The sequence below is a fragment of the Mycobacterium sp. UM_WGJ genome (assembly GCF_000455125.1).
Taxonomy (GTDB): domain Bacteria; phylum Actinomycetota; class Actinomycetes; order Mycobacteriales; family Mycobacteriaceae; genus Mycobacterium.
The window spans coordinates 1-81,759 of sequence record NZ_AUWR01000052.1 but is presented as its reverse complement, the minus strand read 5'-3'; the positions used below and the strand labels follow the sequence as shown (position 1 = coordinate 81,759).

Annotated in this window: 82 protein-coding genes, 4 tRNA genes, 1 other RNA gene and 1 pseudogene; 42 read left to right on the top strand and 46 right to left on the bottom strand. The window is 68.1% G+C overall.

From position 1 onward, the window contains the following. A pseudogene (locus N416_RS23580) lies at positions 1 to 829 on the top strand (hypothetical protein); the annotation flags it as partial. A 19-nt stretch (positions 830 to 848) separates the two neighbouring features. Here N416_RS23580 and egtE read toward each other — a convergent pair. From egtE to N416_RS0115665, 9 genes are all read right to left on the bottom strand, one after another. Continuing rightward, positions 849 to 1,931 carry an ergothioneine biosynthesis PLP-dependent enzyme EgtE gene (egtE, locus tag N416_RS0115705; RefSeq protein ID WP_024443055.1) on the bottom strand — a complete coding sequence of 361 codons (1,083 nt, stop codon included), beginning with the start codon at positions 1,929 to 1,931 and terminating at the stop codon, positions 849 to 851. Next, positions 1,928 to 2,896: an L-histidine N(alpha)-methyltransferase gene (gene egtD / locus N416_RS0115700; RefSeq protein WP_024443054.1), complete on the bottom strand. Its 969-nt coding sequence runs from the start codon at positions 2,894 to 2,896 to the stop codon at positions 1,928 to 1,930. The genes egtE and egtD overlap by 4 nt, the downstream gene beginning before the upstream one ends. After that, entirely contained in the window at positions 2,893 to 3,594 is a 702-nt protein-coding gene (gene egtC, locus N416_RS0115695) for an ergothioneine biosynthesis protein EgtC (protein WP_024443053.1), read from the bottom strand. The genes egtD and egtC overlap by 4 nt, the downstream gene beginning before the upstream one ends. Next, positions 3,594 to 4,883, bottom strand: coding sequence for an ergothioneine biosynthesis protein EgtB (gene egtB / locus N416_RS0115690; RefSeq protein ID WP_024443052.1), 1,290 nt, complete (start codon positions 4,881 to 4,883; stop codon positions 3,594 to 3,596). The genes egtC and egtB overlap by 1 nt, the downstream gene beginning before the upstream one ends. Then, positions 4,880 to 6,166: an ergothioneine biosynthesis glutamate--cysteine ligase EgtA gene (egtA, locus tag N416_RS0115685; protein WP_024443051.1), complete on the bottom strand. Its 1,287-nt coding sequence runs from the start codon at positions 6,164 to 6,166 to the stop codon at positions 4,880 to 4,882. The genes egtB and egtA overlap by 4 nt, the downstream gene beginning before the upstream one ends. Positions 6,167 to 6,230: 64 nt before the next feature. Then, complete coding sequence (locus N416_RS0115680; protein WP_024443050.1) at positions 6,231 to 6,893, bottom strand: sensor domain-containing protein; 663 nt, start codon at positions 6,891 to 6,893, stop codon at positions 6,231 to 6,233. After that, positions 6,886 to 8,334 (bottom strand): catalase, encoded by a 1,449-nt coding sequence (locus tag N416_RS0115675; RefSeq protein ID WP_024443049.1) that lies wholly within the window; start codon positions 8,332 to 8,334, stop codon positions 6,886 to 6,888. Before N416_RS0115675 ends, N416_RS0115680 begins: the two co-directional genes overlap by 8 nt. Before the next feature lie 134 nt (positions 8,335 to 8,468). Further along, a complete protein-coding gene (locus N416_RS23315) occupies positions 8,469 to 8,852 on the bottom strand; it encodes a hypothetical protein (protein WP_024443048.1) in 384 nt (127 codons plus the stop codon). Between the two features lie 81 nt (positions 8,853 to 8,933). Next, a complete protein-coding gene (locus tag N416_RS0115665) occupies positions 8,934 to 9,269 on the bottom strand; it encodes a hypothetical protein (protein ID WP_036458204.1) in 336 nt (111 codons plus the stop codon). A gap of 250 nt (positions 9,270 to 9,519) precedes the next feature. On the opposite strand from N416_RS0115665, the gene N416_RS0115660 reads away from it, so the two are divergent. Next, positions 9,520 to 10,266: a hypothetical protein gene (locus N416_RS0115660; RefSeq protein WP_024443046.1), complete on the top strand. Its 747-nt coding sequence runs from the start codon at positions 9,520 to 9,522 to the stop codon at positions 10,264 to 10,266. Here the strand turns inward: N416_RS0115660 and N416_RS0115655 are convergent. The 3 genes from N416_RS0115655 to N416_RS0115645 form a co-directional block, all read right to left on the bottom strand. After that, a complete protein-coding gene (locus N416_RS0115655; protein WP_024443045.1) occupies positions 10,259 to 11,365 on the bottom strand; it encodes a DUF4185 domain-containing protein in 1,107 nt (368 codons plus the stop codon). The two genes, N416_RS0115660 and N416_RS0115655, sit on opposite strands and share 8 nt — an antisense overlap. Positions 11,366 to 11,454: 89 nt before the next feature. Beyond that, positions 11,455 to 12,501, bottom strand: coding sequence for an aspartate-semialdehyde dehydrogenase (locus N416_RS0115650; RefSeq protein ID WP_024443044.1), 1,047 nt, complete (start codon positions 12,499 to 12,501; stop codon positions 11,455 to 11,457). Beyond that, complete coding sequence (locus N416_RS0115645) at positions 12,502 to 13,767, bottom strand: aspartate kinase (protein ID WP_024443043.1); 1,266 nt, start codon at positions 13,765 to 13,767, stop codon at positions 12,502 to 12,504. A 281-nt stretch (positions 13,768 to 14,048) separates the two neighbouring features. Here N416_RS0115645 and leuA point away from each other — a divergent pair, with 281 nt between their 5' ends. After that, the gene (gene leuA / locus N416_RS0115640; protein ID WP_024443042.1) at positions 14,049 to 15,923 is read left to right on the top strand and encodes a 2-isopropylmalate synthase; all 1,875 of its coding nucleotides are present in this window, start codon (positions 14,049 to 14,051) and stop codon (positions 15,921 to 15,923) included. Positions 15,924 to 15,961: 38 nt separating this feature from the next. Next, on the top strand, positions 15,962 to 17,782 hold the full coding sequence (locus N416_RS0115635; RefSeq protein WP_024443041.1) for a sigma-54-dependent Fis family transcriptional regulator: 1,821 nt from the start codon (positions 15,962 to 15,964) through the stop codon (positions 17,780 to 17,782). On the opposite strand, the gene N416_RS0115630 is transcribed toward N416_RS0115635, so the two are convergent. Continuing rightward, a complete protein-coding gene (locus N416_RS0115630) occupies positions 17,764 to 18,870 on the bottom strand; it encodes an alpha/beta hydrolase fold domain-containing protein (protein ID WP_024443040.1) in 1,107 nt (368 codons plus the stop codon). The genes N416_RS0115635 and N416_RS0115630 overlap by 19 nt on opposite strands. A 107-nt stretch (positions 18,871 to 18,977) precedes the next feature. Next, positions 18,978 to 19,976, bottom strand: a complete 999-nt coding sequence (locus N416_RS0115625; protein WP_024443039.1) for a DEDDh family exonuclease — start codon at positions 19,974 to 19,976, stop codon at positions 18,978 to 18,980. 189 nt (positions 19,977 to 20,165) lie between these two features. Between N416_RS0115625 and N416_RS0115620 the strand changes: the two genes are divergently transcribed. The 7 genes from N416_RS0115620 (at position 20,166) to N416_RS0115590 (ending at position 26,240) form a co-directional block, all read left to right on the top strand. After that, on the top strand, positions 20,166 to 21,392 hold the full coding sequence (locus N416_RS0115620) for a Mur ligase family protein (protein WP_024443038.1): 1,227 nt from the start codon (positions 20,166 to 20,168) through the stop codon (positions 21,390 to 21,392). Further along, entirely contained in the window at positions 21,385 to 22,098 is a 714-nt protein-coding gene (locus tag N416_RS0115615; protein ID WP_024443037.1) for a type 1 glutamine amidotransferase, read from the top strand. The genes N416_RS0115620 and N416_RS0115615 overlap by 8 nt, the downstream gene beginning before the upstream one ends. A 13-nt stretch (positions 22,099 to 22,111) precedes the next feature. Continuing rightward, positions 22,112 to 23,380, top strand: coding sequence for a CdaR family transcriptional regulator (locus N416_RS0115610; protein ID WP_036458203.1), 1,269 nt, complete (start codon positions 22,112 to 22,114; stop codon positions 23,378 to 23,380). 106 nt (positions 23,381 to 23,486) lie between these two features. Next, the gene (locus N416_RS0115605; protein WP_024443035.1) at positions 23,487 to 24,710 is read left to right on the top strand and encodes an alkane 1-monooxygenase; all 1,224 of its coding nucleotides are present in this window, start codon (positions 23,487 to 23,489) and stop codon (positions 24,708 to 24,710) included. Next, positions 24,710 to 24,883 (top strand): rubredoxin, encoded by a 174-nt coding sequence (locus N416_RS0115600; RefSeq protein WP_024443034.1) that lies wholly within the window; start codon positions 24,710 to 24,712, stop codon positions 24,881 to 24,883. The genes N416_RS0115605 and N416_RS0115600 overlap by 1 nt, the downstream gene beginning before the upstream one ends. After that, positions 24,880 to 25,062, top strand: a complete 183-nt coding sequence (locus N416_RS0115595) for a rubredoxin (RefSeq protein WP_024443033.1) — start codon at positions 24,880 to 24,882, stop codon at positions 25,060 to 25,062. The genes N416_RS0115600 and N416_RS0115595 overlap by 4 nt, the downstream gene beginning before the upstream one ends. Then, positions 25,059 to 26,240, top strand: coding sequence for an NAD(P)/FAD-dependent oxidoreductase (locus N416_RS0115590; protein ID WP_024443032.1), 1,182 nt, complete (start codon positions 25,059 to 25,061; stop codon positions 26,238 to 26,240). The genes N416_RS0115595 and N416_RS0115590 overlap by 4 nt, the downstream gene beginning before the upstream one ends. On the opposite strand, the gene N416_RS0115585 is transcribed toward N416_RS0115590, so the two are convergent. From N416_RS0115585 to N416_RS0115575, 3 genes are all read right to left on the bottom strand, one after another. Further along, positions 26,237 to 27,094: a hypothetical protein gene (locus N416_RS0115585; RefSeq protein ID WP_024443031.1), complete on the bottom strand. Its 858-nt coding sequence runs from the start codon at positions 27,092 to 27,094 to the stop codon at positions 26,237 to 26,239. The genes N416_RS0115590 and N416_RS0115585 overlap by 4 nt on opposite strands. Before the next feature lie 160 nt (positions 27,095 to 27,254). After that, positions 27,255 to 27,866, bottom strand: coding sequence for a recombination mediator RecR (gene recR, locus N416_RS0115580; RefSeq protein WP_024443030.1), 612 nt, complete (start codon positions 27,864 to 27,866; stop codon positions 27,255 to 27,257). Then, the gene (locus N416_RS0115575) at positions 27,867 to 28,202 is read right to left on the bottom strand and encodes a YbaB/EbfC family nucleoid-associated protein (RefSeq protein WP_024443029.1); all 336 of its coding nucleotides are present in this window, start codon (positions 28,200 to 28,202) and stop codon (positions 27,867 to 27,869) included. A gap of 118 nt (positions 28,203 to 28,320) precedes the next feature. On the opposite strand from N416_RS0115575, the gene N416_RS0115570 reads away from it, so the two are divergent. The 3 genes from N416_RS0115570 (at position 28,321) to N416_RS0115560 (ending at position 31,873) form a co-directional block, all read left to right on the top strand. After that, complete coding sequence (locus tag N416_RS0115570) at positions 28,321 to 29,085, top strand: Rv3717 family N-acetylmuramoyl-L-alanine amidase (RefSeq protein WP_024443028.1); 765 nt, start codon at positions 28,321 to 28,323, stop codon at positions 29,083 to 29,085. Between the two features lie 107 nt (positions 29,086 to 29,192). Then, positions 29,193 to 30,572, top strand: a complete 1,380-nt coding sequence (locus N416_RS0115565; protein WP_024443027.1) for an FAD-binding oxidoreductase — start codon at positions 29,193 to 29,195, stop codon at positions 30,570 to 30,572. Further along, on the top strand, positions 30,569 to 31,873 hold the full coding sequence (locus tag N416_RS0115560) for a class I SAM-dependent methyltransferase (RefSeq protein WP_024443026.1): 1,305 nt from the start codon (positions 30,569 to 30,571) through the stop codon (positions 31,871 to 31,873). Before N416_RS0115565 ends, N416_RS0115560 begins: the two co-directional genes overlap by 4 nt. A gap of 6 nt (positions 31,874 to 31,879) precedes the next feature. Here N416_RS0115560 and N416_RS0115555 read toward each other — a convergent pair whose 3' ends face one another. After that, positions 31,880 to 33,121 (bottom strand): FAD-dependent oxidoreductase, encoded by a 1,242-nt coding sequence (locus N416_RS0115555; protein WP_024443025.1) that lies wholly within the window; start codon positions 33,119 to 33,121, stop codon positions 31,880 to 31,882. A 74-nt stretch (positions 33,122 to 33,195) separates the two neighbouring features. Between N416_RS0115555 and N416_RS0115550 the strand changes: the two genes are divergently transcribed. Then, the gene (locus N416_RS0115550; protein ID WP_024443024.1) at positions 33,196 to 34,518 is read left to right on the top strand and encodes a class I SAM-dependent methyltransferase; all 1,323 of its coding nucleotides are present in this window, start codon (positions 33,196 to 33,198) and stop codon (positions 34,516 to 34,518) included. A gap of 14 nt (positions 34,519 to 34,532) precedes the next feature. On the opposite strand, the gene N416_RS0115545 is transcribed toward N416_RS0115550, so the two are convergent. The 4 genes from N416_RS0115545 to ffs all read right to left on the bottom strand — a co-directional run bounded on the left by N416_RS0115545 (position 34,533) and on the right by ffs (position 38,667). Then, the gene (locus N416_RS0115545) at positions 34,533 to 36,479 is read right to left on the bottom strand and encodes a DNA polymerase III subunits gamma/tau (protein WP_024443023.1); all 1,947 of its coding nucleotides are present in this window, start codon (positions 36,477 to 36,479) and stop codon (positions 34,533 to 34,535) included. A gap of 54 nt (positions 36,480 to 36,533) precedes the next feature. After that, positions 36,534 to 37,145: a CHAP domain-containing protein gene (locus tag N416_RS0115540; RefSeq protein WP_024443022.1), complete on the bottom strand. Its 612-nt coding sequence runs from the start codon at positions 37,143 to 37,145 to the stop codon at positions 36,534 to 36,536. A gap of 98 nt (positions 37,146 to 37,243) precedes the next feature. Then, the gene (locus N416_RS0115535; protein WP_046300888.1) at positions 37,244 to 38,572 is read right to left on the bottom strand and encodes an aminotransferase class I/II-fold pyridoxal phosphate-dependent enzyme; all 1,329 of its coding nucleotides are present in this window, start codon (positions 38,570 to 38,572) and stop codon (positions 37,244 to 37,246) included. Further along, an RNA gene (gene ffs / locus N416_RS22760) (signal recognition particle sRNA small type) lies at positions 38,573 to 38,667 on the bottom strand. A 112-nt stretch (positions 38,668 to 38,779) separates the two neighbouring features. On the opposite strand from ffs, the gene N416_RS0115530 reads away from it, so the two are divergent. The 3 genes from N416_RS0115530 to N416_RS23310 all read left to right on the top strand — a co-directional run bounded on the left by N416_RS0115530 (position 38,780) and on the right by N416_RS23310 (position 40,974). Beyond that, a tRNA-Ser gene (locus N416_RS0115530) sits at positions 38,780 to 38,865 on the top strand. A gap of 36 nt (positions 38,866 to 38,901) precedes the next feature. Continuing rightward, entirely contained in the window at positions 38,902 to 39,615 is a 714-nt protein-coding gene (locus N416_RS0115525) for a membrane protein (protein ID WP_024443020.1), read from the top strand. Between the two features lie 30 nt (positions 39,616 to 39,645). After that, complete coding sequence (locus tag N416_RS23310; protein ID WP_024443019.1) at positions 39,646 to 40,974, top strand: DUF4226 domain-containing protein; 1,329 nt, start codon at positions 39,646 to 39,648, stop codon at positions 40,972 to 40,974. A gap of 30 nt (positions 40,975 to 41,004) precedes the next feature. Here N416_RS23310 and N416_RS0115515 read toward each other — a convergent pair whose 3' ends face one another. The 4 genes from N416_RS0115515 to N416_RS0115500 form a co-directional block, all read right to left on the bottom strand. Further along, positions 41,005 to 41,568 carry a hypothetical protein gene (locus tag N416_RS0115515; RefSeq protein WP_024443018.1) on the bottom strand — a complete coding sequence of 188 codons (564 nt, stop codon included), beginning with the start codon at positions 41,566 to 41,568 and terminating at the stop codon, positions 41,005 to 41,007. A 10-nt stretch (positions 41,569 to 41,578) separates the two neighbouring features. Next, the gene (locus N416_RS0115510) at positions 41,579 to 42,052 is read right to left on the bottom strand and encodes a DUF5078 domain-containing protein (protein ID WP_024443017.1); all 474 of its coding nucleotides are present in this window, start codon (positions 42,050 to 42,052) and stop codon (positions 41,579 to 41,581) included. A 217-nt stretch (positions 42,053 to 42,269) separates the two neighbouring features. Further along, a complete protein-coding gene (locus tag N416_RS0115505; RefSeq protein ID WP_024443016.1) occupies positions 42,270 to 45,179 on the bottom strand; it encodes an RND family transporter in 2,910 nt (969 codons plus the stop codon). Then, positions 45,176 to 45,652 carry an MmpS family protein gene (locus N416_RS0115500; RefSeq protein WP_051190286.1) on the bottom strand — a complete coding sequence of 159 codons (477 nt, stop codon included), beginning with the start codon at positions 45,650 to 45,652 and terminating at the stop codon, positions 45,176 to 45,178. The genes N416_RS0115505 and N416_RS0115500 overlap by 4 nt, the downstream gene beginning before the upstream one ends. A 56-nt stretch (positions 45,653 to 45,708) precedes the next feature. Between N416_RS0115500 and N416_RS0115495 the strand changes: the two genes are divergently transcribed. Further along, positions 45,709 to 46,392 (top strand): TetR family transcriptional regulator, encoded by a 684-nt coding sequence (locus N416_RS0115495; protein ID WP_125079505.1) that lies wholly within the window; start codon positions 45,709 to 45,711, stop codon positions 46,390 to 46,392. On the opposite strand, the gene N416_RS21745 is transcribed toward N416_RS0115495, so the two are convergent. From N416_RS21745 to N416_RS0115480, 3 genes are read right to left on the bottom strand one after another with little or no spacing between them, the layout of a single operon-like run. Beyond that, positions 46,384 to 47,403: a DNA polymerase domain-containing protein gene (locus N416_RS21745; protein ID WP_036458201.1), complete on the bottom strand. Its 1,020-nt coding sequence runs from the start codon at positions 47,401 to 47,403 to the stop codon at positions 46,384 to 46,386. The genes N416_RS0115495 and N416_RS21745 overlap by 9 nt on opposite strands. A 1-nt stretch (position 47,404) precedes the next feature. Next, positions 47,405 to 48,448 carry an ATP-dependent DNA ligase gene (locus N416_RS0115485; protein WP_024443013.1) on the bottom strand — a complete coding sequence of 348 codons (1,044 nt, stop codon included), beginning with the start codon at positions 48,446 to 48,448 and terminating at the stop codon, positions 47,405 to 47,407. Positions 48,449 to 48,463: 15 nt separating this feature from the next. Next, complete coding sequence (locus N416_RS0115480) at positions 48,464 to 49,381, bottom strand: haloalkane dehalogenase (protein ID WP_024443012.1); 918 nt, start codon at positions 49,379 to 49,381, stop codon at positions 48,464 to 48,466. A gap of 79 nt (positions 49,382 to 49,460) precedes the next feature. Between N416_RS0115480 and N416_RS0115475 the strand changes: the two genes are divergently transcribed. Genes N416_RS0115475 through N416_RS0115470 form a run of 3 tightly spaced genes read left to right on the top strand, consistent with a single transcriptional unit; the run spans position 49,461 to position 51,915 of the window. Beyond that, positions 49,461 to 49,877, top strand: coding sequence for a DUF302 domain-containing protein (locus tag N416_RS0115475; RefSeq protein ID WP_024443011.1), 417 nt, complete (start codon positions 49,461 to 49,463; stop codon positions 49,875 to 49,877). Positions 49,878 to 49,889: 12 nt separating this feature from the next. Next, positions 49,890 to 50,024, top strand: a complete 135-nt coding sequence (locus N416_RS24165; RefSeq protein WP_255341890.1) for a hypothetical protein — start codon at positions 49,890 to 49,892, stop codon at positions 50,022 to 50,024. A gap of 34 nt (positions 50,025 to 50,058) precedes the next feature. Beyond that, positions 50,059 to 51,915, top strand: coding sequence for a fatty acyl-AMP ligase (locus N416_RS0115470; protein WP_024443010.1), 1,857 nt, complete (start codon positions 50,059 to 50,061; stop codon positions 51,913 to 51,915). On the opposite strand, the gene N416_RS21740 is transcribed toward N416_RS0115470, so the two are convergent. Both N416_RS21740 and N416_RS0115460 read right to left on the bottom strand, forming a co-directional pair. Then, entirely contained in the window at positions 51,912 to 52,385 is a 474-nt protein-coding gene (locus tag N416_RS21740) for an NUDIX domain-containing protein (RefSeq protein WP_036458199.1), read from the bottom strand. The two genes, N416_RS0115470 and N416_RS21740, sit on opposite strands and share 4 nt — an antisense overlap. Positions 52,386 to 52,387: 2 nt before the next feature. After that, positions 52,388 to 53,746: a wax ester/triacylglycerol synthase family O-acyltransferase gene (locus tag N416_RS0115460; RefSeq protein ID WP_024443009.1), complete on the bottom strand. Its 1,359-nt coding sequence runs from the start codon at positions 53,744 to 53,746 to the stop codon at positions 52,388 to 52,390. Positions 53,747 to 53,796: 50 nt separating this feature from the next. Between N416_RS0115460 and N416_RS0115455 the strand changes: the two genes are divergently transcribed. The 4 genes from N416_RS0115455 to N416_RS0115440 all read left to right on the top strand — a co-directional run bounded on the left by N416_RS0115455 (position 53,797) and on the right by N416_RS0115440 (position 57,678). Further along, positions 53,797 to 54,537: an Rv3717 family N-acetylmuramoyl-L-alanine amidase gene (locus N416_RS0115455; RefSeq protein WP_024443008.1), complete on the top strand. Its 741-nt coding sequence runs from the start codon at positions 53,797 to 53,799 to the stop codon at positions 54,535 to 54,537. A gap of 2 nt (positions 54,538 to 54,539) precedes the next feature. Further along, positions 54,540 to 56,012: a neutral zinc metallopeptidase gene (locus N416_RS0115450; protein ID WP_024443007.1), complete on the top strand. Its 1,473-nt coding sequence runs from the start codon at positions 54,540 to 54,542 to the stop codon at positions 56,010 to 56,012. A 337-nt stretch (positions 56,013 to 56,349) separates the two neighbouring features. Then, positions 56,350 to 56,673, top strand: a complete 324-nt coding sequence (locus N416_RS23960) for a DUF4333 domain-containing protein (protein ID WP_024443006.1) — start codon at positions 56,350 to 56,352, stop codon at positions 56,671 to 56,673. A 162-nt stretch (positions 56,674 to 56,835) separates the two neighbouring features. After that, positions 56,836 to 57,678 carry a formate/nitrite transporter family protein gene (locus N416_RS0115440; RefSeq protein ID WP_024443005.1) on the top strand — a complete coding sequence of 281 codons (843 nt, stop codon included), beginning with the start codon at positions 56,836 to 56,838 and terminating at the stop codon, positions 57,676 to 57,678. 28 nt (positions 57,679 to 57,706) lie between these two features. On the opposite strand, the gene N416_RS0115435 is transcribed toward N416_RS0115440, so the two are convergent. The 4 genes from N416_RS0115435 to N416_RS0115420 all read right to left on the bottom strand — a co-directional run bounded on the left by N416_RS0115435 (position 57,707) and on the right by N416_RS0115420 (position 59,714). Continuing rightward, positions 57,707 to 58,459: an ANTAR domain-containing protein gene (locus N416_RS0115435; RefSeq protein ID WP_081654599.1), complete on the bottom strand. Its 753-nt coding sequence runs from the start codon at positions 58,457 to 58,459 to the stop codon at positions 57,707 to 57,709. 149 nt (positions 58,460 to 58,608) lie between these two features. Continuing rightward, positions 58,609 to 58,699 (bottom strand) — tRNA-Ser (locus N416_RS0115430). Positions 58,700 to 58,728: 29 nt separating this feature from the next. After that, positions 58,729 to 59,196 carry a nucleoside deaminase gene (locus N416_RS0115425; RefSeq protein ID WP_024443003.1) on the bottom strand — a complete coding sequence of 156 codons (468 nt, stop codon included), beginning with the start codon at positions 59,194 to 59,196 and terminating at the stop codon, positions 58,729 to 58,731. Beyond that, complete coding sequence (locus N416_RS0115420) at positions 59,193 to 59,714, bottom strand: tRNA adenosine deaminase-associated protein (RefSeq protein ID WP_024443002.1); 522 nt, start codon at positions 59,712 to 59,714, stop codon at positions 59,193 to 59,195. The genes N416_RS0115425 and N416_RS0115420 overlap by 4 nt, the downstream gene beginning before the upstream one ends. Positions 59,715 to 59,798: 84 nt before the next feature. Here N416_RS0115420 and N416_RS0115415 point away from each other — a divergent pair, with 84 nt between their 5' ends. Then, positions 59,799 to 60,740, top strand: coding sequence for a prephenate dehydrogenase (locus tag N416_RS0115415; protein ID WP_024443001.1), 942 nt, complete (start codon positions 59,799 to 59,801; stop codon positions 60,738 to 60,740). On the opposite strand, the gene N416_RS0115410 is transcribed toward N416_RS0115415, so the two are convergent. Further along, positions 60,706 to 61,302, bottom strand: a complete 597-nt coding sequence (locus tag N416_RS0115410; RefSeq protein ID WP_024443000.1) for a putative glycolipid-binding domain-containing protein — start codon at positions 61,300 to 61,302, stop codon at positions 60,706 to 60,708. The two genes, N416_RS0115415 and N416_RS0115410, sit on opposite strands and share 35 nt — an antisense overlap. Before the next feature lie 104 nt (positions 61,303 to 61,406). Between N416_RS0115410 and N416_RS0115405 the strand changes: the two genes are divergently transcribed. After that, on the top strand, positions 61,407 to 61,742 hold the full coding sequence (locus N416_RS0115405; RefSeq protein WP_024442999.1) for a lipopolysaccharide assembly LapA domain-containing protein: 336 nt from the start codon (positions 61,407 to 61,409) through the stop codon (positions 61,740 to 61,742). A gap of 1 nt (position 61,743) precedes the next feature. Here the strand turns inward: N416_RS0115405 and N416_RS0115400 are convergent, their stop codons facing one another. The 5 genes from N416_RS0115400 to N416_RS0115380 form a co-directional block, all read right to left on the bottom strand. Beyond that, positions 61,744 to 62,355 carry a histidine phosphatase family protein gene (locus N416_RS0115400; RefSeq protein ID WP_024442998.1) on the bottom strand — a complete coding sequence of 204 codons (612 nt, stop codon included), beginning with the start codon at positions 62,353 to 62,355 and terminating at the stop codon, positions 61,744 to 61,746. A 34-nt stretch (positions 62,356 to 62,389) separates the two neighbouring features. Then, complete coding sequence (locus tag N416_RS0115395) at positions 62,390 to 64,258, bottom strand: alkyl/aryl-sulfatase (RefSeq protein ID WP_024442997.1); 1,869 nt, start codon at positions 64,256 to 64,258, stop codon at positions 62,390 to 62,392. A gap of 194 nt (positions 64,259 to 64,452) precedes the next feature. Further along, positions 64,453 to 64,599 carry a hypothetical protein gene (locus tag N416_RS23570; protein ID WP_192830992.1) on the bottom strand — a complete coding sequence of 49 codons (147 nt, stop codon included), beginning with the start codon at positions 64,597 to 64,599 and terminating at the stop codon, positions 64,453 to 64,455. 114 nt (positions 64,600 to 64,713) lie between these two features. Next, positions 64,714 to 66,237 carry a cell wall metabolism sensor histidine kinase WalK gene (locus N416_RS0115385; protein ID WP_024442996.1) on the bottom strand — a complete coding sequence of 508 codons (1,524 nt, stop codon included), beginning with the start codon at positions 66,235 to 66,237 and terminating at the stop codon, positions 64,714 to 64,716. After that, the gene (locus tag N416_RS0115380; RefSeq protein WP_024442995.1) at positions 66,215 to 66,919 is read right to left on the bottom strand and encodes a response regulator transcription factor; all 705 of its coding nucleotides are present in this window, start codon (positions 66,917 to 66,919) and stop codon (positions 66,215 to 66,217) included. The genes N416_RS0115385 and N416_RS0115380 overlap by 23 nt, the downstream gene beginning before the upstream one ends. 75 nt (positions 66,920 to 66,994) lie before the next feature. Between N416_RS0115380 and N416_RS0115375 the strand changes: the two genes are divergently transcribed. The 7 genes from N416_RS0115375 to N416_RS0115345 all read left to right on the top strand — a co-directional run bounded on the left by N416_RS0115375 (position 66,995) and on the right by N416_RS0115345 (position 72,331). Beyond that, on the top strand, positions 66,995 to 67,339 hold the full coding sequence (locus N416_RS0115375) for a nuclear transport factor 2 family protein (protein WP_024442994.1): 345 nt from the start codon (positions 66,995 to 66,997) through the stop codon (positions 67,337 to 67,339). 93 nt (positions 67,340 to 67,432) lie between these two features. Then, positions 67,433 to 68,431: a phosphotransferase family protein gene (locus tag N416_RS0115370; RefSeq protein ID WP_024442993.1), complete on the top strand. Its 999-nt coding sequence runs from the start codon at positions 67,433 to 67,435 to the stop codon at positions 68,429 to 68,431. After that, positions 68,428 to 69,672: an amidohydrolase gene (locus N416_RS0115365; protein WP_024442992.1), complete on the top strand. Its 1,245-nt coding sequence runs from the start codon at positions 68,428 to 68,430 to the stop codon at positions 69,670 to 69,672. Before N416_RS0115370 ends, N416_RS0115365 begins: the two co-directional genes overlap by 4 nt. Before the next feature lie 70 nt (positions 69,673 to 69,742). Further along, the gene (locus tag N416_RS0115360) at positions 69,743 to 70,051 is read left to right on the top strand and encodes a hypothetical protein (protein WP_024442991.1); all 309 of its coding nucleotides are present in this window, start codon (positions 69,743 to 69,745) and stop codon (positions 70,049 to 70,051) included. A 28-nt stretch (positions 70,052 to 70,079) separates the two neighbouring features. Continuing rightward, positions 70,080 to 70,835: a hypothetical protein gene (locus N416_RS0115355; protein WP_024442990.1), complete on the top strand. Its 756-nt coding sequence runs from the start codon at positions 70,080 to 70,082 to the stop codon at positions 70,833 to 70,835. Positions 70,836 to 70,844: 9 nt separating this feature from the next. After that, a complete protein-coding gene (locus tag N416_RS0115350; protein ID WP_024442989.1) occupies positions 70,845 to 71,585 on the top strand; it encodes a hypothetical protein in 741 nt (246 codons plus the stop codon). After that, positions 71,582 to 72,331: a hypothetical protein gene (locus N416_RS0115345; protein WP_024442988.1), complete on the top strand. Its 750-nt coding sequence runs from the start codon at positions 71,582 to 71,584 to the stop codon at positions 72,329 to 72,331. The genes N416_RS0115350 and N416_RS0115345 overlap by 4 nt, the downstream gene beginning before the upstream one ends. Before the next feature lie 88 nt (positions 72,332 to 72,419). On the opposite strand, the gene N416_RS0115340 is transcribed toward N416_RS0115345, so the two are convergent. Further along, positions 72,420 to 72,492: transfer RNA gene (locus N416_RS0115340), tRNA-Arg, on the bottom strand. Between the two features lie 37 nt (positions 72,493 to 72,529). Continuing rightward, a tRNA-Ser gene (locus tag N416_RS0115335) sits at positions 72,530 to 72,618 on the bottom strand. A gap of 86 nt (positions 72,619 to 72,704) precedes the next feature. On the opposite strand from N416_RS0115335, the gene hisC reads away from it, so the two are divergent. The 3 genes from hisC to N416_RS0115320 are packed head-to-tail and all read left to right on the top strand — an operon-like array spanning position 72,705 to position 74,661. Then, entirely contained in the window at positions 72,705 to 73,751 is a 1,047-nt protein-coding gene (hisC, locus tag N416_RS0115330) for a histidinol-phosphate transaminase (protein WP_024442987.1), read from the top strand. A gap of 12 nt (positions 73,752 to 73,763) precedes the next feature. Next, positions 73,764 to 74,177: an SRPBCC family protein gene (locus N416_RS0115325; RefSeq protein WP_024442986.1), complete on the top strand. Its 414-nt coding sequence runs from the start codon at positions 73,764 to 73,766 to the stop codon at positions 74,175 to 74,177. 13 nt (positions 74,178 to 74,190) lie between these two features. After that, positions 74,191 to 74,661: a DUF4334 domain-containing protein gene (locus N416_RS0115320; RefSeq protein ID WP_024442985.1), complete on the top strand. Its 471-nt coding sequence runs from the start codon at positions 74,191 to 74,193 to the stop codon at positions 74,659 to 74,661. Here N416_RS0115320 and N416_RS0115315 read toward each other — a convergent pair. Further along, complete coding sequence (locus N416_RS0115315; protein ID WP_024442984.1) at positions 74,643 to 75,848, bottom strand: TerC family protein; 1,206 nt, start codon at positions 75,846 to 75,848, stop codon at positions 74,643 to 74,645. The two genes, N416_RS0115320 and N416_RS0115315, sit on opposite strands and share 19 nt — an antisense overlap. A 56-nt stretch (positions 75,849 to 75,904) precedes the next feature. Further along, positions 75,905 to 76,480, bottom strand: coding sequence for a TIGR03086 family metal-binding protein (locus N416_RS0115310; RefSeq protein ID WP_024442983.1), 576 nt, complete (start codon positions 76,478 to 76,480; stop codon positions 75,905 to 75,907). A 23-nt stretch (positions 76,481 to 76,503) separates the two neighbouring features. On the opposite strand from N416_RS0115310, the gene N416_RS0115305 reads away from it, so the two are divergent. The 4 genes from N416_RS0115305 to lipE are packed head-to-tail and all read left to right on the top strand — an operon-like array spanning position 76,504 to position 79,778. Further along, the gene (locus tag N416_RS0115305) at positions 76,504 to 77,328 is read left to right on the top strand and encodes a crotonase/enoyl-CoA hydratase family protein (protein WP_024442982.1); all 825 of its coding nucleotides are present in this window, start codon (positions 76,504 to 76,506) and stop codon (positions 77,326 to 77,328) included. After that, the gene (locus tag N416_RS0115300) at positions 77,328 to 77,651 is read left to right on the top strand and encodes a multidrug efflux SMR transporter (protein WP_024442981.1); all 324 of its coding nucleotides are present in this window, start codon (positions 77,328 to 77,330) and stop codon (positions 77,649 to 77,651) included. The genes N416_RS0115305 and N416_RS0115300 overlap by 1 nt, the downstream gene beginning before the upstream one ends. Continuing rightward, entirely contained in the window at positions 77,648 to 78,529 is an 882-nt protein-coding gene (locus N416_RS0115295) for an acyl-CoA thioesterase II (protein ID WP_231384324.1), read from the top strand. Before N416_RS0115300 ends, N416_RS0115295 begins: the two co-directional genes overlap by 4 nt. 10 nt (positions 78,530 to 78,539) lie before the next feature. Beyond that, positions 78,540 to 79,778, top strand: a complete 1,239-nt coding sequence (gene lipE / locus N416_RS0115290; RefSeq protein ID WP_024442979.1) for a lipase LipE — start codon at positions 78,540 to 78,542, stop codon at positions 79,776 to 79,778. Between the two features lie 184 nt (positions 79,779 to 79,962). Here the strand turns inward: lipE and gjpA are convergent, their stop codons facing one another. Then, on the bottom strand, positions 79,963 to 80,781 hold the full coding sequence (gjpA, locus tag N416_RS21735; RefSeq protein ID WP_152664867.1) for an outer membrane porin GjpA: 819 nt from the start codon (positions 80,779 to 80,781) through the stop codon (positions 79,963 to 79,965). Between the last annotated feature and the right edge of the window lie 978 nt (positions 80,782 to 81,759).

Here is an 81,759-nt window from a genome sequence, read left to right as displayed (position 1 = left end):
CCCGGTCGTGAAGCCCAATCCTCCGGTCGAACTCCCCGATCCCCCGGTGGTGAAGCCCAATCCTCCGGTGATCAAACCGATTCCGCCGGTGATCAAGCCGAACCCGCCGGTCGTCAAACCCGAGATTCCGGTGATCAAGCCTGATCCCCCGGTCGTCAAACCCGAGATTCCGGTGATCAAGCCGAACCCACCGGTGGTGACACTGCCGGATCCGCCGGTTCAGGTCCCGGACCTGCCCGTCGTCAACCCCAACCCCGGCATTCAGCTGCCTGAACTGCCGATCAAGGTTCCCGACGCACCGGCCGTCAGCCCCAACCCGGGAATCCAACTACCGAATCTGCCGATCCAGCTGCCGAATTCAGGCCCCCCGGCCGGGCTTCCGGTCCCCCAGGCCCCGGCGCTACCGTCGCTGCCCGCACCACAGGCGCCCGCACTGCCGTCGTTCCCCGCACCGCAAGCTCCCTCGCTACCGTCGTTCCCCGCACCGCAAGCTCCCGCACTGCCGTCGTTCCCCGCACCGCAAGCTCCCTCGCTACCGTCGTTCCCCGCACCGCAAGCTCCCTCGCTGCCATCGCTACCGGCACCCAAGGCACCCTCGCTGCCCTCACTGCCCGCACCGAGCGCACCGTCCATGCCCAACCTGGGTGGGGGCATGTTCGGCGGCGGCGGAAAGCCCGGTGGCATCTTCGGCGGCGGAGGCAACCCCGGCGGAATCTTCGGCGGCGGAAAGCCCGGCGGTGGGATCTTCGGCGGCGGAGGCGGTGGACTCTTCGGCGGCGGAGGCAAGGGCCTATTCGGCGGCGGCGGCAAAGGCCTGTTCGGCCACTAGCGTTCGCCGCGAACGGCCTTCATCGGCTGTGCCGCGCACCGGCCAACGCTGCTGCGAGTACCTCCAAGTCTGCGTCGGTGGTGTCGAGGTGCGGTGAGATCCGCAGCACGGGCGAGGTCAGCTCCAGCGGTGCGCGTTCAACTCCGGCTGCGGTGGTCACGATCTTGTGCTCGGCGATGAGCCACGCACGCACCGCCACCGGATCGATGCCGGCCGGCGGCACCAAAGTGGTGATGGCGCTCGGCTCATCGATCGGTTCGACCACCCGCCAGCCGGGTAGCTGTGCCAGCACCCGTCGGCTCCGGGCGCCTACCCCGGCCAGCTCAGCGCGAACCGCTGCCGGCCCGGCCGCCAGATGTTCGCCCAACGCAACGGAGAAGCCCACCTGCGCAGCCACATTGACGTCACCTGCCTCCGGTCCGGGCGCCGACAGTGCGGCCAACGCCGGCCGTACCGCCAGCGCCCCGACCCCGCGCGGCCCGGCAATCCACTTGCGTGACGACGAATAGACCGCATCGGCGCCGACGGCGCAGTCGATCTGCCCCAGGGCCTGCGCCGCGTCCACCACCAGCGGAACGCCGACCGACCGGCAGATGTCCGCCGCCTGCGCCAGGGGCTGCACCAGCCCGCGGTGACTGCCGACCGGGGTCAGGTGCACCAGGCTCGGCGGGTCGGCGGCTAGTGCAGCCGCCGCCTCGTCGAGTATCAGGCGGCCGGCGGGGTCCACCGGCAGCGTCCGCCAGCTGAACCCGTGCGCCGCCATCACCGCCAGATTCGGGCCGTATTCACCGGGCAGGCAAGCCAGGGTGCGCTGGGTGTCCGGCCACCGGGACAGAAGTAGGTCCAAAGCATTTCGCGAGCCCGTGGTGAACACCACGTCGGCATCGGCCATGCCGGTCAATGCGCCGAAAGCCGCCCGCCCGGCATCCAGTACCGGTACGGCTGCCTCGGCGGCGACATAGCCACCGACCTCGGCTTCGTGGCGGGCATGCTGTGCTGCGGCGTCCAGTGCTGCATAGCTCTGCCGTGAGCAGGCCGCACTGTCCAGGTGCAGCCCGGCGACCGGTGGGCGCGCGGCGCGCCAGTTATCGGCGCGGCTCATTTGATGGCGAGCGACAGGCCGAAATCGCCTGCCGCGTCGGTCCACCACCGTCGGCGCCGCAGTCCCGCCGCGGCCAGTTCCTCGGCCACCTGCTCCGGTCGGAATTTGCAGGACACCTCGGTCAGCATCTCCTCACCGGCCGCGAAATCGACAGCCAGATCCAGCGCACCGATCAGGACATGCTGGGCGCGGCGCGCCCGCAGCCACATCTCGATGCGCTGTTCCGCCGAATTCCAGCGCGCCACATGGGCAAACTCGTCCAGGTCGAAGTCGGCGTCGAGTTCACGGTTCACCACCGCGAGCACATTGCGGTTGAACGCCGCGGTCACCCCGGCCGCATCGTCGTAGGCACGCACCAGCCTGTCGGTGTCTTTGACCAGATCGGTGCCCAGCAGCAGACCATCGCCGTCGTGCATGACTGCGGCGAGGCCGGCCAGGAAGTCGGCACGCGGGCCCGCCGTCAGGTTGCCGATGGTCGATCCCAGAAATACGAACAGGCGCCTGCCGCCGTCGGGGATCTGGGCCAGATGGTGCTCGAAATCGCCGCAGACGCCATCCACGCGCACGCCGGGATAGTCACGGGCGATCGCTTCCCCCGCCGTCTCCAGTACCCCGGCGTCTACGTCGAACGGGATGAATCGGCGCAACGCACCGGCGTCCTGCAGCGCGTCCAGCAGCAACCGGGTCTTCTCTGAGGTGCCGCTGCCCAGCTCTACCAGGGTGTCCGCGCCCGACAGCGCCGCCACCTCGGCCGAACGTGCTCGCAGAATCTCCGCCTCGGCGCGGGTCGGGTAGTACTCGGGCAGCCGGGTGATCCGGTCGAACAGCTCACTGCCGATATCGTCGTAGAACCACTTGGGCGGTAAAAACTTCGGATGCTGCGTGAGCCCGTGGCGGACATCCGCCCGCAGTGCGGTGCGAGCCGCGTCGGCGGCCAGGTGATTGGCGACAGTGACCCCCGTCATCGGGCCACGCCCAGAGCGGTGACACGGACCTCTCCGTCGTGCGCATCGACCAGGTGACAATCTGGGATATCCACCCAGCGCGGGTCGTCGTCGTAGGGCTCGCTGGCCAGCACCACACCATCGGCACCGTGCAACATCGACAAGGTATCTCCCCACGTCGTCGCCAACATTCGGGAACCGTTGGCGGCCAAAATGTTCAGTCGTGCGTGCGGGTCGGCCGCACCGATCTCGGTGATCACCTCACCCAACGACTCCACCCCCCGGTCGAAGATCACCGCAGCCAGTACGGCACTGTCACAGACCGATTCGGCACCCCTTGTAGTGGCCAGGACCTCACGGTTCACCACGCCGTTGTGTGACAGCAGCCAACCGCCATCGGTGAACGGCGCGGTGGCGCTGGCCTCGATGGGCATCCCGACGGTCGCCGAACGCACCGCGGCCACCACGCAGTGGCTGGCCAGCACCGGGGCGATCGAGGCGAACGACCCGTCGCTCCACAGCGGCGCCGCGCTGCGCCACCGGCGCGGCGGCCCGCCCTGGGAGGCATCGAAAAAGCCTGCGCCCCAACCGTCGGCGTTGAGCAGCCCGTGCTGCTGCCGGCGCGGAGCATAGGACTGCACGAGCAGACCCTGCGGCGGTTCCAGCATCAGCTCGGCCAATGACCGCGGTTTGCCCAGCCAGCCCAGGTGTCGACACATCAGGCGTCCCAGGCCAGTCGGACACCGGCGAAGATCTGCCGCCGATAGGGGTGGTCCCAGTTACGAAAGCTCGGCCGCAGGATCTCGCGGGCCACCGCCCACGAGCCGCCACGCAGCACCCGGTAGTCGCCGCCGAAGAACGGTTCCGAATAGCGTTGGTAGATCATCGGAGAAAAGCCCGGCCACGGCTGCAGTGCCGAACTGGTCCACTCCCAGACGTCGCCGAGGAGTTGTTGCGCGCCATAGGCCGACGCCCCGCCCGGATAGGATCCGACCGGCGCAGGTCGCAGCGCCGCGCCGCCCAGGTTGGCCAGCTCGGCCGACGGTTCGGTGTCACCCCAGGGGTAGCGGCGTCGCGCGCCGACGGCTGGATCCCACGCGCAGGCCTTCTCCCATTCGACCTCGGTGGGCAGCCGGGCCCCGGCCCAGGCCGCGTATGCCTGCGCCTCGAAATAACTGACGTGCTGCACCGGCTCGTCGTCGGGAAGATCCTCGGCGTGGCCGAACCGGACCCGGGATCGGTGATCGGGGCCCCAGAACTCCGGCGCCGTCAACCCGGCCTGCACGCAGTGGCGCCAACCGCGTTCGCTCCACCACTGCGGTTGCCGATAGCCGCCGTCGTCGATGAACACCCGCCATTCCCGGTTGGTCACCGGCACCCGGCCGATCCGGAACGCCGCCACATCGACACGGTGGGCGGGGCGTTCGTTGTCGAGCGAGAACGGCTCGCCGGCGGCATCGACGCCGAGCACGAATTCACCGCCGGGTACCAGCACGGAGGTTCCGGCCAGGTCGGACCGACCGGCGGGCAGGCCGTCGCCCGCGCCGAGCAGCGGTGCACCGGCACGGAGGTTCAGCGCCTGCAGCATGGTCTCGTCGTGCTGATGTTCATGACTGAGGACCAAGCCGAATACGAACCCGTCCGGCGACTGCCCCACGTCACCGGGCAGCGAATCCAGCTTGTCGAAAACCTTGGAACGCACGGTGGCGCAATACTTCCGGGCCTGTTCAGGCGCCAACAGCGGTAGATCGACCCGGCTGGCCCGCGGATGGATGAAGGCATCGTAGAGGCCCTCGACATCGGCCGGCAGCATGCCGGACCGCGCCGGGTCCCCGTCACGCAACAGCCACAGCTCCTCCTGCTGACCGATATGAGCCAGGTCCCACACCAGCGGGCTCATCAGCGGGTCGTACTGGCGGTGCAGCTCGGCGTCGTCGAAATCGACGAGCGTCAGCGTGCGCTGCCGCGCCCGGGTCAGATCGCGGGCCAATATTTCGGATGTGGTCATAACTGTCCGCGCGCCAATCGGGTCACCATCGCCGTGGCGTCGGACCGGGTCACTTCGTCGGTGACGTCGTCGGCCGGGCAGCGGCCTCGTTCGACCATGCCGACCAGGCGATCCATCCCGTCACGCAGGGACGCGGGGACCCGGTCAGCGACCAGTCCCACGCAGCGTCGGGCGGCGGCGTGCAACCGTGGGTCGGCCAGGCCGATCCGGGCGGCGACGTCCCAGGCGGTGGCGACGGGGGCGACGGCGTCGGCGGCGCTGTCCGCGGCCACCGGGTCATCGAGGAGGGTGGCCAGGGTGAATACCAGTGCCGGCCAGAGGCTGTCGTCAACACTGTCGAGGTAGCGGATCTCCAGCCATCCGCGCGGACGCACCGGCGGAAACAACGTGGTCAGGTGGTAGTCGAGGTCTTTGGTGCCGGCGCGGCGACCGCCGAGCCGCACCCTTCCGTCAGCCCAGTCGGCGAACGGCACGTAGCGGCAGACCGGAATCGCTTCGGGTGTATGCACGAGCATGACGGGCGCTTTGAGCGCGTACCGCGCCCAATCGGTGGCGGGGTCGGTGCCGTCAAGGCCGAGGACGGGACCGCAGCGCGCCGAGTCCAGCCGGCTCCACACCCGCTGCCGGGTGGAGCGCCAGCCGGAGAACTCCCCGGACAGCAGCGGGGAGTTCGCGGCGATCGCGACCATCGTCGGGCCCAGCGCGTGGGCCAGCCGGACCCGGTCGGCCCAACCCGAGCGGGTACCGGCATCCAGGTTGAGCTGGACCGAGGCCGTGGACGTCATCATCGCCGCACCGGCCGAACCGGTGTGGCTGGCGGCGAAGAACTGTTCCATCGCCGCGTAGCGCTCACCGGGGTTGACCCGCTCGGTGGGCCGCAGCGGGTCTGCCCCCAGCTGCACCAGTCCCAGGCCGGCGTCCGCGAAAGCCGCCCGCAGCAGCGCCTGGTCGGCCGCCATCGCGTCGATCGCGGAGAGCGCATCGGTCAGCGGCGGGCCGGAGAGCTCCACAGCGCCGCCGGGCTCGACCGTGACGACGCTGCCGCCCGGCAAGGCCGGCAGCGACCGCAGCACGTCACCGATCTCGGCCCAGCCGGGCCGGCGGTGCGGGTCGGTGGGGTCGAAGCAGTGCGCCTCGATCTCCAAACCCACCCGGCCGTGCGGGGCGTCGGTGAGGCACCGCTGCGTGATGTAGTCGGCGGCGTCGGAGGCACCGGCCAGTTCGGGGCCGCCCAGGCAGGCTTCATCTCCGCGGGACAGCTGCGTCGCCGCGGCGAACCCCATATCAACCCCTCCGCCCGTCGATCCTCCCGACGCTACCGGAGAGGGGCGACAAGAGGACGGGTGATCACTGCCCCAAGGAGTTCTGCATCGCCCCTGCCAGCACGTTCACCGCTGGGCCGGCGTTACCGGACTGGCAGACCTTGGCCTGCAACAAGACGTTGGCCCGCAGCCGGGTCTGGTTGAAGCAGCGCCGGTCGGTGCCGGCCTCCTGCTTGGTCCAGGCCGCATCCGTAGCCGTGGCAGGCCCACCGCTGAACTCCCAGACCTGGGTGGCTCCGTTGTCCAGATGCATCGCGGTGGTGCGGCCCGGACAGCCGCCGGTCCGGTCGACGACACGGTGAAACGCCGCGGCCGCAGCATCGTTGGTGGCGAACACGCCCACCGCCTGCTTGGCGAAGTGTCTCTGGTCGTTGGCCGAGGTCTGGCTGACGGCGCTGTTGAACGACGCCAGGTCGGGATCGTTGTAGACCTCGGGCAGTCCGATGTCGGCCCAGTTGTTGCATGCCGGGTCGTCGACCCAGAAGGCCTGGAAAGGCTGGCCGGAGACGGCCTCGAAGCCCATCGGGGCGCCCACGATGTTGCCGACCGATCCCTTCGGCAGCACCGCGTAGGAGACCACGCCGGGTTCCGACGGCCCGGCGGCGGCGAGCGGAGCGACCGCTGCACCTGCTGCGGCCAGCCCCAGCCCCGCCGCCAGGGTTGCCGCGGCCCGTCGGGCGTCAGGCAAGGTTGGCCCGCACCCCGGCCTCCACCGCGCTGCCCAGATCGGGGTCGACGTTGCGCCAGTACTCGAACACCCGGGACAGCACCGGCTCGGTGACACCGGCTGAAACATGCCCAATAATGTTGGCGGCCAATCGCTTCCGCGCATCGTCGTCGAGGACGTCGCGGACCAGGGTCCGAGCCTGACTGAAGTCGTCGTCGTCGGGCCGCAGCGTGTAGGCAGCGCGCACCATGTCTCCGTCGGCGTGCCAGCGCACTTCGGCGGCACGGGCGGGGTCAGCCTTGGGTCCGCCCATCGAGTTCGGTGCGTACACCGGGTCCGTCGCATTGACGAACCGCATGGCACCGTCCTTGGAGTAGCTGTGCACCTCGGATTTCGGTGCGTTGACCGGCAATTGGCTGTAGTTCGTCCCGATCCGGGCCCGGTGGGCGTCGGCGTAGGAGAAACCCCGGGCCAGCAACATCTTGTCCGGGCTCAGGCCGGTGCCGGGCACCATGTTGTTGGGCTGGAACGCCGCCTGCTCGATCTCACTGTGGTAGTCGCTGACGTTGCGATCCAGGGTCAGCTTGCCGACGTCGATCAGCGGATAGTCGGCGTGCGGCCACACCTTCGTCAGATCAAACGGGTTGTAGCGGTAGGTCTTTGCCTCCTCGAATGGCATGATCTGCATCTTCAGCGTCCAACTCGGATACTCCCCGCGCTCGATCGCCTCATACAGGTCCCGCTGGTGGAAGTCGGCATCGACGCCGGCCAACCGGTCGGCCTCCTCCTGGGTGAGGAAATCCACGCCCTGGTCGCTGATGAAGTGGTACTTGACCCAGAAGATCTCTCCGGCGGCGTTGATCCAGCTGTAGGTGTGGCTGGAGTAGCCGTTCATGTGGCGCCAGTCCTTCGGAATACCCCGGTCCCCCATCAGCCAGGTGACCTGGTGAGCCGACTCCGGGGTGAGGCTCCAGAAGTCCCACTGCATGTTGTGGTCGCGCAGGTTGCTGGCCGCGCGACGCTTCTGGGAGCGAATGAAGTGCTGGAACTTCAGCGGGTCACGCATGAAGAAGACCGGGGTGTTGTTGCCGACCAGGTCGAAGTTGCCCTCCGAGGTGTAGAACTTCGTCGCGAAACCGCGGGGGTCCCGCCAGGTGTCTGGGCTGCCCCGCTCGCCGGCGACGGTGGAGAACCTTGTCAGCGTCTCGGTCTTGGCGCCCGGCGCGAACACCGCGGCCCTGGTGTATGCGGTGACGTCTGCGGTGACCTCGAAGTGACCGAACGCCCCACCACCTTTGGCGTGCGGCTGACGTTCGGGGGTGCGCTCCCGGTTGAACATCGCCATCTGTTCGATCAGGTAGTGGTCCTGCAACAGGATGGGGCCATCGGGGCCGATCGTCAGCGATTCGCCGTCGCTGGGCGCCGGGATTCCGGAGTCGGTGGTGGTGTGGTGCTCGGTCATCTGTCTGTCTCCTCCTGTGCTCAAGCGCTTGTGAATCAACGTGTTTGACTCAGATCGCCAACGAGTGTGCGGTCACCTGCGGCCGACATGGCACATCGCGCAGGACGCCGCGCACGCGGCAGCTTTGGAAAGGATCAGCGGTGCGGTGGCGGCGCCGACGGCGGAGGTGGTGGCGGCGGCGCTGGTGGCCCGCCGGGCCCGCCCGGGCCATTGCCCGGGCCGGCCGACCGGGGACCTGGCCAGTGTGGTTCCGCACCGGGACCCGCTGGCCCGAAACCGGGCCCGCCCGGCCCGAAATCGGGACCCATCGGCGGGCCGTGATGCATCATGCACGGGCCATGGCGGTGGTGCCCGTGCCAACCGCCGCCGCTGAGGTAAACACCGGTGCCGAAGATGACGGCGGCGACGAAGACGGTTCCGGCGACGATCACCACCCAGGCCGCGGCTTGGTAGAGCCGGTTCGGCGGTGGCGGCGGCGCCGGCGGAGGAGCTTGGGCGGGGACTGGCGACTCGCTCATACCGATCAATCATGCCCCAGAACGACGCCGGCCGCCGCCCTTCGGGAGGGGCGGCGGCCGGTTGCTCGTGGCCGGGACGGGTTACCGGCCGGGTGGGGACGGCGGGGCCTGGGTGCTCACCGATGGCGGCAGCTCACCGGGTCCTCGCTGGTCCGGGCCGGGTCCCATCGGTCCCGGGCCGCGGTGGTGGCCCTTGTGAAACATCGCGTGTTGGCCGTGGTGGCCGTGATGTCCATGGCAGTGGTGCCCGCCCGGACCGCCGCGGCTGACCCAGACTCCGGCCAAGAAGATCGACGAGACGATGAAGACGATGCCAGCGACGATCGCGACCCAGGCCGCGAGCCGGTAGAGCCAGTAGGGCTTGGGCTCACCCGGCGGTGCCGGCGGAGGGGTTGTGGTGACGGGTGTTTCGCTCATGTAAGGCATCTTGCCGGGGGCAACACCCGGCACCGCTAGGTCTTGGCTATGCATCCGCTATGAGCGCATGCGCCGGCCGGGCGGTCCACCGGCCCCCGAACAGCCGGACGCCACCCTATAAATAGGGTCAGAAAGTCCAGGGAAAACCCTGTATCCCCGCCCCGCCCCGCGCTCCTAGCATCGCTCTCAGAACCAGCCAACAAGGCGGTTACCAGGAGGGGAAGGCACGACAATGGGAAATCTGAAACGTATGGGAAGCCTGAGCGTATTGGCTGCCGGGTTGGGTATCGGGGCCGCCCTGGCGACGACGCCGGGCGTCGCTTTGGCCGGGACAACCTCGGCGGACGGCGGCGCCGGTGCGCTGGGCGTCGCCGCCGCCTTCGCCGCAGCGGACGTTGGTGACGCGGCCGCCACGATCGGCACCGCGGCGGCGGTATCGCTGCCCACCCTGCCCGACGGCTTCGGTAGCATCGCCATCTCGATCAGCGGATTCGATCTGCTCACGCTGGGGACCGCGTCCGCGTCGTCAAGCTTCGGCAACTTCGCGATCGCCTACGGCGACTACTCGGACGCCAACGCCATGAGCGGCTTGTTCAACTACGCGTCCGCCCAGGGCGACCACAGCCTCGCCGTGGTCGGGGACACCGGATCGTTCAACTACGCCTCCGCGATCGGCGATCACGCCAGCGCTTCAGCGGCGTGGGGCAACGGCAACGTGGCCACCGCGACCGGCGATTACGCCGTCGCCAGTGCGGGCGCCTCGGTGGTGCCAGGCGTCTACGACAGCCACTACAACACCGCCACCGCCGAAGGCTTGCACGCCATCGCCTACGCCGGCTGGGACGGCAGCAGCAACAACGAAGCGAGCGCCGTCGGCGACTACGTCCAGGACTACGCCCCGGACGGCAACCCGTTCAACCCGGCCGACGCCGACGCCAACCTCCTCGGTGACGGCGGCACGGACTTCTGGTCCGGGCTGTGGAGCCTGTTCAGCTGACCGACCAGGGCTTGAACGGGTTCACCGCGAACTGGATCACCCGGTAGGGCGCGCGGTCACGCGGCTGGGTGTTCCACTGGCTGACGAATATCCGTAGCTCATCGAGGGTCGATCCGGGTGAGATGTAGCCGCCGTAGGGCTGGGCCAGCCGGTTGTCGAACGGGGCCGGCAAGGTCTCCACGGGCACCGGCGGATCCGGCCACTCGGCGTGCTGCACCACCGTGGTCACCGGGGCGGTGCCCAACCCGGTCGGTTCGTAGGCCACGCGCACCTCCATGTTGCCGGTGGTGCCGTTGAAGTAGGACAGCACCGGCCTGCCGTCGATCTGGCGCAGGCTCAGCTCGCCGATCTGGTCGTTCCACAATGGCGTGGGCTTGTGCCCCCAGCCTTTGTCGGCCGACCAGCCCTGCCAGGCCGAGCGGTCGGTGAACTCGGCCGGTGCGACCCGGTACAGCGTCACCGATGCGCTGCGGTCAAAGTTGTTGGCCACCAGGTACACCCAGCCGGTGGGTGAGTCCGGAGCCGGAACCGGGTCGTAGTAACCACTGATCTGGGACTGGCCGTAATCCTGATAGGAGGCGGGCCGCGCCGATCCCGGCACCGTCTGCCAACCCGGTTGCGCCGGATCGGCTTTCACCAGCCGTGAGCTCTGCGGAACCAGCATCTTGGCGGTGGTCACCATCAGATAGTTGGTCCGGTTGATCGAGACGATTCCGGCCGGCAGCTGCGTACTGCCCGCCGGCCCCGGATCGGCCAGCAACGGCCTGTCCACCCCGAGCACCCCGGTGTAGCGCACCCCGTCGGAGTCGTCGACCGAATCGGGGTCCAGCCGCAGTGCGATCGGCGAATACCAGCCGCCATACCCGACACCCTGGCCGGCGAAGCTGTCCCCGCAGATCTGCAGCACCGCGCTGGGGAACTCCATGAACTCACACAGGTCGGTGGCGCCGATACCGTAATCGCCGGTGGGCGTTCCGGTTCCGGCGCTGGGGCCGATCCGCACCACTTGACCTTCGGCCAGCGGCCACAGCACCGGACGCGGGATGGGCGCGGGCGGCTCGGCGTGCGCCACAGCAGGCAGAGCCACCAGCATTGTCATCAGCGCCGACCCCGCCGAGCGCGCACTCCGTCCGAGAGTTCTTCGGAAATCTCGCGCTGAGCGCACGTTCGACGCCCGGGGCTGTCGGGTCAGGACCCGGAAGACCCAGCCAGCAGCTCGGCGATCTGAATCGTGTTGAGCGCCGCGCCTTTACGCAGGTTGTCCCCGGAGACGAACAGCGCCAGTCCGCGCCCGTCGGGAGCGCCCGGGTCAACCCGGATCCGGCCCACCAGCGAGTCGTCGGCGCCGGCGGCAGCCAGCGGGGTCGGCACGTCGGTCACCGTCACACCCGGGGCCTCAGCCAGGATCTCGGCGGCCCGCTGCGGAGACAGCGGGCGAGCGAACTCCGCGTTGATCGACAGCGAGTGCCCGGTGAACACCGGCACGCGAACACACGTGCCGCTCACCAAAAGGTCTGGCACGCCGAGGATCTTGCGACTCTCATAGCGCAGCTTCTGGTCTTCGTCGGTCTCGCCCGAGCCGTCGTCGACCAGCGAGCCCGCCAGCGCGACCACGTTGAACGCGATGGGTGCGACGTACTTGTTCGGCGCCGGGAAATCGACCGCGCCGCCGTCGTTCACCAATTGCTCGGCGCCGTCGATGACCGCACGGACCTGCGTCGCCAGCTCCTGCACGCCGGCCAGCCCGCTGCCCGAAACCGCCTGGTAGGTCGAGACGATCAGCCGGGTCAGGCCGGCCTCGTCGTGCAGCGGCTTGAGCACCGGCATCGCCGCCATCGTGGTGCAGTTCGGGTTGGCGATGATCCCCTTGGCCAACTGCTTCCCGCGCACATCGCGGTCGAAGTTCACCTCCGAGACCACCAGCGGGACATCGGGATCCTTGCGCCACGCCGACGAGTTGTCGATCACCGTGACCCCGGCGGCGGCGAACCGCGGCGCCTGCACCCGCGACATCGTCGCCCCGGCGGAGAACACCGCGATGTCCAGCCCGGACGGGTCCGCGGTCTCGGCGTCCTCGACCTCGATCTCGGCGCCGCGGAATCCCAGCTTGCGTCCGGCCGAACGGGCCGAGGCGAAGAACCGCACCTGCTCGGCCGGGAAGTTGCGCTCCTCCAGCAAGGTGCGCATCACCTGGCCGACCTGGCCGGTCGCACCGACCACACCGATGGAAACCATTTAGCGCCCCGTCCCGCCGTAGACCGTGGCCGCCTCGTCCGTGCCGAGGCCGAACGCCTCGTGCAGCGAAACAACGGCCTTGTCCAGATCATCTTCGGCGCACAGCACCGAGATCCGAATCTCGGAGGTGGAGATCAGATCGATGTTGACCCCGTTGTCGGCCAGCGTCTCGCAGAAGGTGGCCGTCACCCCCGGGTGGCTGCGCATCCCGGCACCGATCAGCGACACCTTGCCCACCTTGGCGTCGTAGAGCACCTCGGTGAAGCCGATCTCGCTCTTGAGCGACTCCAGCTTGGCCACCGCGGCCGGCCCGTTGTCGCGCGGGCAGGTGAAGGTGATGTCGGTCTTGCCGTCCTCGATCTTCGAGACGTTCTGCAACACCATGTCGATGTTGATGTCGGCGTCGGCGACGGCACGGAAGATCTTGGCCGCATAGCCGGGCAGGTCGGGGATACCGACCACAGTCACCTTGGCTTCGCTGCGGTCGTGCGCGACTCCGGTCAGGATGGCGTCTTCCATGGGGATGTCCTTGATCGATCCGGAAACGATGGTGCCGGGCTTGTCCGAGTAGGAGGACCGGACGTGGATGGGCAGGTGGTAGCGGCGGGCATACTCCACGCAGCGCAGCATGAGCACCTTGGCGCCGCATGCGGCCAGTTCGAGCATCTCCTCGAAGGTGACGGTGTCCAGGCGCTTGGCGTTGGGCACGATGCGCGGGTCGGCGCTGAAGATGCCGTCGACGTCGGTGTAGATCTCGCAGACGTCGGCCTTGAGCGCCGCGGCCAGCGCGACCGCGGTGGTGTCCGAGCCACCGCGGCCCAACGTGGTGACGTCCTTGGTGTCCTGGCTGACGCCCTGGAAACCGGCAACCAGCACCACCTGGTCCTCGCCGAGCGCGGCCTGCAGCCGGCCCGGGGTGACGTCGATGATCTTGGCCTTGCCGTGCGCACCGGTGGTGATGACTCCGGCCTGCGACCCGGTGAACGAGCGGGCGTTGCAGCCCAGCTCCTCGACGGCCATCGCGACCAGGGCGTTGGAGATCCGCTCTCCGGCGGTCAGCAACATGTCCAGTTCGCGAGCCGGCGGCGCAGAACACACCTGCTGCGCGAGGTCCAGCAAGTCATCGGTGGTGTCGCCCATCGCCGAGCAGACCACCACGACCTCGTTACCAGCTCTTTTGGTGTCGACGATGCGCTCGGCGACCCGGCGGACCCGGTCGGCGTCGGCCACCGACGATCCGCCGTATTTCTGCACGACGAGCGCCACGGTCGTCCTTTCCGCCGATCTGACTGATCGGGCCTCTACAAGAACCTCAACAAGGATAGGGGAAGGACTTCACCGGTTCACTCGGCCTCCGGGGCGACAACGTGCCAGGACATCGCACTGCGGCCACGGGATCGGCGTGTAAACTTCTCCACGTGCAACGCGCGCTCCTGCTCGGACGCCGCGACGGGGTCTGACCAGGACCGGCTCCCCGTCGCGGGTTTCGCCGATGCGCCGGTTCTTGAGTCCACTGGACAAGTCCCTGACAAGCCGGAGCGAAAATCGTGACCACCTATTCCCAGCCTTCTAGCACTGACGCCTTCACGTCCACCCGTGCCATCACCACACCCGCCGGGCCACGAGGCGCCGGCCAGCCCGCCTGGAACCCCCAGCGCGGCTCGGCAATGCCGGTCAACCGGTACCGCAGCTTCGCCGACGAGGTCGAGAACATCGTCCTGCCCGACCGCACCTGGCCGGACCGCGTCATCGAACGCGCCCCGCTGTGGTGTGCGGTGGACCTGCGCGACGGCAACCAGGCGCTGATCGACCCGATGAGCCCGGCGCGAAAGCGGCGGATGTTCGACCTGCTGGTGGCGATGGGCTACAAGGAGATCGAGGTCGGCTTCCCGTCGGCCAGCCAGACCGACTTCGACTTCGTCCGCGAGATCATCACCGAGGGCGCGGTGCCCGACGACGTCACGCTGCAGGTGCTGACCCAATGCCGTGACGAGCTGATCGAGCGCACCTTTGAGGCCTGCGCGGGCGCCAAGAATGTGATCGTGCACTTCTACAACTCGACGTCGGTGCTGCAGCGACGGGTGGTTTTCCGGGCCGACCAGGCGGCGGTGCAGGCCATCGCGGTGGCCGGGGCGCGCAAGTGTCTGGAGGAGCAGGCCAAGTACCCGGACACCCGGTGGCGCTACGAGTACTCGCCGGAGTCCTACACCGGAACCGAACTGGAGTACGCCAAGGCGGTCTGTGACGCCGTCGGCGACGTGATCCAGCCGACGCCGGATAACCCGATCATCTTCAACCTGCCGGCCACCGTGGAGATGGCCACCCCGAACGTCTACGCCGACTCGATCGAGTGGATGAGCCGCAACCTGAAGCGCCGCGACTCGGTGATCCTGAGCCTGCACCCGCACAACGACCGCGGCACTGCCGTGGCCGCCGCGGAACTGGGCTATGCGGCCGGGGCCGACCGGATCGAGGGCTGCCTGTTCGGCAACGGCGAACGCACCGGCAACGTCTGCCTGGTGACGCTGGGCCTGAACCTGTTCTCGCGCGGCGTGGATCCCCAGATCGACTTCTCCAACATCGACGAGATCCGGCGCACCGTCGAGTACTGCAACCAGCTCAACGTCCCCGAACGTCACCCTTACGGCGGTGACCTGGTCTACACCGCGTTCTCCGGCAGCCACCAGGACGCCATCAACAAGGGCCTGGACCAGATGAAGATCGACGCCGACGCCGCCGACTCCGACGTCGACGACATGCTCTGGCAGGTGCCCTACCTGCCGATCGACCCCCGCGACGTGGGCCGCACCTACGAAGCGGTGATCCGGGTCAACTCGCAGTCCGGCAAGGGCGGCGTGGCGTATGTGATGAAGACCGACCACGGCCTGGTGCTGCCGCGCCGACTGCAGATCGAGTTCTCCAAGGTCATCCAGCAACTCACCGACGGCGAAGGCGGCGAGGTCACGCCGAAGGAGATGTGGGACGCCTTCGCCGAGGAATACCTCAACCCGATCCGGCCGCTGGAGCGGATGCACCAGAAGCTGCTGGCGGCCGAGACCGACGACGGCACCGACCGTATCGAGGCCACCGTCCTGGTCGACGGGGTGGAAACGGAGATCACCGGGGCCGGCAACGGCCCGCTGGCCGCGTTCGTCGACGCGCTGAGCCAGATCGGTGTACAGGTCCACGTGCTCGACTACTCCGAGCATGCGATGAGTGCCGGTGAGGAGGCCCAGGCCGCGGCATACGTGGAGGCGCGCGTGACGATCGCGAGCGCGACGGAGTCGGGCGAAGCGGGTCGGCACGCCGAAGGCACAGCCGGTGACCACACCGTGTGGGGCGTCGGGATCGCGTCGTCGATCACCACCGCGTCGCTGCGCGCGGTGGTCTCCGCGGTGAACCGGGCGGCCCGGCTAGGCTGACGCGACCAACGGGGGGCAGGCATGACGCGAGTGACGCGATGTCCGGGGATGACAACCCGCTGCTGAGGGCTGCCGCCGACCGGATGGCATTCCTGGAGTTCGGCAGGCCAAGCGTCGCGGGAGTCTCCGACCTGGTTGTCGCTTCGTGGGAGCGCAGCCGGGATGCTGGCGTGGATGTCATTCGCCCGATCAGCACGTTCACCGATGCGGTCGACACCGATTCGCTGTTGGCGCGCACCGCGCGCCCCGTGCTGGAGCAGTTGGGCGACGACACCTCCGCCGCGCACCTGCCGCTGGCCATCGGCCTGACCGACCGCAAAGTGCGCGTCGTCCAACGGATCGACTCCTCCTCGACGGCCACCCGGCTGTTCGACCGGGTCCAGTACGCGCCCGGATTCGACTTCTCGGAGGCGGCCGTGGGCACCAACGGGGCCGGCACCGTCTTCGAGTCAGGCCAGGCCGCCAGCATCGTCGGCCCGGAGCACTACAGCGAGAGCCTGGAGAACTTCGCCGCCTGCGGCGCTCCGATCCTCGACCCGGTCACCGGCCGCGTCGAAGGCGTCGTGGCAATCGCCACCCTGACCCAGGCGTGGAACCCCGTCATGCACGTTCTGGTCAAGAACGCCGCAAAGGAGATCAGCCGCAACCTGCTGCTCGACCGCAGCCAGACACAACAGGCCGTCTTCGACGCCTACCTCCGCGTCACCGCCCGGTCGAACCGCGCGGCCGTGTTCGCCTTCGGCACCGCGCTGCTGATCGCCAGCCCCGCCGCCCAGCAGATGTTCGACGCCGCGGAACAGCAGGTGCTCCGCGACCACGCGACGTTCCTGCTGGCCGGCAGAGAACGCGCCAGCGACACCGTCGTCCTGCCGGGCAGCCAACGCGTCGTGCGGATTCGCGGGACCCGTGTCTTCGCCGGCGCGCAGGTCGCCGGGACGCTGATGATCGCCGAACCGGTGAGGTCTGGTCGTGCCGGGGCCGCCGGGCAGTCCCCCGTGCCCGCCGTGCTGCCGGTTGAGGTGCCCACGCTCTTCGGGTCGCCGCAGTCCCTGGCCAGCGGCCGCTCGCCGGCTTGGGTGCGGGCCTGCGGCGAACTGCGCGACGCACTGGAGAACCTGATGCCTGTCCTGCTGGTCGGTGAGGCCGGGGTGGGCAAATTCACCCTGGCGACGCAGCTTTTCCAGTCGGTCCATCCCGGTGGTCGCATCGTGACGGTAGACGCCGGACGGCACGCCAACGACGGCAAGGACGGTCCGCTACCCAACGATTCGGGCCAGCCCACGTTGTACATCGCCCGCAACGTCGACCAGGCCGACGCGGAGGACATCGGCGCGCTGGACAGGTATTTCGCGGTGGTCGAATCGGTCGATGCACCCAGCTGGAGGGTCGCCACCGTGTCCCACGACCCGGACGGGTCGGCGCCGGCGCTCGGTGCGCTCCTGGGGCATTTCGACGCAGCGATCACGGTGCCACCGCTGCGCTACCGTACCGACGACCTGCCGGGCATCGCCGCCGCGCTGCTGCGCGGGATCGCAGGCGAGCGCAGGGTGCGGCTCGGCCCGGCAGCGCACCGGCTCATCGGCCGCTATTCGTGGCCGGGAAACATCGCTGAACTGCGCGATGCCCTCGAACATGCGCTGCGCAAACGTCAGGTCGGCGAGCTCACCGACACCGATCTGCCCGGCTACTGCCAGAGCGTGTCCCGCCGCGCCCTGACTCAGCTCGAAGTCATCGAGCGCGACGCGATCGTCACCGCCCTGCGACAGGCCAACGGCAGCCGGGTGGCCGCCGCAGCGCAGCTGGGAATGTCGCGGTCAAGCCTGTACCGGAAGCTGAAGACCTACGGGATCACCACGTAGTCGTCGATTCCCTCCGGAACCGCCGCCCAATCGGTCACCGCACGGATGTAGGCACCGATCTGCCGCAGCGAACGGTTGGCCTCCGGCACTATCGGCGCGATCTGGAACACGTGCATCTGACCGGGCCACACCCGCAGCTGGACCGGAACACCGACGCCGGCCAGCCTGTTCGCCACCAGCGTGGCGTCGTGCAGCATGGCCTCGGACCCGGACACGTGGATCAGGGTGGGGCACAGCCCGGACTCGATGTGGTCGAGCGGTTCGAAGATCTCCTCGCGCGTGCCGTCGGCGCCCCGGCGCCTGGCGGCGTGGGTGATCAGGTCGACGAGCGCATCGAAGGCCTTGGCGGGGAACATCGCATCGGTGGCACTGTTGGGGTGCTCGCGCCTGGACGCCTTGGCGATCTGGGTCAACGGCGACATGCAGACGACGGCGGCGGGCTGTTCTGCCTCATCGAGCAGCCGTACCGCCAGCGCCAGCGCCAGGTAGCCTCCCGCGGAGTCACCGGCCACCACTATCTGGTCCGGTGCGTATCCCTGACTGCGCAGCCACTGGTAACCGTCGTAGCAGTCGTCGATCGCCGCGCCGACGGAGTGCTTGGGGATCATCCGGTAACTGACCACCAGCGCCGGGCTGTCGGCATACTTCGACAGCGTGGTGACCATCCGATCGTGGGTGTTGACTCCGCACGTCAAGAACGCGCCGCCGTGCAGGTAGAGCACAACGCGGCCGGTGCCGTCGGCGGGCCGCACACCGGCGGCGCGGACCAGCCGCGCCGTGCAGCGTGCCAACCGAACCGTGCGGCGAACGCTGCCCGGGGCGGAGGGGACGACCCGGGCAGCGTGGTCCAACAGGCCCCATGGCCAGGGCGCCTTCGGCAGTTGAGCGCCGATCGCCAGGATGGGCCGAATACTGAGACGCGCGGCCAAACCGGCCAGCTGGCCGGCGAGGCTGGGCCCGTTCTCCACCACCTCGTCCAGCATCGCGGGATCCCGGTGGTGGGCGGGGTTCGACGCGCTCCGACGGGCCCAGCCCGCCAGCGGGGTCACGTCGGCGGGGAGCCGGTCTGTACGCACAGCGGTGGTCATCGCTGTCCTGCCGGGCGCCGCGAATGTTTCGTCACGGTTAACAGCATGGGGGAAGCTGTTCACCTGCCGATGTCCCAAAATGAGACATTTCGCGTCGCGGCGACGCGTTAAAACAGCGAGATCTGCTCGCCGGCCGCCCCGGAATCGACGAACTCCTCGATGTCGGTACCGGAGACGACCCCGCCCGCCCGGCCCACGCACGCCATGAAGTCCTGGTCCGAGACCATCGGTACGCCCAGCTCGCGCGCCAGGTAACCCTTGCCCTGTTCGGGGCGGCCCTCGTTGCAGATCACCAGTGAGGTGTGGGCGTCGACGACGTCGCTGTAGGCCAGCCCCGCGTGCAGGATGCGTTCGACGAGCTCCTCGTGGGTGCGGGTGCACTCCGCCGACAACGCCACCCGCATGCCCTGCACCAGCGGGCGTCCCCGCACGTAGCGACCCGGGTTGAGGTAGGCACAGGGCATCCGCGACGCCAGCGCCTTCAGCGGTCGCAGTTCCTCGTGGGTGATGCGGCCGTTGGGCCACCGGCGCCGAGTCACCGGCCGCACCGGCAACCACACGTCACGCTCCCGGGCGCGCTGGAGCGCAGGCTCCAGCACCCCGGCCAGCACCCGCGCGTCATCGAGTGCGTCGTGCGCGCGGGTCTGGACGACGCCCCAATGCGCGGCCAGCGTCTGCAACCGCAGGTTGGGCAGGCCCAGGTCCAACCGCCGCGCGAGCTCCAGGGTGCACATCACCGAATCGACGGGCAGTACCGCACCGGCCATCTCCGCTTCGGCCGCCAGGAACGTGTAGTCGAACGCCACGTTGTGGGCCACCAGGGTCCGCCCCGGCAGCAGTGCGACCACCTCGTGGACCACGTCGGCGAACTGCGGCTGCCCGGCCAGCATCTCCGCGGTCAGCCCGTGCACATGGGTGGGCCCGGGGTCGGTGCCCGGGTTGAGCAGGTGCGACACCGACTGCTCCACCCGGCCGTCGGCGTCGAGCGCCAACGCGGCGACACTGAGCACCCGCGCTTGCCCGGGCCGAAACCCCGATGTCTCGACATCGACCACGACCCAGCCGTCGCCGGGTTCGCGAGCCGGTCGGCCCCACCGAGCACTCATGTGACGAGGATGGCATGCGGGTCGGACGATGGCCGGGCGGCAAGGGCCCGTGTCGGGGCAATTTAAACTTCCCAGGGCGATCGCAAGCACGGCGCCCGCGCCGCGCGCAGCGGGTCGCCCTAAACTTCCCAGGGCGATCGCAAGCACGGCGCCCGCGCCGCGCGCAGCGGGTCGCCCTAAACTTCCCGAGTGATCACCGCCCGAGGACGCCTGGCCCTGGCCGCCGGCGCGAGCGCCCGGTGGGCGTCGCGCGTGACCGGCCGCGGTGCGGGCGCGATGATCGGCGGTCTGATCGCGATGACCCTGGACCGATCGATCCTGCGTCAGCTCGGCACGGGGCGACGCACCGCGATCGTCACCGGCACCAACGGCAAGTCGACCACCACCCGCATGCTCGCCGCCGCACTGAGCGACCTGGGCGCGGTGGCCACCAACTCCGAGGGCGCCAACATGGACGCCGGGCTGGTTGCGGCGCTGGCCGCCGACCGCACCGCGCAACTGGCGGCGCTCGAGGTCGACGAGATGCACGTCCCGCACGTCGCAGATGCGGTATCGCCGGCCGTGGTGGTGCTGCTCAACCTGTCCCGGGACCAGTTGGACCGGGTCGGCGAGATCAACGCCGTGGAGCGCGCGCTGCGCAGCGGCCTGGCCCGTCATCCGGAGACGGTGGTGGTCGCCAATTGCGATGACGTGCTGATGACTTCGGCCGCCTACGACTGCCCCAACGTGGTCTGGGTCGCCGCGCGTGCCGGCTGGTCGGGCGACTCGGTCAGCTGCCCGCGCAGCGGCGAGGTGATCGACCGCCAGGAGGATCACTGGCGCTCCAGCGGTAGCGAGTTCAGCCGTCCCGCCCCGCAGTGGTGGTTCGACGACGACGCGCTCTACGGACCGGACGGGCTGGTGCTGCCGATGCGACTGGCCCTGCCCGGCACCGTCAACCGCGGCAACGCCGCCCAGGCCGTCGCCGCCGCCGTCGCCCTGGGCGCCGATCCGGCCAAAGCGGTGGCCGCGGTCTCCGCGGTCGACGAAGTGGCCGGCCGCTACCGCAGTGTGCGGGTCGGCGAGCACACGTTGCGGATGCTGCTGGCCAAGAACCCGGCCGGCTGGCAGGAGGCGCTGTCGATGGTGGACAAACATGCCGCGGGGGTGGTGATCGCTGTCAACGGTCAGGTGCCCGACGGCGAAGACCTGTCCTGGCTGTGGGATGTGCGCTTCGAGCACTTCGACACTGTGCCGGTGGTGGCGGCCGGCGAGCGCGGCACCGACCTGGCCGTGCGGCTGGGCTACGCCGGGGTACAGCACACCCTGGTGCACGACACCCTCGCGGCGATCGCGTCCTGCCCGCCCGGGCCGGTCGAGGTGGTGGCCAACTACACCGCGTTCCTGGCGCTGCAGCGGAGGTTGGGTGATGGCTGACACCGTTCGGATCGGGCTGGTGCTGCCCGACGTGATGGGGACCTACGGTGACGGCGGCAACGCGGTGGTGCTGCGTCAACGGTTGCTGATGCGCGGGATTCCCGCCGAGATCGTCGAGGTCACCTTGGCCGAACCGGTGCCGGAGTCTTTGGACCTCTACACCCTGGGCGGCGCCGAGGACTACGCACAGCGACTGGCCACCCGGCACCTGATCACCCACCCGGGCTTGCAGCGCGCGGCGGCGCGCGGAGCGCCCGTGCTGGCGATCTGCGCGGCCATTCAGGTGCTGGGGCACTGGTATGAGACCTCGGCCGGTGAGCGGGTCGACGGCGTCGGGTTGCTCGATGTGACCACCTCTCCGCAGGAGTCGCGCACCATCGGCGAGGTGGTGGCCACGCCGCTGCTGGCGGGGTTGTCGGCGCCACTGACCGGCTTCGAGAACCACCGCGGCGGCACCGTGCTGGGGCCGGACGCCGCGCCGCTGAGTGCGGTCACCAAGGGTGCCGGCAACAAGGCGGGCGACGGCTACGACGGCGCGGTGCAGGGCAGCGTCGTCGCCACCTATCTGCACGGGCCGTGCCTGGCCCGCAACCCGGAACTGGCCGATCTGCTGCTGTCGAAGGTGGTCGGCGACCTGGCGCCCCTGGAGCTGCCGGAAGTGGACGCGTTGCGCCGCGAACGGCTGGCTGCGCCCCGGCGGGTCTGACTACGGTCTGACCATGACCGATCAGAGCGCCGTCGCCCAGGCCGCGATCGCAATCTCCCAGCGCCTCGACGAGCGCCTGGCCGGCACCATCGGGGTCATCGAGGATCTGGTCGCCAAGGAGTCGCCGGACCTCACCAGCGATTCGTCGCTGCTGCAGCTGCTGCATGAGACCGTGTCGGCCAACGTCGACACGTACTTCTCGGCGATCCGGCACAACATTCCGGTGGCTGACATCGCGGCACCGCCGGTCGCCCTGGAACACGCCCGCCGGCTGGCGCAGCGCGGGGTGCCGGTCAACGCGTTGGTGCGCGGCTACCGGCTGGGCCACTCGGTGGCGCTGCAGCTGGTGCTGGAGGAGATCCGTTCTGCCGCGCTGGAACCCGACCTGAGCCTGAGCGTGCTCGGCACCATGTCGACGATCATGTTCGGCTATATCGACGAGATGTCGCAGCAGGTGTCGGCCGTCTATCAGGCAGAACGGGAACGCTGGCTGGAGAGCCGAAACGCGGTGCGCGCGTTGCGGGTCCGCGACATCCTCGCCGACGAGAGCCTGGACGTCGACGCGATGACGACCGCGATCCGCTACCCGCTGCGGCGCACCCACGCCGGGATCGTGGTGTGGTACCCCGACTCGGCCGGCGACCGGCTGGCGGCGGCGGAGGCCTTCGTCAAGAACCTGGCCGAGACGCTGCCGGTGCACGGGTCTCCGTTGTTCGTCCCGGCTGACAGCGCATGCGGGTGGGCGTGGCTTCCGCTGTCCTCGGACGCCGCAGACGACGTGGTGGAACAGATCCGCGCCTGCGCGCTTGCCGCGGAAGGCGAGCCGTGGGTGGCGATCGGCGATCCGCTGCCCGGAGTCGAGGGGTTCCGCCGGTCGCACCAGCAGGCGCTGGCGGCGAACGCCCTGGCGGTCGCCTCCGGCGAAAGCGCGAATCGGGTCAGTGCGGCCCGCGACCCCGGGCTTGGGGCAGCGGCCCTGCTCGGTGGCGACAACCTGACTGCCGCGCGGGCCTGGGTCGCCGAAGTGCTCGGCCCGCTGGCCTGCGCCACCGAGAGCGACGGCCGGCTGCGCGACACCCTGCGGGTGTTCTTGCGAACCGGATCCAGCTTCAAGGCGGCCGGGGAGCAACTCCATTTTCATGTCAACACCGTGAAGTACCGAGTGCAGCGGGCGGTCGAGCGCCGCGGCCGCCCGATCGCCGGCGATCGCTTAGACGTCGAGATCGCCCTGCTGCTGTGTCAGTGGTACGGCACCGCGGTGTTGTCTCCCGGAGACGAATAGTCGGCCGAATTCCGGCCGCGCGGGACGAGCGGCGAGGCTGCGGCGCTCCCTAATGTCAGGCACATCCGAAAACACGTGGTGTGACCGAGGCGAGGGGTTGAACGCGATGAGCACCGAGATGGCCAGCGAACCGAAGCTCTGGCAGGACAAGAAGCGTCACCTGTGGCTGTTGGGCCTGGTGGTGCCCACCATGCTGTTTTTGATGTTGCCGCTGGTGTGGGCCCTGAACCAGGCCGGCCTGCACACCGCGGCGCAGCTGCCGTTGTACATCGGGCCGATCCTGCTCTACGTGCTGCTACCGGCGCTGGACCTCTGGATCGGCGCCGACGGTCAGAACCCGCCGGATGAGGCGATGGCGGCGCTGGAGAACGACAAGTACTACCGCTACGCCACCTACGCCTACATCCCCTTCCAGTACGCCAGCGCGATCTTCGGCGCCTACCTGTTCACCGCCTCGGACCTGGGCTGGCTCGGGTTCGACGGGTCACTGGGCTGGCTGGGCAAGATCGGGGTCGCGCTCACCACCGCGACCGTGGCGGGGGTCGGGATCAACACCGCCCACGAGCTGGGCCACAAGCGCGAGTCGCTGGAGCGGTGGCTGGCCAAGATCACCCTGGCCCAGGTCTGCTACGGCCACTTCTACGTCGAGCACAATCGGGGCCACCACGTCCGGGTGGCCACCCCCGAGGACCCCGCGTCGGCCCGATTCGGTGAAACATTCTGGGAGTTCTTGCCGCGCAGCACTTTCGGCGGCATCCGCTCGGCGTGGGAGCTGGAAGCCCAGCGGGTCCGCCGGACCGGCAAGAGCCCGTGGAACCCGCGGACCTGGGCGGACAACGACGTGGTCAACGCGCTGGCGATGTCGGTGCTGTTCTGGGGCGTGATGATCGCGGTGTTCGGCGTGGCGCTGCTGCCCTACGTGCTGATCAACGCGATCTACGGGTCGTCACTGCTGGAGTCGGTGAACTACCTCGAGCACTACGGGCTGGTCCGCCAGAAGCAGGCCAGCGGCCGCTACGAGCGCTGCACACCGCAGCACAGCTGGAACTCCGACCACATGGTGACCAACCTGTTCCTCTACCACCTGCAGCGGCACAGCGACCACCACGCCAACCCCACCCGGCGCTACCAGACGCTGCGCAGCTTCGACGACTCGCCGAACCTGCCGGCCGGATACGGAGCGCTGATCGGGGTGACCTACTTCCCGCCGGTGTGGCGCAAGCTGATGGATCACCGGGTGCTCGAGCACTACGCCGGTGACATCACCCGGGCCAACATCCACCCCCGGGTGCGCGGCAAGGTACTGGCTCGCTACGGGGCGGTGGCCTGATGGCGGTTTATGAATGCCCGGGCTGCGGCTACCGCTACGACGAGGTCAACGGGGAACCCCGCGAGGGATTCCCGGCCGGCACGCCGTGGCAGCAGATTCCCGACGACTGGACCTGCCCGGACTGCGCGGTACGCGAAAAGCTGGATTTCGAAGTGATCGGAGTGAACTCATGAGCGACTACAAACTGTTCCGGTGCCTGCAGTGCGGCTTCGAATACGACGAGGCGCTGGGCTGGCCGGAAGACGGCATCGAGCCCGGCACCCGCTGGGCCGACATCCCCGAGGACTGGAGCTGCCCGGACTGCGGCGCGGCCAAGGCGGACTTCGAGATGGTGGAAGTGGTCCGGCCGTGAGCGGAGTGGTCATCGTCGGGGCGGGCCTGGCGGCGGTACGCACCGCCGAACAGCTTCGGCGCAACGGCTTTGGCGACCCGATCACGATCGTCGGCGCCGAAGCTCACCCGCCCTACGACCGGCCGCCGCTGTCCAAGCAGATGCTGCGCGGCGAGGTGGAGGACCCACAAGGCATAGCGTTGAAACCGGCGAGTTTCTACGACGACAACGGCATCACCTTGCGCCTCGGTGTCCCGGCTCTCGGTATCGACGCCGCGGCGCACACCGTGGAGCTGGCCGATGGACAGCTGATCGGCTACCAGCAGTTGGTGATCGCCACCGGCCTGGTGCCCAACCGCATTGCGGCGTTCGGCGACCTGGACGGCCTCTGCGTGCTGCGCTCGCTCGACGACTGTGTGGCGCTGCAGCGCCGGGCCGCGAGCGCACGCCGCGCCGTGGTGATCGGCGCCGGCTTCATCGGATGCGAGGTGGCCGCCAGCCTGCGCGGCCTGGGTGTGCAGGTGACGCTGGTGGAGCCGCAGCCCGCACCGCTGGCCGGCGTGCTCGGCGAGCAGGTCGGGGCGTTGATCGCCCGGCTGCACCGCGATGAGGGCGTCGACGTGCGCACCGGCGTGACAGTGGACGCCGTCTCCGGCGGCAACGGCGTCGAGTCGGTGACGCTTTCCGACGGCTCGGTGGTGGCGGCCGATCTGGTGGTGGTGGGCATCGGGTCACGCCCGGCCAGCGACTGGCTGGCCGGCAGTGATATCGCGGTGGCCGACGGTGTCGTCTGCGACGCGGTCGGGCGCACCAGCGCCCCCGATGTGTGGGCGATCGGCGACGTGGCGTCCTGGCGGGATGCGACCGGGAGCCAGATCCGCGTCGAGCACTGGAGCAACGTCGCCGAGCAGGCGAGGACCCTGGTGGCGGCGATGCTGAACCTGGAAGCAGTGGTGAGCCCGGGCGTACCCTACTTCTGGAGCGACCAGTACGACGTCAAAATTCAGTGCCTGGGACGGCCGCGCGCCGGCGACACCGTGCACGTGGTCGACGATGACGGTCGCCGCTTCCTGGCCTACTACGAGCGGGCCGGGGTACTGGTCGCGGTGGTGGGCGCCGGTATCCCGGAGAAGGTGCGGACGGCCCGAGCCGGGATCGCCGCCGGGGTGGCGATCACCGACGTGCTGCAGCCGGCCTAGGGGTGTGAGGGGCGCCACCCGCGGGCGTGGAGCGCCTCGGTGACGCGTTGGACGGTCTCTTGGGGGTTGTCCTCGTTGATCACCTGGATGTTGATCCAGCCCGCGCGTTCCAGTCTGCGCTGACGCTGGTGGTCTCTGACGTACTGCGCACGATCTTTCTGATGGTGTTCCCCGTCGTATTCGGCGGACACTTTGTAGCGCTCCCACCCCAGATCAAGCCATGCAAACGGCCAGTAGCGGCGGTCGCACACCGGGATCTGGGTGGTCGGGGTGGGCAGACCTGCGTCGATCAGCAGTAGCCGCAGCCAGGTCTCCTTGGGTGAGGCGGCGCCGGCGTCGACGAGCGGCAACACGGAGCGCAGCCGGCGTGAACCCCGTGCACCGCGGTGGTGCTTGGCGATCAGCAGCACGTCCTCGGTACCGAACGGAGTGGCCCGGGCCAGGGCGTCGAGCCGGGCCAGCGCTTTGCCGCGGGGCAGGTGGCGGCCAAGATCGTAGGCGGTGCGGGCAGGTGTGGTGACCGGTATGCCGGCGACTTGGGTGATCTCGTCGTCGGTCAGGGTTTCATCGCGGGCGATCAGGCCGCGCGGTGGGCGGGTATTGGACCAGATCAACTCGATGGGAATGTCGAGGTCAACCCAATCGGCGTGATGCAACGCAGAGGCCGCGACTCCCGCGATCACGCCTTTGCGCCCCGACCGCAGCCACGCCGCCTCGATCCGGTCACGGACCGTGAGCTCATGCCCGCCAGGCACGTAGACGTCCCGGAAGACGGCCCGGTGCCAGCGCCGAAGCTCGTGTTCGGTCACAACGCCCTGCGCCAGCGCTTCGCTGCCCAGAAATGCCGCCGTCATGGCGACATGCTGGTCCCACGCACCGACATTTGGCCTCGAACCTCCGCGAGGCTGTAGTTGGCGCGAGAAAGTGCGAGTAGCGGCCGCGCTAACTACAGGCTCGCGGGAGGCACCCCCGGGGTTCGCGGGAGGCACCCCCGGGGCTCGCGGGAGAGACGGGTCAGGCCATGGCGCGGCGGCCGGTGAAGGCCCGGCCCAAAGTCAGCTCATCAGCGAATTCCAGGTCGCCGCCCATCGGCAAACCGGACGCCAACCGCGTCACGCTGAGCCCGGGAATGTCACGCAGCACCCGCACCAAATAGGTGGCGGTGGCCTCGCCCTCGGTGTTGGGGTCGGTGGCGATGATCACCTCGCTGACGTCAACCCCGTCGACCCGCTCCCCGACCCGATTCAGCAGCTCACGCACCCGCAGTTGCTCCGGCCCGATCCCCGACAAGGGATCCAGCGCGCCGCCGAGTACGTGGTAGCGGCCGCGGAACTCCCGGGTGCGCTCGATGGCCGCGACGTCCTTGGGCTCCTCGACGACGCAGATCTGGGCGAAGTCGCGGCGGGGGTCCCCGCAGATCCGGCAGCGCTCCGCGTCGGAGACATTGCCGCACACCTCACAGAACCGCACCCCGTCGCGCACCTTGGTGAGCACCGCGGTGAGCCGGTCGATCTCCGGCGGCTCCACTGACAGCAGGTGAAACGCGATCCGCTGGGCACTCTTGGGGCCGATGCCCGGCAGCTTGCCCAGCTCGTCGATCAGGTCCTGAACCGGACCCTCAAACACCTAGGCTCCCGGCATGCCGAGCGCGCCGCCCATGCCGCCGGCCAGCGGCGAGAGCCGCTGCTGGGCCAGCGTGTGCGCCTTCTTCGAGGCGTCCGCGAGCGCTCCCACGAGCAGGTCCTGCAGGGTCTCGATGTCCTCGGGGTCGACGACCTTCGGGTCGATGTGCACCGCGAGCACCTCGCCGCTGCCGTTGGAGGTGACCTTGACCAGGCCGTTTCCGGCCTCCCCGTGCACCTCGGTGACGGCCAGCTCCTGCTGCGCCTGCAGCAGTCGCTGCTGCATCTGCTGAGCCTGGGCCAGCAACGCCGACATGTCGGGCGGGCCTCCTGGTTGCATGACACTCCCCTTGCGTTGTCGTGTGCGTGGTCTCGACTGGGTTGCGGCTTGGTTTCAGCTGCGAGACCCGGTGCGTGTGAGAATTCCAGCGTAGTCGGCCCCGGCCTACGTTGGCGGCGTGCGCGTACCAGTTCTTGTCCGTGTCGGTATCGCGATCACCGCCGGCCTGGTGGTGGCCGCCGCGGTGCCGAGCGCCCCGCCGTCCTCAGCCGCCCCCGGCAACATCGCCGGCATGATCGTGTTCCTCGACCCCGGGCACAGCGGCGCGGGCGACCCCGCTGCCCTGTCACGTCAGGTGCCCAATGGCCGGGGCGGCACCAAGAACTGCCAGACCAGCGGCACCGCGACCAACTCCGGGTATCCCGAGCACAGCTTCGCCTGGGACACCACACTGCGGATCCGCCAGGCCCTCAACTCAGCCGGGGTCCGCACCGCGATGTCGCGAGGCGACGACAACGGGCCGGCGCCGTGCATCGACGCACGTGCCGCGGCGGCCAATGCGCTGCACCCCAATGCCATCGTGTCCATCCACGCCGATGGCGGACAGCCGGCCGGCCGCGGATTTCACGTCAACTACTCCGCACCTCCGCTGAACCCGGCGCAGGAGGGTCCCGCGGTGCGGTTCGCCCAGATCATGCGCAGTCAGTTGCAGGCCGCCGGCATTCCTCCGGCCAACTACATCGGCACTGACGGCTTGAAGGGTCGCGCCGACCTCGCCGGGCTCAACCTGGCCGAATACCCGTCGATCCTCGTCGAGCTGGGCAACATGAAAAACGCCACCGATGCGGCCCTGATGGAGAGTCCTGCGGGCCGCCAGCGTTACGCCGATGCCGTGGCGCGCGGCATCGCCAGTTTTTTGAGCAGTCAAGCGCAGCTGCCCTGACCGGCGGTTCAGCGAGGGCCGACGCAGGTTCAGCGAGGGCCGACGCGAAAGACCCGAAGCCGGCCGTGGCGTGCGGAACCGCCGATCCGCCGTTAGCGTAGGAAGTGATGTCCGTTCGGCCGGCCGATACACCGACATCCCACACGCGGGGGGTGCGACGGCTGCTGGACAGCTACCGCAACATCCCGGCCGACGAATCGGTCCGGCTGGCCAAGCCCACTTCCAACCTGTTTCGGGCCCGCGCGAAGCGCCAAGCCCCCGGTCTGGACACTTCCGGCCTGGTGAGCGTCATCGCCGTCGACCCGGAGAACCGCACCGCCGACGTCGACGGCATGTGCACCTATGAAGATCTGGTCGCCGCCACCCTGCCCTACGGCCTGGCGCCGTTAGTGGTCCCGCAGCTCAAGACGATCACCGTCGGCGGTGCGGTCAGCGGCCTGGGCATCGAGTCGGCGTCGTTCCGCAACGGGCTTCCCCACGAGTCGGTGCTGGAGATGGACGTGCTCACCGGCGACGGCGAGCTGCTGACGATATCGCGCGACCAGCATGAGGATCTGTTCCACGCGTTTCCGAATTCCTATGGCACGTTGGGGTATTCGACGCGGCTGCGGATCGAGCTGGAGGCCGTCAAGCCGTTCGTCGCGTTGCGGCACATCCGCTTCGATTCCCTCGATGAGCTGGTCGCGACGATGGACCGCATCATCGATACCGGCGGGCTCGAAGGCGTTCCGGTGGACTACCTCGACGGTGTGGTGTTCGACCCCCGGGAGAGCTACCTGTGTGTCGGTATCGCAACGGATTCTCCCGGCGCCGTCAGCGACTACACCGGCCAGCAGATCTACTACCGCTCGATCCGGCACGCGCACGGGATCAAAGACGACCGGCTGACCATCCACGACTACCTCTGGCGCTGGGACACCGACTGGTTCTGGTGCTCGCGCGCGTTCGGCGCTCAGCGTCCCCTGGTGCGCCGGTGGTGGCCGCGGCGCTACCGCCGTAGCAGTGTCTACTCGAAGCTGATCGCCTACGACCAGCGCTTCGGCATCGCCGACCGGATCGAGAAGCGGCATCACCGCCCGCCTCGTGAGCGAGTGGTGCAGGACATCGAGGTCCCGCTGGAGCGCTGCCGGCAGTTCCTGGACTGGTTCTTCGCTCACGTCCCGATCGAGCCGGTGTGGTTGTGCCCGCTCCGGCTGCGCGGCGACGAGGAGTGGCCGCTGTACCCGATCCGGTCCAATCGCACCTACGTCAACGTCGGGTTCTGGTCGTCGGTCCCGGCCGGCGCCACCGAGGGAGCCACCAATCGACTGATCGAGGCCAAGGTGAGCGAGCTCGACGGCCACAAGTCGCTGTACTCCGACTCCTACTACACCGCCGCGGAGTTTGACGAACTCTACGGCGGTGAAACCTATCGGAGGATCAAGAAGACCTACGACCCCGACTCGCGGCTACTGGACCTTTACGCCAAGGCGGTGCGACGACGATGACGATCGACAGCGAGCAGATACGCACTTCGACCGGCAGGCTGAGCCTGGCCCAGGTGCTGGAGACCCTGGCCACCGACGGGCACCTGCCGCTGCGGTTCACCGCCTACGACGGAAGCAGCACCGGCCCCGACGACGCCCCCTTGGGCCTGGACCTGCTGACCCCGCGGGGCACCACCTATCTGGCCACCGCTCCCGGCGACCTGGGGATGGCCCGGGCCTACATCTCCGGTGATCTGGGGCTGCACGGTGTGCATCCCGGGGATCCCTATCGGCTGCTCAAGGCCTTGGCTGACGAGCTGCACTTCAAACGGCCCTCGCCCAGAGTGCTGGCCAACATCGTGCGCTCGATCGGGATCGAACATCTGGTGCCGATCGCCCCGCCGCCCCAGGAGGCACTCCCCCGCTGGCGACGTATCGCGGAAGGATTGCGGCACAGCAAGTCTCGGGACGCCGAGGCGATTCATCACCACTACGACGTATCCAACGACTTCTACGCCTGGGTGCTGGGACCATCGATGACCTACACCTGCGCGGTCTATCCGACTCCGGATGCCACGCTGGAGCAGGCCCAGGAGAACAAGTACCGGCTGGTCTTCGACAAGCTGCGGTTGAGCCCCGGCGACGTGCTGCTCGACGTGGGCTGCGGCTGGGGCGGCATGGTGCGCTACGCGGCACGGCACGGGGTGCGCGCCATCGGTGCGACGCTGTCGGCCGAACAGGCCCAGTGGGCGCAGCGCGCGATCGCCGACGCCGGCCTGTCCGATCGGGCCGAGGTGCGCCACTGCGACTACCGCGACGTCGGCGAATCCGGATTTGACGCGGTCTCCTCGATCGGTATGACCGAACACATCGGGGTGGCCAACTACCCCGCCTACTTCGGGTTCCTCAAGTCCAAGCTGCGTCCCGGCGGTCTGCTACTCAACCACTGCATCACCCGGGCGGACAACAAATCCAGTGCGACCGCAGGCGATTTCATCGACCGCTATGTGTTCCCCGACGGAGAGCTGGCCGGGTCCGGCCGCATCATCAGCGAGATCCAAGACGTCGGCCTAGAGGTGCTGCACACCGAGAACCTGCGCAACCACTACGAGCTGACCCTGCGCGACTGGGGCGCCAACCTGGTGGCGCACTGGGACGACGCGGTGGCCGAGGTCGGGCTGGCCACCGCCAAGGTGTGGGGCCTGTACATGGCCGGTTCCCGGCTGGGCTTCGAGCACAACGGCATTCAGCTTCATCACGCGCTGGCGGTCAACGGCGGCGACGGCGCCGGCCTGCCGCTGCGGCCGTGGTGGCGGCCCTAGCCGACCCTAGCGGCTCTGACGGTTCTGGCGGCGCGCGAAGGCCGGTGCCCGCTCCGGGCGCACGCCCACCCCGACCAGGTATGCCGGAATCGCCGAGAGCCAGGGCAACACCGCGAACAGCGTGCCCACGCTCGCCGGCGGGCTGAGGTTCTTTCCGCGCAAGATCGGGTTCAGCGCCCGGTGCGCCACCCGCTGCACCGACTGGGTGACGACGGTGGGCAGCTCCCGGCGGCGCTGCACGGCAGCCAGGTCCCCGGCGGTCAGCTGGCCGTGCCGTAGCGGCTCGGCCAGGATGGTGGCGGCGGCCACCGCGTCCTGCACCGCCAGATTGATGCCGACCCCACCCACCGGCGACATGGCGTGTGCGGCGTCGCCGATGCACAACAAGCCGTCAATGCTCCAATGCCGCAACCGATTCAGCCGCACATCAAGGTGTTTGACGTCGTCCAGGCTCTGCAGCGCCTCCACCGAGTCCGCCGCCTCGGGGATGAGCTCCACCACGTCGCGGCGGAATGCCTCGATACCGCGCGCCCGCTTGTCCGCGTCGGTGCCCTTGCGGCCCAGGTAGGCGACCTGAAAGTAGCTGTCCCGCGGAATCATGATCGCGGCCCGCCCGGGCCCGAGGCGGGGCAACAAGGTGGGCTGGGCGGCGCGGTCGTTCGGCAGCCGGAACCACCACACATCGAAGTTCACCGGAAACTCGCGTGAGTGCAGGCCCGCCTCATGCCGCGCCACCGACCAGCGCCCGTCGCAGGCGACCGTGAGATCGGCACGCAGCTCGCCGGTGCCCTCGGTATCGCGGTAGCGCACTCCGGCCACCCGGCCTTCCTCGTGCAGCAGTCCGGTCACCTCGCTCTGCATTCGCAGGGTGAACGTCGGCTCGGTCTGTGCGGACTCGGCGAGCAGGTTGAGCAGGTCCCACTGCGGCACCATCGCGATGTAGGGATGCGGCTGGCGGCGCAGCCGACCGAAGTCGACCACCGTGACGCCGCGCCCGGCCATGTCGAGGCTGACCTGGTGGATCTCACTGTGCGCCAGCGTCGCGAAGCGCTCCCAGAGCCCGAGCTCGTCGAGGAGGCGCAGGGTGGTGGGGTGCACGGTGTCGCCACGAAAATCGCGCAGGAAGTCGGCGTGCTTCTCCAGCAGCGTTACCTGCACACCGGCCCGGGCCAGCAACAACCCGAGAACCATGCCTGCCGGTCCGCCACCGACGATCGCGCAGGTGGTTGCCTCGGTTCTCTCTCCCATCGCGGTGCAACGCTACGCGAGTTTGAGGTGACGCCCGAGCGGTTACTCGCATCTGGACAAGGGGGGCTTAGATCATGGCGGTCAAAACACTCAACCAAAGCACGAACACCACCACCGCGAACGGCAAGCTGGGGCTGGCCGAGATTCTGGTGCTACTGGCCGCTGGGGGGCAGCCACCACCACTGAAGATCTCTGCCTACGACGGCAGCAGCGTCGGGCCCAGCGACGCGGAACTGGGCGTGAAACTGCTGAATCCGCGGGCGACCAACTACCTGGCCACCTCACTGGGCCAACTCGGCATAGCCCGGGCCTACATCTCGGGTGACCTGGAACTGTGCGGCGTCCACCCGGGGAATCCCTACGACGTGCTCAACGCCATGGCGGATCTCGAATTCAAACGCCCGTCGGCGCGCGATATGGCCAATATCGTCCGCTCCATCGGGCTGAGGAATCTCAAGCCGGTCGCTCCGCCGCCGGAGGAGGCGCCACCCAAATGGCGTCGCAACGCCAGCGGGCTGCGGCACAGCAAGTCTCGGGACGCCGACGCGATTCATCACCACTACGACGTGTCGAACACCTTCTACGAGTGGGTGCTGGGCCCGTCGATGACCTACACCTGCGCGATCTACCCGTCCGCCGACGCGACGCTGGAGGAAGCCCAGGAGAACAAGTACCGGCTGATCTTCGAGAAGCTGCGGCTGAAGCCCGGCGATCGCCTGCTCGACGTCGGCTGCGGCTGGGGCGGCATGGTGCGCTACGCCGCGCGCCGCGGGGTCCACGCACTCGGCGTCACCCTCGCTGCAGAGCAGGTCGCCTGGGCGCAGCGGGCGATCGCCGAGGAAGGACTCTCCGAGTTCGCTGAGGTCCGGCACTGCGACTACCGGGACGTGCGCGAGACCGAATTCGACGGCGTCTCGTCGATCGGCATGACCGAGCACATCGGGGTGAAGAACTACCCGGCCTACTTCCGCTTCCTCAAATCGAAGCTGCGCACCGGTGGCCTGCTGCTCAACCACTGCATCACGACTGCGGACAATTCCGTCTACAAGGGCGACCCGTTCACCGACCGGTATGTCTTCCCCGACGGCGAGATCACCGGCGTGGGAAGCATCACCGCCGAGATCCAGCAGACCGGTCTCGAGGTCCTGCATGAGGAGGACTTCCGGCTCCACTACGCCAAGACGCTGCGCGGCTGGTGCCAGAACCTGGTGGACCACTGGGACGAGGCTGTCGCCGAAGTGGGCTTGGGCCGCGCCAAGGTGTGGGGCCTGTACATGGCGGCTGCGGTGATCGGCTTCGAGCGCAACCAGTGTCAGTTACACCACGTGCTGGCCGGCAACGTCGACCAGCAGGGCGGGGATGGGGGTCTGCCGCTACGGCCCTGGTGGACTCCCTAGCGGACCGAGTACCTTCAGTCGCCGCTGATCCGGCGGGCGCCCAACTCGTTCTGCAACAACTCCAGGGCCGCTTCTTCGGGGTCGCGGCGGGGCGGGGCCTCCGAACCGGCATCGACGGCCGCCTCGGCCAGCATGGCCTCCTCGTCGGCGCGCCGCGCCGATTCCACGTCGACCTGAGCGGGCGCCGCCGAGTGGCCGGCGTCCGGAGGTGGTCCGCCGGCCTCGCAGCGCACCCGCCAGTTCACCCCGAGGGCGTCCTTGAGGGCCTCGGTGATGACGTCGGTGTTGCGCGGTTCGGAGAGTCGCCTGGCCAGCGAGGCCGTTCCGTGGGTCAGCACCAAGGTGTTGCCGTCCACGGTGCGCACCGTCGCGTCGGCCAGCATCGCCTCGGTCGAGCGGCTGCGTCGGCGCACCTTTTCGCGGACCGTGGTCCACATCGCGCGCACGGCGGCGGCGTCGGGCTCGCCCGGGGTGGCTGCCGCAGCGGGTGCGGGCGCCGGCGGCGCCGCAGCGGGCTCCGGTTCGGCCGGCGGCGCGGGGGCCGGAGCAGGTGGCGCAACAGGTTCGGGTTCGGGCACTGCCGCCGCGGGTGGCGGCACCGGCTCGGGGGTGGGAGCGGCGACGGGCACCGGCGCAGGCTCGGGTGCGGGCGCGGATGCGGGGTCGGTGGTCCGGGCAGAACGGCGGGTGAACTGCTTGCCCGATGACGCGGCCGGCGCAGCGGCCGGAGACGGCGGGCTCGCGGAGGAGACGGCTCCGGTACGCGCGGGTGCCGCCGGTATCGACATGTCCAGTCGGCCCTCGATGCGCTCAATCCGTTGCAGCAGTGCGGCTTCGGTGTCGGCGGCCGAGGGCAGCAGCAGCCGGGCGCACACCACCTCCAGCAACAACCGGGGAGCGGTCGCGCCGCGCATCTCCCCGAGCCCGGCGTGCACCACCTCGGCGTAGCGGGCCAGGGTGGCCGAACCGATCCGGGCGGCCTGCTCCTGCATGCGTTCCAGGATGTCTTCCGGTGCGTCGACCACGCCTTTGGCGACCGCGTCGGGGACCGCCTGCAGCACGATCAGGTCGCGGAACCGCTCCAGCAGGTCGATGGCGAACCGGCGCGGGTCGTGGCCGGCGTCAACGACCGCCTCCACCGCTCCGAACAGCGATGCGGCATCCCCGGCGGCCAAGGCGTCGACCGCCTCGTCGATCAGGGCGACGTCGGTGGCGCCTAACAGGCCCAGTGCCCGCTGGTAGCGCACGTGGCTGGTGTCGGGGCTGCCGGGCATGGGCTCCGAGCCGGCCAGCAGCTGGTCGAGCACGGAGAGGGTGTCGCGGGGCGAGCCGCCGCCGGCACGGATCACCAGTGGATATACCGCGTCATCGACGGCGACGCGCTCCTGCTCGCAGATTCTTCCGATCAGCTCGCGCATGGTGCGCGGCGCCAGCAGCCGGAACGGATAGTGATGGGTGCGGCTGCGGATAGTGGGCAGCACCTTCTCCGGTTCGGTGGTGGCGAACACGAAGATCAGGTGGTCGGGCGGCTCCTCGACGATCTTGAGCAGCGCGTTGAAACCCGCGGTGGTCACCATGTGCGCTTCGTCGATGATGAAGATTCGGTAGCGCGACTGGGCGGGAGCGTAGAAGGCGCGATCGCGCAGATCGCGGGTGTCGTCGACCCCGCCGTGGCTGGCCGCGTCGAGTTCGACGACATCGATGCTGCCCGGGCCGTTGGGGGCCAGCGCCACGCACGAGTCGCAGGTTCCGCACGGCGTCGGGGTCGGCCCCTGCGCACAGTTCAGCGACCGGGCCAGGATGCGCGCCGACGAGGTCTTACCGCACCCACGAGGTCCCGAAAACAGGTAGGCGTGGTTGATCCGGCCCGCCGACAACGCCGTGCACAGGGGTTCGGTGACGTGCTCCTGCCCCACCACTTCGGCGAAGGATGCCGGCCGGTATTTGCGGTAGAGCGCCACGCCAGCAGGGTACTTGCTCAGCCCGACGCGAGTGCAGGCCCGGCAGGCGAAGCACTACGGTTTCGGGCGCAGATACCCCAGCGTGTTCCACATGGGCCCGACGTCACGCCAGTTCAGCGTCACGAACAACCGGCCGCCGGAGTTCTGTTCGGCGACCTCATAGCGCAGCAGGCTGCCGCTGCCCCGCACCGCCGTGACCACCCCGGCATGCCCGTGTTCACTGACAAACCCGCCGGGGCCGTAGACCACGACGTCCCCGACCCGCGGTGCGTTCAGACCACCGTCGAACGGCACCTGGTCGAAGTATTGGCCCAGACCGTTGGTGGGGAAATGCTCGTAGAGATCGAAGGCATTGCCGCTGGGGTCTCTGTTGCGCCATGAACCGAGCGTCTGGATGTATTGCTGCACCAGCGGATAACACTGGCCGTCGCCATACATCACCGGATTTCCCAGTGCGCCCTCGGCGGCATCGTGGCGAAAGGCATCGAGTTGTTCGGCGGCCCTCGGCGGCAACAGTTCCGCTTCGGCGGCAATGGGATCGGCGGCCGGCACCGACGGCGGTTCGACCGGCCGTTCCGGTCCGGCCTGCGCCGCCGGAACCTGGCCCAGACCCAGCAGCCCTAGCGCCACCACCGCGCAGCCGAAGGCACCGACCTTGATCGACATTTCTCGCGCCTCCACCGGCAAATCAACGGGTTTGCTGAATCAACTGTCAAAAAACTCTATTCGGCGACGGCCGCACCGACGCCGAATTCCGCAATGTGTCAGCCCAGCAGGTGTTCGGCGGCGGCCAGCAGGGCGCAGGTGGCCAGACCGTCGACGGCGTTGCGCAGGTCCTCGGTGGACGGGAACGACGGGGCGATCCGAATGTTCTTGTCCTCGGGGTCCTTGCGGTAGGGAAACGAGGCACCGGCTTCGGTGACCGCGATGCCGGCGTCCTTGGCCAGCGCGACGGTGCGCCGGGCGGTGCCCGGCAGTACGTCCAGGCTGATGAAGTAGCCGCCTTTGGGGTCGGTCCACGACGCGATCTTGGCGTCACCGAGCCGGTTCTGAAGAATCTCGGCGGCCAACTCGAACTTGGGCGCCAGGATCTCCTGATGGCGTCGCATGTGCAGCCGCACACCGTCGGCGTCACCGAAGAACCGCAGGTGCCGCAGCTGGTTGACCTTGTCCGGGCCGATCGAGCGTTTCCCGGCGTACTGCAGGTACCAGGCGATGTTGCCCAGCGAGCCACCGAAGAAGCTGACGCCGGCGCCCGCGAAAGTGATCTTCGAGGTGGAGGCGAACACGTACGGCCGGTTCGGGTTGCCCGCGGCGGCGGCCAGCCCCAGCACATCGATCTGGTGGGGGAAGTCGGTGGTCAGGGTGTGCACCGCGTAGGCGTTGTCCCAGAACAGCCGGAAGTCGGGTGCGGCCGTCTTCATCTGCACCAGCCGGCGCACGGTCTCCCAGGAGTAGGTGATGCCGGTCGGGTTGCCGAACACCGGCACGGTCCACATGCCCTTGATCGCCGGGTCGGCGGCGACGAGTTCTTCGATCAGGTCGACGTCCGGGCCGTCCTCGCGCATGGGGACCGGGATCATCTCGATGCCCATGGTCTCGGTGATCGCGAAGTGCCGGTCATAGCCAGGGACCGGGCACAAGAACTTGACGGCCGGCTCCTGCCCCCACGGCCGCGGCGAGTCCACCCCGCCGTGCAGCATCGAGAAGACGATGACGTCGTGCATGAACTCGAGGCTGGCGTTGTTGCCGGCGATCAGGTTGGGCACCGCGATGCCCAGCAGCTCCCCGAAGATGGAGCGCAGCTCGGGCAGACCATGCAGGCCGCCGTAGTTGCGGGTGTCGGTGCCGTCGTCGCCGCGGTAGTCATCGGGGCCCGGCAGGGCCAGCAGGCCATTGGCCAGGTCGAGCTGCTCGGGTGACGGCTTACCGCGGGTGAGGTCCAGCGACAGCTTCTTGGCCTGCAGCTCGGCGTAGTCCTGCTGGTAGCGCTCATATTGCGCGGTCAGGTCGGCAGGGGCGAGGGTATGCAGCGACACGACGTACCTTTCAAGTCCCTTATCAAGCGCAATCAGCCGGCGAAGGCCCGACATATAAGGGGACCCCGCGCACCCGCCAGAGCCCATTGACCCTTGCTGCCTTCCGGCCCTGGGGGAGTTCACAGGATGGACGCCGCGCGGGGTCCACGGGCAAGTCTAGCGGTGGTCGCGAGCGCGGCGAAGCCGGGCGGGACGAGCGGCTAAGCCTGGCAGGACGAGCGGCGCGCGGGGCACGCAACGGACTCAGCTACCATTGCCGACGGAGGATTCGCCTAGTGGCCTATGGCGCTCGCCTGGAACGCGGGTTGGGTTAATAGCCCTCAGGGGTTCAAATCCCCTATCCTCCGCACCTGAATCACTAGCTGACGAGCATGGGAGGTGGCGTGAGTCGTACCGTCGCCACGGTTTGGCACGCGTCGCTCTCGACTCTCGCCGCCATTCTGTATTTCCTCTTCGTCCTGCCGCGGTGGTGGGAGCTGACCGGCTTCAGCCCGCATGTGTTGGGCACCGTGATGCGAGTTCTGCTCGGACTGCTGGTCGGGGGGATGGCCCTGCCGGTTGCGGCGGTGTTGAAGCAGTCGCGCAAGCCCGAGTACGGCACCCCGCAGCTTGCGCTGTCACTGCGGACCGGCTCGATCGTGGCGCATCTGGTGGCCGCAGCGTTGATCGTCGGCACCGCGGTCAGTGAGATCTGGCTGTCGCTGGACAGCTTCGGCGTGTGGCTGTTCGGGATCTACGGGGCCGCAGCCGCGATCGCCCTGTTGGGGATCGGTGCGTTCTATCTGGCATTCGTCGCCGAAATGCCTCCGCCGCCGCCCAAACCGCTCAAACCCAAGGTCGAAAAGCAGCCCAAGCAGGGTCGGCGCCGGGGCAAGAAGTCCGGCGACGCGAAGACCGAGGACGCTGACGCCGACGAGACCAAGGTCGATGACGAGGCCGCGAATGAGCCCGAGGACGCTGACGCCGACGAGGCCGATGGCGAGCCCGACGCCACCGAGATCCTCGAGTCGACGGGCGTCGACGCCGACGAGCCGGCCCCAACCGACGAGGGCAAGCTGCGCCCGTCCGGCAAGCGCCGGGCGAAAAAGGACCAGTAAGCCCGATCCCGCCCGGCTACCCTGTTCGCTATGGCCGAGAACCTCGGTGGCTTCGCGGATGCGGCGCGCGCGCGTGAAGTGGAGCTCGCGAACCGGCTGGCGGCATCGGTAGCGGCCGACAAACAGTTCCAGACCATCCTGCAGCAGGCCGTGCGCAACACCGTGAGTTCGCGGCAACGGCTCGACGCCATCGAGTCCGAGATCCGCGAGTCGGCCGCCACCTGGCCAGGCCTGGACACCCCCGCCGGGTCCCGCCAGTTCCAGCGATTCCTGACCGCCAAGACCCGCGAGATCCACCGGGTGGTCTCCGACGCCGCCACCGACAGCCGGCATCGGACGCAGCTGGTGCAGACCTTGACCAATGACTACCGGCTGGGCAGCGGCGCGGACGGTCAGGACCCGCATATCCGCCTGGTGGACAACACGATTCCGGCCGACGGCCAGCACGACCCCACGATCGCGGGCGTGGGCAGCCCACCGATGCCGGAGAAGCAGGACGGTTCGCCCTATGACCTGGGCGCGACGATCCCGGGCACCGGCATCGTCATCACCGGGGACCCGGAGAGCGGCCACCCCCGCCTGCAGCTCCCCGGACAGCCCGACATCGATAACCCGTTTCCCGTCGATGACGGTTTCCGGGCACTGCCGACCGGCACCGCGGTCGGCCCCGACGGTCAGCAATACGCGTTCTACAGTGTCCGGCCGTACGGGCCCGGGACCTCACCGGACAACTACATCGCCCCGGAATCTCGGGTGCAGAACCTGGCCGATCCGGCAACGGATCTGGGACCGCTGCTGGGCACCCCGCTCGGCTCAGACACCAAGGTGGGCATCTCGCAGGCCAGCGGTGTCTACGACCAGGCCTCCGGGACCATGATGATCGTCGGAAACATGGGGCAAGACGGTCAGCGCGCCCTGTGGCAGTCGGCTCCGGTCGCTGCCGGCGACCCGCCCCATGCCTGGATGAACAGCCTGCATGAGGTCGGTGCCTTCAACAATCTCGGGCCCGCCAACCGGGAGAACCAGATCGTGCCGCTGCCCCAAGGCGGGTATCTGTTGGCCAGCGCGAGCGATGGCGGCCAGGTCGTGGGCGTCACCGCGGGCAGCCCCCAGGGCCTGCTGCAGGCTCCCCCGCAAGACCTCACCGGCCCCGGTTTCATCCCGAGCCCCGGCAATCAGCCGGCCGTCCCGTACGGGCCGAGCATCGTCAATGTCGAGACGCTTCCCAACGGACAAGAGCAGGTCACGATGCGGGTCAGCACGTGGCCGACGCCTGAGGGCTGGCCGGTCGGGCCAGATGCCCCGCCGCCGCCATATCACCCGCGGACCTACACCACCACGTTCACCATCGACCGGTAGCGCAGGCGGGCCCGGGCAGTCCGAGAACCCCTAGAACGCCGTGCTGCCCGAGGGGCTCAGCACGAACCCGTGATGCCCCAGCGAGGTGTCCAGGCAGGCGACGAGCTGGTCGGTGCCCACCGCACAGGTGACGTTGCCGTACGACAGCTTCTGCCCGACGCCCAGGAAAGCTCCGTTGGAGAACTGGCGGCCGCAACCGGTCGATTCGCGGTTCAGCCGCAGACCCGCCGCGCCCTGAGAGCGCACCGTCCCGATCACACACCCGCCCGGCACCGGGGCGCCCGAGCCCAGCGGCGCGTTGGCCAGGCCCGGCATGTCGCCGTCGCACATGATGGCCTGCGACGATCCCGCGGGCGGGTCGATGGCGTCGAATTGGCAGGCGACGTTGTAGGGCGTGGAGAAGTTCACCCAGCGTCCCGGCCCCTTGGGGCCCGTGGAGATGTAGCTGTCCACCGGGACCGCGGTGAATTCGTCAAAATCGGGGAACCCCGCAGGCTGCGCCCCCGCAGGTCCTCCCGGGGCCGCGAGCAGCAGGCCACCCGCCGCGCCGGCGACGAGCAGAACCCGCATGACTCGACGGATGGAACCGTTCATCGGTCTCCTGTTACGGCTTGGGGGACCAGTCCCACACCGACATGTCGTCGCGCGGGTACTGACTGCAAGCCTCGGTCGACTTGGCGACGACACCCTTGTTGTTGAAGAAGATCTTGGCGTGGTTGGGCCACGACACCGTCAGCGGGTCGGCGAAGTTGGTCGCCAACTCCTCGGAGTAGGCCCGGCGCTGCTCGGGGTTCAGCGAGAAGAACCAGTGCATCTTGTCGATGGTGGCCTGCTGCACCTGGACCGGCTTGTTGTGCATGTCGATCATGTAGCGCTCGTAGTAGATCGGCGACAGGTCGCGGCTGGCGGCCAGCATCTGCTCGGCACTGCAGTCGGTGCGGATCACCCGACGCGGGATCGGGAAGTCGTCGGTCGCGTCGGCGGAGGCGGTGGCGGGCAGCAGCACCGCGGTCACGGCTGCGCCCACGGCGGCAGCGGTCACGACGATGCCCCTCAGTAGCGAGCGGTGCGTACGCATGGAGTCCACTGTAGCCATTCCCCGGACCCTTTCACTCTGTCAGTTCTGGGACGCTAAACCCGCCGGTGAGACCGCTGAGTCGGGTGAAGCAGGTGAGGCGAATGCGCCATTAAAAGGGTCGCTCAGCCATCCGAACTCGGTAAGCAATGCTACATAACTTTAGCCATGCTACCTAATTGTTTTCCGGCTCCCTGCGCATGCGATCGCTCACATCGGGCTACCGGTTGTGGGCCAGCTCCTCGGTGTCCTCCGAGCCCTCGCCGCGAGCCAGGGCGGCGGCCTCTCGATGCCGGGCGGCTTTCCCACCGACGTGCGGCAGCACGTTGATCGGCCACCAGAACCAGCGTCCCAGCAGCGCCGCGATCGACGGCGTCATGAACGCCCGCACGATCAGCGTGTCGAACATCAGCCCCAGACCGATGGTGGTGCCGATCTGCCCGATGATGCGCAGGTCACTGACGGCCATCGACGCCATGGTGAAGGCGAACACCAGTCCAGCCGAGGTCACCACCTTCCCGGTGCCGCCCATCGCCCGGATGATGCCGGTATGCAGCCCGGCGTGCATCTCCTCTTTCAACCGGGCGACCAGCATCAGGTTGTAGTCCGACCCCACCGCCAGCAGGACGATCACGCTCATCACCAGCACCAGCCAGTGCAGCTGAATACCGATGATGTACTGCCAGAACAGCACCGACAGCCCGAACGACGCACCCAGCGACAACGCCACGGTGCCGACGATCACCAACGCGGCGATCAGGGCGCGAGTGATCAGCAGCATGATGATGAAAATCAGGCACAGCGAGGCGATTCCGGCGATCAGCAGGTCATAGTTGGAACCGTCGTGCATGTCCTTGAACAGCGACGCGGTCCCGCCGAGATAGATCTTGGCGTCTTCGAGCGGCGTGCCCTTGAGCCCTTCCTCGGCCGCGGTCCGGATCTTGTCGATGTGCGAGATGCCTTCGGCGGTAGCCGGATTGCCCCGATGCGAGATCATCATCCGGACGGCCTTGCCGTCCGGGGAGATGAACATCTTCATGGCCCGCTTGAAGTCCGGGTTCTCGAACACCTCCGGCGGCAGGTAGAACGAATCGTCGTTCTTGGACTCGTCGAACGCCTTGCCCATCGCAGTGGCGTTGTCGCTCATCTCGTCCATCTGCGCGAAGATCCCGGACATGGTGCTGTGCATCGTCAGCATCATGATCCGCATGGTCTCCATGGTGTCGATCATCGGCGGGAAGGTGCTCAGCATCTGCGGCATCAGGGCATCCATGTCACCCATGTGCGCGATCATCTTGTCCATGCTCTCGCTCATCGGGTCAACGCTGTCGACCATGTCGAACGCCGAGCGCAGCGAGAAGCAGATCGGGATGTCGTAGCAGTGCGGTTCCCAGTAGAAGTAATTGCGGATCGGCCGCCAGAAGTCCTCGAAATCGGCGATGTGGTCCCGAATCTCGTAGATCTGGGCCTGTAGGTCATCCATGTCGATGACCATCTCGTGGGTGATGCCGGCCAATTGGCTCATGTGGCCGTACATCTGGCGCATGGTGGCGATGGTCTGCTCCATGGCCTCGGCCTGGGTCAGCATGTCGTCCATGCGCTTCTTCTGGAACTGCATGGTCTGCAGTTGGCCGGCGTTCTGCATGCTGATCTGGAACGGGATCGAGGTGTGTTCCAGTGTGGTGCCCTGCGGACGGGTGATGGCCTGTACCCGGGAGATCCCGACGACCTTGAAGATGGACTTGGCCAGCTTGTCGATGATCAGGAAGTCCGACGGGTTGCGCAGGTCGTGGTCGGCCTCGATCAACAGCACCTCGGGCATCATCCGGGACTGCGAGAAGTGCCGGTCCGCGGCGTTGAAGCCCTCATTGGCGGGGATGTCGGAGGGAATGTATTTCCGGTCGTCGTAGGCCGGCTGATATCCCGGCAGCGCCAGCAGGCCGACCGCCGCGACCGCCAGGGAGGCGACCAGAACCGGGCCGGGCCAGCGGACGATCACCGTCGCCACCCGCCGCCAGCCGCGGGTGCTGGTCGCGCGCTTGGGGTCGAACAGGCCGAACCGGCTGCCGACCGTGATGATCGCCGGGCCCAGCGTCAACGCCGCGAACACCGAGACCAGCATGCCCACCGCGCACGGAATGCCCAGCGTGACGAAGTAGGGCATCCGGGTGAAGTGCAGACAGAACACCGCTCCGGCGATGGTCAGACCGGATCCCAGGATGACGTGCGCGACGCCTTCAAAAGCCGTGTAGTACGCCGATTCCCGGTCCTCGCCGGCTTGGCGCGCCTCGTGATAGCGGCCGATCAGAAAGATCGCGTAGTCGGTGCCGGCGGCGATCGCCAGCGAGACCAGTAGGTTGACGGCGAACGTGGTCAACCCCACCCAGTGGTGGTGGCCCATGAATGCCACCACGCCGCTGGCGGCGTTCAGCTCCATATAGACCATGCCCAGCAGCAGCGCCACCGTGATGACCGACCGGTAGACGAGCAACAGCATGGTCAGGATCACCAGGATGGTGACCACCATCATCTTGAACATCGACTTGTCGCCGGCATGGTTCATGTCGGCGGCCAGGGCCGCGGTGCCGGTGACATAAACGGTCAGCCCCGGCGGCGTCTGGACCGAGTCCACGATTTCGCGGACTGCGGCGATGGAGTCGTTCGCCGCCGCCTGGCCGATATTGCCGACCAGGTTCAACTGCACGTAAGTCGCTCGGCCGTCAGCGCTTTGGGCGCCGACGGCGGTCATCGGGTCACCCCAGAAGTCCTGCACGTGCTGGACGTGGGCGGTGTCGGCCTTGAGCTTCTCGACCACTTCGGCGTAGTACTCGTGCTCGGCGTCGCCCAGTTCGTGGTCGGCCTCCAGCACGATCATCGCGGTGCTGTCGGAGTCCGACTCCTGAAAGACCTTGCCCATCTCGGTCATGGCCTGCATGGAGGGGGCGTCTTTAGGGCTCGCCGACACGGCGTTCTGCTTGCCGACCTCTTCCAGCGGCGGGACGGTGGCAACGAGCACCGCGATCAGCGCCAGCCACCCCAAGATGATCGGTATGGCGAACCGGCGGATGGTCCGCGCGATGAACGGTCGCTCCGGCCGCTCGCCGGTGCGAGGTGTACCGAGCTGGCTCATGCCGCCTTCAGCAGGCAGAAGGTGTAGGCGTTGACCTCGTTGGAGATCCGTTCCGCCTTCACCTCTCCGTCCACGGTGATACGGCAGCCGATGCTGTTGCTATTGCCCTGCGCCATGATGCTTCCCACCACAGACGGAAGCGTGGTGACGATTTCGAGCTGCCACGGCAGCGCGACGTCCTGGACCCGCTGCGGCTCGGAGTTGACGTCGAAATAGCTGATGTCGGCGACCGTTCCGGGCGGGCCGAAGATCTCATAGGTCAACCGCTTGGGGTTGAACGGTTTGGTCTCGTCGTTCTGGCCGTCTGAATAGGAGGGGCGCTTCTCCGAGCCGAACAGGCCGTGGATGCGCGTCACGGTGAACGCGGCGACACAGACCACAGCCACTATGACCAGGGGTATCCACACCCGGCTCAGTACCTTGAAAATCGAAGTCCCCTCACACCAGCAAACTTTGGATACCCTAACCCACATCAACGTGCGTAAACGCACGCTACAGCACTCCCACGGAGGCCCGCAACGCACATTGTGTGCGTTATCCTCTCGCTGTGCGTCAGGTCGCCTTCCAACGCGCCCGCAGCGACGCGAACAAGCGTCAGCGGGCTGAAGCGTTGATGGAGGCCGCCCGCTCGGTGGCCACAGAGACCGGCGTGGCATCGGTGACCCTGACCGCGGTGGCCCGCAGGGCCGGGGTGCACCACTCGGCGGTACGGCGTTACTTCAGCTCGCACAAAGAGGTGCTGCTGCGACTGGCCGCCGAGAGCTGGGAGGGCTGGTCAAACACCGTTTGCACCGCGCTGCAACGGTCCGAGACGATGTCGCCGGACCGGGTGGCCGCCACCCTGGCCGGCGGGTTGGCCGCAGACCCGTTGTTCTGCGACATGCTGGCCAATCTGCACTTACACCTAGACCATGAGGTAGACGCCGAGCGGGTGATCGAGATCCGCCGAAAGATCACCGCGGCGGGGCTGACCATGGCCGACGCCCTGCTGCAGGCGCTCCCCCGGCTGGGCAAGCAAGGTGCCTTCGACCTGTTGCTGGCGTCCTATTCACTGGCAGCGCCGCTGTGGCAGGTGGCGCACCCACCGACCAAACTGGCCGACGCCTATGCCGCGGAGCGGCAGGTGCCACCGGAGTGGAATCTGGACTTCACCACCGCATTGACCCGGCTGCTCACCGCCACCTGCATCGGACTGTTGGAGCCGTCAGTCTGATTTCGCCCGGCTGGGCTGCACCCGCTTGGGTTCGCCCGGCATCTTCGGGTAGTTCGGCGGGTAGGGCAGGTCCCCCAACCCGCGGGCCTCGTCGGTTGCCACCATGTCCAGCAGCGGCTCCAGGGACTGTTCGAGGTCGTCGATGGCGCTCCACGGGTCCCCGCGCCGTGCGATCAGGTCCGGCACCGTGCTGATCGTGAAGTCGTCGGGATCGGCGCCGTCGGCCAGCTCATCCCAGGTCAACGGCGTGGACACGGTGGCGATCGGCGTGGCCCGCACCGAATAGGCCGACGCCATGGTGCGGTCCCGGGCATTCTGGTTGAAGTCGACGAAGATCCGCGCGCCGCGTTCTTCCTTCCACCACGAGGCAGTGACCGCCTCCGGTGCGCGCCGCTCGATCTCGCGGGCCAGGGCAATGCCGGCCCGGCGGACCTCGATGAAATCCCAGTCGGTCTTGATCCGCAGGTAGACGTGCAGGCCGCGGCCGCCGGAGGTCTTGACGTAGCCGATGAGCCCGAGCTCGTCGAGCAGCGGGCGCACCACCTCCAGCGCGACCGCACGGGCCTGCGCGAAACCGGTGCCCGGCTGCGGGTCCAGGTCGATGCGCAGCTCGTCGGGGTGGTCGGTGTCGGGACAGCGCACCGGCCAGGGATGGAATGTCACGGTGCTCATCTGCACGGCCCACAGGATGTCGGCGGGCCGGGTGACCTTGAGCACGTCTGCGGTACGCCCGGAGGGAAACGTCACCCGGCAGGACTCCACGTTGTCCGGGTGCGAACGCGGCAGCCGCTTCTGGTAGACCTCGTCCCCGTCGATGCCGTCCGGGAACCGCTGCAGATGGCTGGGCCGGTCGGCCAGGGCGTGCAGCAGCGGCCCGGTCGCCACCGCCAGGTAGTAGTCGGCCAGCGCCCGCTTGGTGCCGCCCGCACCCAGCCGGGGGAAGTACACCTTGTCACCGCTGGTGAAGCGGACGGCGGTGCCACCGACCAGCAACTCCTCGGGACCGGCCATCTCAGGTCTCCAGCACGTCGGCGAGGTCGTAGTTCAGCGGCACCTCGAGCTGATCGAAGGTGCAGCTGGCCGGGTCCCGGTCGGGGCGCCACCGCAGCAGTTTCACGGTGTGCCGAAAGCGGTCCCCTTCCATCTGGTCATAGGCGACCTCGGCGACGCGCTCGGGCCGGATCGGGACCCACTGTTTGTCGGCGGCGGAGTTCCACCGGCTCGGTTCGCCGTCGCGGACCTCACCGAGACGCAACGGCTCCAGCTCGGTCTGGAGCTTGCGCCGATCGGCATCGGTGAACGCCGACGAGCCGCCCACCATCGCCAGCTCGCCGTCGGTGCGATACAGGCCCAGCAACAGCGAACCGATGCCGACCCCGCTCTTGTGGATGCGATACCCCATCACCACGCAGTCAGCGTCCCGGTGGTGTTTGACCTTGACCATCTCGCGCTTGCCGGGCAGGTACGGCCCGTCATTCCGCTTCGCGACCACCCCGTCCAACCCGGCGCCTTCGAACGTGGTGAGCCAGCGGGTGGCCTGTTCGGGGTCGGCGGTGGCCCGGGTGATGTGACAGCCGGCGCCGCCGGTGATGAGCTCGGCCAGCGCCGCGCGCCGCTCCCGAAAGGGTTCGTCGAGCAGCGCGGCCGAACCGGTGGCCAACGCGTCGAAGGCGATGAACTGCGCGGGGGTCTGTTCGGCCAGCAACCGCACCCGGCTCTCGGCGGGGTGAATCCGCTGGCTCAGCGAGTCCCAGTCCAGCCGGGTCCGCCCGCCGATCTGGCGCGGCACCACGACTTCGCCGTCGAGCACGCAGCGCGGGGCGGTCTCGGCGCGCAGCGCCTCCAGCAGTTCGGGGAAGTAGCGGCTCAGCGGTTTGCCGTTGCGGGACTGCAGCAGCACCTCATCGCCGTCGCGGAACACAATGGCGCGGAAGCCGTCCCATTTGGGTTCGTAGGACCAGCGCCCCGGCTCCTCGCCGTCACCGGGAACCTTGGCGGCCGCCTTGGCGAGCATCGGGGCCACCGGCGGCGCCACGGGCAAGTCCATGGTGTCCATCATGGCGGTGGCTGCTCAGCGCCGCAGGAACTCCACGACGTGGCGGGCGAGTTCTTCGCCGGCGTCCTCCTGCAGGAAGTGCCCGGCATCGTGGATCACCGGGTGGGCCCGGCCGTGCGCACCGGCCATCTCGCGCTCGAAGATCGGCGCCATGGCCCCGGTGATCGGGTCGCCGTCACTGAACGCGACCAGCATCGGGGTCTGCGAGGCGCACAGCGCGGCCCAGGCCGCCCGGTTGGCCGGGGCGGCGGGATCCTCGGGCGTGGTCGGGATCAGCGACGGCATGGTCCGCGGGCCGACGCAGTAACTGTCGTCGGGGAACGGGGCGTCATAGCCGGCCCGAACGGCGTCGCTCATCGGCCGGCGGCATCCGGCCTGCACGAACCATCCGACGTTGATGGTCGGCGCGGTCTGGATCGCCTCCCGAAAGCGCCACCAGACATCCGGCATCGGAATGTCCCCGGTGGGCAGGCCGGTGTTGGCCACGACGACGCCACTGAACCGGTCCGGGTTCTCGGCGAGCAGCCGCAGCCCGATCAGCCCACCCCAGTCCTGGCACACCAGCGTGACGTTGCGCAGGTCGAGGACGTCGAACGCCAGCGCACGCATCCACTCGACATGGCGCGCATAGGTGTGGTCCTGCGCGCGGGTGGGCTTGTCGGACCGGCCGAACCCGACCAGGTCCGGACAGATGACCCGATACCCCGCCTCGGCCAGGATCGGGATCATCTTGCGGTAGAGATACGACCACGACGGTTCGCCGTGCAGCATCAGGATCGGCTCCCCCTCTTCGGGACCGTCTTGCACCCAGGCCACCCGCAGCGTGCCGCCGGGCTCGTCCTGGTCCAGGTCATCGAGGTCGCAGAACTGCGGCTGGTAGGGGAAATCCGGAAGTCCGGCGAATCTGTCGTCGGGCGTGCGCAGGGTCTGCATGAGGCGACGATACCGTGTCGGTATATACCCCCGGGGGTGTCTGATAGACTGGTTTTCTACGCGACCAAGGAGGCCTGGAATGTCCGTGGCAATGAGCACCGCAGTGACCGGCACCGATTTCGACACCGTCACCGAGAAGACACGAGAGATCCTGAAGGACAACGGTTTCGGCGTACTGACCGAAATCGACATGCAAGCAACACTGAAGGCCAAGCTCGGCGAGGAGATGGAGCGCTACCTGATCCTGGGTGCCTGCAACCCACCCCTGGCCCACCGGGCCGTGACCGCCGAGAAGCGCATCGGGGTGCTGCTGCCCTGCAACGTCGTGGTTCGCGAAGACACCGAACACCCGGGCACGGTGCTGGTGGAGGCGATGAATCCGCAACTGATGGCCCAAGTGATCGACAATCCGGCATTGGCGGCGATCGCCGACGAGGTGAGCGAGAAGATCCGCACCGTCATCGATACGCTGGCGGGTGCGTTACGCACCAGCTGAGAGGAGCCGCCGATGTGCTACCCCGTGCCCTGTCGAGTCTGTGGCAAGACCACCTGGGACGGCTGCGGCGAGCACATCGCAGAGGTACGCGCCCAGGTGCCGCCTGAGCAGTGGTGCGAGGGCCATCCGGAGACGACGCTCTCCTAGCCGAGTCCCCGCATGCACGCATTATGGTGTGGGCATGCCTGAGCAATTCCTGCCAAACGCAGACACCCTGGTGGACTTACTGCGGATACAGGCTGACCGGTATGGGGACAAGGTCGCGTTCAACTTCGCCCCCGACGGCGACAAGATCATGGCGAGCCTGACCTACCGGGAACTCGACGCCAAGGCTCGAGCAGTCGGCGCCGAGCTGCAGCGCCTTGGCGCTGCCGGGCAACGCACGCTGGTGATCTGCCGACCGGGGCTGGACAGCATCATCAGCATTTTCGGCTGCTTTTACGCCGGGGCGATCGCCGTGCCGGTCGACACTCCCCTGGCCCGCCTGAGGCTGGTCGCGCCCGACGCTCAGGCCACCTTTGCGGTAGCGACCTCGGCCACCCAGACTCAACTTCAGGCGGCGGCCACCGATGTGCCCGGTATGTCGACGCTTCAGTGGTGCGCCATCGACCAAGCCGCCAGCCCCGAAGCATGGCAGGCGCCCGACATCGACCCGAGTACCACGGCGATGATCCAGTACACCTCGGGCTCGACCAAATCGCCCAAGGGCGTTGTCGTGACGCACGGCAACCTCATGCACAACTTGGAGTCCATCCGGCGCGCCTACCACGGCAACGAGGACCAGACCAGCGTCTACTTCCTGCCGCAGCAGCACGACATGGGACTGATCGGTGGGGTCCTGGAGATGATCTACGTCGGCTGCACCACCGTGTTGATGTCGCCGATCGTCTTTTTCCAGCGGCCGATGGCGTGGCTGGAGGCCATGTCGCGGTTTGGCGCCCACACGACCGCAGCACCCAACAGCGCCTACCGGTTGTGTGTCAAACACAGCACCCCGGACCAGCGCGCGGCCCTGGATCTGTCGAACTGGACCACCGCCGCGAGCAGTTCGGAGCCGATCCACGCTGCGACCATTCAGGAGTTCGCCGACGCGTTCGCGCCGGCGGGATTCCGCATCGAGGCGTTTCTGGCGTGCTACGGCCTGGCCGAGGCCACCCTGCTGGTCTCGGCGGACCCCACTCCCGGCGTCGTCGGCGTCCGCTACGTCGACAGCAAGGCGCTGAGTGAGAACCGCACCGTCGACGTCGAGGCCACCACCGACGCCGTCGCAGTGGTCAGCTGCGGCCCGCCGGTGTACGGCCAGCGGGTCCTGATCGTCGATCCGGAGACCCGCCAGCAGCTCGGACCCGACGAGGTCGGCGAGATCTGGGTTTCGGGACCCAGCGTGGCGCAAGGGTACTGGGCACGGCCGATAGAGAACGCGCACAGCTTCGCCGGGTTCCTGTCGGACACCGGTGAAGGCCCCTTCCTGCGCACCGGCGACATGGGATTTCTCTGCCAGGGCGAGGTCTTCGTCACCGGGCGGTGGAAGGACCTCGTCACCATCGGCGACAGCAACTATTTCCCGAACAACATCGAGCCGACGGTGCAAGACAGCCATCCGGCGTTGCTGGCCGACCGCGGCGCGGTGTTCGCCGTGCAACCGAAACCGCATGACGACGCCCGCCTGGTGATCGTGCAGGAACTGGACTATCGGCAGCAGGTCGACGAGAGCGAGTATCCCGCGATCATGGAGTCCATCCGCGCGGCGGTCAGCGAACAGCACGGCTTGGACACCCAGGACCTATTGCTGGTGCCGGCGATGCGGGTGCCCACCACCTCCAGCGGCAAGATTCAACGGGGCGAATGCCGGCGGCAGTTCCTCGCCGGCGAACTGCACCCGCTGGCGCGGTGGCATGCTCCGGCGACGCCGGCTGTCCGGTCCCCGCAGGGAGCCGGAGCAAACGGAACCAGCACGTTGGCCCGGATGATCGTGTCCAGCTTGGCGCAGCGGCGTCAGCAGCAACAGGGAACACCTCCAACCCAGACCGGCGGTTAGGGCTCGAGCCGCAGGTAATCCACCAACCGGTCCAGGACGGGCCGCTGCCCGGCCAGCAGCTTGATTCGCGCCTGGGCCACCGAGTACCAGCCCACCCGGTCTACTTCGGGAAACTCCCGCCGTTGTCCCGACCGCGGCGGCCACTCCAATTCGAATGTGTTGCTGCGAGCCTCGGTCACGTCGAGGTCGCCACGCACGGCGAACACCGTGACCACCTTCCCGCCCGCCTGGCGCACCTCACCCAGGTCTGCTCGCTCGCCGTCCGGCGGCGCAAGGCCGAGCTCCTCGGCGAATTCACGTCGCGCGGTATCCCACGGGTCCTCGCCTTCGGGTTGTTCGCCCTTGGGAATCGACCAGGCGCCGTCATCCTTGCGCGCCCAGAACGGTCCGCCGGGATGGGCGATCAGCACCTCCACGGCGCCGTCGGCGCCCGCCCGGTACAACAGCAACCCGGCGCTGCGCTTGGCCATGGTCACACCCCCACGGCGTGTTCCAGGTCCTCCAGCGCGGTGTTGAGGTGTCTCAGCAGCCGTTGCAGGTGCGGAACGGAACGCCGGCAGCCGACCAGCCCGAAGTCGAGGTTGCCGGCGTTGCTGACCACCGTCATGTTGAGCGCCTGCCCGTCCAGCGCGATCGACATCGGATAGTTGCCGTCGAGGCGGGCGCCGCGCCAGTACAGCGGCTCGGCGGGGCCGGGCACGTTGGAGATGACGATGTTGAACGGTGGCTTGGCCGCCGAGACGAAGCCGGGGATGGCCGCCAGGGCCAGCGGCGCCATATTGGCCGCCGACAACGCCAGCGCCTGGGTGCGCGGCAATTCGCTGAACACCTTCTTGTTCCCGCGCATCGACTCGCTGATGGTTGCCAGCCGTTGCGCCGGGTCCTCGAGGTCGGTGGCGAGGTTGCACAAGATGGCGCCGACCATGTTGCCGCCGGAGTCGGCTTCGGCTTCGGTGCGCAGGCTCACCGGGACCATCGCCACCAGGGGGTGGTCCGGCAGCGCGTTCTGCTCGTCGAGGTAGGCGCGCAACGCCCCGGCACACATCGCCAGCACCACGTCGTTAAGGGTGACGCCGGCCGCTCGTTTCACCGCGATCACCCGCTCGACCGGCCAGGACTGCGCCGCGCACCGACGGGCACCGCCGATATTGACGTTGAGCATGGTGCGCGGCGCGGCGAACGGCATAGTCAGTTGTTGCTCCAGCAGCGCTGCGCGCGCGAGTCGCACCGTCGACGGCCCAAAGGCGGCAACGTCTTTGACCATCTGAGTCAGTTCGCTCAAGCGGGACCCGGACTCGGGGCGCGGCCGCGACGAGACCCGGACCGACCACGGCGTGCGCAATTCCGATTCCCGCGGATCGGTCGACAGCGTGCGGCGCATCAGCCGCAGCAACGAGACACCGTCGATCAGCGAGTGGTGGACCTTGACGTAGACGGCGAACCGGCCGTCGTTGAGGCCCTCGACCACGTGGGCCTCCCACAGTGGGCGGTGCCGGTCAAGCAGGCTGCCGTGCAGCCGTGAGGTCAGCTCGAGCAGATCACGCACCCGGCCCGGTACCGGCAGCGCCGAGCGCCGCACGTGGTACTCGAGGTCGACGTCGTCGTCGAAGGCCCAGCCCACGCCGGAGATCGCGCCGAGCTGCGACGCCGGGTGCTTGCGGAAGGCGGGCTGCAGATCACGGGCGCTCAGCAGGCCCCGGTAGATCTCGCCGACGAATTCCGGTCCGGAGCCCTCCGGCGGCTCGAACAACATCAACCCGCCGACGTGCATGGGGTGCTCACGCGTCTCAGCCAGCAGGAAGACCGAATCGAGCGGTGACATCAGCTGCATCGATCCATTAGACCCCGGAGGGGCCCATGGCCGCTTGCTAGTCTTGCCTCGTGCGTCGCCGGGCCCCTGTCTGTGTCGCCTCGGCCGCGTGCTTACTCGCGGCCGGCATTGTCGCGCCCGCAGCTCCGGCCGATCCCGCGAATCCCGCCGTTGCCGGCAAGACGGTGTTCTTGGACCCCGGACACAGCGGCGCCAACGACGCCTCGATCGCCCGGCAGGTTCCCAACGGGCGCGGCGGCACCAAACCGTGCCAGACCAGCGGAACCGCCACCGATGACGGCTATCCCGAGCACAGCCTGGCCTGGGACGTGACCGGCCGGATCCGGGCGGAACTCGAGCGGCTGGGCGTGCATACCGAACTCTCGCGTGCCGACGACGCCTCCGTGGGGCCGTGCATCGATGCCCGCGCCGCCGCGGCCAACGCGGCGCACCCGGACGCGATCGTGTCCATCCACGCCGACGGTGGGCCGGCCTCGGGCCGCGGGTTTCATGTCAACTACTCCAGCCCGGCGCTCAACGACGCCCAGTCCGGGCCGGCCGTGGCGCTGGCCGGCGACATCCGGGATTCCCTGACGGCCGCGGGCATTCCCCAGTCCAGCTATCTCGGCACGGACGGCCTGTATGGGAGAGCGGATCTGGCCGGGCTGAATCTGGCCGAGTATCCGGCGGTGCTGGTGGAGCTGGGCAACATGCGCAATGCCCAGGACGCGGCGCTGCTGGAGAGTGCCGACGGGCGAGCGCGGTACGCCTCGGCGGTCACCAGCGGGATCGTGGCCTACCTCAGCAGGTGACGATGTCTCAACGCGGATTCGGCCGTACCGCCAGAACGCTTTTCGGGGTGGCCGCCCTGATCCTGGCGCTGACGGGCTGCTCCCACGACAGCGTCCCGACGGTGATCGCCGGGCACGCGGTTTCGATGCTGTATGACCCCGGACGGGTCGGCGGTCTGCCCACCGCGGAGGGGCCCAGCGGCCCGCGCGGCGACGTTCCCCCGGTCACCGCCCGGGTGCAGAACAGCGACGGCGGCGACATCGACCGCCTGTCACTGTTGGCCGTCGATGACATCGAGGACTTCTGGACGCAGCATTACGCCGAGGCGCTGCGCGGACGCTTCCAGCCGGTCTCGACGCTGATGTCGTATGACTCCACCGACCCGGACGGCCCGTCGGTGTGCGGTGGCGAGGTCTACCACCTGCCGAACGCGATGTATTGCCGCCGGATGGACACCATGGCCTGGGACCGCGCCAAATTCCTGCCCACGGCCCGAAAGTACTTCGGCGACATGGCGATCAACGGAACCCTGGCGCACGAATACGGGCACGCCCTGCAGAACATGGCCGGCATCGTCCACCCGCTGACACGCACCCTGGTCCGCGAACAGCAGGCCGACTGTTTTGCCGGGGTGTATCTGCAGTGGGTGGCCGCGGGCAGTTCGTCGCGGGTACAGCTGAGCACCGGCGACGGCCTCAATCATGTGCTGGCCGGCCTGATCGTGATCCGCGACCCGGTATCGACGCCGGACAATCCGGTCTCGATCTCCGATGAACACGGCACCGCTCTGGATCGGGTCGGTGCTTTTCAGACCGGCTTCGACGGCGGCGCGGCGATGTGCGCCGACATCGACATGGGCGAGATCCGCAAGCGCCGTGGCAATCTGCCCCATTCCCTGTTCGATTCCGAGAACCCGCAAAGCGACCTCGCCATCGACGCGTCGGTGTTGTCGACCCTGATGGAGCAGCTGGGCCAGATCTTCGGCCTGTCCCGCCCGCCGGAGCTGTCCACGTCGGGCAAGTGCCCCAGCGGCCACCAGCCCGACCCGGTGGCCTACTGCCCCGAGTCCAACCTGATCGTCGTCGATCTGGCCGGACTGCAGGAGATGAGTGCCCCGACCGATCAGTCGACGCTGGGCATGCCGCAGGGCGACAACACCGGGTTGTCGGCGGTCACGTCGCGGTATGCCCTTGCGGTGCAACGCGAACGCGAGGTCGGTTTGGAGTCGGCATCGGCGGCGTTGCGCACCGCGTGCCTGACCGGGGTGGCGCAGCGCCGGATGGCCGAGCCCATGACGCTGTCTTCCGGGTCGTCGGTCCGCGGCTTGACGCTGGCCGGCGGCGACCTCGACGAGGCGGTGACGGGCCTGTTGATGAACGGCATCGTCGCCAGCGACGCCAACGACGACACCGTGCCGGCGGGGTTCACCCGGATTCTGGCGTTCCGGTCCGGGCTGCACGGCGACGTCGACGGATGCTTCGGGCGGTTCCCGTGATGGGCCCGGCGTCATGAACCGTCCCGACGACCCGCGCGAACGGCCGGAGCGGCGGACCACACCGATTCCGCGGCCACCCCAGCAGCCGCGGGGACCCCGTGGCCCGCAGGGGCCGCCACCGCAACGTCCCCGGCCACCCGAGCGACCGTGGTATCTCGAGGAGGTCCGCCGACCCCCTGCACCACCGCCACGCCGGGTGCCACCGCCCCCGCAGGCGCACCGGCCACCGCCGTCGGGCCCGCGGCCACCGGCACCGCAGGACCGTCGCCGGCCGCGGGCGGACTCGGAGGCCGGCGCCCCGAAACCGGCGCGCCCCCAACCGCCGTCGAACCGCGCCGTGCTGATCGCCGCGGGCCTGACCGGGCTGCTCGCCCTGGGTGTGCTTGCGACGTTGGTGCTGCGCGGCGCCGTCGGCGGCTCGGCCCCCGTCGAGCTCGATGTGGTTGCGGCCCAAGACGGTGTTCGCCAGGTGCTCACCGACCCGATCAACGGCTACGGCCGCGACAAGGTGAGCGATGTCCGCTGCAACAACGGGGTCAACCCGACCGTGCGCAAGGGCACCAGTTTCAGCTGTGTGGTCACTGTCGACGGCGCTCAGCGCCGGGTGCTGGCGGAGTTCACCGACGACGCGGGGACATACGCCGTCGACCGCCCGCGGTGATGTTTTAGCAGCAAAAACACCATCTAGATCCCGCGATTCCATTGTTGGGCAACGTCTGTGGGCTGACTAGGAGTTGACTGACGAGCTTGCTCCAAGCGGGCCGCACCGACATAGGGTCACAGCGCCGATCCAACTACTGCGCTGCGGTACCTGAGGAGTTCGATGACCTACGTCAAGCCGCCCGAGTTGATCAATGTGATGATCGATGCCGGCCAGTCCAAGATTTTCATGTCCACCCGCGACACCCTGATCCGCGCATTCATGGCCGGTGCGACGCTGGCGCTGGGCGCGGCGTTCGCGGTGACCATGACAGTGCAGACCGGTCACGCGATCATCGGGGCAATGCTGTTTCCGGCCGGATTCTGCATTCTCTACCTGCTGGGATACGACTTGCTGACCGGGGTGTTCGTGTTGGCGCCACTGGCCTGGCTCGACAAGCGTCCGGGTGTCACCATCGGCGGGGTGCTGCGGAACTGGGGACTGGTTTTCCTGGGCAACTTCGCCGGTGCCTTCACCGTCGCGGTGCTGATGGCGATCGTGTTCACCTACGGGTTCTCCAGCCCGCCCAACGAAGTCGGCCAGGCGATCGGGCACATCGGCGAGGCCCGCACGCTCGGCTATGCCGCACACGGCTTTCCGGGCATGCTGACCTTGTTCGTGCGCGGCATGTTGTGCAACTGGATGGTGTCCACCGGCGTGGTCGGGGCCATGCTGGCTACCGACGTCACCGGAAAGGTGATCGCCATGTGGTTGCCCGTATCCCTATTCTTTGCAATGGGATTCGAGCACTCAGTCGTCAACATGTACCTGTTTCCGTCCGGCCTGATGCTCGGCGGGCACTTCACCATCCTGGACTACATCGAATGGAACGAGATTCCCACGGTGCTGGGCAATCTGGTGGGTGGCTTGGCCTTCACCGGGTTGGCGATGTACGCGACGCACTCGCGGACCGCGCCCAAGCGCAGCGCTTCGGCGGTACAGAAGGAAGTGACCGCGGGAGTCTGACGGCGCACACCCGGACCGGCCGCGGTGATCAGCGCTGATCCGAGCGATCGTTCCTGATGAGCTTGCGGGCGACCTGAGCCACCGGCGTGTTGGTGTCCTGCGAAATCTTCACCAGCAGGTTGAAGGCGGTCGTGGCGTCGATGTCGTACCGCTCCATCAACGCGCCTTTGGCCTGGCCGATCGTGTCGCGGCTCTCGATGGCGCGCTGTAGTTGCTCGGCCTCACGGACCAAGGCTTGTCGTTGTTCGTGGTGGTGCGCGTTCTCGGTGGCGCTGACCGCGCTCAAGACCCGCAGCAGCTCTGCCGGCGACCAGCACGCACCGTTTTCAAGGGCGCGCTGCATCGTGGCAACCGCCTGCTGGACCTGCGTGACCGGCTCGACGTGGTGCACCGCCCCTAACAGCTCGCCGTGGTCGAGCAGCGGCTCATTCCAGGGCTTCCACACCTTCGGCACGAACTTATCGGGAGTGCGCAGATCGTCGCGAACGTCGTAACGCTGCAGCCACATCCGGTGCGGATGACCCGTGCGCATCGCGGTCTCCAGCGACGCCTCGAGATTCGATCTGCCATTGGCTTGCGGGTCACCGGGGTTCTCCGGAAAGGCGTCGAACAGGAAGTCGCCCAGCAGCTCGGTGCGTCGGCGCAGCGATATCCGCTCGTATTCCGCGCTCACCGCCCGGATCCGCAGGTCGCGATCCAGCAGCAGGAAAGCCCCGGTTGACAGACCCTGGTCCAGCCCCCGCGCTATCTCATCGAAGCGGTCCTTACCTGGCAATTTCATTGCAGCAGCCACTGTTCCCTAATTGCCAGCCCCCTACCCCGCAGATGGTATCGGTGGCGAAGCATCAGCCCGGCCACGAGGTGGCACCACAAACAGAAAACCCCGGCCGAAGCCGGGGCAATCCGTAACTGATGAGGCGACTCATCATGTGGCGGTGGCGGAGGGATTTGAACCCTCGGTGGGGGGTTACCCCACACACGCTTTCGAGGCGTGCTCCTTAGGCCGCTCGGACACGCCACCGCGGGACAGCGTACCCAACGAGGGGGCCATCAGCCCAATCGCTGCCGGGCGAAGAACGCTTCCAGTGGTGCAGCACACTCGGCGGCGAGCACTCCGCCACGGACCTGCGGGCGATGATTGAGCCGGCGATCCCGCACCACGTCCCACAGTGAACCGACCGCTCCGGTCTTGGGCTCGAAGGCCCCGAACACCAGCCGTTCCACCCGCGCGGCCACCAGCGCCCCCGCGCACATGGTGCAGGGCTCCAGGGTGACGGCCAGCGTCGCGCCGGTCAGCCGCCATCCGTCACCGAGGACGGCGGCGGCAGCGCGGATGGCCAGCAGCTCGGCGTGCGCGGTCGGATCGCCCAGAGCTTCGCGCGCATTGGCCGCCTGCGCCAGCACAGTGCCGTCGGGACCGACCAGCACCGCACCGACCGGCACGTCGCGGGGACCGGCCTGGCCGGCGGCCGCCAGGGCCGCGCGGATCAGGTCCTCGTCGGTGAGCGGGCCGCTCACCGACTGCGTCGCGGCATCGCCGCGGTGAGCTGCTCGTCGAATCCCATCTCGTTGGCGATGCGGTGCAACTGCTCGTCGACGGCCAGATCGGACTCGTCGAGAATGACGCCGAGCACCGCAGCGGGCAGGCCGATGTCGGACAGCACGCCCAGATCGCCCTCTTCGAAAGGATCGGCGTCCTCCAAGTCGTCGGCGTCGATGTCGGCGTCGATCTCCTCGAGCACCTCGTCGGCTAGGTCATAGTCCAGGGCCGCGGTGGCATCCGAAAGCAACAGCCGAGTGCCGGCCGGGCCCGGACGAATGATCACGAAGAACTCGTGGTCGACATTGATCAGGCCGAATACAGCTCCGGCGCTGCGCAGTTCACGTAGCTCGGTCTCTGCTGTGGAAAGACTGGTAAGGGCCGCAGCACGCATCGACGTGCAACGCCATTTGCCGTCTTCACGCACAACAGCCACTCCGAAGCCGTCCAGCGTCTCGGCCGGCCGGCCCGGTGCAGACGAGCTCTGTGCTCCCATGGGCGCCTACGGTAGTCGCCGCTTACGCCCTTGACCAGCGTGTGCCAACCTGGACAGGTGGCAGTAAGCACAGTGAAAACTCCGGTGTGCGTTTTGGGACTCGGCCTGATCGGCGGTTCGGTGCTGCGCGCGGCCGCGGCGGCAGGCCGGACGACGTTCGGCTACAACAGGTCGGCCGACGGGGTGAACGCCGCCGTCGCCGACGGATTCGACGCCACCACCGAGCTGGAAACCGTCCTGAAGCGCGCCTCGGCGACCGGTGCGCTGATCGTGATCGCCGTCCCGGTGCCGGCGCTGCCGATGCTGCTCGGCCCCATCAGCCGGCTGGCACCCGAATGCCCCCTGACCGACGTCACCAGCGTCAAGAGCCCGGTGCTCGACGAGATCACCGCCGCGGGACTGCAGGCTCGCTTCGTCGGCGGTCATCCCATGGCCGGGACCGCCCACTCCGGTTGGCCGGCCGGGCATGCCGATCTGTTCCAGGGCGCACCCTGGGTGATCAGCGTGGACGACCACGTGGACCCGGGGGTGTTCGCTGAGGTACTGGACCTGATTCTGGACTGCGGATCGCTGGCGGTACCGGCCCGCTCAGAGGAACACGACGCGGCCGCGGCCGCGATCTCTCATCTGCCGCATCTGATGGCTGAGGCGCTGGCGGTGACCGCGGCCGACGTACCGCTGGCGTTCGCACTGGCCGCCGGGTCCTTCCGCGACGGCACCCGGGTGGCCGGAACAGCACCGGATCTGGTCCGGGCGATGTGTGAGGCCAACTGGCAGCGGCTGCTGCCGGCGCTGGATCGCGTGATCGCGCTGTTGGCCGACGCGCGCGATTCGCTGTCGGCCTCCGATTCGGTGGCCGAACTGGTCAACCATGGGCACGCCGCCCGCACGCGCTACGACAATTTCCCCCGCAGCGAGATCGTCACGGTCGTCGTCGGCGCAAAGGATTGGCGCCGGGAACTGGCCGCTGCCGGCCGGGCCGGCGGCGTGATCAGATCCGCGTTGCCAACCCGGGATAGTCGATGACGAAACCGTCGGCATCCACGGTGACGGTGGTGCCTCCGGGGTCGGTGCCCGGCGTGATCACCTTGATACCCGGACGCGTCTCGGCACTGCTGTAGCTGGCGGTCGCCGCCACCACCGACATGTCGGGCAGGTTCAGGTACAGGGTGGGCAAGGTGATCGCCGCCGCCCGCTCGTGCAGCCGGGCCCGCCGGATCGGCAAGGTGTTGAAGAACGGGCTGAACAGCATGTCGATGTCCAGGGAACCGTCATAGCCTGCGCGGGACTGTCCCCGGGCGTCAGTGACCAGCCACATGTTCTCTTCGTCGCGGGCGATCACCAGCTGGCGTTCCCGTTCGGCGAGCGAGACGGTCAGCCCCAACCGTTTGGTGGCGCCGGACTCATCGGTGTGCAGGTCGTAATAGACGCCGAACGCCGGGTGGTCGGCGGTGGCCCCGGCCACGATTCGGCCATTGGCCCTGATCCGGTTGCCGGATAGCTGCACACGTACCGATTCCATCCGGGGGGCGTCGGGCGCCCGCCAGGTCAGAATCGCCGGCCACTGGCCGGACGGGGCTGCACTCACCGATCCACCGTAAGCGACCGGCCACCGATCCGCAGTCACGACCCCCGGTGCGCAAACTCACCGGAACTCATTGATTTCTGGATCCCACGCGGCAAGATAGCCACATGAGCAGCGACCCGAGCGTGCCCATCGACCCCCATCAGGGCGAAACCAGCAGCCCTCCGCCGCCGCCCGCGGCGACGATGCCGTTGACCCGCGCCGGCGCGCTGTGGACCGCACTGATCGCCGGTTTTCTGGTCCTGATCGTGTTGCTGGTGTTCATCACCCAGAACACCGGTCCGGTCGACCTGGCGTTTTTGACCTGGACGTGGAGCCTGCCCGCGGGAGTGGCCATCCTGCTGGCGGCGATCTGCGGCGGGCTGGTGACCGCCCTGGTCGGTACCGCGCGGATCTATCAGTTGCGGCGCGCCGCCAAGAAGTCCCTGGCGGCTCAGCGGTAGATCAGAACCGGGCCTGATTGCGCGGGAGCAGGTCCCAGACATGCTCGGTGCCGTTGGTGGCTGCCACCGCGGCCTGCCCTGAGCGCGAGTACAGCAGTCGGGTGATCGATACGTAGTCGATGGGAAACGACAGCAACCGCTGCGTGCCCAGAACCTGGTGCAAGATCACGTTGATCACGCCGCCGTGACTGAACACCGCGACCGTGTCGTCGGGCGCGGAGCCGGCCACCACGTCGGCCACCGCGTCAGCGACTCGGGCGCAGAACGCGGCCTCGTCGACGTCGGCGGGCAGGTGCCCCTGCGCCATCCGGGCCCAGTCCTGGGGCCGCTCGGTACGCAGCTGTTCGATGGGCAGGTAGCCGGCCAGGTCGCGGTCGTACTCGGCGAACCGCTCATCGATGTCGACGCTGTGCCCGAGCCGCGCGGCCAGCGGCTCAGCGGTCTGGATCGCACGACGCTGCGGGCTGCTGACCAGCCGGGTGATCGGGAACCGGGTCAGCGCGTCCGGCAGGCGCTGCGCCTGAGCGAAGCCGGTCTCGGACAGCTCGGGGTCCGAGCCCTGGCCGTACTCGCTGCGCAGCGGGAGGGCATGGCGGATCAGCAGCAACTGCACGTCTGCCACCCTAAGGTGCCAGTTCGGCCCGGCCTCACGGGGTGACGATGTTGAAGTTCGGGTCGGGGTTGTCCAGTGCACCGAGCAGGTGCGCCCAGGCGCTCGAGTCGCCGGAGACCTCCAGTCCGCCGTTGCCCAGCAGCGCCGCCAGCAGTGCCAGCTTGGTGGGCGCCGTGACGGTGACGTCCGCGCTGTCCGGGTCGGCCGGCGTCTTGCGGTGCACCAGCACCCCGTTGCGCAGGGTGAGGCGATAGTTGACCCCGGTGTCGGCGAACGAGACATCCAGGGCCAGCGCCAGCTCCCAGGCCCGCGGCCCGTTGATCCGGATCGCCAGACTGTCGAAGAGTTGCTCGGCGCTGAGCTGAGACAGCAGCGCCATCGAGGCGACCCGGGTGGGGGTGCCGAAGTTGCCGGTGCGCAACTCGGTGGCGCCGGAGAGGAAGAAGTTGCGCCAGGTGGCGTTCTCCGCGCCGTAGGCCAGCTGTTCCAGTGTGTCGGCGTAGAGCCTGCGCGCGCCGGCGTGGTCGGCGTCGGTGAACATCGCATGGTCGAGCAGGGTTGCCGCCCAACGGAAATCACCGTCGTTGAAGGCCGCTTCGGCCAGCTCGACGACGCGGTCCACGCCGCCCAGCGCCGCGGTGTAGCGGGGTCCCAGCGCTTCGGGCGGGTGCGGCCACAACCGGGCCGGGTTGCCGTCGAACCAGCCCAGATACCGCTGGTAGACGGCCTTGACGTTGTGGCTCACCGAGCCGTAGTAGCCGCGGGCGTGCCAGGCGTTCTCCAGGGCGGGCGGCAGCTGGAACTGTTCGGCGATCTCGACTCCGGTGAAGCCGCGGTTGAGCAGCCGCAGTGTCTGGTCATGCAGGTAGGCGTACAGATCGCGCTGCAGGCCGAGGAATTCCGCGATCTGCTCGGTGCCCCACGTCGGCCAGTGGTGCGAGGCGAAGACGACATCGGCCCGCCCGGCGAAGGTGTCGATGGCCTCGGTGAGGTATCCGGCCCAGGCACGCGGGTCGCGGACCAGCGCCCCGCGCAGCGTCAGCAGGTTGTGCTGGTTGTGGGTGGCGTTCTCGGCCATGCACAGCGCCCGGAATTGCGGGAAGTAGAAGTGCATCTCTGCCGGCGCCTCGGTGCCCGGCGCCATCTGGAATTCGATCTGCACACCGTCGATCACATGAGTCTCGCCGGTGCGGGAGATGTCGATGGTCGGGACGATGACGGACACCTCCCCGGTCGAGGTGTTCTGGCCCAGGCCGCAGCCGACCTGCCCCTGCGGACCGCGCGCCAGCACAGTGCCGTACATGTAGGCGGCACGCCGTGTCATCGCGGTACCGGCGTAGACGTTCTCGGACACCGCATGTTCGACGAAATCCTCGGGGGCGAGAACGGCCACCCGGCCGGCATCGACGTCGGCCTGCGAGGTCACGCCCAGCACACCGCCGAAATGGTCGACGTGGCTGTGGGTATAAATAACGGCGCTGACCGCACGATTCCCACGGTGTTCGCGGTAAAACGCCAGCGCTGCGGCGGCAACCTCGGTGGAGATCAGCGGGTCGATGACGATGACGCCGGTCTCGCCCTCGACGAAGGTGATGTTGGACAGGTCGAAGCCACGGATCTGATAGATGCCCTCGACCACTTCGTAGAGGCCTTGCTTGGCCGCCAATTGGGACTGGCGCCACAACGACGGATGCACCGACGTCGGCGGCTCTCCGGCGAGGAAGTTGTAGCTGTCGTTGTCCCAGACCACCCGGCCGTCGGCGGCGGTGATGACGCACGGCGTCAGTGCGGCGATGAAGCCCCGGTCTGCATCGGCGAAATCTGTTGTGTCACTGAAAGGCAGCGCTTTGCGGTGCTCGGCGTGGGCAGCTTCGATCGTTGCACTCACCGGCTGGTTTTCCATGGCGCCCAGCTTGCCACCCGACGCTGTGCCGCGAGGCGGGTTCGCGCGTTAGTGGCGCCGGCGCAGCGAGGTCAGTGCGTTACGCAGCCGCGTCGGCCACGACGGGCGGGCGACGCGGTCGCGGGTCTCCCGGGCCTCGTGGGCTGGTGTCGGACGGAGCGGCGGGATTCGTCGCCTTCTTCAGCACGCATGGGTCACTTCTCCGGTGAGTCGGGCGGGTCTTCGGGAACCAGCCGCTCGGGCACCTCGGCGGGCGCCAGTCGTTCCGGTGGGTCCGCGGGCACCAGTCGCTCCGGCGGCTCTGCCGGCCGGCCCGGTTCGGGTGGCAGTTCTGGATTCATGCGGTTCGCCTACCCGCCGCGCGGCGGGTGCAAACCCGGGGGCGAGCGTGCACGGTTGTACGTCAAAACCGGCGTGTTGCCGTACAAACACGCTCCCTCGCGGAAAAAACGGGCCTAGCGGGGCAGCCGCACGGTGAACGCGGTACGGCCGGGCTCGCTGGTGACCTCGATGGTCCCGCGGTGCGCCCGGACCACCGCCGCGGCGATCGCCAGCCCGAGCCCGGTGCTGCCGCCCTTGCGCGAGCGGGAGGTGTCCCCGCGGGCAAACCGCTGGAAGATCTCCGGCAGGAACTCCGCGGGGATGCCCGGGCCGTCATCGGTGACGCTGAGCACGGCCTCACCCCCGTCGACACCCAACCGAAGGGTCACCACGGTTCCCGGGCCGGTGTGGACGCGGGCGTTGGTCAGCAGGTTGGCCACCACCTGGTGCAACCGGGCCGCGTCACCGGGCACCGTCACCGGCTCGTCGGGCAGCTCGAGTCGCCACTGGTGGTCCGGGCCCCCGACGTGGGCGTCGCTGACCGTGTCGACCGCCATTCGGGACAGGTCCACCTGTTCGTGCTCCAGCGGACGGCCGGAGTCCAGGCGCGCCAGCAGCAGCAGGTCTTCGACCAGCTGCGTCATCCGCTCGGTCTCGGACTGCACCCGGCTCAACGCGTGAGCCAGGGCTTGCGAGTCCGCACCGTCGGATACCGGAATGCGTTGCGCCAATTCGGTGTAACCGCGAATCGCAGTCAGCGGCGTGCGCAGCTCATGACTCGCGTCGGCGACGAACTGACGCACCCGGGTCTCGCTGTCCTGGCGGGTCGACAGCGCGGCGGCGATGTGGTCGAGCATCCGGTTGACCGCGGCGCCCAGTTGTCCGACCTCGGTGCGGGGGTTCGCGTCGGATTCGGCGACCCGCACCGGCAGCGTCGCCTCACCGCGATCCAACGGCAGGCCGGCGACTTCGCCGGCGGTCTGTGCGACGCGGCGCAGCGGGGTCAGTGCCCGCCGGATCACCACACTGCCGGCGGTGGCCACCGCGGCCACCGCGAACAGGGTGACCAGCCCGAAGATCAGCAGCACCCGGACCATGGTGTCGTCCACCCCGGCCAGCGGCAGCCCGGTGACGATCACGTCGTCACCGCGGCGAGCGGCGGTGGCGACCACCCGGTAGCGGCCCACGCCATCGAGACGCCGCGTCACCGGCGGCTCTCCGGCCGACACATCGGTCAATCGTGTTGTGGCGGAAGCACTCAGCTCCTCGCGCTGACCCGAGATGCTCAGATACCCAGCCTCGACGTCCTGGCCGGCGCCGGGAGCGGTCCGGCCTGCCATCACGGCACCGACCATGCCGGCCGGCTGGCCCGGCGCGTCCAGGAAGTCCGGGCCGGGCCCCGGCCGTGGCCGGTGGTGTCGGTGCGCGAGCGGCGGCAGGGGCTGACCGTGTAGCCGCGCCGAGCGGCGCGCGGCGTCGGAGAGCTGATGGTCGAGTTGAGCTACCAGATACTGGTAGAGGGCCAGCTCCGTCACCGCGCCGATACCGAGGCAGGCCACGGTGAGCAGCACGATCTGACCGGCCAGCAGCCGCGCCCTCAGCGACCAGGTACGCCAGAGGCCGGGTCGCCGCGAGTTACCCAGCCGGCTTGAGCACATAGCCCGCACCGCGCAGCGTATGGATCATCGGTGGTCGGCCGTTGTCGATCTTCTTACGCAGGTAGGAGATGTAGAGCTCGACGATGTTGGCCCGGCCGCCGAAGTCGTAGTCCCACACCCGGTCCAGGATCTGTGCCTTGGACAGCACCCGCTTGGCGTTGTGCATCAGGTAACGCAGCAGCTCGAACTCGGTGGATGTCAACGTGATCGGATCACCACCCCGGGTCACCTCATGGGAATCCTCATCGAGCACCAGGTCACCGACCACGATCTGGGCGCCGGCCTCGGCGGTGCTCACCCCGGCGCGGCGCAACAGCGCCCGCAGCCGCAACACCACCTCCTCGATGCTGAACGGCTTGGTGACGTAGTCGTCGCCGCCGGCGGTCAACCCCGCGAGGCGGTCCTCCAGCCCGTCCTTGGCGGTCAAGAACAGCACCGGCAACCGCGGGTTGATCTCCCGCAGCTTGTGCAGGACGTCGAGTCCGCTCATGTCGGGAAGCATCACGTCGAGCACCACGACGTCGGGACGTTCCGCTTTGGCCGCGGCGATCGCCGCAGCGCCGTCACCGGCGGTCGCGGTGGTCCACCCTTCGTAGCGCAGCGCCATCGACACCATCTCGGCCAGCACCGTCTCGTCGTCGACCACCAGCACCGTGATGGGCGTGCCGTCGGCGCGCGTCATCAGGACACGTTCGACCGACCCTCGTGGTGCAGACATCATGTTCCAGTATGTCCGTCGCGCCGATATCTTCATCGCATGGCACGCTCACCGCAGGAAATCTTCGACCACCATCTCCAGGCTCTGCTCGCCGGCGACGTCGACGAGCTACTCATCGACTACACCGACGAATCGGAGCTGATCACGTCGGCCGGCGTCGCGCAGGGCAGCGGCGCAATCCGGGCCGCGTTCAGCCAACTGTCCGGCGCACTGGCCGACGCGAACTTCGAGATCAAGTCGCAGACCTACAGCGGCAATGTGCTGCTGCTGGAATGGACGCTGGACGCAGTGGGTTTCGGCGTCGACGGGGTGGACACCTTCCTGTTCGACGACGACTCGATCCGGGTGCAGACGATTTCGCAGCAGATGCGCCCCAAGAGCTGACACCGCCGGCGGCGGGGCCCGCCAAACCCCTGAATCGAGGTGGGCTGACGGGTTAGGTTTCCCCCCGTGAACCTCGAAGCGGTCGCGGCATGGATGTCCGCCCAGGGCCTGGGCGAGGGCCCGCTGGACAGCGTCACGGAGCTGTCCGGCGGCACCCAGAACGTCATGCTGCAGTTCACCCGATCCGGCCGCAGCTATGTGTTGCGACGCGGCCCGCGCCATCTGCGACCGCGTAGCAACGCGGTGATGCTGCGGGAGACCCGACTGCTGGCCGCGCTGGCCGGCAGCGACGTTCCGCATCCGGGACTGATCGCGGTCTGCGATGACCCGGCGGTGCTGGGCGACGCGGTGTTCTATCTGATGGAACCGGTCGACGGGTTCAACGCGAGCGGCGAACTGCCCGCGCTGCACGCCGGCGACCCGACGGTCCGGTACGGGATGGGACTGTCGATGGCCGACGCGCTCGCCAAGCTCGGGGCGGTCGACCACGTCGCGGTGGGCCTGGCGGACTACGGCAAACCCGACGGCTTCCTGGAACGCCAAGTGCCGCGGTGGCTTTCCGAACTGGACTCCTACCGGCAGTTCGAGAACTACCCGGGGCCCGACCTGCCCGGACTCGAGGACGTCGCTGACTGGCTGCAGCGCACTGTGCCGACGTCCTGGCAGCCGGGGATTCTGCACGGCGACTATCACGCGGCCAACGTGATGTTCTCCCCCACCGGGCCGGAGGTGGCGGCGATCGTGGATTGGGAGATGTCGACCATCGGGGACCCACTGTTGGACCTGGGCTGGCTGCTGGCCACCTGGCGCCAAGATGACGGGTCCAGCGTGTTCAGCCACACGCTGACCGGCATGGACGGACTGGCCTCCCCCGATGACCTGGTGCAGCGCTACGCGGCGGGCAGCTCCCGCGATCTGACGCATATCGGGTGGTACACGGTGATGGCCGCCTTCAAGTTGGCCATCGTGATCGAGGGCACCCTGGCCCGGGCGTCGGCAGGCATGGCGCAGAAGGAAGTGGGCGATCAGTTGCACGAGGCCGCGGTCTGGCTCTTCGACCGGGCCCAGATTTGGATGGCGAGCGCGAAATGACCGACCGTAACGCGGAGATCGACCGGATCATTGCCGCCGACACCCGGCGTCTGGTCGACATCTTCAAAGACCTGCACCGCAATCCTGAGTTGGGCTTCGCAGAAGTGCGCACCGCGCGGACGGTCGCGCAGGCCCTGGGCAACCTCGGCTTCACGGTGACCACCGGGATCGGCCGCACCGGCGTGGTGGCGGTGCTGGCCAACGGCCCCGGCCCGGTGGTGATGTACCGGGCCGACATGGACGCGCTGGCGGTGCCCGAGGCCACCGGCCTGGACTACGCCAGCAGCAACCCGGCACTGGGACACATGTGCGGCCACGACGCGCACGTGACCTGGATGCTGGGGTTGGCCAAGGTACTCGCCGAGACCACCGAGTCCTGGTCGGGCACCGCGGTGCTGATCGGACAGCCCGCCGAGGAACTGATCAGCGGTGCCCGAGCCATGATCGACGCGGGTCTCTATGACGTGGCTCCCCGACCGGACGCCTTCCTGGCGATGCACACCGCGCCGGTACCGGTCGGCATGGTCGCCGCGGTCGGCGGAGAACGGATGGCTGGTACCGATCAGCTCGACATCGTGTTCCACGGCGTCGGCGGCCATGGGTCGATGCCCCAGCTGGCCCGCGACCCGGTGCTCATGGCGGCGCAGGCGGTCGTGCAGTTCCAGAGCATTGTCAGCCGGGCCCTGGCCCCCAGCGAGACGGCGGTGCTGACGGTCGGCTCGGTCCAGGCCGGCAGTGCCTACAACGTCATCCCGGACCGGGCACTGCTCAAGGTCAACCTGCGGTGGTTCAACCCCGACGTGCGCGAAACGATGCTGACCCGCATCCGGGCGATCTGCACGGGCATCGCCCGCAGCTACGGCATGCCCGAGGACCGGTTGCCGGAGATCACCATGGCCGGTGGCGCCACCCCGCTGGTCAACGACACCGCACTGACCGACCGGGTGGCGATCGCGCTGGGCGACCTGCTCGGCCCGGACAATGTGGTGCGCGAGCTGCCGGCGCTGACCGGCTCGGAGGACTGTCACCTGCTCAAAGGGCCGCACACCGACGTGCCGCTGGCATATCTGCTGGTCGGGGTGGCCGATGCACAGGTATACGCCAAGTCCGCGGAAAAGGGGCAATTGTTCCCCTACACACCGCACTCGCCGGACTATGTGGTCGACCTTTCCGCCATCCCGGTCGGAACCAGGATTGCAGCCCGTGCAATGCTTGAATTGCTTACTCCCAGTCGGTTCTAGTAGTAATTGGACTCCGCCGAGTTTCAGAAATACTTGTGCGGTCCACGAAGACGAGCTAAGGTTTATTGCTGTGGACGATCGTCACAAAGACCCAACCGTCGTGTTGCCTTACCTCGTGGGCAGGCCGCTAGGAGCGACCGAGGTCTACGAGGCATTCGGCTATCGCAAATCCGCCTATTACAAGGCGGCCCATGAGGGCCGACTGATCAGCGCGGACAACCTGATCCGAGTTGCCCGGTACTTCGGCCTCAACCCCGTCGACCTGCAGGTACGGTTCGGATTGATCGAGCACGACGCTGTCGCCGAATACCTGGAGTCCTCGCCGCGGCCGCTGCGGCTGGGTGATCTGAAGGCGGATCTGGACAAACCCCCCGTCTAGGAGTGCCCCGAGCAAGTACCGTCGACGTATGACGTCGGCGTTAATTGCTGTCACCGTGCTGGTGGCGCTGTACGCCCTGTGGGTGCGCCGTGATACCTGGTGGTCACGGTGGGAGATCGGCATCACCGTGTCGATCGCACTGGAAACCGTCGCTCTCGTGATGATGTCGCCCTGGGCAGCCCACACCGTGGGCCCGGCGCTGCACCATGCCACCCGGATTTGGAACATCCAGCAGCTAGGCGGTCATATCTGCTTCGTCGTCGCGATCGCGGCCAACATCTTCCATGTGCTGGCCCGGCTGGCCGACTTCGACCAATTCCGCCCGCTGTTCCGTCTGCAGGTGCAGTTGCCCGTACTGGCCGGTGTGGTGGCGATGGTGGCGGTGTTCCTGGTCGCCGACGCCGACTACCGCCCGGATGGTTTCTCTTCACTCGGGGGCGGCGGCGCCTGGGCGCGGGCATATTGGGTGCTGTTTTCCCTGGTGCTGATCTATCTGGCCGGCTACGCGATGCGGGCGCTTTCGATGCTGCGATCCGATCCGCGCGCCAAGGAGACCGTCGAGCTCTACACGGCCTCCACGGCATTCGCGGTGGCGGCCATCATGGCGATTTTGAGCAACGCCTGGTCCAGCGCCGATGTCAGCCCGCTGATTTGGCTGTGCGCGTGCATTTCAGTCGTCATCTTCGCCTATGGTTCGGCCCGATCCTGGCAGGCCAAAGCCGCATGGTTCACCAACAGCGAACGGTCGGCGGCCGAACCCAATCCCCCGCAAGCCCTGTCGTGAGCGCACCCGATGACGTCCGGAATCATTGTCAGCACCTTGGTAGTCGTCGCCTATAGCCTCTGGGTACGCCGCGACACCTGGTGGACACGCTGGGAGAACGCCGCCACCTTCGCGTTAGCACTGGAAGCCTGTGCGCTGCTACTGATGTCGCCGTGGGCCGGGGCCAAGCTCGGCCCGGTGCTGCACAACGGGCTGGGGGTGTGGAACGTTCAGCAGATGATCGGGCACCTGTGCCTGATCATCGCCGTGACGGCGAACATCTATCACATGCTGGTGCGACTCGCCGATCCCGTTCAAGTGCGGTTCATCATGCGCCGCCAGCTGATGATCCCGATCTGGCTGGGCATTGCCGTGATGGTGCCGGCCTACCTGCGTTCCGACCAGGACTACCAACCCGATGTGTTCGCCGCACCCCGCACCGACGCCTGGATGACGGTGTACCAATTGGTCGGCTGCGCCCTGGTGATCTACCTCAGTGGCTATGTCACCCGGCTGATGCTGGCGCTGCGGCACGATCCGCGCGCCAAATCCACCGTCGACCTCTACCTCGTCTCGATGGCGTTCGCCACCGCCGCATGCCTGATCGTTCTCGCGTCGACGTGGGTCGACGGGGACAATGCCAGCGGCGGGATCTGGCTCTGTATCTGTTTGGCGGTAGGCACTTTCGCCTACGGGTCCGCGCGATCCTGGAAGGCCAAGAGCGCCTGGTTCACCGCCAACGGCGACGAGAAGGTGATCGGCGCACAATGACACCTGCGTTCATCGTGGCCACCGTAGCGATGGTCACCTACTGCCTGTGGGTTCGCCGCGACACCTGGTGGTCGCGCTGGGAGGTCGGCGCCACCTTTGCCATCGCGATGGAGGGACTCGCGCTGATCTTGTTGACGCCGTGGGCGGGCACCGAACTGAGCCCGCCGCTGCACAGCGTCACCGGACTGTGGAACGTCCAGCAGGTACTCGGATGGCTGTGCCTGATCGCCGGCATAGTCGGCAACATCTATCACATGCTGGTGCGGCTCACCGATCCCGCGCACGTGTGGCCGATCATGCGCAAGCATCTGCTGGTGCCGGTGGGCTCGGGTGTCGTGGTGGTACTGATGGCCTTCTTCAACACCGACCGAGGTTTCCAGCCAGATTTGTTCGCCGCTCTGGGCGGTGATCACTGGGTGACCGTCATCGAGGTGGCGAACGCCGCCCTGGTGCTGTTCCTGAGCGCCTATGTCGCGCGGCTGATGTTGTCGCTGCGGAAGGACCCACGAGCCAGGACAACGCTCATGCTGTACCTGGCGGCAATGACTTTCGCGGCAGTGGCCTGTGTCGCGGCGGTCATCTCGATCTGGTTCGGCGGCTATGCCGGCACTGTCATCTGGATCGGCGTCTGCCTGTCTGTGGGCACCTTCGCCTATGGCCTGGCGCGGTCCTGGCGGGCCAAGAGGGCCTGGTTCGCGCCGGACACCTCGGCGCCGCGCAGCGATAGACGCAGCGACCGGTCCTAGCCGAAGGCGCGTGGCACCGCTTCGTCAGGCCCCATCGAACAGAAAAGCCCCGGCCGTGGCCGGGGCAGTCTGTCACCGATGAAAAATGTGCGCCCGAAGGGATTCGAACCCCCAACCTTCTGATCCGTAGTCAGATGCTCTATCCGTTGAGCTACGGGCGCCTGTCTTCAGTTGTCGGTCGAGCAAGCCCGGCCGTTGCGGAGGCGAGAGGATTTGAACCTCCGGTCCCCCGTAAAGGGGACAACTCATTAGCAGTGAGTCCCATTCGGCCGCTCTGGCACGCCTCCCGAACTCGTTGAGGGTACCGGATCACTCCCCCAGTTCTGAAACCGCGGGGGAGTATGCCGCCCACGACACACATATGCTGTGGTCCGTGACCGCCAGACTGCGCCCGGAGATTGCCGCGCTGCCGGCCTACGTCGAGGGTAAGTCGGTCCCCGGATCGATCAAACTCGCCAGCAACGAGACAGTGTTCCCCCCGTTACCGAGCGTGGCCAAAGCCGTCGAAGCCGCCCTGGCCACCACCAACCGCTATCCGGATAACGGCTACGCCGCCCTGCGCACCCGACTGGCCGAGCACGTCGGGTTCGGCCGGGAGCACGTGGCGGCCGGCTGCGGATCGGTGAGCCTGTGTCAGCAGCTCATCCAGATCAGTGCCGACGCCGGCGACGAGGTGGTGTTCGGCTGGCGCAGCTTCGAGATCTATCCGCTGCAGGTACGCACGGCCGGCGCCGTTCCGGTGCAGGTGCCGCTGCGCGAGCACACCTACGACCTGGACGCGATGCTGGCCGCGGTCACCGAGCGCACCCGGCTGATCTTCGTCTGCAACCCGAACAACCCGACGTCCACCGTCGTCGACCCCGCCGCGCTGGAGCGGTTCGTCGCCGCGGTACCGCCGCACATCCTGATCGCCATCGACGAGGCCTACGTGGAGTACATCCGCGACGGCCTGCTGCCCGACAGCCTGGGCCTGGTCCGGCGCTACCCGAATGTGGTTGTGCTGCGAACGTTTTCAAAGGCCTATGGGCTGGCCGGTCTGCGTCTGGGCTATGCGGTCGGCGATCCGGAGATCATCACCGCACTGGGCAAGGTCTACGTGCCGTTCACGGTGTCCAGCGTGGCGCAGGTCGCCGGCATCGCCTCCCTGGACGCCGCCGAGGAGCTGATGGCCCGCACCGACGCGGTGGTTGCCGAGCGGGCCCGGGTGTCGGCCGCACTGCGTCAAGCCGGGTTCGAGCTGCCGGATTCGCAGTCCAACTTCGTGTGGCTGCCCCTGGCCGAGCGCACCGCCGATTTCGTGGCCGCTGCCGCGGCGGCGCGCATCGTCGTCCGCCCCTACGGGCACGACGGAGTCCGGGTGACCATCGGCGCGCCGGAGGAGAACGACGCGCTGTTACGGTTCGCACAGACGTATCGCTGAGGAGGAACTGACATGCACGCGACCGCGACTGCCACCGTCGCCGCATCGGCGGCCCAGGTGTGGGCGGTGCTCTCCGACTACGAGGGCATGTCTAGCTGGGCCCCCGGGCTCAAGATCACCGTGATCCGGCCGGGCACCCCCGAGCCGCACGGCGTCGGCGCCCAGCGTCGCATCCAGGCGGTGCCCGGGATGGCGCCGCTGGTAGAGGAGATCATCGCGTTCGAACCCGATCAGCGGCTGAGCTACCGGGGCGTCTCGGGCATCCCCTTCCGCAACTACGTCGGCAACGTGGCCCTGCGGTCGACCGGATCCGGCACCCAGATCAGCTACACCGTCAGCGCCGACAACCGCCTGCCCGGGGTGGCCGCGGTGCTGGCGCACGGACTGCTGTTCGGCCTCAAGCGGGCCGTGAACAAGGCCGCCTGAGAGGATCTGCAGCATGAGTGACGAACTGGCCCGCGAGACGTTCAATGCGCTCAAGGAGCGCACCGGGGAGATCCCCGATGCCGAGATCGACGCGTTCTGGGCGACGCTGCCGCCGGCCACCGTCGAGCAGATGATCGGCGAGTGGCGGGGCGGGGAGTTCGTCACCGGCCACAAGATGAACGGCCTGCTGGACAAGGCCCGCTGGTTCGGCAAGACGTTCAACTCGATCACCGACGTGCAGCCCCTGGTCTGTCTGGACGAAGACGGCAACAAGTTCTCCAACACCCAACTCGGTAAGGGCGAGGCGAGCCTGTGGGCCGAGGAGTTCCGCGGGGAGGTGGTGGCGACCATGGTCTACGACGGTCAGCCCACCCATGACCACTTCAAGCGGGTCGACGACAACACCGTGCTGGGCATCATGAACGGCAAGGGCGCAGTGTTGGACAACGGCCGGTACTTCTACTTCTACCTCGAGCGGATCTGATCGTCCTCGTTGGTCTGATGCTCGGCGGTGGCACGGTCGAGTAGATCGACCAGCTCCGGATCCTCGCGAACCACCTGCCCGTCGTCGGGATCGAGTTCCACGATCTGACCGCACTCGTCGAGCAGCCTCCCGAAGATCCGCTCCCGATCGGCGGCGCTGTGGCCGGCTCCGCCGTCCAGGTAGGCCGTGGCGTACCGCCGGGCGTTGGCCATCGCGGTCTGAGTCCGGCCACGGCGGCTCAGCAGCGAGACGGCGACGGTGACCGCGAGCACACCCACGATCACCACCAGCGACAAGCCGGTGCCGATCTCGACGACGTCAACCGGTTCTGCGGAATTGATGAACGGCACGTTGTTCTCGTGCAGGCCGTGCAGGATCAGCTTCACGCCGATGAATCCCAGGATCACCGACAGCCCGTAGGACAGATAGACGAGACGATCCAGCAGGCCCTCGATCAGGAAGTACAGCTGTCGCAGTCCCAGCAGGGAGAACGCGGTCGCGGTGAACACGATGTAGGTGTCACGGGTGAGGCCGAAGATCGCCGGCAGTGAGTCGAGCGCGAAGATCACGTCGGTGCCGGCGATGGCGATCATCACCAACAGCATCGGGGTCATCGCTCGGCGTCCCGCGACCGTCGTGAACAGCTTGTCGCCGTCGTAGTGCTCGGTGGTGTGGATGACCTTCCGCGCCAGCCGGATGGCCACGTTGTCGGCTTTGAGGGCCTCGTCACCGCTCGCCGAGCGCAGCATGCTGCCCGCCGTCAGCAGCAGGATCAGCCCCAGGAAGTAGAAGGCCCACGCGAAGGTGTGGATGAATGCGGCGCCGAGGAAGATGAAGCCGGTCCGGGCGATCAGCGCCATGACGATGCCGAACAGCAGCACCTTCTGCTGATCGGCGCGAGGCACCCGGAAGCTGGCCATGATGACCAGGAAGACGAACAGGTTGTCCACCGAGAGCGCCTTTTCGGTGAGATACCCGGCGAAGTACTCCGAGCCGGCGTCCTTGCCGCCCAGGACGAACATGGCGACCCCGAACAGTACGGCGACGCCGACGTAGCCTGCGGACCAGCGTCCGGCTTCCCGCAGCGTCGGAATGTGCGCCTTGCGGACATGCATGAAGAAGTCGAACGCCATCAGCCCCACCAGGCCGACGATCGTCAGTGCCCATAACCATCCGGGAATGTCCATGTGCCGTCCAGGTTAGGCCGTGGGACCGACGCTGGGCTGGCCAGCAGGTTGCCAGGCTATGACCGTCCGGTAAAGGCGATCAGCTTCTGCAGGGCCGATGCCGAATCGGGGACGTCGACCGGGTCATCGAATCCCGCTCGCACCCGGCCCGCCGGGGTGATGATCGCGTGCGCTCGGCTCAGCACGTACTCGGCCACTGGTTCGGCCACCTGCACCGTGCGGCCCGTCGCCGTCGCGTAGTCCCACGCGTGCACCAGGAATTCGAGCGCCAGAATGCCCACCGCCATCGACGCCGGCAGCTCGTTGGGACCGATCGCGACGGCGCCCTGCAGGCCACGCCGGTGCCAGGCGTCCAAAGCGGGCCGGGCCGCGGCGATAACCCGCCGTTCCGGCGACTCGGCGGTGTCGCTGTCCGCGAACACCGCGCCGGCCGCGCCGCCCAGGACGCGGATGGAGTACAGCAGATGCTCGGTCAGCTGTGCGACGTCGAATTCCGAGCACGGCGTCGGATTGGACAGTTCGTCGCTGCTGATGTGATGCAGCACCTGCGCCAGCACCGCCAGGGCGGCTTCGGCGCCGGCCAGCTCGTCGGCAGGGGGTGCGTCGGGACCGGGTCGTAGATCGGAGGCCATCAGCCCACGCTACGGTCTGGAGTATGGCCGAGACCTATGAATCCGTCATCGTCGAGATCAAAGACCACGTCGCCCAGGTCACGCTGATCGGGCCGGGCAAGGGCAATGCGATGGGCCCGGCGTTCTGGGCGGAACTCCCGGAGGTCTTCGCCGCGCTGGACGCCGACCGCGACGTGCGGGCGATCGTGCTGACCGGCTCCGGCAAGAACTTCAGCTACGGGCTGGATCTGGCCGCGATGGGCGGCACCATGACGCCGATGCTGGCCGAAGGGGCGCTGGCCCGGCCGCGGGCGGACTTCCACCGCGAGCTGCAGCGCATGCAGGGTGCGATCACCGCGGTGGCCGACTGCCGCACCCCGACCATCGCCGCGGTCCAGGGCTGGTGCATCGGCGGCGGGGTCGACCTGATCTCGGCGGTCGACATCCGCTACGCCGCTGCGGACGCCAAGTTCAGCGTGCGCGAGGTCAAACTGGCCATCGTCGCCGATGTGGGCAGCCTGGCCCGGCTTCCGCTGATTTTGTCCGACGGTCACCTGCGTGAACTGGCGCTGACCGGCAAGGACATCGACGCCGCGCGGGCAGAGAAGATCGGCCTGGTCAACGACGTCTATGCCGACGCCGATGCCTGCCTGGCCGCCGCACACGCCACCGCGACCGAGATCGCCGCCAACCCGCCGCTGACGGTGGCCGGGGTCAAGGACGTGTTGGACGAGCAGCGCACCGACCGGGTGGCGGCCAGCCTGCGCTATGTCGCGGCGTGGAACTCGGCGTTCTTGGCGTCCAAAGACCTGATGGAGGGGATCGGCGCCATCATGGGCAAACGCACGCCCGAATTCACCGGCGAGTGATGGCCTGGCTGCTGCTGTTGGGCGCGATCGGTTTCGAGGTAGCCGGAACGCTGTCGATGCGCGCCTCCGACGGATTCAGCCGGTGGCAGTGGGCGATCCCGGTGGCCGTCGGCTATGGGGTGTCCTTCGTGTTGCTGGCGATGGTGCTCAAGCGCGGGATTCCGGTCGGGGTGGCCTACGGGGTCTGGTCGGGAGTCGGAGTGGCGTTGACCGCGGTGCTGGCCCGGTTCTTTTTCGACGACCCGTTCACGCCGGTGATGGCCGGTGGCGTGGTGCTGATCGGCGCGGGGGTGTACCTGATGGAGATGGGCGCGCACGCATGAGCGACGACATGGCCCACCGCCAACCGGCCCTGGCCGAGATCATCGCCACCCTCGACGTCGAGCGCACCGACGACGAGCACTTCGTGGCCACCCAGCTGGACAATCCGGCCCACCATATCGTCGGCGGGCATATCGCCGGCCAGGCGCTGATCGCCGCCAGCCGCACCGCGCCGGGCCGGGTGCCGCACAGTGTGCACGTCTATTACCTGCGGGCCGGGGACGCCCGCCGCCCGGTGGACCTGCACGTGGAGGTGGCCCGCGACGGCGGCACGCTGTCGACGCGCCAGGTCACCGCCCGCCAGGACGGCCAGATCCTGCTCGAAGTGCTGTCGTCGTTCACCACCGCCGTCGACGCACCCGAATACCAGCAGCCGATACCGGAAGTTCCCGAACCGGAGTCGCTGCCGACGTCGCAGGAGCAGCACGCCGCCTACGCGGGCGAACTGGGCGGCTATTGGGTGCAGCCGCACCCGTTCGACGTGCGCTACGTGGACGCGCCCCCGCGGATCGCCATGGAGCATGCCGAACCGTCGCCGCGGCTGCGGATGTGGTGGAAGCCGTCCGGCGCGGTTCCCGCTGATCCCGCGATGCACAGTGCCCTGCTGACCTACCTGACCGGCACCAAGATGGTCGAGGCGGCGCTGGCCATGCGGCGAGCCAACCAGGCCAGCACGTTCAACGCGCTGATCGACCACGCGCTGTGGTTTCAGCGGCCCGTCGACCTCTCGGATTGGGTGCTCTCGGATCAGTTCACGCCCAGCGGGGTCGCCGGGCGCGGACTGACGAGCGCGACGCTGTACAACCGGGCCGGGCAGCTGGTCTGCGTGGCGACCCAGGAACTCTATTTCGGCCGGGGCGGGGCCCGGCGGCCCACGTAACGTGGCGGGCATGACAACTGACGGCACCATCCGTGTCCCCGCCGACCTCGACGCCGTCACCGTGATCGGCGAGGAGGACCACGCCGGTATCGACCCGGCGGCCGTGGACCGGATCTGGCAGGCCGCCCGGCACTGGTATTCCGCCGGCCTGCACCCGGCCATCCAGTTGTGCCTGCGCCACAACGGTCGGGTGGTGCTCAACCGGGCCATCGGGCACGGCTGGGGCAACGGTCCTTCGGATCCCGCTGATGCGGAGCTGGTCCCGGTGACGGTGGACACCCCGTTCTGCGTGTACTCGACCGCCAAGGCCATCACCAGCACCGTCATGCACATGCTGGCCGAGCGCGGCGCCTTCGCCCTGGATGATCGGGTCAGTGACTATCTGCCCGACTACGGCCGACACGGCAAGCACCGCACCACCATTCGGCACGTGATGACCCACAGTGCCGGGGTGCCGTTCGCCACCGGTCCCAAGCCCGACCTGAACCGCGCCGACGACCCGGAGTACGCCCAGGCGCAGCTGGCCAACCTGCGGCTGGTGTACCCACCGGGGCTGATGCACATGTACCACGCCCTGACCTGGGGGCCGCTGACCCGGGAGATCGTGCGGGCGGCCACCGGCAAAGACATCCGCGACGTGCTGGCGACCGAAATCCTGGACCCGCTGGGGTTCCGATGGACCAATTACGGCGTTGCCCCGCAAGACATTCCGTTGGTGGCACCCAGCCACGCCACCGGCAAGCAGCCGACCGGTGCGGCGGTCGCGGTGTTCCGCAAAGCGATCGGCGGGTCGGTGTACGAGATCATCCCGGTCACCAACAGCCCGTTCTTCCTGACCACGGTGGTGCCGTCATCGAACACCATCTCCACCGCGTTCGAGCTGTCGCGGTTCGCCGAGATCTGGCGCCGCGGAGGCGAACTCGACGGGGTGCGGGTGCTGTCACCGGAGACCCTGCGCGCGGCGACGGCGCAGTGCCGCCGATTGCGGCCCGACGTGGCCACCGGGCTGGCGCCACTGCGCTGGGGCACCGGTTTCATGTTGGGGACCAAGCGGTTCGGGCCGTTCGGCCGGGGCGCGCCGGCCGCGTTCGGTCATCTGGGCCTGGTCAACTGCGCCATCTGGACCGACCCGGAGCGGGGACTGTCGGCCGGGCTGATCTCCAGCGGCAAGCCCGGCCAGGACCCGGAGGCCAAGCGCTACACCGCGCTGATGGACCGGATTGCCGCGGAGATCCCGCGGGTCTGTTGAGCGGGGCGACGCCGTGCGGGAATTGTCGGAGCCTGGGCGCAGGCCTTGATAAAGCACATGGTCGTCGCAACCTCTTGTCACGAGGTTGCGACGACCATGCGAACTCATCGGCGCCAGATTCAGTTAGGCACACCCGGTTGGGCTGGCAGCCGTGCCACTGAGGCAACCCGGCTGCCGAATCCTCTTAGACCGTGTCGACGTCAAGCGCCGCGGTGACAAGATCCATCAAGTTGGTCAATGCACCGGACAGACCGGCCGCTTGTCCCAGGACGTCGGCAGAACCGTCGCCAGGGAAGCCGAAGCCGAGGGCATTGAAGATCGATCCACCGGTACCCAGGTTCTCGGTGAAGTCGGCGGAGTCGCCGATGGTGACGCCCTCGGTGAGAAGTCCGCCTAGCGCGAGGTCGAACGAGACCAGGCTGCCGGACGGGAACATGCCGGTGTCTTCCAGCATGGGTATCGCCCAGTCGAGGTTAAGGGTGGTGCCGTTCAGGAAGGCGTCGAAGGCGTTCCCGGGCACGGCCATCAAGCCCGCTAGCGCCTGTTCGTAATCGTTGTTGCCCAGGTCAGTGACGACGGCGTCGAGATTGTTGTAAACCTCGACCAGAGGGCTCAGCGCCGGCCCGAGCACACCGAGCAGCACTCCACTGACTGGCGAAGCCGCGAAATTGAGCATGGCCAGCATTGTGGGGTCGTCGATCGTCGGGGTACCGTCCCCGAACGGCGGGATCCCGTTGAGGCTGGCCCACAAGAATCCGTGGGTCAGGTCGAGCGTGTACGACGCCGCAGGCTGAACCAAGCTGTAGTCCAGGGGGTCACCCAGGAACGTGGCCACCTGGAAGGCGGCAGCTGTGCCGGCGAGCTCTTCCACTGCCGTGCCAGCGGTGAGCTGGATTTCCGGAGATTCTGAGCGGGCGACGAGGGGAGCTACGGGTGCGGCGATCGCCCCGGCGGTTACCAGTGCGATACCGGCGGTCGCGCATGATTGCAGCAATACGGGCATGAGACGGGGTCTCCTTCTCTTCTTAAGTAGACTATCCACCCTTTATGTGAATGTCTGTGCGGGAAGTTAAACTGTAATCTCAGAGTTTGTCAAGCACAGTCTGTATAGGCGATTAGATCGGGACACCACTCCACGCCCTCCGGATCGCTCGCGCAGGCTGGTGCGCGCGGGCAGTCGACGCACCCAGGCGGGCGGACAGGCTGCATATCCCAGGGGCACGCGCGCGCCGGTACTTGCAGTCGCGCCGGGGCAAGGAATGGCGTACAAGGGAGCTCCTTCGGAGATGGGGACCCAGCGCCCGAAGCCTAACTGTGGGTGAGCTGAAAATCTCCACCCCAGGTGGTTCGATCCTCAAAACCTGACGCGTCGCCAGCAGCCGGCAATCACTCGACAGAACAAAGCGGCAGGTAGACCCGTCGAACTGCATGAGTAGCAACGTTATTGTAGTTGCTACATGGTTCGATTGGAAATTACCGTCAAGTAAGAACTGAAACACGTTCACTACGCGTCATTTTGCGTTATTGACCTGCAAACACCACTCTGAACTGGGATGGGTGGAGCGGCCCGGAGGGCTCTCGCCGGCGCTATAGAAACAGATGTCAATCCACTGGCAGGCGGCGAGCGTGTTTAATCAGGCAAACTTTCGCTAGCGCCAACGCCGATGCCTATTGGGCTAGTAGCACGCGACGCTCTGCCAATTATTGATGTTCTTCAGGGACTTCAGGTCCACCTGAGGGAGCAAGCGAGTGCCATACTCCCTGAGAATCTGCCAGGCGATTGACGCCGTCTGCCGACCGACCGCGGTTTCCCACCGCCGACCTGGTCTGGCGGCGGCTTCCCCGGGGTGCGCTTGCCGGTCCGCGAGGGAGTTGATGTCGACCAGCAAGCCTTGAACCCGAAGACGGTGATCAGCGCGCGCAGCCTAGTTGCCGCCAGGCTTCGCCCGACCCTCCGGCAAAGGGATAGCGTCCCGCTGAT

Coding starts and splice junctions, on each gene's coding strand:
- N416_RS0115395 (WP_024442997.1), bottom strand. CDS start 64,258: ATGGAAAACCAGCCGGTGAGTGCAACGATCGAAGCTGCCCACGCCGAG.
- N416_RS0115655 (WP_024443045.1), bottom strand. CDS start 11,365: ATGACAATGCTGGTGGCTCTGCCTGCTGTGGCGCACGCCGAGCCGCCC.
- N416_RS0115610 (WP_036458203.1), top strand. CDS start 22,112: ATGACCGATCAGAGCGCCGTCGCCCAGGCCGCGATCGCAATCTCCCAG.
- N416_RS0115615 (WP_024443037.1), top strand. CDS start 21,385: ATGGCTGACACCGTTCGGATCGGGCTGGTGCTGCCCGACGTGATGGGG.
- N416_RS0115665 (WP_036458204.1), bottom strand. CDS start 9,269: ATGAGCGAAACACCCGTCACCACAACCCCTCCGCCGGCACCGCCGGGT.
- N416_RS0115295 (WP_231384324.1), top strand. CDS start 77,648: ATGAGCGACGACATGGCCCACCGCCAACCGGCCCTGGCCGAGATCATC.
- N416_RS0115630 (WP_024443040.1), bottom strand. CDS start 18,870: ATGACCACCGCTGTGCGTACAGACCGGCTCCCCGCCGACGTGACCCCG.
- N416_RS0115585 (WP_024443031.1), bottom strand. CDS start 27,094: ATGACGGCGGCATTTCTGGGCAGCGAAGCGCTGGCGCAGGGCGTTGTG.
- N416_RS0115500 (WP_051190286.1), bottom strand. CDS start 45,652: ATGTGGGTTAGGGTATCCAAAGTTTGCTGGTGTGAGGGGACTTCGATT.
- N416_RS0115315 (WP_024442984.1), bottom strand. CDS start 75,848: ATGGACATTCCCGGATGGTTATGGGCACTGACGATCGTCGGCCTGGTG.
- N416_RS0115370 (WP_024442993.1), top strand. CDS start 67,433: ATGTCCGCCCAGGGCCTGGGCGAGGGCCCGCTGGACAGCGTCACGGAG.
- N416_RS0115675 (WP_024443049.1), bottom strand. CDS start 8,334: ATGACCGAGCACCACACCACCACCGACTCCGGAATCCCGGCGCCCAGC.
- N416_RS0115345 (WP_024442988.1), top strand. CDS start 71,582: ATGACACCTGCGTTCATCGTGGCCACCGTAGCGATGGTCACCTACTGC.
- N416_RS21740 (WP_036458199.1), bottom strand. CDS start 52,385: ATGGCCAAGCGCAGCGCCGGGTTGCTGTTGTACCGGGCGGGCGCCGAC.
- N416_RS0115595 (WP_024443033.1), top strand. CDS start 24,880: ATGAGCGACTACAAACTGTTCCGGTGCCTGCAGTGCGGCTTCGAATAC.
- N416_RS0115605 (WP_024443035.1), top strand. CDS start 23,487: ATGAGCACCGAGATGGCCAGCGAACCGAAGCTCTGGCAGGACAAGAAG.
- N416_RS0115460 (WP_024443009.1), bottom strand. CDS start 53,746: ATGCAGCTGATGTCACCGCTCGATTCGGTCTTCCTGCTGGCTGAGACG.
- gjpA (WP_152664867.1), bottom strand. CDS start 80,781: ATGCCCGTATTGCTGCAATCATGCGCGACCGCCGGTATCGCACTGGTA.
- N416_RS0115650 (WP_024443044.1), bottom strand. CDS start 12,501: ATGGTTTCCATCGGTGTGGTCGGTGCGACCGGCCAGGTCGGCCAGGTG.
- N416_RS0115485 (WP_024443013.1), bottom strand. CDS start 48,448: ATGGACACCATGGACTTGCCCGTGGCGCCGCCGGTGGCCCCGATGCTC.
- egtA (WP_024443051.1), bottom strand. CDS start 6,166: ATGGGGTTCGCCGCGGCGACGCAGCTGTCCCGCGGAGATGAAGCCTGC.
- N416_RS0115560 (WP_024443026.1), top strand. CDS start 30,569: ATGACGATCGACAGCGAGCAGATACGCACTTCGACCGGCAGGCTGAGC.
- N416_RS0115385 (WP_024442996.1), bottom strand. CDS start 66,237: ATGTGCTCAAGCCGGCTGGGTAACTCGCGGCGACCCGGCCTCTGGCGT.
- N416_RS0115420 (WP_024443002.1), bottom strand. CDS start 59,714: ATGGGAGCACAGAGCTCGTCTGCACCGGGCCGGCCGGCCGAGACGCTG.
- N416_RS23310 (WP_024443019.1), top strand. CDS start 39,646: ATGGCCGAGAACCTCGGTGGCTTCGCGGATGCGGCGCGCGCGCGTGAA.
- N416_RS0115380 (WP_024442995.1), bottom strand. CDS start 66,919: ATGACGCGCGCCGACGGCACGCCCATCACGGTGCTGGTGGTCGACGAC.
- N416_RS0115635 (WP_024443041.1), top strand. CDS start 15,962: ATGTCCGGGGATGACAACCCGCTGCTGAGGGCTGCCGCCGACCGGATG.
- egtB (WP_024443052.1), bottom strand. CDS start 4,883: ATGACCACATCCGAAATATTGGCCCGCGATCTGACCCGGGCGCGGCAG.
- N416_RS0115505 (WP_024443016.1), bottom strand. CDS start 45,179: ATGAGCCAGCTCGGTACACCTCGCACCGGCGAGCGGCCGGAGCGACCG.
- N416_RS0115355 (WP_024442990.1), top strand. CDS start 70,080: ATGACGTCGGCGTTAATTGCTGTCACCGTGCTGGTGGCGCTGTACGCC.
- N416_RS0115350 (WP_024442989.1), top strand. CDS start 70,845: ATGACGTCCGGAATCATTGTCAGCACCTTGGTAGTCGTCGCCTATAGC.
- N416_RS0115600 (WP_024443034.1), top strand. CDS start 24,710: ATGGCGGTTTATGAATGCCCGGGCTGCGGCTACCGCTACGACGAGGTC.
- N416_RS0115440 (WP_024443005.1), top strand. CDS start 56,836: ATGACCTACGTCAAGCCGCCCGAGTTGATCAATGTGATGATCGATGCC.
- N416_RS23315 (WP_024443048.1), bottom strand. CDS start 8,852: ATGAGCGAGTCGCCAGTCCCCGCCCAAGCTCCTCCGCCGGCGCCGCCG.
- N416_RS0115470 (WP_024443010.1), top strand. CDS start 50,059: ATGCCTGAGCAATTCCTGCCAAACGCAGACACCCTGGTGGACTTACTG.
- N416_RS21745 (WP_036458201.1), bottom strand. CDS start 47,403: ATGGCCGGTCCCGAGGAGTTGCTGGTCGGTGGCACCGCCGTCCGCTTC.
- N416_RS0115320 (WP_024442985.1), top strand. CDS start 74,191: ATGAGTGACGAACTGGCCCGCGAGACGTTCAATGCGCTCAAGGAGCGC.
- N416_RS0115450 (WP_024443007.1), top strand. CDS start 54,540: ATGTCTCAACGCGGATTCGGCCGTACCGCCAGAACGCTTTTCGGGGTG.
- N416_RS23570 (WP_192830992.1), bottom strand. CDS start 64,599: ATGAATCCAGAACTGCCACCCGAACCGGGCCGGCCGGCAGAGCCGCCG.
- N416_RS0115365 (WP_024442992.1), top strand. CDS start 68,428: ATGACCGACCGTAACGCGGAGATCGACCGGATCATTGCCGCCGACACC.
- N416_RS0115480 (WP_024443012.1), bottom strand. CDS start 49,381: ATGCAGACCCTGCGCACGCCCGACGACAGATTCGCCGGACTTCCGGAT.
- lipE (WP_024442979.1), top strand. CDS start 78,540: ATGACAACTGACGGCACCATCCGTGTCCCCGCCGACCTCGACGCCGTC.
- N416_RS0115660 (WP_024443046.1), top strand. CDS start 9,520: ATGGGAAGCCTGAGCGTATTGGCTGCCGGGTTGGGTATCGGGGCCGCC.
- egtC (WP_024443053.1), bottom strand. CDS start 3,594: ATGTGTCGACACCTGGGCTGGCTGGGCAAACCGCGGTCATTGGCCGAG.
- N416_RS0115305 (WP_024442982.1), top strand. CDS start 76,504: ATGGCCGAGACCTATGAATCCGTCATCGTCGAGATCAAAGACCACGTC.
- egtD (WP_024443054.1), bottom strand. CDS start 2,896: ATGACGGGGGTCACTGTCGCCAATCACCTGGCCGCCGACGCGGCTCGC.
- N416_RS0115535 (WP_046300888.1), bottom strand. CDS start 38,572: ATGTCGGGCCTTCGCCGGCTGATTGCGCTTGATAAGGGACTTGAAAGG.
- N416_RS0115475 (WP_024443011.1), top strand. CDS start 49,461: ATGTCCGTGGCAATGAGCACCGCAGTGACCGGCACCGATTTCGACACC.
- N416_RS0115375 (WP_024442994.1), top strand. CDS start 66,995: ATGGCACGCTCACCGCAGGAAATCTTCGACCACCATCTCCAGGCTCTG.
- N416_RS0115565 (WP_024443027.1), top strand. CDS start 29,193: ATGTCCGTTCGGCCGGCCGATACACCGACATCCCACACGCGGGGGGTG.
- N416_RS0115510 (WP_024443017.1), bottom strand. CDS start 42,052: ATGCGTACGCACCGCTCGCTACTGAGGGGCATCGTCGTGACCGCTGCC.
- N416_RS0115405 (WP_024442999.1), top strand. CDS start 61,407: ATGAGCAGCGACCCGAGCGTGCCCATCGACCCCCATCAGGGCGAAACC.
- N416_RS0115310 (WP_024442983.1), bottom strand. CDS start 76,480: ATGGCCTCCGATCTACGACCCGGTCCCGACGCACCCCCTGCCGACGAG.
- N416_RS0115555 (WP_024443025.1), bottom strand. CDS start 33,121: ATGGGAGAGAGAACCGAGGCAACCACCTGCGCGATCGTCGGTGGCGGA.
- N416_RS0115300 (WP_024442981.1), top strand. CDS start 77,328: ATGGCCTGGCTGCTGCTGTTGGGCGCGATCGGTTTCGAGGTAGCCGGA.
- N416_RS0115625 (WP_024443039.1), bottom strand. CDS start 19,976: ATGAGTGCTCGGTGGGGCCGACCGGCTCGCGAACCCGGCGACGGCTGG.
- N416_RS0115550 (WP_024443024.1), top strand. CDS start 33,196: ATGGCGGTCAAAACACTCAACCAAAGCACGAACACCACCACCGCGAAC.
- N416_RS0115325 (WP_024442986.1), top strand. CDS start 73,764: ATGCACGCGACCGCGACTGCCACCGTCGCCGCATCGGCGGCCCAGGTG.
- N416_RS0115540 (WP_024443022.1), bottom strand. CDS start 37,145: ATGTCGATCAAGGTCGGTGCCTTCGGCTGCGCGGTGGTGGCGCTAGGG.
- N416_RS0115435 (WP_081654599.1), bottom strand. CDS start 58,459: ATGAAATTGCCAGGTAAGGACCGCTTCGATGAGATAGCGCGGGGGCTG.
- N416_RS0115575 (WP_024443029.1), bottom strand. CDS start 28,202: ATGCAACCAGGAGGCCCGCCCGACATGTCGGCGTTGCTGGCCCAGGCT.
- egtE (WP_024443055.1), bottom strand. CDS start 1,931: ATGAGCCGCGCCGATAACTGGCGCGCCGCGCGCCCACCGGTCGCCGGG.
- N416_RS0115515 (WP_024443018.1), bottom strand. CDS start 41,568: ATGAACGGTTCCATCCGTCGAGTCATGCGGGTTCTGCTCGTCGCCGGC.
- N416_RS24165 (WP_255341890.1), top strand. CDS start 49,890: ATGTGCTACCCCGTGCCCTGTCGAGTCTGTGGCAAGACCACCTGGGAC.